This window comes from Streptomyces sp. NPDC058284, from assembly GCF_042881135.1.
Taxonomy (GTDB): domain Bacteria; phylum Actinomycetota; class Actinomycetes; order Streptomycetales; family Streptomycetaceae; genus Streptomyces.
This window is the reverse complement of the sequence record NZ_JBHVYE010000010.1, coordinates 1-111,689: the sequence shown is the minus strand read 5'-3', so window position 1 is coordinate 111,689 and position 111,689 is coordinate 1. Positions and strand designations below refer to the sequence as shown.

General features: G+C 68.9%; 115 protein-coding genes, 4 tRNA genes and 1 pseudogene (1 of these 120 running past the window's edge). 93 read left to right on the top strand and 27 right to left on the bottom strand.

Features of this window, described 5'->3' with window-relative positions; translation table 11 throughout:
• The 9 genes from ACFVYR_RS16555 to recQ all read left to right on the top strand — a co-directional run.
• Positions 1-577: the 3' portion of an NADH-quinone oxidoreductase subunit G gene (locus tag ACFVYR_RS16555; protein ID WP_384250605.1), read on the top strand. The gene continues 1,937 nt to the left of window position 1, outside the view; the window shows 577 of its 2,514 coding nt (coding positions 1,938-2,514); the start codon falls outside the window, past its left edge; its stop codon occupies positions 575-577.
• Positions 578-615: 38 nt separating this feature from the next.
• Positions 616-1,953 (top strand): NADH-quinone oxidoreductase subunit NuoH, encoded by a 1,338-nt coding sequence (nuoH, locus tag ACFVYR_RS16550; protein WP_384250771.1) that lies wholly within the window; start codon positions 616-618, stop codon positions 1,951-1,953.
• Positions 1,946-2,614, top strand: a complete 669-nt coding sequence (gene nuoI / locus ACFVYR_RS16545) for an NADH-quinone oxidoreductase subunit NuoI (protein ID WP_384250603.1) — start codon at positions 1,946-1,948, stop codon at positions 2,612-2,614. The genes nuoH and nuoI overlap by 8 nt, the downstream gene beginning before the upstream one ends.
• On the top strand, positions 2,611-3,450 hold the full coding sequence (locus ACFVYR_RS16540; RefSeq protein ID WP_384250601.1) for an NADH-quinone oxidoreductase subunit J: 840 nt from the start codon (positions 2,611-2,613) through the stop codon (positions 3,448-3,450). Before nuoI ends, ACFVYR_RS16540 begins: the two co-directional genes overlap by 4 nt.
• The gene (gene nuoK / locus ACFVYR_RS16535; protein ID WP_384250599.1) at positions 3,447-3,746 is read left to right on the top strand and encodes an NADH-quinone oxidoreductase subunit NuoK; all 300 of its coding nucleotides are present in this window, start codon (positions 3,447-3,449) and stop codon (positions 3,744-3,746) included. Before ACFVYR_RS16540 ends, nuoK (ACFVYR_RS16535) begins: the two co-directional genes overlap by 4 nt.
• A gap of 21 nt (positions 3,747-3,767) precedes the next feature.
• A complete protein-coding gene (gene nuoL, locus ACFVYR_RS16530) occupies positions 3,768-5,714 on the top strand; it encodes an NADH-quinone oxidoreductase subunit L (RefSeq protein ID WP_384250597.1) in 1,947 nt (648 codons plus the stop codon).
• A gap of 5 nt (positions 5,715-5,719) precedes the next feature.
• A complete protein-coding gene (locus tag ACFVYR_RS16525; protein ID WP_384250593.1) occupies positions 5,720-7,291 on the top strand; it encodes an NADH-quinone oxidoreductase subunit M in 1,572 nt (523 codons plus the stop codon).
• Positions 7,288-8,940, top strand: a complete 1,653-nt coding sequence (nuoN, locus tag ACFVYR_RS16520) for an NADH-quinone oxidoreductase subunit NuoN (RefSeq protein ID WP_384250590.1) — start codon at positions 7,288-7,290, stop codon at positions 8,938-8,940. The genes ACFVYR_RS16525 and nuoN overlap by 4 nt, the downstream gene beginning before the upstream one ends.
• Before the next feature lie 163 nt (positions 8,941-9,103).
• Positions 9,104-11,104 (top strand): DNA helicase RecQ, encoded by a 2,001-nt coding sequence (gene recQ, locus ACFVYR_RS16515; protein WP_384250587.1) that lies wholly within the window; start codon positions 9,104-9,106, stop codon positions 11,102-11,104.
• 51 nt (positions 11,105-11,155) lie between these two features.
• On the opposite strand, the gene ACFVYR_RS16510 is transcribed toward recQ, so the two are convergent.
• Both ACFVYR_RS16510 and fahA read right to left on the bottom strand, forming a co-directional pair.
• Complete coding sequence (locus tag ACFVYR_RS16510) at positions 11,156-11,764, bottom strand: Uma2 family endonuclease (RefSeq protein ID WP_384250769.1); 609 nt, start codon at positions 11,762-11,764, stop codon at positions 11,156-11,158.
• A gap of 222 nt (positions 11,765-11,986) precedes the next feature.
• The gene (fahA, locus tag ACFVYR_RS16505; protein ID WP_384250584.1) at positions 11,987-13,252 is read right to left on the bottom strand and encodes a fumarylacetoacetase; all 1,266 of its coding nucleotides are present in this window, start codon (positions 13,250-13,252) and stop codon (positions 11,987-11,989) included.
• Positions 13,253-13,591: 339 nt separating this feature from the next.
• Here fahA and ACFVYR_RS16500 point away from each other — a divergent pair, with 339 nt between their 5' ends.
• Positions 13,592-14,404 (top strand): HAD family hydrolase, encoded by an 813-nt coding sequence (locus tag ACFVYR_RS16500; RefSeq protein WP_384250582.1) that lies wholly within the window; start codon positions 13,592-13,594, stop codon positions 14,402-14,404.
• A 182-nt stretch (positions 14,405-14,586) separates the two neighbouring features.
• On the opposite strand, the gene ACFVYR_RS16495 is transcribed toward ACFVYR_RS16500, so the two are convergent.
• Positions 14,587-16,578 (bottom strand): CocE/NonD family hydrolase, encoded by a 1,992-nt coding sequence (locus ACFVYR_RS16495; protein ID WP_384250580.1) that lies wholly within the window; start codon positions 16,576-16,578, stop codon positions 14,587-14,589.
• Between the two features lie 404 nt (positions 16,579-16,982).
• Between ACFVYR_RS16495 and ACFVYR_RS16490 the strand changes: the two genes are divergently transcribed.
• The 4 genes from ACFVYR_RS16490 to ACFVYR_RS16475 all read left to right on the top strand — a co-directional run bounded on the left by ACFVYR_RS16490 (position 16,983) and on the right by ACFVYR_RS16475 (position 21,530).
• A complete protein-coding gene (locus ACFVYR_RS16490) occupies positions 16,983-17,993 on the top strand; it encodes a polyprenyl synthetase family protein (protein WP_384250578.1) in 1,011 nt (336 codons plus the stop codon).
• A gap of 265 nt (positions 17,994-18,258) precedes the next feature.
• Positions 18,259-19,515 (top strand): outer membrane lipoprotein carrier protein LolA, encoded by a 1,257-nt coding sequence (locus tag ACFVYR_RS16485; RefSeq protein ID WP_384250576.1) that lies wholly within the window; start codon positions 18,259-18,261, stop codon positions 19,513-19,515.
• Between the two features lie 112 nt (positions 19,516-19,627).
• A complete protein-coding gene (locus tag ACFVYR_RS16480) occupies positions 19,628-20,638 on the top strand; it encodes an ABC transporter ATP-binding protein (protein WP_384250767.1) in 1,011 nt (336 codons plus the stop codon).
• Complete coding sequence (locus tag ACFVYR_RS16475; RefSeq protein ID WP_384250573.1) at positions 20,625-21,530, top strand: ABC transporter permease; 906 nt, start codon at positions 20,625-20,627, stop codon at positions 21,528-21,530. Before ACFVYR_RS16480 ends, ACFVYR_RS16475 begins: the two co-directional genes overlap by 14 nt.
• A 48-nt stretch (positions 21,531-21,578) precedes the next feature.
• On the opposite strand, the gene ACFVYR_RS16470 is transcribed toward ACFVYR_RS16475, so the two are convergent.
• From ACFVYR_RS16470 to ACFVYR_RS16450, 5 genes are all read right to left on the bottom strand, one after another.
• Complete coding sequence (locus ACFVYR_RS16470; RefSeq protein ID WP_384250570.1) at positions 21,579-22,178, bottom strand: flavodoxin family protein; 600 nt, start codon at positions 22,176-22,178, stop codon at positions 21,579-21,581.
• A gap of 146 nt (positions 22,179-22,324) precedes the next feature.
• The gene (locus ACFVYR_RS16465) at positions 22,325-23,269 is read right to left on the bottom strand and encodes a M28 family metallopeptidase (RefSeq protein ID WP_384250567.1); all 945 of its coding nucleotides are present in this window, start codon (positions 23,267-23,269) and stop codon (positions 22,325-22,327) included.
• A gap of 153 nt (positions 23,270-23,422) precedes the next feature.
• Positions 23,423-23,875: a VOC family protein gene (locus tag ACFVYR_RS16460; RefSeq protein WP_384250564.1), complete on the bottom strand. Its 453-nt coding sequence runs from the start codon at positions 23,873-23,875 to the stop codon at positions 23,423-23,425.
• Positions 23,876-23,985: 110 nt separating this feature from the next.
• Positions 23,986-24,894 (bottom strand): EamA family transporter RarD, encoded by a 909-nt coding sequence (gene rarD, locus ACFVYR_RS16455; RefSeq protein ID WP_384250764.1) that lies wholly within the window; start codon positions 24,892-24,894, stop codon positions 23,986-23,988.
• A 280-nt stretch (positions 24,895-25,174) separates the two neighbouring features.
• Complete coding sequence (locus ACFVYR_RS16450; RefSeq protein WP_384250560.1) at positions 25,175-26,035, bottom strand: SDR family oxidoreductase; 861 nt, start codon at positions 26,033-26,035, stop codon at positions 25,175-25,177.
• A 145-nt stretch (positions 26,036-26,180) separates the two neighbouring features.
• On the opposite strand from ACFVYR_RS16450, the gene ACFVYR_RS16445 reads away from it, so the two are divergent.
• Positions 26,181-26,549 carry a winged helix-turn-helix transcriptional regulator gene (locus tag ACFVYR_RS16445; protein WP_384250558.1) on the top strand — a complete coding sequence of 123 codons (369 nt, stop codon included), beginning with the start codon at positions 26,181-26,183 and terminating at the stop codon, positions 26,547-26,549.
• 39 nt (positions 26,550-26,588) lie between these two features.
• On the opposite strand, the gene ACFVYR_RS16440 is transcribed toward ACFVYR_RS16445, so the two are convergent.
• From ACFVYR_RS16440 to ACFVYR_RS16420, 5 genes are all read right to left on the bottom strand, one after another.
• A complete protein-coding gene (locus ACFVYR_RS16440) occupies positions 26,589-27,692 on the bottom strand; it encodes a 2-oxoacid:ferredoxin oxidoreductase subunit beta (RefSeq protein ID WP_384250556.1) in 1,104 nt (367 codons plus the stop codon).
• Entirely contained in the window at positions 27,685-29,616 is a 1,932-nt protein-coding gene (locus tag ACFVYR_RS16435; protein WP_384250554.1) for a 2-oxoacid:acceptor oxidoreductase subunit alpha, read from the bottom strand. Before ACFVYR_RS16435 ends, ACFVYR_RS16440 begins: the two co-directional genes overlap by 8 nt.
• A 315-nt stretch (positions 29,617-29,931) precedes the next feature.
• Entirely contained in the window at positions 29,932-30,591 is a 660-nt protein-coding gene (locus ACFVYR_RS16430; RefSeq protein ID WP_384250762.1) for a LuxR C-terminal-related transcriptional regulator, read from the bottom strand.
• Positions 30,592-30,912: 321 nt separating this feature from the next.
• On the bottom strand, positions 30,913-32,271 hold the full coding sequence (locus ACFVYR_RS16425) for a sensor histidine kinase (protein WP_384250551.1): 1,359 nt from the start codon (positions 32,269-32,271) through the stop codon (positions 30,913-30,915).
• Between the two features lie 164 nt (positions 32,272-32,435).
• Positions 32,436-33,644, bottom strand: a complete 1,209-nt coding sequence (locus tag ACFVYR_RS16420; RefSeq protein WP_384250548.1) for a sensor histidine kinase — start codon at positions 33,642-33,644, stop codon at positions 32,436-32,438.
• A gap of 226 nt (positions 33,645-33,870) precedes the next feature.
• Between ACFVYR_RS16420 and ACFVYR_RS16415 the strand changes: the two genes are divergently transcribed.
• The 13 genes from ACFVYR_RS16415 to ACFVYR_RS16355 all read left to right on the top strand — a co-directional run bounded on the left by ACFVYR_RS16415 (position 33,871) and on the right by ACFVYR_RS16355 (position 45,985).
• Positions 33,871-34,260, top strand: coding sequence for an NADH-quinone oxidoreductase subunit A (locus tag ACFVYR_RS16415; protein WP_384250546.1), 390 nt, complete (start codon positions 33,871-33,873; stop codon positions 34,258-34,260).
• Positions 34,251-34,922 carry an NADH-quinone oxidoreductase subunit B gene (locus tag ACFVYR_RS16410; protein WP_384250543.1) on the top strand — a complete coding sequence of 224 codons (672 nt, stop codon included), beginning with the start codon at positions 34,251-34,253 and terminating at the stop codon, positions 34,920-34,922. Before ACFVYR_RS16415 ends, ACFVYR_RS16410 begins: the two co-directional genes overlap by 10 nt.
• On the top strand, positions 34,919-36,070 hold the full coding sequence (locus ACFVYR_RS16405) for an NADH-quinone oxidoreductase subunit C (RefSeq protein WP_384250540.1): 1,152 nt from the start codon (positions 34,919-34,921) through the stop codon (positions 36,068-36,070). Before ACFVYR_RS16410 ends, ACFVYR_RS16405 begins: the two co-directional genes overlap by 4 nt.
• Positions 36,067-37,035 (top strand): NADH-quinone oxidoreductase subunit H, encoded by a 969-nt coding sequence (locus ACFVYR_RS16400; protein ID WP_384250537.1) that lies wholly within the window; start codon positions 36,067-36,069, stop codon positions 37,033-37,035. The genes ACFVYR_RS16405 and ACFVYR_RS16400 overlap by 4 nt, the downstream gene beginning before the upstream one ends.
• Entirely contained in the window at positions 37,035-37,646 is a 612-nt protein-coding gene (locus tag ACFVYR_RS16395) for a NuoI/complex I 23 kDa subunit family protein (protein WP_384250535.1), read from the top strand. The genes ACFVYR_RS16400 and ACFVYR_RS16395 overlap by 1 nt, the downstream gene beginning before the upstream one ends.
• A gap of 5 nt (positions 37,647-37,651) precedes the next feature.
• Positions 37,652-38,227, top strand: coding sequence for an NADH-quinone oxidoreductase subunit J (locus tag ACFVYR_RS16390; RefSeq protein ID WP_384250759.1), 576 nt, complete (start codon positions 37,652-37,654; stop codon positions 38,225-38,227).
• The gene (nuoK, locus tag ACFVYR_RS16385; protein ID WP_384250533.1) at positions 38,227-38,652 is read left to right on the top strand and encodes an NADH-quinone oxidoreductase subunit NuoK; all 426 of its coding nucleotides are present in this window, start codon (positions 38,227-38,229) and stop codon (positions 38,650-38,652) included. The genes ACFVYR_RS16390 and nuoK (ACFVYR_RS16385) overlap by 1 nt, the downstream gene beginning before the upstream one ends.
• Positions 38,649-40,658: an NADH-quinone oxidoreductase subunit L gene (locus ACFVYR_RS16380; RefSeq protein ID WP_384250530.1), complete on the top strand. Its 2,010-nt coding sequence runs from the start codon at positions 38,649-38,651 to the stop codon at positions 40,656-40,658. The genes nuoK (ACFVYR_RS16385) and ACFVYR_RS16380 overlap by 4 nt, the downstream gene beginning before the upstream one ends.
• Positions 40,659-40,688: 30 nt before the next feature.
• Positions 40,689-42,527, top strand: coding sequence for an NADH-quinone oxidoreductase subunit M (locus tag ACFVYR_RS16375; protein ID WP_384250528.1), 1,839 nt, complete (start codon positions 40,689-40,691; stop codon positions 42,525-42,527).
• 2 nt (positions 42,528-42,529) lie between these two features.
• Positions 42,530-44,065: an NADH-quinone oxidoreductase subunit N gene (locus tag ACFVYR_RS16370; RefSeq protein ID WP_384250757.1), complete on the top strand. Its 1,536-nt coding sequence runs from the start codon at positions 42,530-42,532 to the stop codon at positions 44,063-44,065.
• 162 nt (positions 44,066-44,227) lie between these two features.
• Positions 44,228-45,091, top strand: coding sequence for a zinc metalloprotease HtpX (gene htpX / locus ACFVYR_RS16365; RefSeq protein ID WP_384250526.1), 864 nt, complete (start codon positions 44,228-44,230; stop codon positions 45,089-45,091).
• Positions 45,088-45,483: a YccF domain-containing protein gene (locus ACFVYR_RS16360; RefSeq protein WP_384250524.1), complete on the top strand. Its 396-nt coding sequence runs from the start codon at positions 45,088-45,090 to the stop codon at positions 45,481-45,483. The genes htpX and ACFVYR_RS16360 overlap by 4 nt, the downstream gene beginning before the upstream one ends.
• A gap of 235 nt (positions 45,484-45,718) precedes the next feature.
• Complete coding sequence (locus tag ACFVYR_RS16355; RefSeq protein ID WP_384250522.1) at positions 45,719-45,985, top strand: GlsB/YeaQ/YmgE family stress response membrane protein; 267 nt, start codon at positions 45,719-45,721, stop codon at positions 45,983-45,985.
• Positions 45,986-46,333: 348 nt separating this feature from the next.
• On the opposite strand, the gene ACFVYR_RS16350 is transcribed toward ACFVYR_RS16355, so the two are convergent.
• From ACFVYR_RS16350 to ACFVYR_RS16335, 4 genes are all read right to left on the bottom strand, one after another.
• Positions 46,334-46,714 carry a hypothetical protein gene (locus ACFVYR_RS16350; RefSeq protein WP_384250520.1) on the bottom strand — a complete coding sequence of 127 codons (381 nt, stop codon included), beginning with the start codon at positions 46,712-46,714 and terminating at the stop codon, positions 46,334-46,336.
• 94 nt (positions 46,715-46,808) lie between these two features.
• The gene (locus ACFVYR_RS16345; RefSeq protein ID WP_384250518.1) at positions 46,809-47,525 is read right to left on the bottom strand and encodes a class I SAM-dependent methyltransferase; all 717 of its coding nucleotides are present in this window, start codon (positions 47,523-47,525) and stop codon (positions 46,809-46,811) included.
• A 27-nt stretch (positions 47,526-47,552) separates the two neighbouring features.
• Positions 47,553-49,025, bottom strand: a complete 1,473-nt coding sequence (locus ACFVYR_RS16340; protein WP_384250516.1) for an asparagine synthase-related protein — start codon at positions 49,023-49,025, stop codon at positions 47,553-47,555.
• A 72-nt stretch (positions 49,026-49,097) separates the two neighbouring features.
• On the bottom strand, positions 49,098-49,220 hold the full coding sequence (locus ACFVYR_RS16335; RefSeq protein WP_365824858.1) for a hypothetical protein: 123 nt from the start codon (positions 49,218-49,220) through the stop codon (positions 49,098-49,100).
• A 1,277-nt stretch (positions 49,221-50,497) separates the two neighbouring features.
• On the opposite strand from ACFVYR_RS16335, the gene ACFVYR_RS16330 reads away from it, so the two are divergent.
• Positions 50,498-51,829 carry a tol-pal system YbgF family protein gene (locus ACFVYR_RS16330; protein WP_384250514.1) on the top strand — a complete coding sequence of 444 codons (1,332 nt, stop codon included), beginning with the start codon at positions 50,498-50,500 and terminating at the stop codon, positions 51,827-51,829.
• Between the two features lie 523 nt (positions 51,830-52,352).
• The gene (locus ACFVYR_RS16325; RefSeq protein WP_384250512.1) at positions 52,353-52,952 is read left to right on the top strand and encodes a tyrosine-type recombinase/integrase; all 600 of its coding nucleotides are present in this window, start codon (positions 52,353-52,355) and stop codon (positions 52,950-52,952) included.
• Positions 52,953-52,980: 28 nt separating this feature from the next.
• On the opposite strand, the gene ACFVYR_RS16320 is transcribed toward ACFVYR_RS16325, so the two are convergent.
• Positions 52,981-53,469 (bottom strand): YajQ family cyclic di-GMP-binding protein, encoded by a 489-nt coding sequence (locus tag ACFVYR_RS16320; RefSeq protein ID WP_384250509.1) that lies wholly within the window; start codon positions 53,467-53,469, stop codon positions 52,981-52,983.
• A gap of 195 nt (positions 53,470-53,664) precedes the next feature.
• On the opposite strand from ACFVYR_RS16320, the gene ACFVYR_RS16315 reads away from it, so the two are divergent.
• Together ACFVYR_RS16315 and ACFVYR_RS16310 are read left to right on the top strand one after the other, a co-directional pair.
• Positions 53,665-53,746 (top strand) — tRNA-Tyr (locus tag ACFVYR_RS16315).
• An 859-nt stretch (positions 53,747-54,605) separates the two neighbouring features.
• Positions 54,606-54,818: a hypothetical protein gene (locus tag ACFVYR_RS16310; protein WP_384250507.1), complete on the top strand. Its 213-nt coding sequence runs from the start codon at positions 54,606-54,608 to the stop codon at positions 54,816-54,818.
• A 71-nt stretch (positions 54,819-54,889) separates the two neighbouring features.
• Here ACFVYR_RS16310 and ACFVYR_RS16305 read toward each other — a convergent pair whose 3' ends face one another.
• Both ACFVYR_RS16305 and ACFVYR_RS16300 read right to left on the bottom strand, forming a co-directional pair.
• A complete protein-coding gene (locus ACFVYR_RS16305; protein ID WP_384250504.1) occupies positions 54,890-55,546 on the bottom strand; it encodes an SDR family oxidoreductase in 657 nt (218 codons plus the stop codon).
• 165 nt (positions 55,547-55,711) lie between these two features.
• Positions 55,712-57,025, bottom strand: a complete 1,314-nt coding sequence (locus ACFVYR_RS16300; protein WP_384250502.1) for an amidohydrolase family protein — start codon at positions 57,023-57,025, stop codon at positions 55,712-55,714.
• A 318-nt stretch (positions 57,026-57,343) separates the two neighbouring features.
• Between ACFVYR_RS16300 and ACFVYR_RS16295 the strand changes: the two genes are divergently transcribed.
• The 8 genes from ACFVYR_RS16295 (at position 57,344) to ACFVYR_RS16260 (ending at position 62,129) form a co-directional block, all read left to right on the top strand.
• A tRNA-Thr gene (locus tag ACFVYR_RS16295) sits at positions 57,344-57,416 on the top strand.
• Between the two features lie 47 nt (positions 57,417-57,463).
• Positions 57,464-57,536, top strand: a tRNA-Met gene (locus tag ACFVYR_RS16290).
• Positions 57,537-57,624: 88 nt separating this feature from the next.
• Positions 57,625-57,789 carry a 50S ribosomal protein L33 gene (gene rpmG, locus ACFVYR_RS16285; RefSeq protein WP_004571794.1) on the top strand — a complete coding sequence of 55 codons (165 nt, stop codon included), beginning with the start codon at positions 57,625-57,627 and terminating at the stop codon, positions 57,787-57,789.
• 86 nt (positions 57,790-57,875) lie between these two features.
• A complete protein-coding gene (locus ACFVYR_RS16280; RefSeq protein WP_384250500.1) occupies positions 57,876-58,340 on the top strand; it encodes a MaoC family dehydratase N-terminal domain-containing protein in 465 nt (154 codons plus the stop codon).
• A 4-nt stretch (positions 58,341-58,344) separates the two neighbouring features.
• Positions 58,345-58,773 carry a MaoC family dehydratase gene (locus ACFVYR_RS16275; RefSeq protein ID WP_384250497.1) on the top strand — a complete coding sequence of 143 codons (429 nt, stop codon included), beginning with the start codon at positions 58,345-58,347 and terminating at the stop codon, positions 58,771-58,773.
• Positions 58,774-58,937: 164 nt separating this feature from the next.
• Positions 58,938-59,495: a TetR/AcrR family transcriptional regulator gene (locus ACFVYR_RS16270; protein WP_384250495.1), complete on the top strand. Its 558-nt coding sequence runs from the start codon at positions 58,938-58,940 to the stop codon at positions 59,493-59,495.
• Positions 59,496-59,576: 81 nt separating this feature from the next.
• Positions 59,577-61,013, top strand: a complete 1,437-nt coding sequence (locus tag ACFVYR_RS16265; RefSeq protein WP_384250492.1) for an MFS transporter — start codon at positions 59,577-59,579, stop codon at positions 61,011-61,013.
• A gap of 60 nt (positions 61,014-61,073) precedes the next feature.
• The gene (locus tag ACFVYR_RS16260) at positions 61,074-62,129 is read left to right on the top strand and encodes a UDP-N-acetylmuramate dehydrogenase (RefSeq protein ID WP_384250489.1); all 1,056 of its coding nucleotides are present in this window, start codon (positions 61,074-61,076) and stop codon (positions 62,127-62,129) included.
• 7 nt (positions 62,130-62,136) lie between these two features.
• Here ACFVYR_RS16260 and ACFVYR_RS16255 read toward each other — a convergent pair whose 3' ends face one another.
• Positions 62,137-63,159 (bottom strand): adenosine deaminase, encoded by a 1,023-nt coding sequence (locus ACFVYR_RS16255; protein WP_384250487.1) that lies wholly within the window; start codon positions 63,157-63,159, stop codon positions 62,137-62,139.
• 141 nt (positions 63,160-63,300) lie between these two features.
• Complete coding sequence (locus ACFVYR_RS16250) at positions 63,301-64,527, bottom strand: pyridoxal phosphate-dependent aminotransferase (protein ID WP_384250485.1); 1,227 nt, start codon at positions 64,525-64,527, stop codon at positions 63,301-63,303.
• Between the two features lie 181 nt (positions 64,528-64,708).
• Here ACFVYR_RS16250 and ACFVYR_RS16245 point away from each other — a divergent pair.
• The 15 genes from ACFVYR_RS16245 (at position 64,709) to tuf (ending at position 83,810) form a co-directional block, all read left to right on the top strand.
• Positions 64,709-64,781, top strand: a tRNA-Trp gene (locus ACFVYR_RS16245).
• A gap of 107 nt (positions 64,782-64,888) precedes the next feature.
• The gene (gene secE / locus ACFVYR_RS16240; RefSeq protein WP_384250483.1) at positions 64,889-65,176 is read left to right on the top strand and encodes a preprotein translocase subunit SecE; all 288 of its coding nucleotides are present in this window, start codon (positions 64,889-64,891) and stop codon (positions 65,174-65,176) included.
• 77 nt (positions 65,177-65,253) lie between these two features.
• Positions 65,254-66,210 (top strand): transcription termination/antitermination protein NusG, encoded by a 957-nt coding sequence (gene nusG / locus ACFVYR_RS16235; protein ID WP_384250480.1) that lies wholly within the window; start codon positions 65,254-65,256, stop codon positions 66,208-66,210.
• 177 nt (positions 66,211-66,387) lie between these two features.
• A complete protein-coding gene (gene rplK / locus ACFVYR_RS16230) occupies positions 66,388-66,822 on the top strand; it encodes a 50S ribosomal protein L11 (RefSeq protein WP_355803871.1) in 435 nt (144 codons plus the stop codon).
• An 86-nt stretch (positions 66,823-66,908) separates the two neighbouring features.
• A complete protein-coding gene (gene rplA / locus ACFVYR_RS16225) occupies positions 66,909-67,631 on the top strand; it encodes a 50S ribosomal protein L1 (protein WP_384250477.1) in 723 nt (240 codons plus the stop codon).
• A gap of 157 nt (positions 67,632-67,788) precedes the next feature.
• Positions 67,789-68,685 (top strand): hypothetical protein, encoded by an 897-nt coding sequence (locus ACFVYR_RS16220; RefSeq protein ID WP_384250474.1) that lies wholly within the window; start codon positions 67,789-67,791, stop codon positions 68,683-68,685.
• A gap of 99 nt (positions 68,686-68,784) precedes the next feature.
• On the top strand, positions 68,785-69,627 hold the full coding sequence (locus ACFVYR_RS16215; RefSeq protein WP_384250754.1) for an LppX_LprAFG lipoprotein: 843 nt from the start codon (positions 68,785-68,787) through the stop codon (positions 69,625-69,627).
• 264 nt (positions 69,628-69,891) lie between these two features.
• Complete coding sequence (gene rplJ, locus ACFVYR_RS16210; RefSeq protein ID WP_384250472.1) at positions 69,892-70,422, top strand: 50S ribosomal protein L10; 531 nt, start codon at positions 69,892-69,894, stop codon at positions 70,420-70,422.
• Positions 70,423-70,530: 108 nt separating this feature from the next.
• Positions 70,531-70,914 carry a 50S ribosomal protein L7/L12 gene (rplL, locus tag ACFVYR_RS16205; protein WP_384250470.1) on the top strand — a complete coding sequence of 128 codons (384 nt, stop codon included), beginning with the start codon at positions 70,531-70,533 and terminating at the stop codon, positions 70,912-70,914.
• Positions 70,915-71,487: 573 nt separating this feature from the next.
• On the top strand, positions 71,488-74,973 hold the full coding sequence (gene rpoB / locus ACFVYR_RS16200) for a DNA-directed RNA polymerase subunit beta (protein ID WP_384250467.1): 3,486 nt from the start codon (positions 71,488-71,490) through the stop codon (positions 74,971-74,973).
• 98 nt (positions 74,974-75,071) lie between these two features.
• Positions 75,072-78,986, top strand: coding sequence for a DNA-directed RNA polymerase subunit beta' (locus tag ACFVYR_RS16195; protein ID WP_384250464.1), 3,915 nt, complete (start codon positions 75,072-75,074; stop codon positions 78,984-78,986).
• A 475-nt stretch (positions 78,987-79,461) separates the two neighbouring features.
• A complete protein-coding gene (gene rpsL, locus ACFVYR_RS16190; RefSeq protein WP_003948652.1) occupies positions 79,462-79,833 on the top strand; it encodes a 30S ribosomal protein S12 in 372 nt (123 codons plus the stop codon).
• Positions 79,834-79,835: 2 nt separating this feature from the next.
• Complete coding sequence (rpsG, locus tag ACFVYR_RS16185) at positions 79,836-80,306, top strand: 30S ribosomal protein S7 (protein ID WP_055553483.1); 471 nt, start codon at positions 79,836-79,838, stop codon at positions 80,304-80,306.
• A 39-nt stretch (positions 80,307-80,345) separates the two neighbouring features.
• Complete coding sequence (fusA, locus tag ACFVYR_RS16180) at positions 80,346-82,472, top strand: elongation factor G (RefSeq protein ID WP_384250459.1); 2,127 nt, start codon at positions 80,346-80,348, stop codon at positions 82,470-82,472.
• Positions 82,473-82,616: 144 nt separating this feature from the next.
• On the top strand, positions 82,617-83,810 hold the full coding sequence (tuf, locus tag ACFVYR_RS16175) for an elongation factor Tu (RefSeq protein WP_362994426.1): 1,194 nt from the start codon (positions 82,617-82,619) through the stop codon (positions 83,808-83,810).
• Between the two features lie 180 nt (positions 83,811-83,990).
• On the opposite strand, the gene ACFVYR_RS16170 is transcribed toward tuf, so the two are convergent.
• Together ACFVYR_RS16170 and ACFVYR_RS16165 are read right to left on the bottom strand one after the other, a co-directional pair.
• A complete protein-coding gene (locus ACFVYR_RS16170) occupies positions 83,991-84,338 on the bottom strand; it encodes a hypothetical protein (protein WP_384250455.1) in 348 nt (115 codons plus the stop codon).
• 88 nt (positions 84,339-84,426) lie between these two features.
• Positions 84,427-85,362, bottom strand: a complete 936-nt coding sequence (locus ACFVYR_RS16165) for a helix-turn-helix domain-containing protein (protein ID WP_384250452.1) — start codon at positions 85,360-85,362, stop codon at positions 84,427-84,429.
• 329 nt (positions 85,363-85,691) lie between these two features.
• Between ACFVYR_RS16165 and ACFVYR_RS16160 the strand changes: the two are divergent.
• The 33 genes and pseudogenes from ACFVYR_RS16160 to truA all read left to right on the top strand — a co-directional run.
• A pseudogene (locus ACFVYR_RS16160) lies at positions 85,692-85,775 on the top strand (DUF397 domain-containing protein); the annotation flags it as partial.
• 75 nt (positions 85,776-85,850) lie between these two features.
• On the top strand, positions 85,851-86,363 hold the full coding sequence (locus ACFVYR_RS16155; RefSeq protein ID WP_384250449.1) for a DinB family protein: 513 nt from the start codon (positions 85,851-85,853) through the stop codon (positions 86,361-86,363).
• Between the two features lie 546 nt (positions 86,364-86,909).
• Positions 86,910-87,218 carry a 30S ribosomal protein S10 gene (rpsJ, locus tag ACFVYR_RS16150; RefSeq protein WP_003948644.1) on the top strand — a complete coding sequence of 103 codons (309 nt, stop codon included), beginning with the start codon at positions 86,910-86,912 and terminating at the stop codon, positions 87,216-87,218.
• Positions 87,219-87,232: 14 nt separating this feature from the next.
• Positions 87,233-87,877, top strand: a complete 645-nt coding sequence (rplC, locus tag ACFVYR_RS16145; RefSeq protein ID WP_384250447.1) for a 50S ribosomal protein L3 — start codon at positions 87,233-87,235, stop codon at positions 87,875-87,877.
• An 8-nt stretch (positions 87,878-87,885) separates the two neighbouring features.
• Positions 87,886-88,539 (top strand): 50S ribosomal protein L4, encoded by a 654-nt coding sequence (gene rplD / locus ACFVYR_RS16140; protein WP_384250444.1) that lies wholly within the window; start codon positions 87,886-87,888, stop codon positions 88,537-88,539.
• Positions 88,539-88,958: a 50S ribosomal protein L23 gene (gene rplW, locus ACFVYR_RS16135; protein WP_223776220.1), complete on the top strand. Its 420-nt coding sequence runs from the start codon at positions 88,539-88,541 to the stop codon at positions 88,956-88,958. The genes rplD and rplW overlap by 1 nt, the downstream gene beginning before the upstream one ends.
• Before the next feature lie 39 nt (positions 88,959-88,997).
• A complete protein-coding gene (gene rplB, locus ACFVYR_RS16130) occupies positions 88,998-89,834 on the top strand; it encodes a 50S ribosomal protein L2 (RefSeq protein WP_055553495.1) in 837 nt (278 codons plus the stop codon).
• A gap of 12 nt (positions 89,835-89,846) precedes the next feature.
• Positions 89,847-90,128 (top strand): 30S ribosomal protein S19, encoded by a 282-nt coding sequence (gene rpsS / locus ACFVYR_RS16125; protein ID WP_125514475.1) that lies wholly within the window; start codon positions 89,847-89,849, stop codon positions 90,126-90,128.
• A gap of 41 nt (positions 90,129-90,169) precedes the next feature.
• Positions 90,170-90,517, top strand: coding sequence for a 50S ribosomal protein L22 (rplV, locus tag ACFVYR_RS16120; RefSeq protein WP_016645177.1), 348 nt, complete (start codon positions 90,170-90,172; stop codon positions 90,515-90,517).
• Complete coding sequence (rpsC, locus tag ACFVYR_RS16115; protein ID WP_361716669.1) at positions 90,517-91,359, top strand: 30S ribosomal protein S3; 843 nt, start codon at positions 90,517-90,519, stop codon at positions 91,357-91,359. The genes rplV and rpsC overlap by 1 nt, the downstream gene beginning before the upstream one ends.
• A gap of 5 nt (positions 91,360-91,364) precedes the next feature.
• On the top strand, positions 91,365-91,784 hold the full coding sequence (gene rplP / locus ACFVYR_RS16110) for a 50S ribosomal protein L16 (RefSeq protein ID WP_030782563.1): 420 nt from the start codon (positions 91,365-91,367) through the stop codon (positions 91,782-91,784).
• Positions 91,784-92,008 (top strand): 50S ribosomal protein L29, encoded by a 225-nt coding sequence (rpmC, locus tag ACFVYR_RS16105; RefSeq protein WP_127912615.1) that lies wholly within the window; start codon positions 91,784-91,786, stop codon positions 92,006-92,008. Before rplP ends, rpmC begins: the two co-directional genes overlap by 1 nt.
• Positions 92,008-92,295 carry a 30S ribosomal protein S17 gene (rpsQ, locus tag ACFVYR_RS16100; RefSeq protein WP_384250439.1) on the top strand — a complete coding sequence of 96 codons (288 nt, stop codon included), beginning with the start codon at positions 92,008-92,010 and terminating at the stop codon, positions 92,293-92,295. The genes rpmC and rpsQ overlap by 1 nt, the downstream gene beginning before the upstream one ends.
• Before the next feature lie 112 nt (positions 92,296-92,407).
• The gene (gene rplN / locus ACFVYR_RS16095) at positions 92,408-92,776 is read left to right on the top strand and encodes a 50S ribosomal protein L14 (RefSeq protein ID WP_003974257.1); all 369 of its coding nucleotides are present in this window, start codon (positions 92,408-92,410) and stop codon (positions 92,774-92,776) included.
• Between the two features lie 2 nt (positions 92,777-92,778).
• Positions 92,779-93,102, top strand: a complete 324-nt coding sequence (rplX, locus tag ACFVYR_RS16090; protein WP_016645174.1) for a 50S ribosomal protein L24 — start codon at positions 92,779-92,781, stop codon at positions 93,100-93,102.
• The gene (rplE, locus tag ACFVYR_RS16085; RefSeq protein ID WP_135332558.1) at positions 93,102-93,659 is read left to right on the top strand and encodes a 50S ribosomal protein L5; all 558 of its coding nucleotides are present in this window, start codon (positions 93,102-93,104) and stop codon (positions 93,657-93,659) included. Before rplX ends, rplE begins: the two co-directional genes overlap by 1 nt.
• Before the next feature lie 5 nt (positions 93,660-93,664).
• Positions 93,665-93,850: a type Z 30S ribosomal protein S14 gene (locus ACFVYR_RS16080; RefSeq protein WP_003956452.1), complete on the top strand. Its 186-nt coding sequence runs from the start codon at positions 93,665-93,667 to the stop codon at positions 93,848-93,850.
• A 211-nt stretch (positions 93,851-94,061) separates the two neighbouring features.
• A complete protein-coding gene (gene rpsH, locus ACFVYR_RS16075) occupies positions 94,062-94,460 on the top strand; it encodes a 30S ribosomal protein S8 (protein ID WP_018528360.1) in 399 nt (132 codons plus the stop codon).
• Positions 94,461-94,481: 21 nt separating this feature from the next.
• Positions 94,482-95,021 carry a 50S ribosomal protein L6 gene (rplF, locus tag ACFVYR_RS16070; RefSeq protein WP_135332560.1) on the top strand — a complete coding sequence of 180 codons (540 nt, stop codon included), beginning with the start codon at positions 94,482-94,484 and terminating at the stop codon, positions 95,019-95,021.
• A 3-nt stretch (positions 95,022-95,024) separates the two neighbouring features.
• Complete coding sequence (rplR, locus tag ACFVYR_RS16065) at positions 95,025-95,408, top strand: 50S ribosomal protein L18 (RefSeq protein WP_127912613.1); 384 nt, start codon at positions 95,025-95,027, stop codon at positions 95,406-95,408.
• A 41-nt stretch (positions 95,409-95,449) separates the two neighbouring features.
• Positions 95,450-96,052 carry a 30S ribosomal protein S5 gene (gene rpsE / locus ACFVYR_RS16060; protein WP_055553512.1) on the top strand — a complete coding sequence of 201 codons (603 nt, stop codon included), beginning with the start codon at positions 95,450-95,452 and terminating at the stop codon, positions 96,050-96,052.
• On the top strand, positions 96,052-96,234 hold the full coding sequence (gene rpmD / locus ACFVYR_RS16055; RefSeq protein WP_055553514.1) for a 50S ribosomal protein L30: 183 nt from the start codon (positions 96,052-96,054) through the stop codon (positions 96,232-96,234). Before rpsE ends, rpmD begins: the two co-directional genes overlap by 1 nt.
• A gap of 1 nt (position 96,235) precedes the next feature.
• Positions 96,236-96,691 carry a 50S ribosomal protein L15 gene (rplO, locus tag ACFVYR_RS16050; RefSeq protein ID WP_062775150.1) on the top strand — a complete coding sequence of 152 codons (456 nt, stop codon included), beginning with the start codon at positions 96,236-96,238 and terminating at the stop codon, positions 96,689-96,691.
• A gap of 226 nt (positions 96,692-96,917) precedes the next feature.
• The gene (secY, locus tag ACFVYR_RS16045) at positions 96,918-98,231 is read left to right on the top strand and encodes a preprotein translocase subunit SecY (RefSeq protein WP_384250431.1); all 1,314 of its coding nucleotides are present in this window, start codon (positions 96,918-96,920) and stop codon (positions 98,229-98,231) included.
• Positions 98,231-98,884 carry an adenylate kinase gene (locus ACFVYR_RS16040; protein ID WP_384250429.1) on the top strand — a complete coding sequence of 218 codons (654 nt, stop codon included), beginning with the start codon at positions 98,231-98,233 and terminating at the stop codon, positions 98,882-98,884. The genes secY and ACFVYR_RS16040 overlap by 1 nt, the downstream gene beginning before the upstream one ends.
• A gap of 128 nt (positions 98,885-99,012) precedes the next feature.
• The gene (map, locus tag ACFVYR_RS16035) at positions 99,013-99,852 is read left to right on the top strand and encodes a type I methionyl aminopeptidase (RefSeq protein ID WP_384250426.1); all 840 of its coding nucleotides are present in this window, start codon (positions 99,013-99,015) and stop codon (positions 99,850-99,852) included.
• Positions 99,853-100,005: 153 nt separating this feature from the next.
• The gene (gene infA, locus ACFVYR_RS16030) at positions 100,006-100,227 is read left to right on the top strand and encodes a translation initiation factor IF-1 (RefSeq protein WP_003948620.1); all 222 of its coding nucleotides are present in this window, start codon (positions 100,006-100,008) and stop codon (positions 100,225-100,227) included.
• Between the two features lie 58 nt (positions 100,228-100,285).
• Entirely contained in the window at positions 100,286-100,399 is a 114-nt protein-coding gene (rpmJ, locus tag ACFVYR_RS16025) for a 50S ribosomal protein L36 (protein WP_003948619.1), read from the top strand.
• A gap of 200 nt (positions 100,400-100,599) precedes the next feature.
• A complete protein-coding gene (gene rpsM / locus ACFVYR_RS16020) occupies positions 100,600-100,980 on the top strand; it encodes a 30S ribosomal protein S13 (RefSeq protein WP_030782528.1) in 381 nt (126 codons plus the stop codon).
• A gap of 65 nt (positions 100,981-101,045) precedes the next feature.
• Entirely contained in the window at positions 101,046-101,450 is a 405-nt protein-coding gene (gene rpsK / locus ACFVYR_RS16015) for a 30S ribosomal protein S11 (protein WP_003948617.1), read from the top strand.
• Between the two features lie 115 nt (positions 101,451-101,565).
• Entirely contained in the window at positions 101,566-102,588 is a 1,023-nt protein-coding gene (locus tag ACFVYR_RS16010; protein ID WP_016645160.1) for a DNA-directed RNA polymerase subunit alpha, read from the top strand.
• A gap of 138 nt (positions 102,589-102,726) precedes the next feature.
• Positions 102,727-103,167, top strand: coding sequence for a 50S ribosomal protein L17 (gene rplQ / locus ACFVYR_RS16005; protein WP_384250421.1), 441 nt, complete (start codon positions 102,727-102,729; stop codon positions 103,165-103,167).
• A gap of 82 nt (positions 103,168-103,249) precedes the next feature.
• Positions 103,250-104,104: a tRNA pseudouridine(38-40) synthase TruA gene (truA, locus tag ACFVYR_RS16000; protein WP_384250419.1), complete on the top strand. Its 855-nt coding sequence runs from the start codon at positions 103,250-103,252 to the stop codon at positions 104,102-104,104.
• A gap of 21 nt (positions 104,105-104,125) precedes the next feature.
• On the opposite strand, the gene ACFVYR_RS15995 is transcribed toward truA, so the two are convergent.
• Complete coding sequence (locus tag ACFVYR_RS15995) at positions 104,126-104,992, bottom strand: hypothetical protein (protein ID WP_384250416.1); 867 nt, start codon at positions 104,990-104,992, stop codon at positions 104,126-104,128.
• 74 nt (positions 104,993-105,066) lie between these two features.
• Here ACFVYR_RS15995 and ACFVYR_RS15990 point away from each other — a divergent pair, with 74 nt between their 5' ends.
• The 4 genes from ACFVYR_RS15990 (at position 105,067) to glmM (ending at position 109,019) form a co-directional block, all read left to right on the top strand.
• Positions 105,067-106,284: a glycosyltransferase 87 family protein gene (locus ACFVYR_RS15990; protein WP_384250414.1), complete on the top strand. Its 1,218-nt coding sequence runs from the start codon at positions 105,067-105,069 to the stop codon at positions 106,282-106,284.
• Positions 106,285-106,494: 210 nt separating this feature from the next.
• A complete protein-coding gene (rplM, locus tag ACFVYR_RS15985) occupies positions 106,495-106,938 on the top strand; it encodes a 50S ribosomal protein L13 (RefSeq protein WP_384250411.1) in 444 nt (147 codons plus the stop codon).
• Between the two features lie 42 nt (positions 106,939-106,980).
• Positions 106,981-107,502, top strand: coding sequence for a 30S ribosomal protein S9 (gene rpsI / locus ACFVYR_RS15980; protein WP_384250407.1), 522 nt, complete (start codon positions 106,981-106,983; stop codon positions 107,500-107,502).
• A gap of 158 nt (positions 107,503-107,660) precedes the next feature.
• Positions 107,661-109,019, top strand: a complete 1,359-nt coding sequence (glmM, locus tag ACFVYR_RS15975; RefSeq protein WP_384250404.1) for a phosphoglucosamine mutase — start codon at positions 107,661-107,663, stop codon at positions 109,017-109,019.
• A gap of 13 nt (positions 109,020-109,032) precedes the next feature.
• Here glmM and ACFVYR_RS15970 read toward each other — a convergent pair whose 3' ends face one another.
• Complete coding sequence (locus tag ACFVYR_RS15970) at positions 109,033-109,989, bottom strand: DUF389 domain-containing protein (protein ID WP_384250402.1); 957 nt, start codon at positions 109,987-109,989, stop codon at positions 109,033-109,035.
• Positions 109,990-110,057: 68 nt separating this feature from the next.
• Positions 110,058-111,038, bottom strand: coding sequence for a type I pantothenate kinase (gene coaA / locus ACFVYR_RS15965; RefSeq protein WP_384250751.1), 981 nt, complete (start codon positions 111,036-111,038; stop codon positions 110,058-110,060).
• Between the two features lie 110 nt (positions 111,039-111,148).
• Between coaA and ACFVYR_RS15960 the strand changes: the two genes are divergently transcribed.
• Entirely contained in the window at positions 111,149-111,517 is a 369-nt protein-coding gene (locus ACFVYR_RS15960; RefSeq protein WP_384250399.1) for a holo-ACP synthase, read from the top strand.
• Positions 111,518-111,689 lie beyond the last annotated feature (172 nt).

Genomic DNA, 111,689 nt, shown 5'->3' with positions numbered 1-111,689 from the left:
GGGCAGGGCGCGGATGTTCGACGCCGCGCTCAAGCCGGACCAGATGACGCGCAGGCTGGCGCCGACCGACGCGCGGGTCCTGCACATGCTGGCCGATGCCGGGGACATCCACCTCGGCCTGCCCGACCTGGTGACGCTCCGCCGCGAGCTGGACCGGCTCGGCGGCTGGGACGGGCCCCACGCGACGGAACCCCTTGAGACGGGGGCCCAGCCGCCCCGGCCCGCCGCCGGCGAGGCCGTCCTGGCCGGGCACCGGATGCTGCTCGACCAGGGGCGCCTGCAGGACGGTGACGAGGCGCTGGCCGGCACCCGGCACGCCGCCCACGCGCGCGTGTCCGCGGCCACCGCGGCCGAGGTGGGCGTGAAGGACGGCGACCTGCTCGCCGTCACCGGACCGGCCGGGGCGACCGAACTCCCGCTCCTGGTCACGCGGATGCCCGACCGGGTGGTCTGGCTGCCGCTGAACTCGGCCGGGGGAGGCGTCCTTTCGGACACCGGCGCGCGCCCCGGCGATCTCGTCCGCATCGGCCCGGCGGTCCTGCCGGAGCCCATCGAGGCCCCGGAGGTGACGTCGTGACGCACACGCTGGTGCCGCTTGCGGCGGAAGACCTGTCCATGTTCGGCCGCGACCCCTGGTGGCTCGTCGCCTTCAAGGCGGTGTTCTGCTTCGCGTTCCTGATGGTGACGGTCCTCTTCGCCATCGTGTGGGAGCGCAAGGTCGTCGCCTGGATGCAGCTGCGTATCGGCCCCAACAGGAACGGCCCCTGGGGTCTGCTGCAGTCCCTCGCGGACGGCGTCAAGCTGATGCTCAAGGAAGACGTGATCGTCAAGCGCGCGGACAAGGTGGTCTACATCCTTGCCCCCGTCGTCGCCGCGATCCCGGCCTTCATGGCGATCGCGGTGATCCCCTTCGGGCCCGCGGGCAACGAAGTCTCGATCTTCGGCCACCGCACCACGATGCAGCTCACCGACCTGCCGATCGCGATGCTCTACATCCTCGCGGTCGCCTCCGTCGGCATCTACGGCATCGTCCTCGCGGGCTGGAGTTCCGGATCGACGTATCCGCTCCTCGGCGGTCTGCGCTCCTGCGCGCAGATGATCTCCTACGAGATCGCGATGGGCGCGGCCTTCGCCTCGGTCTTCCTCTACTCCGGGTCGATGTCGACGTCGGCGATCGTGGAGGCGCAGGCGGACCGCTGGTACATCCTGCTGCTGCCCGTCTCGTTCATCATCTACATCGTGACGATGGTCGGCGAGACCAACCGCGCGCCGTTCGACATGCCGGAGTCCGAGGGCGACCTCGTCGGTGGCTTCAACACCGAGTACTCCTCCATCAAGTTCGCGATGTTCATGCTCGCCGAGTACGTCAACATGGTCACCGTCTCGGCGGTCTCGACCACGCTCTTCCTGGGCGGCTGGCGGGCCCCGTACCCGGTCAGCACGTTCTGGGAGGGCGCGAACCACGGCTGGTGGCCGATGCTCTGGTTCGTGATCAAGGTCCAGCTGCTGCTGTTCTTCTTCATCTGGCTGCGCGGCTCGCTGCCCCGCGTCCGCTACGACCAGCTGATGAAGCTCGGCTGGAAGGTCCTGATCCCGGTCTCGGTCGTCTGGCTGATGCTCGTCGCCACGATCAGGGCGATGCGGAACGAGGACTACGAGTTCACCTCCATCGCGCTCTACGGCGGCGGCGGGATCATCGCGCTGCTGCTGCTCTCCGTGGTCGTGGACATCTTCCGCGACAAGCGCGAGAAGGAGAGCGCCGCCGACGAGGAGAAGCCGGTCGCCTTCGACCCGATGGCGGGCGGATTCCCCGTGCCGCCACTGCCCGGGCAGAGCCTGCCACCCGTCCCGCGACGGCGCTCGCGCCACGAGCGGGAGCTGATTGTCAGTGGTGGACCGGATACTCAAAGTGACGGAACCCGAAGTGATGGAAAGGAGGCGTCCGATGGCTGAGTCGAACCAGGAGTCACAGGAGTCACCCGAATCGAACCAATCGAAGCAGGGGTTCCAGAACCCCGTCGCGGGCTTCGGCGTGACCTTCAAGGCCATGTTCAAGAAGCGGCTGACCGAGCAGTATCCGGAGCAGCAGAAGACCACTGCTCCGCGCTTCCACGGCAGGCACCAGCTGAACCGCCATCCGGACGGCCTGGAGAAGTGCGTCGGCTGTGAGCTCTGCGCCTGGGCCTGTCCCGCGGACGCCATCTACGTGGAGGGCGCGGACAACACCGACGAGGAGCGCTACTCGCCCGGCGAGCGGTACGGCCGCGTCTACCAGATCAACTACGCCCGCTGCATCCTGTGCGGGCTGTGCATCGAGGCGTGCCCCACGCGCGCGCTGACGATGACGAACGAGTTCGAGCTGGCCGACACCAGCCGCGAGAACCTCATCTACACCAAGGAGCAGCTGCTCGCCGGTCTTGAGGAGGGCATGGTCGACAGCCCGCACTCGATCTTCCCCGGCACGGACGAGCAGGACTACTACCGTGGCCTGGTGACGGAGGCGGCGCCCGGGACGGTGCCCCAGGTCGCCTACTCCAAGGGCGAGACGCCTCAGGAGGCCGCCTCGGACTTCGGTGACGGTGAGCCGGCGTCGGAGCAGGTGATCGGCCGATGACACAGCTCGCCGCCTACTCGACCTCCACCGGCGAGGCCTTCCAGTTCTGGGTGCTCGGCACGGTCGCGGTGATCGGCGCCCTGTGCACCATCCTCATGAAGAAGGCCGTGCACAGTGCGCTCTGCCTGGCCGGAACCATGATCATCCTCGCGGTGTTCTACCTGGCCAACGGCGCGTACTTCCTGGGCATCGTCCAGATCGTCGTCTACACCGGCGCGATCATGATGCTCTTCCTCTTCGTGGTCATGCTCGTCGGCGTCACCGCCGCCGACTCCCTGACGGAGACCATCAAGGGACAGCGCTGGCTGGCCCTCCTGTGCGGGCTCGGCTTCGCGGTGCTGCTCTTCGCGGGCATCGGGAACGCGTCGATGAACGAGTTCAACGGCCTCGGCAAGGCGAACTCCAGCGGCAACGTGGAGGGGCTCGCCCGGCTCATCTTCACGAAGTACGTCTTCGCCTTCGAGATCACCGGCGCCCTGCTCATCACGGCCACCATCGGCGCGATGGTGCTCACCCACCGCGAGCGCACGGAGCGCGCCAAGACCCAGCGCGAGCGGTCCGAGGAGCGCGTGCGCGAGGGCAAGCACCTGCCGCCGCTGCCCGCCCCCGGTGTGTACGCCCGGCACAACGCCGTGGACATCGCGGGCCTGCTCCCCGACGGCACCCCGTCGGAGCTGACGGTCAACCAGACGCTTCGCGAGCGCGGCCAGATCCGTGACGTGTCGACCGAGGCGCTGGACGACCTGCGGGCGCTGGAGCAGCGCTCCGCCGACCGTCTGGAGCGGACCGACCTGCGCCGGACCGATGCCGGGCGGACCGAGGAGGCGTCGAAGTGAACCCCGTCAACTACCTGTACCTCGCGGCGCTGTTGTTCACGATCGGTGCGACCGGCGTGCTCATCAGGCGCAACGCGATCGTGGTGTTCATGTGCATCGAGCTCATGCTCAACGCCTGCAACCTCGCGTTCGTCGCCTTCTCCCGGATGCACGGCAATCTCGACGGCCAGATCATCGCGTTCTTCACGATGGTCGTCGCCGCCGCGGAGGTCGTGGTCGGACTCGCGATCATCGTGTCGCTGTTCCGTTCCCGCCACTCGGCCTCGGTCGACGACGCCAGCCTGATGAAGATGTAAGGGGTCGCAGGAACCGTGAATATGGAGAACCTTATTGCGCTGCTCGTCGCGGCGCCTCTGCTCGGAGCGGCCGTACTGCTGTGCGGCGGGCGGGCACTGGACCGCGTGGGCCACTGGCTCGGCACGCTGCTCGCGGCCGCCTCCTTCGTCATCGCCGTCGTGCTCTTCACCGACATGCTGGGCAAGGGCGCCGAGGAGCGCTCGCTGTCGCAGCACCTGTTCAGCTGGGTCCCCGTCGAGGGGTTCCAGGCGGACGTCGCCTTCCAGCTCGACCAGCTGTCGATGACGTTCGTGCTGCTGATCTCCGGTGTGGGCACCCTGATCCACATCTACTCGGTCGGGTACATGGAGCACGACGAGCGGCGCCGCCGCTTCTTCGGCTATCTGAACCTGTTCCTCGCGGCGATGCTCCTCCTCGTCCTCGCCGACAACTACCTGCTCCTGTACGTCGGGTGGGAGGGCGTCGGTCTCGCCTCGTACCTCCTGATCGGCTTCTGGCAGCACAAGCCCAGCGCGGCCACCGCCGCGAAGAAGGCCTTCCTGGTCAACCGGGTCGGCGACATGGGCCTCTCGATCGCCATCATGCTGATGTTCACCACCTTCGGGACCTTCGCCTTCGGTCCCGTCCTGGGGGCCACCGGTGAGACGTCGGAGGGCAAGCTCACCGCCATCGGCCTGATGCTGCTGCTCGCCGCGTGCGGCAAGTCCGCGCAGGTGCCGCTGCAGTCCTGGCTCGGTGACGCGATGGAGGGCCCGACCCCGGTCTCGGCCCTGATCCACGCGGCGACCATGGTGACCGCGGGCGTGTACCTGATCGTCCGCTCCGGCGCGATCTTCAACGCCGCCCCGGACGCGCAGCTCGCCGTCACCGTCGTGGGCGCCGTCACGCTCCTCTTCGGTGCGATCGTCGGTTGCGCGAAGGACGACATCAAGAAGGCCCTGGCGGGCTCGACGATGTCCCAGATCGGGTACATGATCCTGGCCGCCGGCCTCGGCCCCATCGGCTACGTCTTCGCGATCATGCACCTCGTGACGCACGGCTTCTTCAAGGCCGGGCTCTTCCTCGGCGCCGGTTCGGTCATGCACGGCATGAACGACGAGGTCGACATGAGGAAGTACGGCGGCCTCAGGAAGTACATGCCGGTCACCTTCGTCACCTTCGGCCTCGGCTACCTCGCGATCATCGGCTTCCCCGGCCTGTCCGGCTTCTTCTCCAAGGACAAGATCATCGAGGCGGCGTTCGCCAAGGGCGGCACGGAGGGCTGGATCCTCGGCTCGGTGGCGCTCCTGGGCGCGGCCATCACCGCGTACTACATGACGCGCGTGATGATCATGACCTTCTTCGGAGAGGAGCGGTGGCGCAACCGGCCGACGGCCTCCCCGGACCAGCCGGACGTCGAGCCCGCGGCGGAGCACCGCGGCGCGCACGAGGAACCGCACCCGCACGAGTCCCCGAAGTCCATGACCATCCCGATGATCGTGCTCGCCTTCGGGTCGGTGTTCGCCGGCGGCTTCTTCAGCATCGGCGACCGCTTCATGCACTGGCTCGAGCCGGTCACCAAGCACGACCACGGTGACTCGCCGCTGAGCGCGGCCACGGTCACGGGCGCCACCATGGTGGTCCTCGTCATCGGCGTCGCCCTCGCCTACGTCCAGTACGGCCGCCGGCCCGTCCCGGTCACCGCCCCGCGCGGCTCGCTGGTCACCAGGGCCGCCCGCCGCGACCTCCTCCAGGACGACTTCAACCACGTCGTCCTGGTCCGCGGCGGCGAGCACCTCACGCGGTCCCTGGTCTACGTCGACCACACCCTGGTCGACGGGGTCGTCAACGGCACGGCGGCCTCGGTCGGCGGCCTCTCGGGCCGGCTGCGCAAACTGCAGAACGGCTACGCCCGCTCCTACGCGGTCTCGATGTTCGGCGGCGCTGCGGTACTCATCGCCGCGACCCTGCTGATGAGGGCGGTCTGATACCGATGTCCTTTCCCCTCCTGACAGCGACGGCGGTCCTGCCCGCGGTCGGCGCGATCGCCACGGCAGCCGTCCCGGCCGCCCGGCGGACCGCCGCCAAGTGGCTGGCGCTGCTCATCTCGCTCGCCACGCTCGGCCTCGCGGTGACCGTGCTCGTACGGTTCGACCCGGACGGGGACCGCTACCAACTGACCGAGTCGCACGCCTGGATCGCGGACTTCGGAGTGCGGTACGAGCTCGGGGTCGACGGCATCGCCGTGGCGCTCGTCGCGCTCACCGCCCTCCTGATGCCCTTCATCATCCTGGCGGGCTGGCACGACGCCGATCCCCTCGAAACGAAGTCCTCGCGCTGGCGGCCCACTCAAGGCTTCTTCGCCCTCATCCTCGCCGTCGAGGCGATGGTGATCATCTCCTTCGAGACCACCGACGTCTTCGTCTTCTACATCTTCTTCGAAGCCATGCTCATCCCGATGTACTTCCTCATCGGCGGCTTCGGAGACCGTGCCCACGCGGGCACCGACGAGAACGCCTCGGCCCAGCGCTCCTACGCGGCCGTGAAGTTCCTCCTCTACAACCTCGTCGGCGGCCTCATCATGCTGGCCGCCGTGATCGGGCTCTATGTGGTGGCGGGCAGCTTCTCCCTCCAGGAGATCACCGAGGCCCGCGCCAACGGCACGCTGACCATGGCGACCAGCACCGAGCGGTGGCTGTTCCTCGGCTTCTTCTTCGCCTTCGCGGTGAAGGCGCCGCTGTGGCCGTTGCACACCTGGCTGCCGAACGCGATGGGGGAGTCCACCGCCCCGGTGGCCGTGCTGATCACGGCCGTCGTGGACAAGGTCGGCACGTTCGCGATGCTGCGGTTCTGCCTCGGGCTCTTCCCCGAGGCGAGCAAGTGGGCGACGCCGGTCATCCTCGTACTCGCCCTGATCAGCATCATCTACGGAGCGCTGCTCGCGGTCGGCCAACGCGACATCAAGCGCCTGGTGGCGTACGCGTCGATCTCGCACTTCGGCTTCATCGTCCTCGGCATCTTCGCGATGACCTCGCAGGGCCAGTCCGGCGCCACGCTCTACATGGTCAACCACGGCATCTCGACCGCCGCGCTGATGCTGGTCGCCGGATTCCTGATCTCGCGGCGCGGCTCGCGGCTCATCGCCGACTACGGCGGGGTCCAGAAGGTCGCTCCGGTGCTCGCGGGCACCTTCCTGATCGGCGGCCTGGCCACCCTGTCGCTCCCCGGGCTCGCGCCCTTCGTGAGTGAATTCCTCGTCCTGGTCGGCGCGTTCGCGCGCTACCCGGTGGTGGGCATCATCGCGACCGTGGGCATCGTGCTCGCCGCGCTGTACACGCTCGTCCTCTACCAGCGGACCATGACGGGCCCCGTGAAGGCGGAGGTCTCGGCCATGCCCGACCTCCGGGTGCGTGAACTGGTCGTGGTGGCCCCGCTGATCGCGCTCCTGATCGGCCTCGGGGTCTACCCGAAGCCGCTCACCGACCTGGTGAACCCGGCGGTCGAGCACACGATGTCCGACGTACAGAAGAAGGACCCCCAGCCCGATGTGGAGGCGGCCAAGTGAGCGCATCAGCCGTCCACAGCCTGTGGACAATGGCGGCGGCGGACCCGATCGACAAGATCGACGCGCCCAACATCGAGTACGGGCAGCTGTCGCCGGTACTGATCGTCATCGGCGCCGCCGTCCTCGGAGTGCTCATCGAAGCCTTCGTCCCCCGCAAGTCCCGTTACTACGTGCAGCTCTTCCTCTCCGTGGTCTCCCTGGCCGCCGCCTTCGCCGCGGTCGTCGGACTCGCGACTCGGGGCTTCGGCACCACCAAGGCGCAGGTCGCGGCGATGGGCGCGATCGCGGTCGACGGCCCCGCGCTCTTCCTCCAGGGCACGATCCTGCTCACCGGCATCGTCGCGATCTTCACCTTCGCGGAGCGCAGGCTCGACCCGGTGGCGCACGGCAACCGCGTCGACTCGTTCGCCGCGCAGGCAGGCGCCGTACCGGGCAGTGAGGCCGAACAGGCCGCCACCAAGGCCGGGTTCACCACCACCGAGGTGTTCCCGCTGGCGCTGTTCGCCATCGGCGGCATGCTCGTCTTCCCCGCGGCCAACGACCTCCTGACGCTCTTCATCGCGCTGGAAGTCTTCTCGCTCCCGCTCTACCTGCTCTGCGCGCTCGCCCGCCGCAAGCGCCTGATGTCGCAGGAAGCCGCCGTCAAGTACTTCCTGCTCGGCGCCTTCGCCTCGGCGTTCACGCTCTTCGGCATCGCGCTCCTCTACGGGTACGCGGGTTCGGTGTCGTACGCGACGGTCGCGAACGTCGTCGAGGGCAACGTCAAGACCGTGGACCCGGCGCTCGCCGACACCATGGGCAACGAGGCGCTGCTCCTGATCGGCGTCGCGATGGTGGTGATGGGGCTGCTCTTCAAGGTCGGCGCGGTGCCCTTCCACATGTGGACCCCGGATGTGTACCAGGGCGCGCCGACACCGGTCACCGGCTTCATGGCGGCGGCGACGAAGGTGGCCGCGTTCGGCGCGCTCCTCCGTCTCCTCTATGTGGTGCTTCCTGGCCTGCGCTGGGACTGGCGGCCGGTCATGTGGGGCGTCGCGATCATCACGATGCTGGGCGGCGCGATCATCGCGATCACCCAGACCGACATCAAGCGGCTCCTCGCCTACTCGTCGATCGCGCACGCGGGCTTCATCCTCGCCGGTGTCATCGCGACGACCCCGGACGGCGTCTCGTCCGTCCTCTTCTACCTGGGTGCCTACTCCTTCGTGACCATCGGCGCCTTCGCCGTCGTCACGCTGGTGCGGGACGCGGGCGGCGAGGCGACGCACCTGTCCAAGTGGGCGGGGCTCGGCCGGAGATCCCCGCTGGTCGCCGCGGTCTTCGCGGTCTTCCTGCTCGCCTTCGCCGGTATCCCGCTGACGTCCGGGTTCGCGGGCAAGTTCGCGGTCTTCAAGGCGGCGGCGGAGGGCGGCGCGGGCGGGCTGGTCGTGGTCGGTGTGCTTTCGTCGGCGGTCGCCGCGTTCTTCTACATCCGCGTGATCGTCCTCATGTTCTTCAGCGAGCCGAAGGCGGACGGCCCCACGGTCGCCGTGCCCTCGCCGCTGACGATGACGGCGATCGGTGTGGGCGTCGCGGTGACGCTGGTCCTGGGCGTGGCCCCGCAGTACTTCCTGGATCTGGCGGGCCAGGCGGGTGTCTTCGTCCGGTAGCCCGACCGTTCGAACAAGCGTCGCCGCCCGGCATCCCGAGAAGGGGTGCCGGGCGGCGGCCTGTGGATAACTGTCCGGGGTGTCGGTGGAGAGCCCTATCGTTGAGGCAGTGGTCGAGGCAGGACGTACGGCGGGGGACAGGGCGATGGATGGGACCGACAGTATGAGTGAGGTGACGGCGCCGGTATCGGTGCCGGGCGCGACGGCCGACGGCGTGACGGAGAGCGACGCCCTGCGCACGCTCCACCGCGTCTTCGGGTACGACTCCTTCCGCGGCGAGCAGGAAGCGATCATCGACCACGTGGTGGGCGGCGGGGACGCCGTCGTCCTCATGCCGACCGGCGGCGGCAAGTCCCTCTGCTACCAGATCCCGGCCCTGGTCAGGCCGGGCACGGGCGTCGTGGTCTCCCCGCTCATCGCGCTCATGCAGGACCAGGTGGACGCGCTGCGGGCGCTCGGCGTGCGGGCCGGGTTCATCAACTCCACGCAGGACTTCGACGAGCGGCGCGTGATGGAGGCGGAGTTCGTCGCGGGCGAGCTCGACGTGCTCTATCTCGCTCCTGAGCGGCTGCGCCTGGACGCCACCCTGGACCTCCTCTCGCGGGCCAAGATCTCCGTCTTCGCCATCGACGAGGCGCACTGCGTCGCCCAGTGGGGCCACGACTTCCGCCCCGACTACCTGGCGCTCTCGCTCCTCGGGGAGCGCTGGCCGGACGTGCCGCGGCTCGCCCTGACGGCCACGGCCACGCACGCCACGCACCGGGAGATCACGCAGCGGCTCGGCATGCCGGACGCCAAGCACTTCGTGGCGAGCTTCGACCGCCCCAACATCCAGTACCGCATCGTGCCGAAGGCCGAGCCGAAGAAGCAGCTCCTGTCCTTCCTGAAGGAGGAGCACGCGGGCGACGCCGGCATCGTCTACTGCCTCTCGCGCAATTCGGTGGAGAAGACCGCCGAGTTCCTCTGCAAGAACGGCATCGAGGCCGTCCCGTACCACGCGGGTCTGGACGCGGGCACGCGCGCGACCCACCAGTCCCGCTTCCTCCGGGAGGAGGGCCTCGTCGTCTGCGCCACGATCGCCTTCGGCATGGGCATCGACAAGCCGGACGTCCGCTTCGTCGCCCACCTCGACCTGCCCAAGTCGGTCGAGGGGTACTACCAGGAGACGGGCCGCGCGGGCCGCGACGGCCTGCCCTCGACGGCCTGGATGGCGTATGGCCTCCAGGACGTCGTCCAGCAGCGCAAGATGATCCAGGGCAGCGAGGGCGACGAGGCGTTCCGGCGCCGGGCCGCCGCGCATCTGGACTCGATGCTGGCGCTGTGCGAGACCGCGCAGTGCCGCCGCGCCCAGCTCCTCACGTACTTCGGCCAGGAGACGACGGCGCCGGAGTCCTGCGGGAACTGCGACACCTGCCTCGCCCCGCCCGAGACATGGGACGGCACGGTGGCGGCGCAGAAGGTCCTCTCCACGGTCGTACGCCTGCAGCGCGAGCGCGGCCAGAAGTTCGGCGCGGGCCAGATCATCGACATCCTGCTGGGCAAGAAGACCGCGAAGGTCATCCAGTTCGACCACGACCAGCTCTCCGTCTTCGGCATCGGCGAGGAACTGGCGGAGGGCGAGTGGCGGGGCGTGGTGCGGCAGTTGCTCGCGCAGGGCCTGATCGCGGTCGAGGGGGAGTACGGGACGCTGGTGCTCACCGAGACGAGCGGTTCCGTCCTCGGCAGGGAGCGCGAGGTCCGGCTGCGCAAGGAGCCGAAGCGGGCGCCGGCGGCGCGGACGTCCAAGGGCGAGCGCAAGGCCAAGTCGTCGGCCGCGGTCGCCGAGCTGCCGCAGGAGGCGGTGCCGCTCTTCGAGGCGCTGCGCGCCTGGCGTGGCGCCCAGGCGAAGGAGCAGGGCGTCCCCGCGTACGTGATCTTCCACGACGCCACGCTGCGCGAGATCGCCACGCTGCGGCCCGCCGCCGTGGCGGACCTCGCGGGCATCAGCGGCGTGGGCGAGAAGAAGCGGGCGACGTACGGCGAGGGCGTGGTCGGGGTCGTCGCGGAGTTCCTGGGCGGGGCGCCTGCCGGGGACGGGACGTCGGGTGAGGCTCCGGGCGGGCCGGAGGTGCCGCTCAGCGATGAGGTGGAGCCGGACTGGGGGGATGAGGAGCCGGACTGGTAGGTCCGACGTGCCACGGCCGGCTCCCGGGGGTGGGAGCCGGTCAGGACAGCCCTACGGGGTCTCGGGCTCTTCGATATCCCGCATGATCTCGGCGAGGTCCAGAGTGATGGGGAAGGGGACGGAGACTTTGAGGTCGTCGTGGAAGATCCCGGTCGGTGCGTACTGGCGGGACGCGGGCTCCAGCTCGAAGACATAGACCACGGGACGGCCCCGATCATTCTCCACTCGCCAGAAGTGGGGAATCCCGGCCTTCGCGTACTTCTGCGGCTTGGCCTCGCGGTCGCGGATCTCGGAGTCAGGAGAAACGACCTCGATCGCCAGGATGACGTCTTCCACGTCGAACTGCGTCTGGCCAGGACCTGTCACTACACCCTTGCGGAGCACCAGAACATCGGGCTCGGGTCGATTGCGGCTGTCGATCACCACCGTCATTTCACGTCGGACGGCCAACCCGCGTGGAGCCAGAGAACGCAGCTGCCACTTGAAGAAGTCGACTGCCGACTCGTGGAAAATTTTTTGCGGACTCGCGAAGACAAGGCTCCCGTCGATCAGCTCCGTGTGCGGAGGCAGATTCGGAAGCCGGTCCAGGTCGTCGGCGGTCCAGCCACCCTTGGGCGGGACCGGCCACGTAGGCCCGGAAGCCTCGGGTTCGACACGCATCAGTGCTCCCATGGGGTGGAGTCTCACCGGTCCGACCAGCGTATCGGGCAGGAACCCGTAAAGGTCTGCACGCACGTGTGAACGAGTGTCGGCACCTTGACTCGTTCGAGGGTCCCTGCCGAGGTCACGTGTGGTCCAGCGCTTCCGGACAAGCCCACCTCGGCCGCCCGCTTGTGTCAGGCACTTGGTACAAGCGGGCGGCCGAGGTGCCTCTTCGGTGGGTCAGCGCGCTGCCGCGATCCGGCCCGTCACCTCGCCGAGCCCCACCTTGGTGCCGTGCGGGCCGGGGGCCCAGGCCGAGAGCGTGACCTCGTCGCCGTCCTCCAGGAACGTCCGCTTGCCGTCGGGGAGTTCGAGGGGGTCGCGGCCGTTCCAGGTGATCTCGATCAGGGAGCCGTACTGACCGGGCTCGGGACCGCTGACCGTGCCCGAGCCGTACAGGTCGCCGGTGCGCAGCGAGGCGCCGTTGACCGTCATGTGCGCCAGTTGCTGCGCCGCTGTCCAGTACACGGTGGAGAACGGCGGTTCGGAGATGACCCGCCCATTGAGCGTCACCGTGATGCGCAGGTCGTAGCCGCCGGGCTCGTCCGCCGCGGGGCCCGTGGAGTCGTCCAGGTAGGGCAGGAGCTCGTGGGTGCGCTCGGGCGGTGCGATCCGTGCCGAGTCCAGGGCCTCGAGGGGGGTGATCCACGCGGAGACCGAGGTGGCGAAGGACTTGCCGAGGAACGGCCCCAGAGGGACGTACTCCCAGGCCTGGATGTCGCGCGCGGACCAGTCGTTGAGGAGGGTGAGCCCGAAGACGTGCTCGCGGAAGTCCGCGAGGGGGACGGGCGTCCCGTGCGTCGAGGAGGCGCCGACGACGAAACCCACCTCCGCCTCGATGTCGAGCCGGGTCGTGGGGCCGAAGATGGGAGTCGTGTCGGCGGGCGCCTTGCGCTGGCCGTTCGGGCGCACGACCTCGGTCCCGGAGACCACCACCGTGCCGGACCTGCCGTGGTAACCGATGGGCAGGTGCTTCCAGTTGGGGGTCAGCGGGCTCGGCGCGTCCGGCCGGAACATCTGGCCCAGGTTGCTCGCGTGGTGCTCGGAGGCATAGAAGTCGACGTAGTCCGCGACCTCGAAGGGCAGGTGCAGGGTCACTTCGGAGAGAGGGTGCAGCAGCGGGCGTACGACCTCCTGGTGGGCGGGCACGGTCACCCACGCCGTCAGGGCGCGCCGCACGTCGGACCAGGCCCTGCGGCCCGCGGCGAGCAGCGGGTTCAGGGTGGGCCGGGCGAGCAGCGATACGTAGGGGGCGCCGAGCGCGGCGGCCGCAGCACCGGCGTCCAGGACGTGACCGCCGAGCCGTACCCCGACCCTGCGCCGGTCGTCCGCCTCGCCGGCCAGTGAGAACACGCCGTAGGGAAGGTTGTGCGGTCCGAAGGGGTCGCCCTCGGGCAGGCCGAAGGGGTCGCCGGCGGCCGGATCGAGCGGGGTCTGCTCGGACATGCGTACCTGCCTCGCTTTCCATAGGGGTGTGCCACACGTTACGTGTGGAGGCCCCTGTTGCGGCAGTGCCTAAAGAGTCAGCAATGTCCGAATAAGTGGCGGGTGGCCGTGCGTGTGCGGCGGACCGGAGGTCCGCAGGTCCTCGCGCCGGTGCTCCGAACGACCGGGTGGACGAAGGGGTGTTGACCGTAGCGCGTAGTCGGAATGAGGCATGCCGGAATCTAATCTTCCACTTTCCGGTGAACCGAGGAGGCCCCCCGTCCCCTCGGTCTCACTCGCCCGTATGCGCACCTTGCCAAGCAGCTTCCGGCCGGGCCCAGGATCCGTATTCTCTGGATCATGGCCGCTCCCCTCGCATATGCACTCATCGCCACTGACCTGGACGGGACGCTGCTGCGCGGCGACGACACGGTCTCGGACCGGTCAAGGCGGGCACTGGCCGCCGTGGGGGAGCAGGGTGCCCGGCACCTCGTAGTGACCGGCCGCCCCGCGCCGCGGGTGCGGCCCCTCTTCGACGCGCTCGGCTACGACGGCCTCGCCGTCTGCGGCCAGGGGGCCCAGCTGTACGACGCGGGGGCGGACCGGATGGCGTGGTCGGTGACGCTGGAGCGCGAGCTCGGTGAGACCGCGCTCGGCAAGATCGAGGCCGAGGTCGGGCAGGTCTACGCGGCGGTGGACCAGGACGGCGTGGACGGTCTCACGCTCATCGAGCCGGGGTACGAGATGCCGCACCCCACCCTCCCCGCGGTCCGGGTGCCCGCCCGTGACGTGCTGTGGGAGGAGCCCATCAGCAAGGTGCTGTTGCGCCATCCTTCGCTGGCGGACGACGAGTTGGCGGCGGTGGCGCGGGACGCGGTGGGCTCGCTCGCGACGGTGACCATGTCGGGGCCCGGCACGGTCGAGCTCCAGCCGTGCGGGGTGACCAAGGCGACCGGGCTCGCGCTGGCCGCCGAACGGCTCGGCCTGACGGCCGCGGACACGATCGCCTTCGGGGACATGCCCAATGACATCCCCATGTTCCTGTGGGCGGCGCACGGCGTGGCCATGGCCAACGCGCACGACGAACTCAAGGCGGTGTCTGACGAGTTGGCCCTCTCGAACGAGGACGACGGCGTGGCCGTGGTCCTCGAACGTCTCCTGGGCAGGACCTAGGGTCTGTCTTTCGGATCAGGCCGGACTTGGGTGGCCTTGCCTTGGGTGGGGCTTGAGCGGGGTCTGGTGCGTGCAGCTGCAAGGCGGAGGAGGGCGGCAACGCGGAGCGTTGGCAACCGACGACAACGCCGCAGATGTGCGTGCCAGGCCCCGCGACCCCGGACAGATCCGAAAGACAGGCCCTAGCCCGCCGTCCGCCGGATCCGCTTCTCCCAGGTCCGGTGGAAGACGACCTCGGCGCCCTCCCGGCACACCACCTCGTCCGAGGTGATGAAGTCCGCGGCGTCGCAGGTGATCTCCGAGCGCGTCTCGACCGTCACGTCCCAGCCGAGTTCGGGCCGGTGCAGGCGGATCGTCCAGTCCGAGCGGGTGCGGGCGCTCAGCGGGTCGTCCTCCTGGATCGTGTACGTCTCCAGCGCGTCCTCGGTGAACTCCAGGCCGTCGGGGTACACGCGCGTGCCGCCGTGGCGCGGGTCGACCTCAAGACGCCACTCGCCCTTGGCGACATCGCGTACGACCAGGCGCTCGGGCCGCTGCTCGTCCAGGGTGGCGGGGTGGGCCGCGCCCAGCGGCTCCGACTGCTCCGGTGGCTCGAAGGTGATCGAGGGGTCCAAGTCGCCCTCGCGCACGGGCAGTTCGAGCGAGCTGCCCACCGGGTCGAGGGTGAAGCCCACCGAGTCCGCCTGCGGCCAGATCCAGGGCCAGTACGCGGAGGAGACCGCGAGGCGGATGCGGTGGCCCGCCGGGAAGGTGTGGCCGATGCCGTTGAGCTCGAAGGTGACGTCCTCGGTGGCGCCGAGCGGCCAGGCGTCCGCGCGGTCCCTGCCGTTGCGGGCGGAGAGGTTGAGCACGCCCCGGGTGACCAGGGTGGAGGAGCCGTCCGGTGCGACGTCGCAGACGCGGGCGACCGCCTGGCCGTACGGCACGTCCATCCGCAGCCGCAGCGTCACCCTGGGGCGCCCCAGTACCCGTACCCGCGAAGGCACCTCGAACTCGAAGCACGCCGACTTCGCGTCCTCGTCCCGCTGGTCCGGCGGCAGGTCCGCGTCGTTGCCGAAGGGGCAGAAGCGGCCCGCGTCAAGGCCCGTGTGCTGGGGCGAGCCGACGACGACGGGGGCGCCCTGGAGGGCGTACGCGACGGGCGTGACGTGGGGGGACGGCCAGGACGGGTCGCCCACCCAGCCGCCGCTCAGCTCCGGGTGGACCGTCGCCGGCGGGTGCGAGTCGCTGATCCAGGAGCGGAGCTTCGGCTCGGCCATCACCCCGGTGTCGACGCCCTTGAGGTGGTGGTCCCACCAGCGCAGGGTCTCCTGGAGGAAGCCGATCGCCGGGCCCGGCGGCAGGCCGCGGTCCGGGTACTGGTGCGACCAGGGGCCGATCAGGCCGCGTACCCGGTCGTCGGGGAGGTGCTCGACCAGGCGCAGCACCGTGTCGCGGTACGGGTCGTGCCAGCCGCCGACCGCGAGGACGGCCGCGCCGATCGCTGAGTAGTCCTCGCAGACGCTGCCGTGGCGCCAGTAGTCGTCGCGGGTCTGGTGGTGCAGCCAGGTGTGGATGAGGGGCTCGACGGCGGCCAGGCGCGTCAGCCACATCTCGCGCCACGCGTCGCCGACGAAGTACGGGTCGGGCGGGCGCGAGGCGAACGCCAGCATCGTCGCCGCCCACGCGTGCATGTCGACCGCGAGGACGGAGCCGCCCATGTAGTGCACGTCGTTGTCGTAGCGGTCGTCGGCCGAGCAGACCGTGACGACGGCCTTGAGCGGCTCGGGGGCGAGTGCCGCGATCTGGAGGGAGTTGAAGCCGCCCCAGGAGATGCCGAACATGCCGACCTTGCCGTTCGACCAGTCCTGCGCGGCCAGCCAGTGGACCACCTCGACGCCGTCGGCCAGCTCCTGCGCCGAGTACTCGTCGGTGGGCAGCCCCTCGCTGTTGCCGTGGCCGCGGACGTCGACGCGCACGGAGGCGTAGCCGTGGCCCGCGTACCAGGGGTGGCGCTGCCAGTCGCACGGCGCCGTCCAGTCGGTGAGGCGGTAGGGGAGGTACTCCAGGAGCACGGGTACGGGCTCGTCGGTGACCGGGCGCCACACGCGCGCGTAGAGCTTGGTCCCGTCGGCGAGGGGTACGCGGATGTCCTCGCGGGTCGTCTCGTACGGGAAGGAGTCGCGGATCTGCATGAGTGCAACCTCAGTGGACGGGTCTCCCGGTCGTTACGGTTCTTCCGGCGCGGGGCGGTCCTCCGGCGTGGGGCGGTCCTCCGGCGTGGGATGGTCTTGTGGCACAGATCGGTCTTCCCGGGCTTATGGGCTGATCACGCTGATCACGAACATACCGGTGCGCCCTGTCCGCCGCGCGGCCTGGCCCGCGGAGGCGGTGGCAGAGGCCCGCGCCAGGCTCTCACCAGGCCCTCACCAGCGCGGCGGCGTGCGACGGGCGGGCAGGTGCTCGCCGTGATCGAAAGTGGACCGGATACGCTGACTTGAGTGATGGCAGCGACACATCGACAAACCCGTGTCATCGACCGAGATCCAATGATCGACCGAGTTGGCCATGTGATCGTCAGCAGACAGGAGAACCTCTCGTGACCGTCGTCGGGCCTTTCGGGCTGAGCGTGCGGGACCAGGCTCTCGAAGCCGATGTCCAGGTCGGGTTGACGGCTGTCGAGGAGGGACTGCTCGAGGCCACCAAGAGCGAGGTGCCCTTCATCACCGAGGCCGCCCAGCACCTCGTCCGTGCCGGGGGCAAGCGTTTCCGCCCGCTGCTCGTGATGCTCGCCGCCCAGTTCGGCGACCCGTACGCGCCGGGGATCGTGCCGTCCGCCGTGGTCGTCGAGCTGACGCACCTCGCGACGCTGTACCACGACGACGTGATGGACGACGCCGAGGTGCGCCGCGGCGTCGAGAGCGCCAACCAGCGCTGGGGGAACTCCGTCGCCGTCCTGACCGGCGACTTCCTCTTCGCCCGCGCCTCCTACATCCTGGCCGACCTCGGCCCGGAGGCCGTCCGCATCCAGGCGGAGGCCTTCGAGCGCCTGGTCACCGGCCAGATCCTGGAGACCGCGGGCCCCTCCGAGGGGCGCGACCCGGTCGACCACTACCTCGACGTGCTCCGCGGCAAGACCGGCTCGCTGGTCGCCGTGGCCTGCCGGTTCGGCGCGATGATGTCGGGCGCCGACGAATCCGTCGTGAGCGTGCTCACGCAGTACGGCGAGCGGCTCGGCGTCGCCTTCCAGCTCGCCGACGACGTGCTCGACATCGCGTCCGACTCGCACGAGTCGGGCAAGACGCCGGGCACGGACCTGCGCGAGGGCATCCCCACCCTGCCGGTGCTGCGCCTTCGCGAGCGGGCCGCGCGGCTCGGCCTCGCCGAGGACATCGCCCTGTGCGAGCTGCTCGACTCCGACCTCACCGACGACGCACGGCACGCCGAGGTGCTGACCCGGCTGCGCGAGCACCCCGCGCTGGAGCACGCCCGCCGGGACACCGTGTGCTACGCGGAGAGCGCGCGGGCCGCGCTGGGCCCGCTGCCGGACGGCGACGCGAAGGCGTCCCTGATCGAGCTCTGCGACCTGGTGGTGCACCGGGCGGGCTGACGCCTCCCGCTCCCGGGTCCGTGCCGGACCCGCCGGTCGGCGTGCCCGTCCCCTACTGGTCGGGGGAGAAATGGCCCCTCCATGTCATCCCAGGGCAGTACATGGAGTTGCGCCCGGGGTCTGACGCTTCTGGTCGGCCGATTTGGTCGGATGGATCCCGGAAGAGAACCACCACTCCTGACCAATTCGGGTGAGAATGGCGGCACAGGGTGGACGAGGGCACGTACAGGGAAGGCCGCCGCCGACCACGGAGGTAAGGCAGACAATGGCACCGTACGAACCGGAGAAGAACACCGGCGAGACCGGCGAACCGCGCGCCGCCCGCCGCAAGGCGGCCCGCTACGCGGTCCCGATCGCGGTGGCGGGGGTGGCGGCGGCGACCATCGGGCTCGTACCGGCGCTCGCCACGTCGGGCGACCCGGACCTGCCGAAGGTCACCGCGCAGGAGCTCATCGAGAAGATCGCCGCGTCGGACACCCAACAGCTGTCCGGCAACGTCAAAATCAGCACTGACCTGGGCCTTCCGTCGATCGGCGGCATGGCGGGCGGCTTCGGCGCGGGCGCCGGCGGCGGGGACCGCGGCGAGGACGGCGACCGCGGTGGCTCGGCCGCCGACCCCAAGAGCAAGCTGATGGAGCTGGCGTCCGGCACGCACACGCTGCGCGTCGCGGCCGAAGGCCCCGACAAGCAGAAGGTGTCCGTCCTGGAGGACGCCGCCGAGTACAGCATGATCCACAACGGCGACGACGTGTGGGCGTACGACAGCGCGTCGAACGAGGCCTACCACGCGAAGGACGCGGGCGCCTCCCGGGACGAGCGCACCAAGGGCGGCCGGGAGATACCCGAGGAGCTGCCCACCACCCCCAAGGAATTCGCCGAGCAGGCCCTGAAGGCGGCGGACGGCACCACGTCCGTGCAGGTCGACGGCACCGCGCAGGTCGCGGGCCGCGACGCGTACCGCCTGGTGATCAAGCCGAAGCAGGCCGGCTCGACGGTCGGCCGGATCACGGTCGCCGTGGACGAGAAGACCGGCACGCCGCTCAAGTTCACGCTGACCCCGGCATCCGGCGGCGCGGCCGTCGTCGACGCGGGCTTCACGAAGGTCGACTTCGGCAAGCCGTCCGCGTCCACGTTCGACTTCACGCCGCCCAAGGGCACGAAGGTGACCGAGGCCGACGAGCACGCCGAGCGGGGCCGCGGCTTCGGGAAGGGTGGCAAGCACGGCAAGGAGTTCGCCGAGGGGGACCTCAACGGCCCGAAGATCATCGGCAAGGGCTGGAACTCCATCGCCGAGCTGAAGCTGCCGGGCGGCCGGGGGCTGCCGACGGCCGGCTCGGGCGACGTCCCGCCGGACGCGCAGAAGCTGCTCGACTCGCTGGGCGACCAGGTCAACGGCGAGTTCGGCTCCGGCACGGTCTTCTCGACCCGCCTGATCAACGCCCTCATCACCGACGACGGCAAGGTCTACGTGGGCGCGGTCACCAAGGACGCGCTGGTCAAGGCGGCGAACGAGGCGCACTGACGGTGCTGCGGATGGCCTGGGGCCACTGGACCCGGGGTCACTGGGCGTACGGCGGATGGAAGGTGCCGACAGGGTGCCTTCCATCCGTCTCGTGGAACGACGGGAGGGCAGCGTGCCGGGCACCAGCGGCACTTCGGCGCAACAGGCTTCCGCTTGGACGGGGGACGACCCGAGCGCGCACGTCATCGAGACGCACGCGCTCACCAAGCGCTACGGCAAGCACCTCGCCGTCGACCGGCTCGACCTCACCGTCCCCGAAGGCAGCGTCTTCGGCTTCCTCGGGCCGAACGGCTCGGGCAAGACGACCACCATCCGCATGCTGATGGGCCTCATCGAGCCGACCTCCGGCCACGCCCGGGTGCTCGGCCGCACCATGCCGCGCGCCGCCCGCACCGTCCTGCCGCACGTGGGCGCGCTGATCGAGGGCCCCGCCCTCTACGGCTTCCTGTCGGGCCGCGACAACCTGCTGCGGTACGACTCCGCGGACCCGAACGCCGATCCGCGGACCCGCCGGGCGCGCGCCGAGGCGGCCCTGGACCGGGTCGGGCTCACCGCGGCCGCGGGCAAGAAGGCGAAGGCGTACTCCCTCGGCATGAAGCAGCGGCTCGGGCTCGCCGCCGCGCTGCTCCAGCCGCGCAGGCTCCTCGTCCTGGACGAGCCGACGAACGGCCTGGACCCGCAGGGCATGCGGGAGATCCGCACGCTGGTGCGGGAGCTGGCGGCTGAGGGCACGACGGTCTTCCTCTCCTCGCACCTCCTCGACGAGATCGAGCAGGTCTGCACGCACGCCGCCGTGATGACCCGGGGCCGCCTGATCACCCAGGGCCCGGTCGCCGACCTCGCGGCGGGCGCGCGCGGCAGGCTCGTCGTGACGACACCGGACACGGGCGACGCCGCCCGCGTCCTCAAGGAGCAGGGCGTGACGGATCTCGTCGTGACGGAGGACAGGGTGACGGGCGAACCGCCGGGCCCGGACGCGACGGGCCAGGACGTGGAACTGGCCGGGCTGAACGCCGCACTGGTCGCCGCGGACGTCCGCGTACGCGGCTTCGGGCTCGAACGGGCCTCGCTCGAGGACGCGTTCGTGGCGCTGACGGGGGAGGGCTTCGATGTCGCGGGCTGAGGCGGTGGACGTGACCGGGACGGCGGCGGGCGAGGGCGTGCGGGAGCCGCGGCGGATCTGGACCCTGGGCCTGTTCCGCAGCGAGCTCACGATCACCTTCCGCCGCTGGCGGACCCTCGCGCTGCTCGGGGTGCTCGCCGCCGTGCCGATCCTCGTCGGTGTCGCCGTCAGGATCGAGACCAGCGACGGTTCCACGATCGGCGGGGGCGGCGGCGATGGCGGGCCCGCCTTCATCGCTCAGGTCACCAACAACGGCCTGTTCCTGGTCTTCACCGCGCTCGCCGCGACGCTGCCGTTCTTCCTGCCGATGGCGATCGGCGTCGTCGCCGGTGACGCCGTCGCGGGGGAGGCGAGCGCGGGCACGCTGCGCTACCTGCTCGTCGCGCCCGCGGGGCGGACCCGGCTGCTCCTCGTCAAGTACGCGACCACGCTGACGTTCTGCCTGGTCGCGACCCTGGTCGTGGCCGCGTCCGCGCTCGCGACCGGCGCGCTGCTCTTCCCGCTCGGTGAGGTCACCACGATCTCCGGCACCCGCATGAGCTTCGGCGAAGGGCTGCTGCGGGCCCTGCTGATCGCGCTCGTCGTCGCCGTGTCACTGGTCGGCGTGGCGGCGCTCGGCCTGTTCGTGTCGACGCTCACCAGCAGCGGCATCGCGGCGATGGCGACGACCGTCGGCCTGCTGATCACGGTCCAGATCCTCGACCAGATCCCGCAGCTGCACGGCCTGCACCCGTACTTCTTCTCGCACTACTGGCTGTCCTTCGCCGACCTGATGCGCGAGCCCGTCTACTGGTCGGACATCATCAAGAACCTGGAGATGCAGGGCCTGTACGCGGCCGTGTTCGGCTCGGCGGCGTGGGCGCGGTTCGGGGCGAAGGACATCATGGCGTGACGGTCGCCGTGGCGTGAGAGTCACCCTGGCGTGCGGTTCGCCCCGTGACTACGCCTCCTTGTCGTACGGGAAGCGGGCGAGCGGCGGGTCCTGCGCGAAGAACGTCTTGGCGCGCGCCAGTGCCTCGGTGTCCTTGAGGACGTGGCCGGGCCTCGTGCCGTTGCCGAGCAGGACGCCGCCGAACCGCATGGGGAAGAAGGCGGCCGTGTTGCGCAAGGTGCCGATCAGCGGGTCCGCCACCTCCTCCTCGCGGTGCGCGAGGGCGGTCACGCCCCACAGGGTCCGGCCCTTCAGCGTCTCCTTGAAGGAGATCTCCGGGGTCTCCAGCCACGCGTCCCAGTAGTCGAGGTAGCGCTTGACGGTGGCCGACAGCGAGTACCAGTACAGCGGCGACGCGATGACGATGTCCGTGGCCTCCAGGGTGGCGTCGAGGAGCAGCGCCTCGTTGCCGTCGGCGGGGCGGGTGCGGGCCCGCGGCCGGGTCTCGTCGTGGCGCAGGTCGGCGAAGTCGGGCAGCGGCAGACCGGCCAGGTCCAGCCAGCGCTGCTCGACGTCCGGCGGGAGCTGCTCGGCGGCCGCGCGGGCCAGGATCTCGGTGTTGCCCTCGGGACGGGCGCTGCCGAGTACGAAGAGGAACTTGCGGGTCATGGGATCCCCCTGGAGTCGCTTGCCGAGGCGCCTGCCAACGGCGATTACTTGCACGCGCACTATATGCACGCGCAAGCAATGCCGTCCAGGGGTTACCGCGGGCCCCTGCTCGGAGAGCTCCGCTCAGGGGCCGCAAAGGGTGCCGACTAGGAGGAGAGCCCCCACACCGCGTACGCGATCGCGTCGCTGTTGCGGTCGAGCGCCGTCCCGTCGATGTTCGACGCCCCGTCGCAGGACGAGTGGTAGCACTTGTCGAACGCCTCGCCCGCCGTGCCGCCCCACTTCTGCGCCTGCGCGGCCGACTTGGTGGTCTCGGCGCCGGTGAAGATGCCGCCGACGGGGATGCCCGCCTGCTGGAACGGCGCGTGGTCGGAGCGGCCGTCGCCCTCGTCGTCCGGCTCCGTCGTCACGTTCAGGCCCGCGTAGTAGTCCTTGAACGTCTTCTCGATCGTGGGGTCGTCGTCGTAGACGAAGTAGCCGGCGTTCGGGGAGCTGATCATGTCGAAGTTCAGATATCCGCTGATCTTCGAACGGTCGCCGCCGGCCAGGCTTTCGACGTAGTGCGAGGAGCCGACCAGGCCGATCTCCTCGGCGCCCCACCAGGCGAACCGCAGGTGCTTGGTGGGCTTGTACTGCTCGCGGGCCACGGTGAGCGCGGTCTCCAGGACGGCGGCGGAGCCGGAGCCGTTGTCGTTGATGCCGGGGCCCTCGGAGACGCTGTCGAGGTGGGCGCCCGCCATGACGACCTTGCCGTCGTCACCGCCCGGCCAGTCGGCGATCAGGTTGTAGCCGGTCTCGCCGCTCGCCGTGAACTTCTGTACGGAGGTGGTGAATCCGGCGGCGTCGAGCTTGCCCTTGATGTGGTCGATGGAGGCCTTGTATCCGGCGCTGCCGTGCGCGCGGTTGCCGCCGTTGGCGTCCGCTATGGACTGCAGGTCGGCGAGGTTGGCCTTGACGTTGTCGACGGATATGTTGGGTGCGGCGGCGGCCTTCGGGGCGGGCGCCGCGGTCGATGTCGCGTGGGTGGCGAGGAGTCCGGCGACGGCTATGGCTGCGGCCGCGGCGGTACGTCCGGGAACGGAGAGGTTCATGTGGGGGGAGCTCCGGTTTCCGTGTTCCATGGATGGCGTACGAACTCACGTACGTGGGGCGTGAGTTCGGAGTTGCCTGATGGTGCTCGGGAGCCGGATGAGACGTCAAGACCGCAAAACGGACAGGGGGTTCCGCATAGCGGCCACGCCTGCCTAGTGGACGCAGAACTCGTTGCCCTCGGGGTCCTTCATGATCACCCACTCGCCGCCGGGCTCCGCGACGTGCCGCTCCACGGCGGCGCCCAGCGCTTCGAGGCGGGCCACCTCGTCGGCGCGGCGGCCCGGCGCCGTGTGCACGTCGAGGTGCAGCCGGTTCTTGCCCGACTTCGGCTCGGGCACGCGCTGGAAGAGGATGCGGCGGCCCAGGCCCGTGCCGCTCTGCTCGTCGTACGGGTCGTCGGGGTGCCGGACGGCGATGAGGTCGCGCCAGGCGCGGCGACCGCGGAACTCGACGGTCGCGGCCTCCGGCGCCGCGCCGACGCCGAGGAGCCGGTCGATCAGCGCGCTGTTGTCCTCGACCTCGTACCCCAGCGTCCCGGCCCAGAAGACGGCCTGGGCGTGCGGGTCGGAGGCGTCGATGACGAGCTTCCAGTGCAGAGTGGTCATGGTGACCAGTTGTATCGGTCAGGTGATGAGGACGCACGGATTCCGGCTCACTTCCGGCTCACTTCCGGCTCGCTCCCGGCTCACCAGGGGCGAGTTGGGCGCGTGAGCCGTCAGGCCGCGGGCTCCCGCGCGCCCGGAACGGCGGCGGTGGAGGCGGCGGCCGCCTCCCTTGCCGCGGCGACCCGCACCGCGTTCCGCCGGGCCGTACGCAACGCGTCCCAGGTCAGAAGCGTGAGCGCCAGCCATACGAGGGCGAAGCCCGCCCACCGCTCGGGCGGCATCGCCTCGTGGAAGTACAGGATGCCGAGGACGAACTGGAACATCGGCGCCATGTACTGGAGCAGCCCCAGGGTGGAGAGCGGCACGCGGATCGCCGCGGCGCCGAAGCAGACCAGCGGCGCGGCGGTCACCACACCCGTGGCTGCGAGCAGCGCCGCGTGCCCGGCTCCCCGCGTGCCGAAGACGATGTCGCCCTGCGTGGCGATCCACACCAGGTAGCCGAGGGCGGGCACGAACTGCACGGCGGTCTCGGCGGCGAGCGACTCCAGGCCGCCGAGGTTGACCTTCTTCTTCACCAGGCCGTACGCCGCGAAGGTGAAGGCGAGGCAGAGCGAGATCCACGGCGGCCTGCCGTACCCGAAGGCGAGCACGAGCACGGCCGTGACGCCGATGCCGACCGCCGCCCACTGCACGGGCCGCAGCCGTTCGCCGAGCAGCAGGACGCCCAGGGCGATGGTGACCAGCGGGTTGATGAAGTAGCCGAGGGAGGCCTCGACGACGTGGCCGGAGTTCACGGCCCAGATGTAGACGCCCCAGTTGAGGGTGATGACCGAGGCGGCGACCACCACCAGGCCCAGCCTGCGCGGCTGGCGCAGCAGCTCCCGGGCCCAGCCCCAGCGCCGTACGCAGAGCAACGCGATGCCGACCACGACGAGGGACCAGACCATCCGGTGGGCGAGGATCTCGGCGGCGCCGGCCGGTTTGAGGAGCGGCCAGAAGAGCGGGATGAGCCCCCACATGCCGTACGCCGCGAAGCCGTTCAGCAACCCGACGCGCTGCTCACTCCCGGACTTCCCGCCTGCTCCGCTGTCCACGGCCCCTCCTAGCTACGAGGCAGCCCGCGCTGCCGCACCGAAGGTAGCGCCGGAACCCCGCACCTGTCATGCCTGTATCGCAGTGACACTCATGACGTACGAGGCCCCCGAATTCACGAAGTGCGCGAATTCACGAAGCCCGCGAATTCTTGAGCTGCCCGCCGCTCGCCGCCCGACGCCCCCGGGGGAGCAGTGACACAGGCTCTCAGCCCCGCAGCGCCGCCGCCACCGCCTCGCCGATCCCCGAGGTGGGCCGCCCGATCAGCCGGGCCAGCTCCCCACTCGTCCCCGCGAGGCGCCCCCGCCCGATAGCCGCGTCGACGTCGACGAGGAGCGCCGCCATCGGCTCCGGCACGCCCGCGCCGGTCAGCACGGAGAGGTGCTGCTCGGCGGGGACGTTCACGTACGAGATGTCCTTGCCGCTCTGCTTCGCGACCTCGGCGGCGTACTCCGCGAGGCTCCACGCGACGTCGCCGCTCAGCTCGTAGACCCGGCCCTCGTGGCCCTCGCCGGTCAGTACGGCGACGGCGGCCGCGGCGTAGTCGGCGCGCGAGGCGGAGGCGACCCGGCCCTCGCCCGCGGAGCCGACGACGGCGCCGTGTTCAAGGACCGGGGCGAGGTGCTCGGTGTAGTTCTCGTGGTACCAGCCGTTGCGCAGGAAGGTGTGGGGCAGGCCGGAGTCGAGGATCAGCTGCTCGGTCACCTTGTGCTCGGCCGCCAGGTCGAAGTCGGCGTCGGGGCCGCCGAGGATTCCGGTGTACGCGAGGAGCGCGACGCCCGCCTCGCGCGCCGCGTCGACGACCGCGCGGTGCTGCGGCACCCGGCGCCCGACCTCGCTGCCGGAGATGAGCAGGACGCGGTCGCCGGCGGCGAAGGCGCCGCGCAGGGTCTCGGGGGCGTCGTAGTCGGCGATCCGCAGCTCCACGCCGCGCTCGGCGAGGTCGGCGGCCCGCTTCTTGTCGCGTACGACGGCCGCGATCTCCGCGGCCGGGACGCGGGCGTCGAGCAGCCCCTGGACGACGAGGCGGCCGAGGTTTCCGGTGGCTCCGGTGACGACGATGCTCATGGGAGGAATCTCCATTGTGGCTAGTTGCGACGATTACGGCTTATGGCGATTACGGCTTATTACGACTCGTTACGGTCGATCTGCCACCCACCCTAGAGACAGCGCTAACTTTCCGTAAGTACCCACTTTGAAGTAAGGTACTGGCATGGATGTAAGTGACTGGGCCGTGCGCGAGGAGATGTGCCCGCACCGCCTCGTTCTGGAGCACGTCACGAGCCGCTGGGGCGTCCTCGTCCTGATCGCCCTGGAGGAGCGCTCGTACCGGTTCAGTGAGCTGCGCCGCCGGATCGGCCGCGTCAGCGAGAAGATGCTGGCCCAGACCCTGCAGATCCTGGAGCGCGACGGCCTGGTGCACCGCGACGCGAAGCCGGTCATCCCGCCCCGCGTCGACTACTCCCTCACGGAGCTCGGCCGCGAGGCAGCCGAGCAGGTCAGGGCCCTCGCGTCGTGGACGGAGCGGCGCATGGACGACGTGCAGAAGGCGCGCCGGGCATACGACGGGGCCCGGTCCTGACGAGCAGAACCGGGCCCCGGGGGGAAAGCGGCGGCCGTACTAGCCGACGACCGTCCAGGTGTCCTTGCCCGCGAGGAGCGTGGCGAGGTCGCCCTTGCCGTTCTGTTCGATGGCGCTGTCGAGCTGGTCGGCCATGAGCGTGTCGTAGACCGGGCGTTCGACGCTGCGCAGGACGCCGATCGGGGTGTGGTGCAGCGTGTCGGGATCGGCGAGCCGGGAGAGCGCGAAGGCCGTGGTCGGCGACGTGGAGTGCGCGTCGTGGACCAGGATGTCGGCCTCGTTCTCCGGCGTGACCGCGACGACCTTGAGGTCACCCGTCTCCGCGTCGCGCACGACGCCCTTCGAACGCTCGGCGCCGAAGCGGATCGGCTGCCCGTGCTCCAGGCGGATCACCGCGTCCTCGGCCTGCTGCTTGTCCTTGAGAACCTCGAAGGCGCCGTCGTTGAAGATGTTGCAGTTCTGGTAGATCTCCACCAGCGCGGTGCCGGGGTGCGCGGCGGCCTCGCGCAGCACCGACGTGAGGTGCTTGCGGTCGGAGTCCACCGTCCTGGCCACGAACGACGCCTCGGCGCCGATGGCGAGCGAGACCGGGTTGAAGGGCGCGTCCAGGGACCCCATCGGCGTCGACTTGGTGATCTTGCCGAGCTCGGAGGTCGGGCTGTACTGGCCCTTGGTGAGGCCGTAGATCCGGTTGTTGAACAGCAGGATCTTGAGGTTCACGTTGCGGCGCAGGGCGTGGATGAGGTGGTTGCCGCCGATGGACAGCGCGTCGCCGTCACCGGTGACCACCCATACGCTCAGGTCGCGCCGCGAGGAGGCGAGGCCGGTGGCGATGGCCGGGGCGCGGCCGTGGATGGAGTGCATCCCGTACGTGTTCATGTAGTACGGGAAGCGGGAGGAGCAGCCGATCCCGGAGACGAAGACGATGTTCTCCTTGGCCAGACCCAGCTCGGGCATGAAGCCCTGCACGGCCGCCAGCACGGCGTAGTCCCCGCAGCCGGGGCACCACCGCACCTCCTGGTCGGACTTGAAGTCCTTCATGGACTGCTCGGCCTCGGCCTTGGGCACCAGGGAGAGCGCGTCGATCGTGCTCCCGGACCCCTCTGATCCGACCGTTGATCCGCCCGTTTTCGTGTCAGCCATCGATGGCCTCCTTGAGAGCCGTGGCGAGCTGCTCGGCCTTGAACGGCATTCCGTTGACCTGGTTGTACGAGACGGCGTCCACCAGATACTTCGCACGGACCAGCGTGGCGAGCTGACCGAGGTTCATCTCGGGGACCACCACCTTGTCGTAACGCGCGAGGATGTCGCCGAGGTTCCGCGGGAACGGGTTGAGGTTGCGCAGATGGGCCTGCGCGATGGATTCGCCCGCGGCCCGCAGCCGGCGGACCGCCGCGGTGATCGGCCCGTACGTCGACCCCCAGCCGAGGACGAGCGTGTCGGCGTCGCCGCTCGCGTCGTCGACCTCCAGGTCGGGCACCTCGATGCCGTCGACCTTGGCCTGCCGGGTGCGGACCATGAAGTCGTGGTTGGCCGGGTCGTAGGAGATGTTGCCCGTGCCGTCCTGCTTCTCGATGCCGCCGATGCGGTGCTCCAGACCCGGCGTGCCCGGGATGGCCCACGGGCGGGCCAGCGTCTGCGGATCGCGCTTGTAGGGCCAGAAGGTCTCGGTGCCGTCGACGTCGGTGTGGTTGGGACCCGAAGCGAACTGGACGCGCAGGTCGGGCAGTTCGTCGACCTCCGGGATGCGCCAGGGTTCCGAGCCGTTGGCCAGGTAGCCGTCGGAGAGCAGGAACACCGGCGTCCGGTACGTCACCGCGATGCGGGCCGCCTCCAGCGCCGCGTCGAAGCAGTCGGCCGGCGTCTTCGGCGCCACGATCGGCACCGGTGCCTCGCCGTTGCGCCCGTACATCGCCTGGAGCAGGTCGGCCTGCTCGGTCTTGGTCGGCAGGCCCGTGCTGGGGCCGCCGCGCTGGATGTCGACGACGAGCAGCGGCAGTTCGAGGCTGACGGCCAGGCCGATGGTCTCCGACTTCAGCGCCACACCGGGACCGGAGGTCGTCGTCACCGCGAGGGACCCGCCGAACGCGGCGCCCAGCGCCGCGCCGATGCCTGCGATCTCGTCCTCGGCCTGGAAGGTGCGCACGCCGAAGTTCTTGTGCCTGGACAGCTCGTGCAGGATGTCCGAGGCCGGGGTGATGGGGTAACTGCCCAGGTAGAGCGGCAGGTCAGCCTGGCGGCTCGCGGCGATCAGGCCGTACGACAGGGCCAGGTTCCCCGAGATGTTGCGGTAGGTGCCGGTCGTGAACGCCTGCGACGCCGGGGCCACTTCGTAGGAGACCGCGAAGTCCTCGGTGGTCTCGCCGAAGTTCCACCCCGCGTGGAACGCCGCGATGTTCGCCTCGGCGATCTCCGGGCGCTTGGCGAACTTGGTCCGCAGGAACTTCTCGGTTCCCTCGGTCGGCCGGTGGTACATCCACGAGAGCAGACCGAGCGCGAACATGTTCTTCGAACGGCCCGCGTCCTTGCGGGAGAGGTCGAACTCCTTGAGGGCCTCGACCGTCAGCGTGGTCAGCGGCACCGGGTGCACGCTGTAGCCGTCCAGGGAGCCGTCCTCCAGCGGTGAGGTGGCGTAACCGACCTTCTGCATCGCCCGCTTGGAGAACTCGTCGGTGTTGACGATGACCTCGGCGCCGCGCGGCACGTCGCCGATGTTGGCCTTCAGCGCGGCCGGGTTCATCGCCACCAGGACGTTCGGCGCGTCACCCGGCGTCAGGATGTCGTGGTCGGCGAAGTGCAGCTGGAAGGAGGACACGCCCGGGAGTGTCCCGGCGGGCGCGCGGATCTCGGCGGGGAAGTTCGGCAGCGTCGACAGGTCGTTGCCGAAGGACGCGGTCTCCGAAGTGAAACGGTCACCCGTGAGCTGCATCCCGTCACCGGAGTCACCCGCGAAACGGATGATCACCCGGTCCAGACGGCGCACGTCTTTGTCACCCGCGGGCCTGCGTGGGCCGGTGACGACTGCCCCGTCGGCCTGCTCGGCTTGGCTACTGACCTGGCTGGTCACTGAACTGGACCTCCCTCGAGGCGACTGAGCGGAATCGCCGGGACGGCCGGCGTTCCCAAGGTCCACCCTACGTCTGTAAGGGGTGCCTTCCTGGGGCAGCTCGCTGGGTGGACGCACTTCTGAGACAGCGTGTTGCGCTGATTTGCCATGGTTTGCCATGTCCCCCGGCCCTTCGTGGATGACGCTCCCCGCTCATCCTTTGGTTCTAGGACTTGCCTCCGACTGACTCCGCCCGGCCGTGACTCTCCGTGATCCTCCCTGTTCCCAGTGGAGCGGCCCTGGATCCCGGGTCGCACCTGACAGGCTGTCAGTTGTTCATGAGTTGAGGTAGGTGAGGACCGCGAGCACGCGGCGGTGATCCCCGTCACTCTGGGAGAGGCCGAGCTTCATGAAGATGTTGCTCACGTGCTTCTCGACGGCACCGTCGCTCACCACGAGCTGCCGGGCCACCGCCGAGTTCGTCCGGCCCTCCGCCATCAGGCCGAGTACCTCGCGTTCCCGTGGCGTAAGCCCCGCCAGTACGTCCTGCTTGCGGCTGCGGCCGAGCAGCTGGGCCACGACCTCGGGGTCGAGCGCCGTGCCGCCCTCCGCGACCCGCACCACCGCGTCGACGAACTCCCGCACCTCCGCGACCCGGTCCTTGAGCAGGTAGCCGACACCGCGGCTCGACCCGGCGAGCAGTTCGGTGGCGTACTGCTCCTCGACGTACTGCGAAAGGACCAGGACCCCGAGCCCCGGGTGCTGATGACGCAGATACACCGCGGCGCGCACACCCTCATCGGTGTGGGTCGGGGGCATCCGCACATCGGCGACGACCACGTCCGGCAGGGCGTCCTGCGCGGCGAACTCGGTGATCGTCTTGATCAGCGCGTCCGCGTCCCCCACCCCGGCGACCACGTCGAGCCCGCGGTCGGTCAGCAGCCGGGTCAGGCCCTCCCGAAGCAGCACTGAATCCTCGGCGATGACCACCCGCACTTTGTCCTCCACTTTTTGGCCCCCCGGCACTTTTTGGCCCCCCGGCGCGCTTGTCCGGCCGGTGTCGGGCCGACAAAGGTGGCGTCGGCCGAACAACTCGGCACCTCAGTATCGCGCGATCCGCGGCGGCCCACCGGCGCAGTCACCAGACTCTTGTGCCCGCCGCACGGCGCGGCGCCCCCGGTCCGGGGTGCGAACGGGGGCGGGGCGGGGGCGGAAGCGCAGGTCAGCAGGGTGTGGGAGCGGGCGTGGGGATGGATGCGCGGTGCGGGGGGCGGGCGCCGGTTCGGGTTGGTTCTGTTCGGTACGGGCGGGCCCGGCTCAGCCCTGACGCCACGGCAGCTCCGCCGTGACCGTCGTGGGGCCGCCCACCGGGGAGTCGACCACCAGGATCCCGTCGACCGCGTCGAGCCGCTCCGCGAGGCCCGCGAGGCCGGATCCGGCCGAGACGTCGGCGCCGCCCGTGCCGTCGTCGGTGACCTGGAGCATCAGCCGGTCCTCGGCCCGCCAGACGTCGACGCCCGCGGTCCTGGCGCCGCTGTGCTTGCTGATGTTCTGAAGGAGTTCGGAGACCGTGAAGTAGGCGATGCCCTCGATGGCGGCCGCCGGGCGGCTCGTCAGGTCCACCTCGACCTGGACCGGCACCGTGCAGCGGGCGGCCAGCGAGGAGAGGGCGGCGTCCAGGCCGCGGTCGGTGAGGACGGCCGGGTGGATGCCCCGGGCGAGGTCGCGCAGCTCCTGAAGGGCGACCTTCACCTCGCCGTGTGCCTCGTCCACCATGCGCGCCGCGGCCTCGGGGTCCTCGGTGAGCTTCTCCTTGGCCAGGCCCAGATCCATGGCGAGGGCGACGAGGCGGGCCTGCGCGCCGTCGTGCAGATCGCGTTCGATGCGGCGCAGGTCGGCGGCGGCGGTGTCCACGACGACACCGCGGTCCGACTCCAGCTCGACGACGCGGGTCGCGAGCCGCGAGGGGCCGAGCAGCCCGAACACCAGCACACGGTCCACCGTCGTCAACGCCCGCAGGATCCACGGCGTGGCCAGCGTGATGAGGAGGCCGGTCGCGGCGGTGAGGCCGATCTCGAAGGGGTTGTCGAGGTAGATGTGGTGGTTGTCGTCACCGAAGAGCTGGATGCCGCCCTGGCCGCCGTACATCGGGAAGAGCCAGAACCACAGCGGGTACGTGAGCATCGTCCAGCCGTACGCCCAGAAGACGAGCGACACCGTGAACGAGAAGAGGGACCACGGCAGCATCAGCAGCGCGTACAGCAGGTGCCGCCAGGAGGCGCCGCTCTTGAGGACGGCCCCCATGAGCGCCATCGGGCCGCCGCCCTTGGGGCGCAGCGGCTCCGGCGGCGCGACCTCCAGGCCGAGCAGCGCGCGCGCCCGCGTCCGCTCCAGGGCGCCGATGCCGCGGCAGCCGGCCAGTCCTGCCGCGAGCACCGGGACGCCGATGAAGGTGATCAGCAGGCCCGCGCCGAGCGAGAGCGAGACGACGGCGAAGACGAAGGACGTGATGCCGATGGGCAGGCTCAGCATCGTGTAGCCGAACTCCCGCCAGGTGCGGGCCTCAAGAGGGGCGCGCAGCCCCGCGGGCAGGCGGTGGCGCCGCTCCTCGGCGTCCGTACCCCGGAATTCCGGCCGGTCCATGTGCGTGTACCCCTGTCCATAGCCCGTGGCCATCGCTGCCGTCCGTTTCTGCTGTCTGCGTCTGCGTCTGCGGTTGTGTCTGTTGCCTTGGTTCAAGAGTCGCTGGCGCGGCGGTCTTGGACCATGGAGTGGGTCGGCGTCTTCGGCCGGGGGTTTTCCCTACCTCCGGGAGGGGGCCCGGTATCAGTGGCCCGGTATCAGTGGCGGCGCGAGCCGGGCGCGTCGTCCGCCGACCGGTCCCGCCACGGCAGCTCCGCCGTGACCGTCGTGGGACCGCCCACCGGCGAATCGATGACGAAGAGCCCGTCCACCGCGCCGAGCCGGTCCGCGAGGCCCGCCATGCCCGTACCGCCGTCGAGCCGCGCCCCGCCGCGCCCGTCGTCCCACACCCGGATGAGCAGCCGCTTCTCCGACCGCCAGACCTCGACGCTCGCCGCCCTGGCGCCGCTGTGCTTGCTGATGTTCTGAAGGAGTTCGGAGACCGTGAAGTACGCGATGCCCTCGATGGCGGCCGCCGGGCGCGCCGGCAGGTCGGCGGTCACCTTCACCGGCACCGTGCAGCGCGACGCGACCGAGGAGAGGGCGGCGTTCAGGCCGCGGTCGGTGAGGACGGCCGGGTGGATGCCGCGGGCCAGGTCGCGCAGCTCCTGGAGGGCGAGCTTCACCTCGCCGTGCGCCTCGTCGACCATGGTGGCCGCGGCGTCGGGGTCCTCGAGGAGCTTCTCCTTCGCGAGGCCGAGGCCCATGGCGAGGGCGACGAGGCGGGCCTGCGCGCCGTCGTGCAGATCGCGTTCGATGCGGCGCAGGTCGGCGGCGGCGGTGTCCACGACCACCCCGCGGTCGGACTCCAGTTCGGCGATGCGCTTCTCCAACTCGTCGGAGGGGCAGAGCAGTCCGCGCGCCATCGCCCGGTCGGCGTTGGCGAGGACGCGCACGACGAAGGGCAGTACCGGCCAGAGCACGAAGAGCCCGGTGACGGTGACGGCGAAGGTGAGGACGCCCCAGGGCAGCCGGATGAACGCGTACAGCATGGTGCGCCAGCCCACCGGGTCCTTCAGGCTCGCCCACATCCGGCCGAGGAAACCCTGCCCGCGGTGCCCCGGCATCGGGCTCGGCTCGTCGATTCGCACGCCGAGCAGTTTCCGGGCCCGCGCCCGTTCGGCCCGGCCGAGGGCGCGCGCGCCGAGCAGCCCCGCGGCGAGCACCGGCAGGCCGACCACCGTGACCGTCAGGCCGATGCCCATGGCCAGGACGGTTACCGCGTAGACGAAGCCGACGATGCCCACCGGGAGGTTCACCAGGAGGTGGACGATCTCCTTCCAGGTGTGCCGGTCGTAGGCGAAACGCGCGGGTGGCGGCCGGTCGTCCTGCGAGGGGTCGTGCGAGGGCATGGTGCGTGCGGTCATAGGCGCCAGAGTGCCCGGCCCGCCGCCGCGACGCCATGAGGGCCCCTGCCGGGGCACCCGGGGGATAACCCCACCTCGGCCCTGACAGATGCGTGACGCTCTGCTTACCGAATCTTTAGCAGGCCCTAGACTCCCGTGCGTACAGATCGTCGAACGGGACCGGATCAGGGCGGTCACGGAGTGAACGGGACCGGCATCGAGCGCGGTCAGGGAGTGAGGGGCTGACGTGCACGTGACGAACGTCGCGGCAAGCTACTACCAGTCGTACTCCGTCGTCGGACTGCTCGCCGTCGTGGGCGTGCTGTTCGTCGCCGTGGCCTTCGGCGCGGGACGGCTGCTGCGCCCGGTCGTGCCCACCCCGGAGAAACTCCTGACCTACGAGTGCGGGGTCGACCCGGTCGGCGACGGCTGGGCCCACACCCAGGTCCGCTACTACGTCTACGCGTTCCTCTACGTGATCTTCGCCGTCGACTCGATCTTCCTCTTCCCCTGGGCGACGGTCTTCGCCGCGCCCGGCTACGGCGCCGCGACGCTCGTGGAGATGTTCATCTTCCTCGGCTTCCTCGCCGTGGGCCTGCTGTACGCATACAAGAAGGGCGTCCTGACGTGGACGTGACCCCCTCGGAGCCCGTGCTCCTGCCCGATCCCGTCGGGCCCAAGAAGCTCGGTGTGCTCTCCCGACTCGCCCCCGAGCCGATGAAGGTGGTCCTCAACTGGGGCCGCCGGTACTCGCTCTGGGTCTTCAACTTCGGCCTCGCCTGCTGCGCCATCGAGTTCATCGCGGCCTCCATGGCGCGCCACGACTTCATCCGACTCGGCGTCATCCCGTTCGCACCGGGACCGCGCCAGGCCGACCTGATGGTCGTCTCCGGCACGGTCACGGACAAGATGGCGCCCGCGGTGAAGCGCCTGTACGAGCAGATGCCCGAGCCGAAGTACGTCATCTCCTTCGGCGCCTGCTCCAACTGCGGCGGCCCGTACTGGGACTCGTACTCGGTGACCAAGGGCGTCGACCAGATCATCCCCGTCGACGTGTACGTCCCCGGGTGCCCGCCGCGGCCCGAGGCGCTGCTCCAGGGCATCCTCAAGCTCCAGGAGAAGATCGCGCGGGAGTCGCTGGGGGAGCGGTACGGGAACGGGGCGCGGCCCTCCACGGCAGCGCTGCGCAGCGATCTGGTCCGGGGCCCGGTGCCGGTGACGGACCCGGACCCGGCCCCGGCTCCGGACCCGGCCCCGGTGACGGAACGGCCGACGGGTGAAGGGGAGGGCGACCGGTGACCGGCTGGCTGCCGAGCCCCGTCGAGGAGCTCTTCGGCGCGGAGGCGACGGCCGAGGAGTCGTACGGCGTACTGACCGTCGACGTGCCGCCCGCCACGTGGACCACCGCCCTCGAAACCGCCCGCACCACGCTGGCCTGCACCTACTTCGACTGGCTGAGCGCGGTCGACGAGCCGGGCACCGGTTTCCGGATCTGCGCCCACGTCGTGGCGCTCTCGCCGATACGCCGCCTCCTGCTCCGCACGACGGTCGCGCACGAGGCCCCGGTACTGGCCTCCGCCGTCGACGTCTACGCGGGCGCGGCCTGGCACGAGCGCGAGACGCACGAAATGTTCGGCGTGACGTTCGAGGGCCACCCCGGCCTGACCCCCCTGCTCCTCCCCGAGAACTTCGAGGGCCACCCCCTCCGCAAGGACTTCGTCCTCGCCGCCCGCGTGGCGAAGGCCTGGCCGGGCGCCAAGGAGCCGGGGGAGTCCGATCACGGCGGCCCCAAGCGCCGCCAGATGCTGCCGCCCGGCGTACCCGACCCCAACGAGTGGGGCCCCCTGAAGGGGCAGCTTCCCGCGGCTCCGGCCCGTCCGGCGCGCGGCGCGGGCCGTGGCGCGGGCCGCGCGGGGGCATCGGCGTCCGGTGAACGGCCGGTACGGCGTACGCGTACGGCGAGCGAGGGTTCGGCGAGCCAGGCGGCGCCTGCGCCTGCGGAGACGCAGCCCGCGGGGACCCAGCCCGCGGGGACCCAGCCCGCGGAGACCCAGCAACCGGAGGCACCGGCGCGTCCCCCGAGGCGTTCGCGCAGCGTGAGCCAGGGGTCCGCGTCGCAGCGAGCGGTGACTCCGGCACCGACTCCGGATTCGGGGCCGGATTCGGGGCCGGATTCGGGGACCGTGCCTGTTGGGAAGCCGGAGCCGGAGCCGGAGCCGGAGCCGGTGGCCGGCCCGAAGGTCACGCCGCCGTCAGCCCCGCGCAGCTCCGACGCCCCCTGGCACCACGCCCGCCCGGCGTTCGACGACGCCGCCGAACCGGAGCCGAAGCAGCCGGGTACGGAAGCCAGGCCCGAGCCTGAACCCGCACCCGAGCCGCAGCCCGCCCCCACCGAGGACTCCCAAGACGGCGAACAGGACGGCGAACGCCGAGGAGGCACCGAGTGAACGACGCCCTCGACGTCGCCCTGCGCCTCGTCATCGTCTTCGCCGTCTTCCTGGTCCTGCCCCTCGTCGTCGGCCAGACCGAGCACAAGGTGATGGCCCACATGCAGGGCCGCCTCGGCCCGATGCACGCGGGCGGTTTCCACGGCTGGGCCCAACTCGTGGCCGACGGCGTGAAATTCGCCCAGAAGGAAGACGTCGTACCGGCCGACGCCGACCGCCGCGTCTTCCAACTGGCCCCCGCCATCGCTCTCCTGCCCTACCTCCTCGTCCTGATCGCCATCCCGATCGGCCCGGGCGAAGGCGCGGTCGGCGAGGTCGTCGACGCGGGCATCTTCTTCGTGCTCGCGGTGATGGGCGTCGGCGTACTCGGCTCGCTCATGGCCGGCTGGGCCAGCGCCAACAAGTTCTCCCTCCTCGGCGGCCTGCGCACCGCCGCCCAGCTCCTCGCGTACGAACTCCCGATGCTGCTCGCCGCCGCCTCGGTCGCGATGGCCGCGGGCACGGTCTCGCTGCCCGGCATCGTCGACGCCTTCGAGTGGTGGTGGCTGCCCTGGCAGATCGTCGGCGCGCTCGTGTTCTTCATCGCGGGCCTCGCCGAACTCCAGCGCCCGCCCTTCGACATGCCGGTCGCCGACTCCGAGATCATCTTCGGCGCCTACACCGAGTACACGGGCCTGCGCTTCGCCCTCTTCCTCCTCGCCGAGTACGCCGGGATCGTGGTCCTGAGCGGCCTGACCACCGTCCTGTTCCTGGGCGGCTGGCACGGCCCGTGGGGCGCCGACGGCCTCGGCTGGGTCTGGACCCTGCTCAAGACGGCCGTGCTCGCCTTCGTGGTCATCTGGCTGCGCGTGTCCTACCCCCGTCTCCGCGAGGACCAGCTCCAGAAGCTCTCCTGGACCCTCCTCGTCCCGCTCGCCCTCGCGCAGATCGCGCTCACCGGAATCGTGAAGGTGGCGATCAACTGATGCCCCCGGTCCCAGGGTCAGGCCTCGCCAAGGGCCTCGCCGTCACCCTCCGCACGATGACGAAGAAGACCGTCACCGAGCAGTACCCGGAGCACCAGCCCGAACTGCCGCCCCGCACCCGTGGCGTCATCGGCCTCTTCGAGGAGAACTGCACGGTCTGCATGCTGTGCGCCCGCGAGTGCCCGGACTGGTGCATCTACATCGACTCCCACAAGGAGACGGTCCCGCCCGCCGCCCCCGGCGGCCGCGAGCGCAGCCGCAACGTCCTCGACCGCTTCGCCATCGACTTCGCCCTCTGCATGTACTGCGGCATCTGCATCGAGGTCTGCCCCTTCGACGCGCTCTTCTGGTCCCCGGAGTTCGAGTACGCCGAGACCGACATCCACGAACTCACCCACGAGCGCGACAAGCTCCGCGAGTGGATGTGGACGGTCCCGGCGCCGCCCGCCCTCGACCCCGGCGCCGAGGACCCGAAGGAACTCGCCGCCGCCCGCAAGACCGCGGAGAAGCTGGCCGCAGCCGAGGTGACGGCCCCCGAGCCGATCGTCCGCGAGGCAACCGCTCCCGAGCCGCCGGCCACCGGGCCCGAATCGAAGGGCGGTGCGTCGTGAACGAGATGGTGAGCACGGTGAGCCTCGCCGCCGACGCACCAGGCTTCCTCTCCCCGACCGGCGTCGAGATCGCGTTCCTCCTCGTCGGACTCGTCACGCTCGGCGCGGCGGTCATCACGGTCACCACGAAGCAGCTGGTGCACGCCGCCCTGTGGCTGGTCGTGGCGCTCGGCGGGCTCGCCGTCGAGTACCTGTTGCTGCGGGCCGAGTTCATCGCCTGGGTGCAGGTCCTCATCTACGTCGGTTCCGTGGTCGTCCTCCTCCTCTTCGGACTGATGCTCACCAGGGCGCCCATCGGCCGCTCCCCGGACGCCGATTCGGGCAACCGCCCGGTCGCCTTCGCGGTGGCCCTCGTCGCTGCCGCGGCCCTGGTCTGGGTCGTCGTGGACGCGTTCCGCACCACGGTGATCGACCTGGACGGCGCCGCCCAGGGCTCCACCGACGTGACCGGATCGATGCTCTTCCGGAACTGGGTGCTCCCCTTCGAGGCGCTCTCCGTCCTCCTCCTCGCCGCCCTCGTCGGCGCCATCGTCCTGTCCCGCAAGAACGCCGCCGCCCAGGACCGGGAGGAGAACAGCTGATGCACCTCCACCTCGCCTACCCCGCCGTCCTCGCCGCCCTCCTCTTCTGCGTCGGCCTGTACGGCGTGCTCGCCCGGCGCAACGCGATCCTCGTCCTGATGTCCGTCGAGCTGATGCTCAACGCCGTCAACCTCAACCTGGTCGCCTTCGACGTCTGGCTCCGCGACTCCCTCCACGCAGGGCAGGCCCTGACCCTCTTCACCATCGCCATCGCCGCCGCCGAGATCGGCATCGGCCTCGCGATCGTCCTGGCCGTCTACCGCAACCGCGGCAGCTCCGCCGTCGACGACCTCCGCGACACCGCCGAGGGCCCGGACGACCCCGACGGCGATGACGACGACCCCGAGGGCGCGGCCGCCGAAGAGCCCGGCCGGGCACAGAAGCCGACGCAGACGCCGACGCAGAAGGCTGAGGCCACCGCGTGACCACGACCACCCTCGCCGTCCTCGTCCCCCTCCTCCCGTTCCTCGGCGCCGCCGCCGGCCTGCTGCTCGGCCGCCGGGTCCCCGGTTTCGTACGTCCCCTCGCGGTGCTGCCCACGCTGACGGCCCTGCTGCTCGCCGTCCTCGTGGCCGTCCGCCAGGGCGGCGGCACCGGCGGCGGCCAGGCCTCCCTCGACGCGGCCACCGAGCTCACCCCCACCGGCTCTGTCCCCATCGAACTCGCCCTGCACATCGACGGCTTCGCCGCCCTCGTCGCCGTCCTGGTGGGCGTCGTCGCGTCCTGCGTGCAGATCTACTCGACGGGCTACCTCCGCGAGGACCCGCGCTACCCCTCGTACGCCGCTCTCGTCTCCCTCTTCACCTCCGCGATGCTGCTCGTCGTCTACTCCGGCGACCTGATGGTGCTCCTGGTCGGCTGGGAGATCATGGGCATCTGCTCGTACTTCCTGGTCGGCCACTACTGGGAGACCCCCGAGGCGCGCGCCGCCTCCCTGAAGGCCTTCCTCGTCACCAAGCTCGGCGACGTCCCCTTCCTGATCGGCCTGTTCGCCCTCGCCGCCGACACCGGCTCCTTCCGCGTCACGACGATCCTCGCGAGCGTCGCCGACGGCGGCCTCGACCATCCGACGCTCATCGCCCTGCTGCTGCTCGCCGGGGTGGCGGGCAAGTCCGCGCAGTTCCCGCTGCACACCTGGCTGCCCGACGCGATGGCAGGCCCCACGCCCGTCTCCGCGCTGATCCACGCCGCGACGATGGTCGCCGCCGGTGTCTACTTCGTGGCCCGGCTCCTTCCCGTCTTCGCCGCCTCCGCGGCAGCCCTGGTCGTCCTCGCCGTCATGGCCGCCGTCACGATGGCCGGTTCGGCCCTCGCCGCGCTCGCCCAGGACGACATCAAGCGCGTCCTCGCGTACTCGACGATCGGTCAGCTCGGCTACATGACCGGCGCCCTCGCCGTCGGCGACCGCGGTGCCGCCGTCTTCCACCTCCTCTCGCACGGCGCCTTCAAGGCGCTGCTCTTCCTCACGGCGGGCGTGCTCATCCACGCCGCCGGCACCAACTCGCTCGCCGCCATGTCCCGTATGAAGGGCCTGCGCGACCGCGTCCCCGACGCGTACTGGACGATGACCGTGGCGCTCCTCGCGCTCGCCGCGATCCCGCCCTTCAGCGGCTTCTTCTCGAAGGAGGCGGTGCTCGGCGCCGCCGAACACACCGCCACGGGCCACGCCGGGTCCGTGCCCACCGCGGCGGGCTGGATCGTCCTCGTCGCCGGTCTGCTCACCGCCCTCCTCACCGCCGCCTACGCGACGCGCCTGTGGCTGCTCGCCTTCAACGGCCGAGGCCCCGAGGCGCCCGACCACGGCAGGCAGCCCGTCACCATGACCGCCGTGCTGTGGGTGCTCGCCGTCCCCTCCCTCGCCTTCGGTCTCGCCGTCGGCGTCCTGCCGGACTGGTTCGACGGCCACTCGCTCGCCCCCACGCTCACCACCTCCGTCCTCGGCACGGGCCTCGCGCTCGTCGGTGTCCTGGTCACCTACGGCGCGTGGCGCCACACCACGGCGCTCGCCGCCAAGGTCCCGATGGGCGCGGTCGCCGCGGACCCGGATGGCGACGGCGGCCTGGTCGAGGCGGAGGCCATCGCCACCCACGCCCCCGCGTACGGAGACGTCGCGTCGGCCCGCGACCCGGCCGACCCCGGCCGCCTGCTCCTGGGACCGCTGCACCGGCACGCCGCCGTCGGCTTCCGCCTCGACGCCGTCTACGCAGCCCTGTTCGTACGCCCCGTCCGGGCCGCCGCGACCCTCGTCCGCTTCCTGGACCGCGAGGTCGTGGAGACGTACGTGCGCGGCGCGGGCGCCGTTCCCCGCTGGCTCGGCGCGGCCGTCCGCCGTGCGCAGACCGGCAATGTCCAGACCTACCTGAGCGCGCTGCTGGCAGGCACGGTCGTCCTGGCCGTCGCCGCCGTCCTCGTCGCCACCGCCGGAGCGTGAGCAGCCGTGATCGGTATCAGTGAGTCCGTGATGCAGTTTCTTCTGGCGTTGATCGTCGTCGGCCCGCTCATCGGCGCCGTGGCGGCCCTGCTTCCGGCCCCGCCCGGGCTGAAGGGAAAATCGCCCGACCAAGCCGTACTGCGGCACGGGGTGGTCGTGACCGGGGCGATCCTGCTCGCCGCGATCGTCCTCGCGCTCGGCTTCGACCACGACCAGCCGTCGAAGATGCAGGCCACGACCGATATCAGCTGGATCCCCGCACTCGACGTGCGCATCCATCTCGGCATCGACGGCATCTCGCTCCCCCTTCTGGTCCTGACCGCGCTGCTGACGTTCCTCTGCGCCCTCTACTCCTACTTCAAGCAGCAGCACGAGCGGCCGACGCCGCGGGCGACCGGGCCGTCCCCCAAGGCATTCGTCGCCCTGACCCTCATGCTCGAGTCCGGCACCCTCGCGACCTTCGCCGTCCTCGATCTGCTGCTGTTCTTCCTGGCGTTCGAGATGGTGCTCATCCCGATGTACTTCCTCATCGCCCGCTGGGGCGGTGCGCAACGCACCCAAGCTGCCTGGAAGTTCATCCTCTACACGCTGCTCGGCTCCGTCGTGATGCTGCTCGGCCTCCTTCTGATCGGACTCAAGTCCGGCACATTCGACATGGTGGCACTCGCCACTGACAACGGCCGGGGCCTGGCCACATCCGTGCAGGTCATCGCGGTTCTGGCGATCGGGATCGGGCTCGCGGTCAAGACGCCGATGTGGCCGCTGCACAGCTGGCTGCCGGACGCCCACACCGCCGCGCCGACCGTCGGCTCCGTCCTGCTGGCCGGCGTCCTGCTGAAGATGGGTACGTACGGGTTCGTCCGCATCGTCCTGCCCATCGCCCCCGACGGAATGCGGGAGTTCGCGCCCTACCTCGCCGCCTTCGCGGCCGTCGGCATCATCTACGGATCCCTGGCCTGCCTCGCGCTCGCCAAGCAGGGCGCGAAGGGCGACCTCAAGCGCCTCATCGCGTACTCCTCCGTCGGCCACATGGGCTTCGTCCTGCTCGGCATCTCGACGATGAGCCCGACCGGCGTGAACGGCGCGCTCTTCGCCAACATCGCCCACGGCCTCATCACCGGCCTGCTGTTCTTCCTGGTCGGCGCGGTGAAGGACCGCACAGGCACGACCGACCTCGACTCCCTCGCCCAGGAGTCCGGCGCGGCGCTCTACGGCAGGGCACCGCGCCTCGGCGGGCTCCTCGCGTTCGGCGCCGTCGCCTCGCTCGGCCTGCCGGGACTGGCCGGATTCTGGGGCGAGATGCTCGCGCTGTTCGGCGCGTTCGACCCCGCCGACGGCCTGAGCCGCCCCGCCTTCCGCACCTTCATGGCGATCGCCGCGTTCGGCACCCTGCTCACTGCCGCGTACATGCTCATCGTCGTACGCCGGGTCTGCATGGGACCGGTGCCGCGGGCCGCGACCGACGCGCCCGCGAGTGCCGGACCGACGAGCGCCGCGCCCGCGAGTGCCGAGCTGACGAGCGCCGCGCCCGCGAGTGCCGGGCTGACGAGCGCCGCGCCCGCGAGTGCCGAGCTGACGAGCGCCGCGCCCGCGAGTGCCGAGCTGACGAGCGCCGCGCCCGCGACCGACGGATCCACCTCCGGGCCACCCGCCGACGGGCCCACCCCCGAGCCGGTCACCGGCGGTCCCACCCCCGCCAAGCTCGCCGACGCACCCGGCCCCACCGCACTCGCCGACGTCCACGGCTACGAGTTCGCCGCCTGGACCCCGCTCGTCGCCCTCACCGTCCTCGCCGGACTCTGGCCCGCGGCTCTCCTCGGCCTGACCGACCCGGCCGTGCAGAAGCTCCTCACTGGAGGCAAGTCGTGACCGTGGCCGCCGAGAGCGCCGCAAGCGCGGCAAACCTGGTCCAGTCCGTCGACTGGCTCGCGATCGCACCGCCGACCGTCGCGGCGGTCGTCGGCCTCGTCGTGCTCGTCGCCGACCTCTTCGTGGGAACCCGCAAGAAGGCGCTCCTCGGCTGGATCTCCGTGGCGGGCCTGGCCGTTGCCGCGCTGTCCCTGCTGCCCCTCCTGGACGACGACCGCTCGACCTTCTGCCTGACCGGTGGCGCCACGCACGCGTGCAGCTACACCGCCGACCGCTTCACCCTCGTCATCCAGCTCCTCGTCCTCGGCGGCGCCCTGCTCGCCGCGCTGCTCTCCATGAGCACGCTCAAGGACTCCGGGGACGAACTGCCCGCGGGGGAGTACTGGTTCCTGCTGCTCTCCTCCGCGGCGGGCGCCGCCCTGCTGCCCGCCTCGCGCGACCTCGCGACCCTCATCGTCGCCCTGGAAGTGGCCTCCCTGCCGGCGTTCGCGCTCGTCGGCCTGCGACGCGGCGACAAACGCTCCTCCGAAGCGGCCCTGAAGTTCTTCCTCTCCTCGGTCACCGCGACCGCCGTGAGCCTCATGGGTGTCAGCTTCGTGTACGCGTCGACCGGCACCCTGCACCTCACCGAGGTCGCCACCAAGCTCCAGGACGTCGACGGACAACTGCACACCCTGGCCCAGACCGGCGTCGCCCTCACCCTCGTCGGCTTCGCCTTCAAAGTGGCGGCCGTCCCCTTCCACTTCTGGGTACCCGACACCTACGTGGGCGCGCCCCTGCCCGTCGCCGCCTACCTCTCCGTCGTCGGCAAGGCCGTCGGCTTCTCCGGCCTCATCCTCGTCACCGTCGTCGCCTTCCCCTCGTACGCGGACGTCTGGGGCCCGGCCCTCGCCGTCCTCGCCGCCCTCACCATGACCGCGGGCAACGTCGCGGCCCTGCGGCAGCAGACCACGCGCGCGTACAGCGCGGTCCGCCTGCTCGCCTGGTCCTCCGTCGGCCAGGCCGGCTACCTCCTGGTGCCGATCGCCGCGGCCGGCTACGCCGACAACGAGGCCGCCGCAGAGAAGGCCGTCGGCTCCACCGTCGCGTACGCCCTGATGTACGCCGCCGTGAACCTGGGCGCCTTCGCCGTGGCCGCACTCGTCGGCCGCACCCGGCGTCTGAACCGCGTCAGCGACTACCGCGGCCTGTACGCGCGCAGCCCGCTGGCCGCACTCGTCCTCGGCTTCTTCCTGCTCTGCCTCGCGGGCCTGCCGCCCGGCATCATCGGCCTCTTCGCGAAGGTCACGGTCTTCTCGGCCGCGGTCGACGCGGGCCTCGGCTGGCTCGCAGTGGTGATGGCCGTGAACGTCGTGATCGCGCTCTACTACTACCTGCGGTGGACCGCACTCCTGTTCCACGCCCCCGAGGGCGAGCCCGTCAAGCACCGCGTCCCGGCCCCGCTCACCGCGGCCATCGCGCTGACGGCGGTCCTCGGCATCGCACTCTCCGGAGCGCCCCAGCTGATCCTGCGCTTCTCGGACACCGGCCTGTTCTGACGCGGCGCCCGGCCGCCGTCACCCGCGCGGCCTACATCGCTCGTACGTGCACAAGGGAACTAGTGCTCCCCGCCTGGCGTTGACCAGTACGGGAGGGTCCACTGAACAGTGGAAGCACCAGTCAGCAGAGGGTTCCCCCACGCACCACCAGGAGGGCGTACCGTGCACCGCCGGCACAACGGGCTGAAGACCGCCGTACTCCTCGGGGTACTGTCCGCGCTCATCCTCGTCATCGGCAGTTTCTTCGGGCGTACGGGGCTGGTCGTCGCGCTCTTCGTGGCGCTCGGCACCAACGCGTACGCGTACTGGAACAGCGACAAGCTCGCCCTGCGCGCCATGCGCGCCCGCCCGGTGAGCGAGTTCGAGGCCCCCGAGCTGTACCGCATGGTCCGCGAGCTCTCCACCCAGGCCCGCCAGCCCATGCCGCGCCTGTACATCTCGCCCACCGAGGCGCCGAACGCGTTCGCGACGGGCCGCAACCCGCGCAACGCGGCGGTGTGCTGCACCGACGGCATCCTGCGCCTCCTCGACGAACGCGAACTGCGCGGTGTCATCGGCCACGAGCTCAGCCACGTCTACAACCGCGACATCCTGATCTCCTCGGTCGCCGGCGCCCTGGCCTCCGTGATCATGTTCCTGGTCAACTTCGCCTGGCTGATCCCCGTCGGCCGCTCGAACGACAACGAAGGCCCCGGCATCTTCGGCATGCTCCTGATCATGCTGCTAGGCCCGCTCGCGGCCTCCATCATCCAGCTCGCGATCAGCCGCTCCAGGGAGTACGAGGCCGACGCGTCCGGCGCGCAGCTCACCGGCGACCCCCTGGCCCTCGCGAGCGCCCTGCGTAAACTCGAAGCAGGGACAAAGCAGTTGCCGCTGCCGCCCGAGCCCCGTCTCGAGACGGCGAGTCACATGATGATCGCCAACCCCTTCCGCCCGGGGCAGGGCATGTCCAAGATGTTCTCCACGCACCCGCCGATGGCGGAGCGCATTGCCCGACTCGAGCAGATGGCAGGTCGTCACCGGTGAAGACAATCCTCAACGTCATATGGCTCGTCCTCTGTGGCTTCTGGATGTTCCTCGCCTACCTCGTCGCGGGCGCGCTGCTCTGCGTCACGATCATCGGCATCCCATTCGGCCTGGCCAGCTTCCGCATCGGCCGCTATGCCCTGTGGCCCTTCGGCTACACGACGGTTGAGCGCCGCGACGCGGGCGCCCCCTCCTGCCTCGGCAACGTGCTGTGGCTGATTCTCGCGGGCTGGTGGCTGGCGATCGGCCACATCGTCACGGGCTTCCTCCTGTGCGTCACGATCATCGGAATCCCCCTGGGCATCGCCAACTTCAAGCTGATCCCGGTCTCCCTGCTGCCGCTCGGCCGCGAGATCGTCCGCACGGACGAGCCGTTCGCCGCGCGCCACTAGGCGCTCGCCCTCTCCCGACGGCGCCCAGGTCCTGCTCTTCGAGCCGAACGGCGGCGAGCCGCGGCACGCCTGGTTCATCGACGCCCCGGACAAGCGGCTGGCTCCTCTCCGGCAACAACGGCCGCTGTGGCGTGTGCCGCACCTCGTGGACCACCGCAACCGCACCGCTGCGGAGTGACGTCTTCCAGGGCAACGGCGCACCAAGCTCACCGCGCGAGAAAGGGCAGGTCACCGCATGGGCATCATCAGCTGGATCGTTCTGGGACTGCTGGCCGGAGCCATCGCCAAACTGCTGCTGCCCGGCCGCGACCCGGGCGGCTTCATCGGCACGACCGTCATCGGCATCGCGGGCGCCTTCGTCGGCGGCTGGGGCTCCGCCCGCTACCTCGACCGCCCGGTCGCCCACCACTTCTACGACGGCGCCACCTGGGCGGCGGCCATCGGCGGCTCTCTCGTCCTGCTCATCGCCTACCGCATCCTGTTCGGCCACTCACGGCGCTGAGACGCCGTTCCCCGGCCTCGGGGACAGCAGCAAGGGCGGGCACCCGGCACGGGGCGCCCGCCCTCCGTCGTCGTACGACAGTGACTACCGCCATTGCCGGCGGCAGTGCTGGTGGCAGTACTAGCGGTAGTTCACGAACTTCCCGCTTGATTGTCTGACCTGCGCGGACTCGGCAATAGTCGTCCTGACCTGCGAAAACCACTCTCGGTAGTTGCCGAGGTTTTCCGCGGTCTTCTAGGGCCGTGTGCCCTGGCTGTGCCCTCGGGAAGACTAAGCATTCGGGGCCGTTAGGAAGCGGTTCACCTGGGAGGGCCACCCGACGGCAAGACGTAGGGCAGGGGCCCAACCTCAGCCGGTCATCACTGGCACGATCACGGCTGCGACAGCGGACGCGAGTCCGCCAACGGCGATGAACGCCCCGAACTTCTCTTTGGCGGACGGGAAGACTGCCCTTGAGAAATCTCCAGCCTTGCTCCTCAGAACAACCATCTTCATCTTCTGCCACCGATGCTGGCGGAGATTGCAGCCCATCAAGATTCCCGAGGCGTTGCGTCGGCAGTAAGAGCCGTTGCGATTCACTGCGCCGCACCACACAGGCAGCTGAAATGTCGCGTACGCAACGACCGCCAGCGAAAGGACCACGATCACAGCAGTGGCAGCCCCGCTGCCCCAGGCCAGGACCAGTGCCGCCGCCGCTACGTAGCCCCAATACGTCCAAATCCCCCTCATGAGCGGGGACGGTACAGCGGGGCAGCGCCGATGCACAGAGCGTGAATGAGCCACGTCGAGGCCGAGGGCGACAGCAGCGAATAGCTCGCAGCGGTCACGGCCGGTAGCGCGCCACGGTGTACGCGGTCGGCCCGGTGAGCGTTCCGTTCCTGGACTCGTCCACCATGTCGACCACCTCGAACCCTGCTCCTGCCGCGTAGTGCTCCAGCTCGCGGGGGAACAGGACCCGGCGCCTGACCACGTCCCGCGCTTCGTCGCCCGACTCGAATGTCCACAGCCTGTGCATGGTGTTGATCTGCGTCCGTAGATCCCACTCGTACCGAACGGTGACCGTGGCTCGTGTGTCCGGGGTCTCGACGGTGGCGGTCGTGGGCTCGGCCTGGATGATCGGCGATACGGGAGAGCAGAGCACGAGGACCGCGCCGGGGCGCGCGTGCGCTGCGAAGGTCGCGAACACGTCCTGTACCGCGCTGTTGCCGTGCACGTAGGCCAGCGAGTTGCCGAGGCACGTCACAGCGTCCACGCGGCGGCCGAGCCGGTACGCGCGCATGTCGCCGGTCCGGATATCGAGGCCGGGGCGGGCTCGGCGTGCGTGCGCGACCATGCGTTCCTGTAGATCCACGCCGACGCACTCGAATCGCTTCGCAAGGATCTCCAGGTCTCGCCCGGTGCCACATCCGAAGTCGACCAACGTGGCAGCGTCCGGCCGGTGCTGGTCGATCAGCGCTTGGCACGTCTCCGCGGTACCGCTGTCCGCCTGCACGGCGTCGTAAAGGGCGGGGTTCCGGTAGAAGACGTTGGTAGCTTCCATGGCGCTCGGCCTCCGCGTCGGGGCTGCTCATGCGAGGGCCCGCAACCCGATTTCCAGGGCGAGTGTGTCGCAGAGCAGGTCGGGCACTGTGGGCGCGCGTTCGGCGTGCTCTCGGGCCAGAGCGAGCGCCTTGGGGTCAACGTAGCCGAGATCGACGAGCAGGGATTCCCGCAACATTCCATCCAGAATGGGGAGTCCGTACACACGCAACCCGGCTTCCATGACCGCCAGGAAGTTCTCGGGCTCCGCAGGCGAGGCGACGGACTCGGGTAGGCCCGCCCGTCGTAGCCGCTCGCGGAACAGGGCCTTACCCCGCTTGTGCTCCGTGGGGAGCTGTTCCATGAACCGCACGATGCGGGGATGCACCAGCGGGTTGACGGGCCAGACTCCGACCCGCAGGTATCCGGGATTGTGAAGCCCGCTCGCCATGAGGGCCGGCAGGGGCAGAACCGGGATCGGAGCTAGGTTGCCGTCCACGTCGGCGACCGCTTCCCTTCCCTGCCTCGCGAGCCAGGGGACCGGCTCAGGTCCGGGGAGTTTGGCCGCTGTCCTTGAGTGACAGGCGTTGATCTCGTCCCCGCCGGTCCCGGTAAAGATGACCTCGCAGCCACGCGCTGCCGCTTGTTGACGCACCACATCGAACGCCTCTTGGTAGAACGCCCCCGCGGGGTCATGGGGTGTGCCGAGGGCGCGCACCCCGCCCGGTACGAACGGCGGATGCTGCATGGCGGGCACGGCCGTGTCCCGGAAGCCGAGATGGTCGACCAGCGCCCGTCGGCGCTCGCGCTGTTGGGCTCCGATGGCTCCGGCCATGAGCAGGCCGAAGCTGTAGGCATGGCCGTACCCGGTGGCACCTACGGACAGGGCGACGTTGCCCGAGTCCGCTCCGCCTGAGAGTTCGACGCCTACGCACCCGGTCGCCACCGGGGCTTCCTCTACGGCCTCGTTCAGCAGTGCGTCGAACACGACCAACGGGTCTACTCCGCGGCGCAGGGGCCGGGGCTCCAAGACATGCTCGGCGGGCTCCGGGTAGATCATGGCGAGCCCCGACGAGGTGAACACGGCCGAGGCGCGTTCAGTGAGTCGATGCACTCCCTCAAACAGGGTGTCGGCGGTGTACCGGTGCTGCCTGGTCAGCGCTCGGGCTACCGCGCGCGGTACGAGCCGGTCGGGCCGTAGGTGTTCATGCAAGTCGGCGATGTCCCAAGACGCGTGCAGCACGTCGCCGAGGGCCACGAGATACAGCGGAGCAGTGCCGAACAGGCCCGCTGAAAGCCAGACCTCGCCAGGCTTGATCACGACCGCCGCGAATTCTGCCTCGTCGCCCTTGAACTCCCTCACCGTGAGGGTCACTCGCTGTGGATCGTCGTTGTTAAGTACGGCGACGAGAGCCGACACGTTCGCAGGGGCGATCCAGCTTTCCCCGCAGGTCCAGCGGCCGTTTTCCCACTGCCAGTTCGGTGTCTCAAGGTCCGCCAGGCGGAGACGTAGCGAAAGCACGTGGTTGCCTCTCTCACGGGCACGGCGGGGCGAGGCCCGGTCAGCCTCACCCCGCCGCACATCAGGGACGGATCACTTGGTGGAGCAGTGATCGCCGTTGTTGTCGCCGCCGCCGGGCATCTTGTCCATCAGTGCGGCGTCCATCGCGGGAACCCCGGTGATCAGGTCTCCGGTGAACAGGTCGTCAACGTTCATGGCGTTGCTCTCCTAGGGTTGAGGCAGACCCCGCGGCGGTTGCTGCGGAGTTGGCCCGTCCGGCTGTCGACTGTCAAAGCAGGCGGCCGGACGGGGGCTTAGCTGTGGCAGTGCTGCCGTGGGGGCAGCACTGCCCCTTGGCGGGGCACGCCCCACCGCTCCACCGCGGGGGCGGGCTCGCGCGCATCGGTCTTGCTTTGGGTGTCCGTGTGCCGGTCACCGCACATGGCTCGTCCTCTGTCGGTCTGGCATCGGGCAGTGGTAGCCCGCCACCGGTCGGGGGATCGGTCGCCCTCGCCAACCCGATCGGTAGCGGGGAGATCACGGGGCTTGCTGGGCCCGCCCTGGTCGCCCGTGGGGACAACACGACCAGGACGGGGCTATGGGGTTACACCCAACGGCGCCGACGGGCTCGGTGGCGCGGTCCGGTGCGCTGCGGCAGTCGATCAGCGGGCAACTGCTGTGTCGGCGGGGCCGCTCCGCGCGCGTTCAGCACGATGCGGTGGTGCAGCCGATCGACGCACGGCCCGCAGTAATAGAGATCAGCGATGACGTGCCCAGTCGTCTGCGCGGGGTCCATCCACAAGACTCGGGCCTCGCTACTTCCGCACCAGCCCCAGCAAGATCCGGTGATCCACCGGTTACCGTCGTCGGTCCTGGCCGGGGCAGGTGTGCCGGTTACGTCGGGGTGTAAGACCCCCGAGGGCAGTGCAATCACGTGGGGCCGCCCCTCCACATGACCCATGGACGTTGGAGAGCCTCCGCGTAGCTGGTGTGGCCGGGATGCTCTCGCATGTGCTCGAACGTCCACCCACGCGCCACAGCGAAGTTCTCGGACTCCTTGGACTCCGCTCCGCACGGCTTGCCGGTCTCGTCCTCTGCGAGACACCGGAAGGCGTACGTCGTGGGCGGCGCATCAACGTCCCGGTCCGGCCGGATGGTCCAGCGGACGAAGCCCAAAGTTCGGTGCGTCACGAGACCACCCCGCAGCTTCGCGCGTTGGCCGTCTCGACCTTGGTCCACAGGTCCGAGTGAGCCTCGCTCGTAGGCCGATCTGCCTTGGTCGGCTGTCGTTCTGGATCGGGGGGCCTCTCATCGCCGACCCCGGATTTGAGCCGCGTCGCTTCGTCGTCCCTGACCATGCGGATTCCTTGTACCTCGGCGGTGATCTCTCCTGCCTCTACGCAACCGCACGACTACGCGCGGCGGTACCGTTGGCACTGAGCGGCGGCTTTAGAGCGTTTAAAGCGCCTACGGGCGCGGGGAGTTGAGCAGCTATGCCGAATGAGCCCCTGCAACGCCTGTTCGCGGAAAGCGGCTGGACCCTGAGTCAGTGCGCCCGTGCCGTGAACCGGGTCGGGGCGGAAGATGGGACACCGCTCAAGTACAACGGCTCGGCGGTCCACCACTGGTTAGGCGGAACGACGCCCCGCAGCGCATCCGTGCGCCGATTCGTCGTCGAGGCGTTCGCGCGCCGCCTGCGCCGCCCCGTGACCCACGCAGAGGCGGGTTTCCCAGCTCCAGCCGATCAAGAGCAACGACTGCCGCTTACGGTGGAAGGGCTGATCGAGCTTGGGAGGCAAGACATGGACCCGTCCCGACGGAGCGTTCTCGGGGCCAGTCTGTTCTCTGTCGCGCTCACCATCCCTGGATGGCCGGACGTGATCGGACGTGCCGAAGCGGTCGCGATGGGCCAGACCCAACGCATCGGCATGAGCGACGTGGAAATGGTCATCGCTATGACGGAACGCGTCTCCGACCTCGACGACGAGTTCGGTGGTCGCTACGCGCGCCCGATGGCCGCTGCGTTCCTCGTCAACACTGTTGCGCCCGCACTCCTGGCCGACGGGCCCGAGCACGTACGGGACGCGATGAAATCCGCCGCTTCCGATCTTTGCTACCTCACGGGCTACATGGCCGTGGATGAGGGCTTGCACGGCCTCGCGCAGGGCTACTACCTCAAGGCGTTGGAACTGGCCGGAGCCGCAAAGGACCACCTCACCTACTGCACCACTCTGCGGGGCATGAGCGTTCAGGCGGTCGACCTAGGCCACGGACAGACAGCCATGCGCCTCGCCGACTCCGCCGCGGCAGCATCGCCGCAAGCGGGACCCCGGATGCGCGCCTTCCTCGCCGGGCAACAGGCCCATGCGTCCGCGCAGATCGGCGACCGAAACAACGCGCTGCTGTACCTGCGGGAAGCTGAGACAGCCATGGAGAAAGCCGAGTCCCGCGCCACGACTTTCGCCTCGTACAACCCGTCGTCACTCCTGTACCACGTCGGACAGATCCGGTATGAACTCGGCGACGTGAAGGGGTCGATCGAGTCGCTACAGGAGTCGGACAACTTGCGGCACCACACCTTCCGCCGCAACCGCGTCCGCTTCCTGTCCATCCAGGCTGAGCGCCAACTCGAACTCGGCCACCTCGAAGCGGCATGCGATACATGGGGCAAGGTCGTGGAGATCTACCCGCACGTGGAATCCGGGCAGTGCGACACACGCATGAACACGATGTACCGGCGCATCCGGCCGTACCTCAAGAACCATCGCGCCCGCGCCCTGTACGAGCGGGCGCGACTCGTGACCCCCGAAAGGCTGCTCGCCTGATTGGAACGGCCCAGCCTGAAGCTAAGGCGATGTCCTATGTGGCGAGGCGAGTGGGACTCTATGGAAGGCCTTCAGGCTCACCGAGGGATGATCATATCGGTGAGTTGCCCCGCATTTGGCATCCGACCTCGATTGAAGACGACCGCAACAAAGAGCACCACCAGTGGCAGCAAAGGGACGAGCGCAATCCGGCCGTCGGACATACAGGCATGGATCAAGGACCGGTCGCAGGTGCTCGCGCCGTCGACTCTGGCTGTTACGTACGCCTACTTGGTAACTCCGCTGAAGACGGCCGTTCGAGACCGGATCATCGCGATCAGCCCTTGTGATGGTGTGCGGCTGCCCCCGGCAACGGAAAGTCGAGATCATCCCCTTGCACGCGGACGCGGTCCGCGCGCTCATAGACGCGGCAGCACCACGATTCAGGGCCTTGTACCTGCTCGCGGCATCGTCCGGGTTGTGACAAGGGGAGCTGTTTGGCCTGGAAGTCGACTGCATCGACTTCCTGCGCCGTGAGGTGAAGGTGCGTCAGCAGCTCATCGACCCAGACGACGGTGAGCCCTACCTCGGCGAGCCCAAGACGCACGAGAGCTACCGCACGGTGCCGCTCACGAAAGCGGCAGTGGACGCGCTCGCAGTGCACCTTGAGCAGTTCCCCGCGGGCGGCGGCGTGAAGATCGAGGACCGGACCGACCCGCGCAAGCCGCGCCACCGCACGGCACGGCTGCTCTTCCTTAATGACTACCGCGCGGTGGTTCGGCGCGGGGCGTGGTCGCACGTGTGGCGAAGAGCCCGGCAGAAGGCGAACAAGGCGCTCGCTGCGGCGCACGACAAGGCGCACACGGCATGGGTCCACAGCGGCAGGCCGCAGGGCGGCGAGCCGTCCCGCGTCGAGGTGCCGGACGGTGCCAGCCTCTACGACCCGCGCCACTTCTACGCGTCGCTCTTGATCAAGCACCGGGAGAGCGTCAAGACGGTGCAGAAGCGGCTAGGCCACGCCAAGCCGTCGATCACGCTCGATACGTACACGCACCTTTGGCCCGATGAGGAGGACACAACGAGGGCGGCCGTCGAGTCGGTCCTCGGCGATGTGCCCCCGTTGTGCCCTGCTAAGTCTGCTTAGCAACGTCCGTGCAGGTCAGACCAGTCGGTCAGCGGTAGTTCACGAACTGCACCGCGAAGTCGAAGTCCTGCCCCTTGAGCAGCGCCTGCACGGCCTGCAGGTCATCGCGACTCTTCGAGCTGACGCGCAGCTCGTCGCCCTGGACCTGCGCCTTGACGCCCTTGGGGCCCTCGTCGCGGATGACCTTGGCGACCTTCTTGGCGTTCTCCTGGGAGATGCCCTCCTCGATGGAGGCGAAGATCTTGTACTCCTTGCCGGACAGCTGCGGCTCGCCCGCGTCCAGCGACTTCAGCGAGATCCCCCGCTTGATCAGCTTGGACTGGAAGATGTCGAGGATCGCCTTGACCCGCTCCTCGCCGTTCGCCTCCATCAGGATCTTCTCGCCGGACCACGAGATCGAGGCGCCCGTGCCCTTGAAGTCGTAACGCTGCGAGATCTCCTTGGCGGCCTGGTTGAGGGCGTTGTCGACCTCTTGCCGCTCGACCTTCGAGACGATGTCGAAACTGGAGTCGGCCATGTCCTGTGGCTCCTTGTATCGGGGTGTGCGTACTCAGCGGATACACGGCCCTCTGACGCCGGCCGCATCCGCAAAGCCTAGCCACCGCCCCCGCGCGGGGTGTCGATCAATCGGGTGGCGAAGCACCCCTGGGCATCAGGTATCGTTTACGTCGTTGCCACGGAGCGCCGCGAAAGCGGAGCAGGCAGCAAACCCGGCGGTGTGCCCGAGCGGCCAAAGGGAGCAGACTGTAAATCTGCCGGCTCAGCCTTCCCAGGTTCGAATCCTGGCGCCGCCACATGAAGGTAAACCCCCTCCGAACTGCGGAAACGCAGGGCGGAGGGGGTTTCTTCGTGTGGGTCGGGCGTGGTGGGGCCGCGTCGCGTTCGCCGGGGCCCGCCAAGATCACGGTTTCGCCAGGGTTCGCTACCTTCGGCGCTCTTGACCTGCGGTGTCTTTCGGTTAACGCTGGCTAACACGCCCCATTTTGGACGACGGGCGGAGAGCCTGGATCAAGCTGCCGCTACATTTGAGCAAGTGCCCCTGTGGCCGCTGCTTTTGGCCTTCACGCGACCGTAGCGGGTGGTGCAGATTGGTCTCCCGACGTGGCGGAGGCCTGACCCCGGGGGCAATCCGGAGCCAGGCCCATCACGCGGGCGGCGGGCCCGGTCGAGCATCCAACGGCCGGGCCCGCATTCTTGGGCCCGTCCGACCGGATCGCCGTTCAGGCACCGTCAGAACACGAACGGCGCCAGACACCCCGCGATCGTTCCAGCCGCGGCCACGGCATCCAGTGCCAACTGGATCCACCACCGATGCTGCCGAAACCATCTCGGCATCTCAGACTGGTCCATCTACTCACCTCCAACCTCTCGTGGTCCCCCCTGCTTCGTGAGAACCAGGAGGGGCATGGAGAGGCAAGACTGTGAGTTCGTAGCGGAGGCTATCGCGGGGCCGCACGCGAACCGTTGGGCTCCGACTATTCGCCAGGGTTCGCCATGCGGAAGAACCAGGGGCTCGTCCTGTACCTGACATGGGGGCGCTTCGACGGCACGGACCGGCCCTCAGGGGTGACCGTGCGTCCGCGGAGCCCGGTCCGGGCCTGCCCGAGCTCCGTCCGAGCCCTGTTCGGAGCCTTCTGTGCACAGAATGGGACCATGTCGTCCCGTCGCAGAAACTGCCCGGTGTGCCGCCGTGAGATCGCCGTCGTCGGTGGACGGTTCGCCCGCCACGACCCGCCCGGCCCACGCGCCACCGGCGACCTCGTCTCCTGCCCCGGCTCGCGCACCCAGGCCCAGCTGGGCGCCGCACAGCCCGCCCTGGACGGCTATGTCGTCCCGGACCTCCCCGGCCAGCTCCCGCTGTTCTGAGCCGCCCTCAGGTCCTCAAGCCCTCAGGTCCTCAAGCGCTCAGCTCCTCAAGCCCTCAGCTCCTCGGAGCCTCAGTTGCCCGCGACCGACTTGACCGCCACAGAGACCGGCACCGACCCGCTGATCAGCTCCAGCGTCAGCCCGGCCGTCGCGGGCGTCTCCAGAAGCTCCGCGAGGACCGCGGCGACGTCGTCCCTGGGGATCGGCCCACGGCCCGTGGATGCCTCCAGGCGGACGAGGCCGGTGCCCGCGTCGTCCGTCAGCATCCCGGGGCGCAGGACCGTCCAGTCCAGGGCGCCACGCGCGCGTACGTACGCGTCGGCCTCGCCCTTGGCGCGCAGGTAGGCGTCGAAGACCTCGTCGCCCTGGTGTGCGGGATCGGCGCCCATCGAGGACACGACGATGTAGCGCCGCACCCCGGCCCGCTCCGCCGCGTCCGCGAAGAGCACGGCCGCGCCCCGGTCCACGGTGTTCTTGCGGTCGACGCCGCTGCCCGGCCCCGCGCCCGCCGCGAAGACGGCCGCGTCGGCGCCGCGCAGATGCCCGGCCACCTCGTCGACCGACGCCGACTCCAGGTCGCACAGCACCGGTTCGGCGCCCGCCTCGCGCAGGTCGGCCTCCTGCCCGGCAGCGCGGATCAGCCCCGCGACCTCGTCACCACGCGCGGCGAGCAGACGCTCGAGCCGCAGCGCGATCTGACCATGACCACCAGCGATGACAATGCGCATACTCCCGACCGTACGACAGGGCGGACGCGAGCGCTCAACACGCGCGCGGGGGACCGGAAAACCCACCGCATGGACCGCGCGCGACCGCCCTCCACGCGCGCCCTACGCCTGCCTCAGGCGTGCCCTACGCGCGCGTGGAGCCCGCTTCCGGCGCCGGCCGACATCTCAGGCCGACGGCTCGTCACCCTTCGTACGCCCAGGGCCCGTACCGCCCGTCGACCGCCCCTGCCGCGGCAGGTCCAGCGCCACCGCGGCGGCCGAGTCGCAGTACTCGCGCACCGCGCTGGTCCGCGCCACGACGCGCCCCCGGTGCACCACGATCCGGCTGTACGCGAGCGACAGCGCACCCGCGAGCCGGTCGCCGCGCACGGCGAGCAGTTCGGCGGGGAAGCCCGCCTCCACCCGCACCTCGGGAAGGCCCATCGCCGCCCGCGCCGCCCCGCTCACCGCGCCGTAGGCGTCCTCGGGGCGCAGCCCGCACCGCGAGGCAAGCAGGTACGCGGCCTCCAGCGGGTCCCCGCGCCCCACCGGATTCGACACGTCCCGCATCGCCCCGCTGCCCGCGGCCACCCGCACCCCCGCCGCCCGCAGCAGCCGCACGGGAGCCGCGCCACCGCGCTCCGTGCTGCCCCGCTCCGCGCTCCCGCACCCGCCCTGCGGCAGGCAGACCACCGTCACCGCGGCGGCCGCGAGCTGCTCGGCGGTGCGTGCGGCCACGTCCGCGGGGAGCCGTCCGAGCCCGGCGCACGGGCCGATCGTCACGCCGGCCCGCAGCCCGCCGGCCATCGCCGCGAGACGGCCGAGCCGTGCCGGGTCGTCGCCGTCCGTGTGCAGGTCGACGGGGCAGCCGTGCTCCGCCGCGATCTCCAGGACCGCCTCCGCGTAGCCCGCGGGATCGGGGTCGAGATCAGGACAACCGCCCACTACGGAGGCGCCCATTTTCACCGCGTCCCGCAGCATCGCGAGCCCGTCGGCGCCCGCGACGCCGGTCAGCAGCCGCGGCACGGCGACGGCCGTCAGATCCACCAGGCCCCGCAGCGAACGCCGCGCCTGCAGCACCGCCTCCATCGGGCCGAGCCCTTGGACGCCGCCGATCCGCACGTGCGAGCGCAGCGCCGTCGCGCCGTGCCCGAGCTGCAGCAGAGCCGCCTCCGTGGCCCTGCGCTGCACGTCGGGGACGTCGTACGAGACGGGCCCCGGCACGTCCGCCGACAGCGCCGTGTCGCCGTGTGCGTGCGGCTCGGCGGCCGCGGGCAGCAGGAGGTAGCCGGCGAGGTCCACCCGCGCGGCGTGGGTGCTGAGGCTGCCGACCGTGCCGACCGCCTCGATGCGCCCGCCGCCGAGGCGGACGTCCACGGTCCTGCCGTCGGTGAGCCGGGCGCCGCAGAGCAGCAGGGCTCCGGAGTCGTCCGGGTGGCCGGAACCGGACGGGCCCCAGGCACCGGAGGAGTGGGGCTGCTGCGGCTGGCTGTCGGGCATCGCGCTCCTGGGGTTCGAGGGCGGCTGCTGTCGTCGAGGCGCCAAGATCACGCAGCGTGTGCCGAGCCTGGGGTCCTTCTGACGGATCGCCGCGACGCCGCGGAGATCCGGCGGAGATCCGTCAGAAGGACCCTAGGACGGCGAAAGGCCCGCTTCGAGGAGGAGCGGAATAGTCGTACCGGTGTGGTGCGAGTGCACGGGCGGGGTGTTCAGAGACCCCTGAGGTGACCCCTGAGGTGGGCTTTCCGAGGCCTGGGACAGCCCCGGCGAAACGGATTTGGGCGATCGGCGACCAACCGTGTAATGTCTTCATCGCTCGCCCCAATAGCTCAGTCGGTAGAGCGTCTCCATGGTAAGGAGAAGGTCTGCGGTTCGATTCCGCATTGGGGCTCTGATGTCGAGTGATCCTCACCCTCGGGTGAGGGGATCCGGCATCGCAGCGGTGTAGCTCAGTCGGTAGAGCAAGCGGCTCATAATCGCTGTGTCACCGGTTCAAGTCCGGTCACCGCTACTAACGGTAGCCGATTGTGGGGTCGGTCCTTCGATCGGCTACTCTTGTATGCGTTCATCCGTCCATCCGTCCGTCAAGGAGCACTCACGTGGCTGCCACCGACGTCCGCCCGAAGATCACGCTGGCCTGCGTGGAGTGCAAGGAGCGGAACTACATCACCAAGAAGAACCGGCGTAACGACCCGGACCGTCTTGAGATGAAGAAGCACTGCCCGCGCTGCAACGCGCACACTGCGCACCGCGAAACGCGCTAAACACAGGCTCGTACACGAGGCCGTCCCCGTTGGTTGGGGGCGGCCTCGCGTCGTTTCGGAAAACAATCGCAGGAGGTACCGGGCCCATGGCGCTCGACCAGTCCTTTGTGGGGCGTTCCTATCCCCCCACTGATCCTTATGAGGTCGGCCGGGAGAAGATCCGTGAGTTCGCCGAGGCGGTGGGGGACGCCAATCCCGCGTACACCGACACGGAGGCCGCGAAGGCGCTCGGCCACCCCGATGTGATCGCCCCGCCGACTTTTGTGTTCGCGATCACTTTCAAGGCGGCGGGACAGGTCATAGAGGACCCGCAGCTCGGGCTGGACTACAGCCGCGTCGTGCACGGCGACCAGAAGTTCGCCTACAGCCGCCCGGTGCACGCGGGTGACCGCCTCACCGTCAGCTCGACCATCGAGTCGGTCAAGTCCCTCGCGGGCAACGACATCCTGGACGTCCGCGGCGAGGTCCACGACGAGGCCGGCGAGCACGTCGTGACCACCTGGATCAAGCTCGTCTCGCGTGCGGCGGCGCCCGCGGCGAAGGAGGCGTGAGGCGATGACGGCGAAGATTTCCTACGACGACGTCGAGGTCGGCACCGAGCTGCCGGCCCAGACCTTCCCGGTGACACGCGCCACACTCGTGCAGTACGCGGGCGCTTCCGGGGACTTCAACCCGATCCACTGGAACGAGAAGTTCGCGCTCGAGGTCGGCCTTCCCGACGTCATCGCGCACGGCATGTTCACCATGGCCGAGGCGATCCGCGTCGTGACCGACTGGCTGGGCGACCCGGGGGCGATCGTCGAGTACGGCGTGCGCTTCACCAAGCCCGTCGTCGTCCCGAACGACGACAAGGGCGCCACCATCGAGGTCAGCGCCAAGGTCGCGGCCAAGCTGGACGACGGGCGCGTACGGATCGACCTGCTCGCCAGGAGCGGCGAGCAGAAGGTCCTCGGCATGTCGCGAGCGGTCGTGCAGCTGGCCTGACGGCCGACGGCGGCAGCTCACGTACGCGGGTACGTGGCAGCAAGCAACACATGCGCAAGAAGAGCTGTGTAAGGGGCGCCCTCCAGGGAGGTGCGCCCCTTACTCGTAAAGCACGGTCCGCCCATCACTTGACCGCTTAGTGATTGGCCACTAACTTATCCCGCATGGTCAGGATGAGCGCAGAGGAGCGACGCGAGAGCGTCATCCGCGCGGCGATGGTCGAGTTCGCCCGCAGTGGCTACAAGGGCACCTCTACCGAGGCGATCGCCAAGCGGGTGGGGGTCTCGCAGCCGTATCTCTTCCGGCTCTTCCGGGACAAGCGGGCGATCTTCCTCGCCGCCGCCGAGCGGTGCTGCCAGGAGACCGCGGAGGTCTTCCAGGAGGCTTCGAAGGGGCTTGAGGGGGAGAAGGCCGTGCAAGCCATGGGGCAGGCCTACCAGTCGCTCATCGCCGACGACCCGGACAAGCTGCTCATGCAGATGCAGATGTACGTCGCCACGGCCGCCGCCGAGGCGTCCGACGACCCGGAGTTCGGGGCGGCGCTGCGGGCCGCCTGGACGGAGATGTACGACACGGTGCGTCTCGCGCTGGGGGCGGACATCGACAGGACGACCACGTTCCTGGCGTACGGAATGCTGATCAATGTCCTGGTGTCGATGGGGTTTCAGCCCGACCACCGGGTGTGGGCCGGTTTCTTCACATCGCCGCAGCCCAAGCCGTGAGGCGTGTGCACGCCTCGGGGGCGGGCTTTTCATGGCCGCAAAAGTTAGTCATCAATAACTAACCTAAGCAGGGGGAAGCACATGTCACAGCAGACGGCACGGCGCGGGGGCGCGGTCTGGGCCCTCGTCATCACCAGCGTCGCCGGATTCATGGCGGCACTCGACAATCTCGTCGTCACCACCGCCCTGCCCTCCATCCGCGAGGACCTCGGCGGCGCGCTGCACGACCTCGAATGGACGGTGAGCGCCTACACCCTCACCTTCGCCGTGCTGCTGATGTTCGGCGCGGCCCTGGGGGACCGGTTCGGCCGCCGCAGGCTCTTCCTCGTCGGCCTCACGGTGTTCACCGGCGCCTCCGCCGCGGCGGCCCTCGCCCCGGGCCTCGACGCGCTCATCGCCGCCCGCGCGGTGCAGGGCGTCGGCGCCGCGATCATGATGCCGCTGACGCTGACCCTGCTCACGGCGGCCGTGTCCCCGGCCAAGCGCGGCATGGCGTACGGCATTTGGGGCGCCGTCAACGGACTCGCGGTCGCCAGTGGCCCGCTGATCGGCGGCAGCCTCACCGAGCACGTCTCCTGGCAGTGGATCTTCTGGCTGAACGTCCCGCTCGGCCTGGCCGTGCTGCCGCTCGCGCGCCTGCGCCTCGCCGAGTCGTACGCCCCCGGGGCGCGGCTCGACATCACCGGCACCCTGCTCGCCAGCGGCGGTCTCTTCGGAATCGTGTACGCCCTGGTGCGCGGGCCGCTCGACGGCTGGTCCAGTGGCACCGTCCTCGTCAGCCTGTCGGTGGGTGTCGTGCTGCTCGGCGGCTTCGTCCGCCACGGGATACGCGCCAAGGCGCCGATGCTGCCGATGCGCCTCTTCCGTAGCCGTGCCTTCTCCGGCATCAACGCCGCGAGCCTGCTGATGTTCCTCGGCATGTTCGGCTCGATCTTCCTGCTCAGCCAGTACATGCAGGGCGTCCTGAACTACTCGCCCACCGAGGCGGGGCTGCGGATGCTGCCCTGGACCGGCATGCCCATGCTCGTCTCACCGCTCGCGGGCTACCTCTCCGACCGGATCGGCGGTCGCCCGGTCGTCGCCGCCGGGCTCTTCCTGCAGGCCGTGGGCCTGGCCTGGTACGCCGTCGTGGTGGCGCCCGACGTGTCGTACTCCGCGCAGCTGCCCGCCCTGATCATCAGCGGCGTGGGGATGGCCCTCTACTTCGCCCCGGCCGCCAACCTGGTCATGTCCAGCGTCCGCCCGCAGGAGCAGGGCATCGCCTCCGGCGCCAACAACGCGCTGCGCGAGGTGGGCGGGGCCCTCGGCATCGCCGTGATGTCCTCGATCTTCTCGGCGCAGGGTGGCTACGAGTCCGCACAGAAGTTCGTGGACGGCCTGGAGCCCGCGCTCTGGGTGGGCGCCGGGCTGGTGGCCCTCGCGGGCGTGGCGGCGCTGTGCATCCCGGGCCGCCGCGCCACGGCCGCGGGCCCCGGAGAGCCCGTCGCGAAGCCCCAGGAGGACCTGGTCGCCGCCTGAGCGGCCGTACGAGAACGGCCCCGCCCCGACCGGCGGGGCCGTTCTCGTACTCTTGGGCACGTGCAGGAACTCCACGATGCCCCGCTCGCCCCGCTGACCACCTTCCGGCTCGGCGGTCCCGCGACCCGCCTGATCACCGCGACGACCGACGCCGAGGTGATCTCCGCCGTCCGCGCGGCCGACGACTCAGGAACCCCGCTGCTGCTCATCGGCGGCGGCTCGAACCTGGTCATCGGCGACAAGGGCTTCGACGGCACCGCCCTGCGCATCGCCACCCGGGGCTTCGCACTCGACGGCACGAGGCTGGAGCTGGCGGCGGGCGAGGTCTGGACGGACGCCGTGGCGCGGACCGTCGAGGCCGGCCTCGCGGGCATCGAGTGCCTCGCCGGAATCCCCGGCTCCGCGGGCGCGACGCCGATCCAGAACGTCGGCGCGTACGGCCAGGAGGTCTCGTCGACGATCACCGAGGTGATCGCGTACGACCGGACCACGCACGAGACGGTGACGATGTCGAACGCCGAGTGCGAGTTCTCGTACCGGCACAGTCGCTTCAAGGCCGATCCCGACCGGTTCGTGGTGCTGCGGGTCCGCTTCGAGCTTGAGGACGCGCAGGGCATGAGCGCCCCGGTCAAGTACCCGGAGACCGCGCGCACGCTCGGCGTCGAGGCGGGCGACCGGGTGCCCGCCGCGGTGGCCCGCGAGACCGTCCTGAAGCTCCGCGCGGGCAAGGGCATGGTGCTCGACCCCGAGGACCACGACAGCTGGTCGGCCGGATCCTTCTTCACCAACCCGATCCTCACCGAGGCGGAGTTCACCGCCTTCCACGCGCGCGTGGCGGACCGCCTCGGCCCGGACGTCGCCCCGCCGGCCTTCCCGACGGGTGACGGCCGCGTGAAGACCTCCGCCGCCTGGCTCATCGACAAGGCGGGCTTCACCAAGGGCTACGGCCAGGGACGGGCCCGCATCTCCACCAAGCACACGCTCGCGCTCACCAACCGCGGCGGCGCCACCACCGAGGACCTTCTGGAGCTGGCCCGCGAGGTCGTCGCCGGGGTGCGGGACGCCTTCGGTGTGACGCTGGTCAACGAGCCGGTGACGGTGGGCGTCAGCCTGTAGCGGGCGATCAGCCGCCCGCCAGCCACGCGTCCACCCCGGCCAGCAGCCCGGCCTGTACGCCGACGGGCGCGGCCGAGCCCCGGATCGACTGCCGGGCGAGCTCGGCCAGCTCGGCGTCCGTGAAATCGTGCGCCCCGCGCGCGAGCTCGTACTGGGCGGCGAGCCGCGACCCGAAGAGCAGCGGGTCGTCGGCGCCGAGCGCCATCGGCACCCCGGCCTCGAAGAGCGTCCGCAGGGGCACGTCCTCCGGCTTCTCGTAGACCCCGAGGGCCACGTTGGACGCCGGGCACACCTCGCACGTCACACCCCGGTCCGCGAGCCGCTTCAGCAGCCGCGGGTCCTCGGCGGCCCGCACCCCGTGCCCGATGCGCGTCGCCTCCAGGTCGTCCAGGCAGTCCCGCACCGACGCGGGACCGCTCAGCTCGCCGCCGTGCGGCGCCGCGAGGAGGCCGCCCTCGCGCGCGATGGCGAAGGCCCGGTCGAAGTCCCGCGCCATGCCGCGCCGTTCGTCGTTGGAGAGCCCGAAGCCGACGATGCCCCGGTCCGCGTACCGCACGGCGAGCCGCGCCAGCGTGCGGGCGTCCAGCGGGTGCTTCATGCGGTTCGCGGCGACCAGGACGCGCATACCGAGGCCTGTCTCCCGCGAGGCGCTCTCGACGGCGTCCAGGATGATTTCCAGGGCCGGGATCAGACCACCGAGCCGCGGCGCGTACGACGTCGGGTCGACCTGGATCTCCAGCCACCCCGAGCCGTCCCGCAGATCCTCCTCCGCGGCCTCGCGCACCAGGCGCTGGATGTCCTCGGGCTCACGCAGGCAGGAGCGCGCGGCGTCGTAGAGCCGCTGGAAGCGGAACCACCCGCGCTCGTCCGTGGCGCGCAGCTTCGGCGGTTCGGCGCCGGTCAGCGCTTCCGGGAGCCGCACCCCGTACTTGTCGGCGAGGTCCAGCAGGGTCGAGGGCCGCATCGACCCGGTGAAGTGCAGGTGGAGATGGGCCTTCGGCAGCTCTCTTACGTCTCGTACACGCTCCATTGGAGGATCTTGCCGTACGCACGGCGGGTCCCGGAAGCGGCTTCCACGTTCGGGGCGTTCCCCGAACGAAGAAGCGGGCCGCCCCTCCGGCAAGGAGAGACGGCCCGCACGCGCGCGTGGAGCGCTGTTCTGCCGGGAACCTCAGTCGCGGGCCTCGGCGAGCAGCTTCTGGATCCGCGAGACGCCCTCGACGAGGTCCTCGTCCCCGAGCGCGTACGAAAGGCGCAGGTAACCCGGCGTCCCGAAGGCCTCACCCGGAACCACGGCGACCTCGGCCTCCTCCAGGATGAGCGCGGCCAGCTCGACGGAGTCCTGCGGGCGCTTGCCGCGGATCTCCTTGCCGATGAGGCCCTTCACCGAGGGGTAGGCGTAGAAGGCGCCCTCGGGCTCGGGGCAGACCACGCCCTCGATGTCGTTGAGCATCCGCACGATGGTCCTGCGGCGCCGGTCGAAGGCCTCGCGCATCTTGTCGACGGCGTCCAGGTCGCCGGAGACGGCAGCGAGCGCGGCGGCCTGCGCGACGTTGGAGACGTTGGACGTGGCGTGCGACTGCAGGTTCGTCGCGGCCTTCACGACGTCCTTCGGGCCGATGATCCAGCCCACCCGCCAGCCGGTCATCGCGTACGTCTTGGCGACGCCGTTGACCACGACGCACTTGTCGCGCAGCTCGGGCAGGATCGCCGGCAGCGAGGTGAACTTCGCGTCCCCATAGACGAGGTGTTCGTAGATCTCGTCGGTCATGACCCACAGGCCGTGCTCGACGGCCCAGCGGCCGATCGCCTCGGCGTCGGCCTCGCTGTAGACGGCGCCCGTGGGGTTGGACGGCGAGACGAAGAGCACCATCTTGGTGCGCTCGGTGCGGGCGGCCTCCAGCTGCTCGACCGAGACGCGGTAGCCGGTGGTCTCGTCGGCGACGACCGGGACCGGGACACCGCCGGCGAGACGGATCGACTCCGGGTACGTCGTCCAGTAGGGGGCCGGGACGATGACCTCGTCGCCCGGGTCGAGGATCGCGGCGAACGCCTCGTAGATGGCCTGCTTGCCGCCGTTGGTCACCAGGATCTGCGAGGCGTCCACCTCGTAACCCGAGTCGCGCAGGGTCTTCGTGGCGATGGCCGCCTTGAGCTCGGGGAGGCCCCCGGCCGGCGTGTAGCGGTGGAACTTCGGGTTCTTGCAGGCCTCTACGGCCGCCTCGACGATGTAGTCCGGCGTCGGGAAATCGGGCTCACCCGCGCCGAAGCCGATCACCGGGCGGCCCGCGGCCTTGAGGGCCTTGGCCTTGGCGTCGACGGCGAGGGTCGCGGACTCGGAGATCGCACCGATGCGCGCGGACACCCGGCGCTCGGTCGGAGAAGTTTCAGCGCTCATGGCCCCATCGTTCCAGACCCGAAACGGCCGCGGTGCGGGGGTTTCCAAGAGCATCGCAGCCCATTCTGTTCGACGGGGCGCCGCAGAGCACGTACACTCACTGCTCGTTGGCCCTCACCGGCCGCACCCTCTCGACGCACTCCGTGCACATGGGCGGATGCGGTAGGTTGGGGGAAATCAAAGGGTCGTAGCTCAATTGGTAGAGCACTGGTCTCCAAAACCAGCGGTTGGGGGTTCAAGTCCCTCCGGCCCTGCTACACACTCCTTCGCCAGGATGTGTGCGCATGTACGTACTGCAATGCACCGCCGTGCGGCTCAACCGGGCGCGGCACGGCCACGACCCGGAATCAGGTGAGGACGAGTGACGGACGCCGTGGGCTCCATCGACATGCCTGATGCCCAGGACGAGGTGCCGGAGTCCAAGAAGAAGGCCCGCAAGGGCGGCAAGCGCGGCAAGAAGGGCCCCTTCGGCCGCCTCGCGCTCTTCTACCGCCAGATCGTCGCGGAACTCCGCAAGGTCGTCTGGCCGACTCGCAATCAGCTGACGACCTACACCACCGTGGTGATTGTCTTCGTCATCATCATGATCGGTCTCGTGACCGTGATTGACTATGGCTTCAGCCACGCTGTCAAGTACATCTTCGGCTGAGCCGAGAGCGAAGGGCGCCGTACCCGGCGCCCCTATTCGCGTGTTCCACCCCATGTATCCAGGAAGAAGCAGCCACCGTGTCTGACCCGAACCTGAACGACGCCATGGAGCCTCGCGGCGGGCAGGATGCCGAGTCCGTCGAGGACGAGCTCGACATCGTCGAGGCGGCGGACGCCGAGGCGCCGGATCAGGCCGAGGCTGCCGACGCCGCCGTCGGCGAGCCCGCCGAAGAGGCCGCCGTCCACCTGGAGGGCGACGCCGAGGCTGTCGCCGAGTCCGCCGAGGACGAGGCCGCGGTCGCCGAGGTCGCCGACGAGGAGACCGCTGCGGACGCCGAAGGCGCCGACGACGAGGCCGGGACCGTCGAGGACGAGGCCGCCGACGACGAGACCGCCGAGGCCGAGGAGTCCGAGCCGGTCGACCCGATCGTCGCCCTGCGCGAGGAGCTCCGCACTCTCCCCGGCGAGTGGTACGTCATCCACACGTACGCCGGTTACGAGAACCGCGTGAAGACCAACCTCGAGCAGCGCGCCGTCTCGCTGAACGTCGAGGACTTCATCTTCCAGGCCGAGGTGCCGCAGGAAGAGGTCGCGCAGATCAAGAACGGCGAGCGCAAGACCATCCGCCAGAACAAGCTCCCCGGCTACGTCCTGGTGCGCATGGACCTGACGAACGAGTCCTGGGGCGTCGTCCGCAACACCCCCGGCGTCACCGGCTTCGTGGGCAACGCCTACGACCCGTACCCGCTGACCCTGGACGAGATCGTCAAGATGCTCGCCCCGGAGGCCGAGGAGAAGGCCGCCCGCGAGGCCGCCGAGGCCGAGGGCAAGCCGGCTCCGGCCCGCAAGCTCGAGGTCCAGGTCCTGGACTTCGAGGTGGGCGACTCGGTCACCGTCACCGACGGCCCGTTCGCGACGCTGCAGGCGACGATCAACGAGATCAACGCCGACTCGAAGAAGGTCAAGGGCCTCGTCGAGATCTTCGGCCGCGAGACCCCGGTCGAGCTCAGCTTCGACCAGATCCAGAAGAACTAGCCCCTTCCGGGCTCCTCTGGAACACACACCTCCGACCAGGTCAGACGGGCTGCCAAAGCCGGTCTGACCTGCTCGGTTTTTAGCCGCACGGCTATACCCGTTATCGTTGTGCGGTATGCCTCCATCCGGATGACCGGGTGGCAGGCTGAAAACTCTCACTAGGACCCGGAGAGAGCTATGCCTCCCAAGAAGAAGAAGGTCACGGGGCTCATCAAGCTCCAGATCCAGGCTGGTGCCGCCAACCCGGCCCCGCCGGTCGGTCCCGCGCTGGGCCAGCACGGCGTCAACATCATGGAGTTCTGCAAGGCCTACAACGCCGCGACCGAGTCGCAGCGTGGCTGGGTGATCCCGGTGGAGATCACGGTCTACGAAGACCGCTCCTTCACCTTCATCACCAAGACGCCGCCGGCCGCCAAGATGATCCTCAAGGCCGCGGGTGTCGAGAAGGGCTCCGGCGAGCCTCACAAGACCAAGGTCGCCAAGATCACCGAGGCGCAGGTCCGTGAGATCGCCACGACCAAGATGGAAGACCTCAACGCCAACGACCTGGACGCCGCGTCGAAGATCATCGCCGGCACCGCCCGTTCCATGGGCATCACGGTCGAGGGCTGAGCCTCCCCCCGTCTGACCTTTCTCAGTGGTAGGGCCAAGCGCTGGTCCGCACCACAACTCCACCCTTTGAACCCACAGGAGCAGAAGTGAAGCGCAGCAAGACTCTCCGCGCTGCGGACGCCAAGATCGACCGGGAGAAGCTGTACGCCCCGCTCGAGGCCGTCCGTCTCGCCAAGGAGACCTCCTCGACCAAGTTCGACGGCACCGTCGAGGTCGCCATGCGTCTGGGTGTCGACCCGCGCAAGGCCGACCAGATGGTCCGCGGCACCGTGAACCTCCCGCACGGCACCGGCAAGACCGCCCGGGTCCTGGTCTTCGCGACCGGTGACCGTGCTGCGGCCGCGGAAGCCGCTGGAGCCGACATCGTCGGCGCCGACGAGCTCATCGACGAGGTCGCGAAGGGCCGCCTGGACTTCGACGCCGTCGTCGCCACCCCGGACCTCATGGGCAAGGTCGGCCGCCTCGGCCGCGTGCTCGGTCCGCGTGGTCTGATGCCGAACCCGAAGACCGGCACCGTGACCCCCGATGTCGTGAAGGCTGTCAACGACATCAAGGGCGGCAAGATCGAGTTCCGCGTCGACAAGCACTCGAACCTGCACTTCATCATCGGCAAGGTGTCCTTCGACGACACCAAGCTGGTGGAGAACTACGGCGCGGCCCTGGAGGAGATCCTCCGTCTGAAGCCGTCGGCCGCCAAGGGCCGCTACATCAAGAAGGCCGCCATCACCACCACGATGGGCCCCGGCATTCCGCTGGACAGCAACCGCACCCGCAACCTCCTCACCGAGGAGGACCCGGCCGCCGTCTGAAACTGACGGCAGCCGCGTCGCGTACGCGTTCTGTGGACGGGCCCCGCAACCTTTCGAGGTGCGGGGCCCGTCCTGTTTGTGTACGGACCTTCCGGATACGTGTGTCGGAGGCCTGCGCTAGCGTGCAGGTTCGATGAATGCCAAGGGGTGGGGATACATGAACAGCACGACCATGCGCCGCGCGGGTCTCTCGATCGCGGTGGTCGCCGCACTGACCGGACTCACGGCCTGCGGTTCGGGGGACTCGTCGGACAAGGCGGGCGGGTCAGGCAAGGAGAAGGGCGGCATCAATCTGAGCCCGATAGCCGCCCTGCGCTCCGTCGAGAAGTCGACCGACAAGGCGGACACCGCGCGGATCGACGGCTCGACCACCATGGGTTCGCTCACCGCCATGGACATGAAGGGCGTCATGGGCTGGTCGGACGGCATCACCGGCAATGTCACCGTGACCTTCACCGGCGGCACGCAGGCCCAGCAGATGGCCCAGCTCGGCCAGACGAAGCTCGACTACCGCTACTTGAAGAACGGCTTCTACGCGAACATGGGCGACAAGTTCGCGGAGCAGGCGGGCGGCGGCAAGCACTGGCTCGCGTACGACTACGACACGCTGGCCAAGATGAGCGGCGCCGCGGGCGAGGCCTTCCAGGACCAGATGCAGACCAGCACGCCGAACCAGTCGGTGAAGATGCTGCTGGCCTCCGGTGACGTGAAGCGCGTCGGCGAGGAGAGCGTCCGCGGGACCAAGGCGACCCACTACTCGGGCAAGGTCGACATGGCGGACTTCACCGCCAAGAACTCCAACCTCGACGCGGGCCGGAAGGCCGAGCTGAAGAAGCAGTTCGAGCAGCTCGGCATGGACACCGAGACGATCGACGTCTGGGTCGACGGCGACGACCTGCTGGTCAAGAAGGTCGAGAAGGCCGACACGAAGAACGGCCCCTTCTCGCAGACCGCCTACTACACCGACTACGGCACGCCGCTCTCCGTCGAGAAGCCCCCGGCCTCGGACACCATGAGCTTCAAGGAGCTGCTGAAGTCGCAGACGGCGAGGTAGGGCCGGACGGGCCGGACCTGCCTTCGGGTAATCTCAGCCCACCGCAATAATTGGATCAAATGTTCCTATGTTCCTAGGGGTGGGGTCATGAGTATTTCCGTGCGTACGGGACGCAAGAGAACCGCGAGTGCCGTACTGGCGGCCGCGCTGCTCGCCGGCGGCGCGGTCGGCTGCGGGTCGGAGAAGTCCGACGACGCGGGGGAGGACATGTCGCCCGCGGCCGCCGTGAAGAAGGCCGCGGACAAGTCCGAGGACCTGACGTCGTTCACGTTCCGGATGAAGGGCTCCGTCCCGGCGGACGGCCGGGTCCAGGCCGAAGCGGCGATGAGCACCGAGCCGCTCGCCATGCGGATGACGGCCTCCGCGCCCGACCAGGGCCGCGAGAAGGTGGAGATCCGCTACGTCGACGGCGCGGTCTACCTCGGTGGCGGCAAGGAGGCCGCCAAGGAGATGGACGGCAAGAGCTGGATCAAGTTCGACGCCAAGGCCATGGGCAAGGGCGGCGGCAAGCCCGCCGGCGGCTCGGTCTCCGCGCAGGCCGACAACAACCCGGCCGACCAGTCCACGCTCCTGACGGGCTCCAAGGACCTCAAGAAGGTCGGCGACGAGTCCGTCGGCGGCGTCAAGACCACCCACTACACGGGCACGGTCACGCTGGACCGGATCCGCGAGCTCAACAAGGGCGAGGACGCGGCCACCAGGAAGCGCCACGAGAAGAGCATCAAGCAGTACGAGGACATGGGCATCGAGAAGCTGACGATGGACCTGTGGATCGACGGCGAGGACCACACCAAGCAGTTCCGCGCCCGCGGAAAGGGTGACAAGGGCCCGCTCGACATGACCATCACCTTCCTCGACTACAACAAGCCGGTGACCGTCCAGGCCCCGCCGAAGAGCCAGGTCATGGACCTCGCCGAGGAGATGAAGGGCGCCCAGGGCTGACGTCCGAGGCGGATTTGCCCGACGCGGCCCCGTTCGCGTACTCTTCCACAGAAGCCAAAGACCGCTGGTCGTTGCTGTGTCCTCGCAAGAGGGTGCAGTGGCCGAAGGATCCGCTGAAACGGCGGACGACCCGCGCAGGTGACTGTGGATGTGCTCCCGGATCTGATCCGGTCGAGCTCACGCCCCGTGCGCCTGCGCCGGGGCGTTTCGTTTTGTCGGCCCCTTCTGAGCGGTCCTCATCACCCGGAAGGAGGCCGACGCTCTATGCCGACGCCCGACAAGGCTGCCGCGGTAGCCGAGCTCACGGACAAGTTCCGCAGCTCGAACGCCGCCGTGCTGACCGAGTACCGGGGTCTCACCGTGGCCCAGCTCAAGCAGCTGCGCCGTTCTCTCGGTGAAAACTCCGAGTACGCCGTGGTGAAGAACACGCTGACCAAGATCGCGGCCAACGAGGCCGGGATCGACACGCTGGACGACCTGTTCACGGGTCCGACGGCGGTTGCCTTCGTCACCGGTGACCCGGTGGAGTCGGCGAAGGGTCTTCGTGACTTCGCCAAGGACAACCCGAACCTCGTCATCAAGGGCGGTGTCCTTGACGGCAAGGCGCTGTCCGCCGACGAGTTCAAGAAGCTCGCGGACCTCGAGTCCCGCGAGGTTCTGCTCTCCAAGCTGGCGGGTGCCATGAAGGGCAAGCAGTCTCAGGCTGCCGCTCTCTTCCAGGCGCTTCCCTCGAAGTTCGTCCGCACCGCGGAGGCGCTTCGTGCCAAGAAGGACGAGCAGGGCGGTGCCGAGTAACTCGGCTCGCACACTGATCACCGTCTGACGCGGTGGTCACAGCGGGCCCAACGTACGCCCGCCTCCATGTACACCCGGCACCAGCCGAATTAGTGGAAGGACGCCATCATGGCGAAGCTGTCCCAGGACGACCTGCTCGCGCAGTTCGAAGAGATGACCCTCATCGAGCTCTCCGAGTTCGTGAAGGCCTTCGAGGAGAAGTTCGACGTCACCGCCGCCGCGCCGGCCGCCGTCGTTGCTGCGGGCCCGGGTGCCCCGGCCGCCGAGGCCGAGGCCGAGCAGGACGAGTTCGACGTCATCCTCACGGGTGCCGGCGAGAAGAAGATCCAGGTCATCAAGGTCGTGCGTGAGCTGACCTCGCTGGGCCTGAAGGAGGCCAAGGACCTCGTCGACGGCACCCCGAAGCCCGTCCTCGAGAAGGTCACCAAGGAGGCCGCCGAGAAGGCTGCCGAGTCCCTCAAGGGCGCCGGCGCCTCCGTCGAGGTCAAGTGACCTCACGAGTCGTCTGACTCTTTCACCGTACGTATGGCGGAAACGCTGTAACGCACGGGTCGCCAAGGGCGATCACCCATGTGGGTGGTCGCCTTTCGGCGTTCCTGGGCCACCCGTGAGGCTGCCTTGCGATGTCGGTCGCGACGAGTATGGTGATCTTCGTTGTGCCTCGGAACGGCCCGTGACGGTGACGTTCTCAGGGCCAAGTCGGGGCAGGGGGGCCTTGACGAACCGCACGCAGCGCGCAATTCTCAGGACGCGTCGTCACAACGATCCGGATCCGAGGCATGGATCGGCGGCGAAGAGGGCAGTATCGATGTGCGTTGAGGACGTGGCTTGCAGCAGGGGTTGAGAACAACGAGGGTCTCCCAGAACCCGCACTGGACATCAGTGGGCCGTTTGGCTACACTGACCCTTTGCGCTGCCTGTTAGCTGCCTCCTGCCCGTCACCAGGGGCATGCCCATGCTTGAGCACCGTGGACCGAAACTTCCCTGACCAGGGAATTCTGTCTCTGTGCCCAACGTGGGACCGGTACGCGCGTAGTGAGTCCGAGCCCTCGGAAGGACCCCCTCTTGGCCGCCTCGCGCACTGCCTCGACCGCGAATACGAACAACGGCGCCAGCACCGCCCCGCTGCGCATTTCCTTTGCAAAGATCAAGGAGCCCCTCGAGGTTCCGAACCTTCTTGCGCTGCAGACCGAGAGCTTTGACTGGCTGCTCGGCAATGACGCGTGGAAGGCTCGTGTCGAGGCGGCTCTGGACAGCGGACAGGACGTCCCCACCAAGTCCGGTCTGGAGGAGATCTTCGAGGAGATCTCCCCGATCGAGGACTTCTCCGGGTCGATGTCCCTGACGTTCCGCGACCACCGTTTCGAGCCTCCGAAGAACTCGATCGACGAGTGCAAGGAGCGCGACTTCACGTTCGCCGCCCCGCTCTTCGTCACCGCCGAGTTCACCAACAACGAGACCGGTGAGATCAAGTCTCAGACGGTCTTCATGGGCGACTTCCCGCTCATGACGAACAAGGGCACCTTCGTCATCAACGGCACCGAGCGTGTCGTGGTGTCGCAGCTGGTCCGTTCGCCCGGCGTCTACTTCGATTCCTCGATCGACAAGACGTCCGACAAGGACATCTTCTCCGCCAAGATCATCCCGTCCCGGGGTGCCTGGCTGGAGATGGAGATCGACAAGCGCGACATGGTCGGTGTCCGCATCGACCGCAAGCGCAAGCAGTCGGTCACCGTTCTGCTCAAGGCTCTCGGTTGGACGACCGAGCAGATCCTCGAGGAGTTCGGCGAGTACGAGTCCATGCGCGCCACCCTGGAGAAGGACCACACCCAGGGCCAGGACGACGCGCTGCTCGACATCTACCGCAAGCTCCGTCCGGGCGAGCCGCCGACCCGTGAGGCCGCTCAGACGCTGCTTGAGAACCTCTACTTCAACCCCAAGCGCTACGACCTCGCGAAGGTCGGCCGCTACAAGGTCAACAAGAAGCTGGGTGCGGACGCCCCGCTCGACGCGGGCATCCTCACGGTCGAGGACATCATCGCCTCGATCAAGTACCTGGTGAAGCTGCACGCCGGTGAGACCGAGACCGTTGGCGACAGCGGCACGTCGATCGTCGTCGAGACCGACGACATCGACCACTTCGGCAACCGTCGTCTGCGCAACGTCGGCGAGCTCATCCAGAACCAGGTCCGCACGGGTCTGGCTCGTATGGAGCGCGTCGTGCGCGAGCGCATGACGACTCAGGACGTCGAGGCGATCACGCCGCAGACCCTGATCAACATCCGGCCGGTCGTCGCCTCCATCAAGGAGTTCTTCGGCACCAGCCAGCTGTCGCAGTTCATGGACCAGAACAACCCGCTGTCGGGTCTCACCCACAAGCGCCGTCTGTCGGCGCTTGGCCCGGGTGGTCTCTCCCGTGAGCGGGCCGGCTTCGAGGTCCGTGACGTGCACCCGTCTCACTACGGCCGCATGTGCCCCATTGAGACCCCTGAAGGCCCGAACATCGGTCTGATCGGTTCGCTCGCCTCGTACGGCCGCGTCAACGCGTTCGGCTTCGTCGAGACGCCGTACCGCAAGGTCGTCGAGGGCCAGGTCACCGACGACGTCGACTACCTCACGGCCGACGAGGAGGACCGCTTCGTCATCGCGCAGGCCAACGCGCCGCTGACGGACGACCTCCACTTCGCCGAGGCCCGCGTCCTGATCCGCCGTCGTGGCGGAGAGATCGACTACGTGCCCGGCACGGACGTCGACTACATGGACGTCTCGCCGCGCCAGATGGTGTCGGTCGCGACCGCGATGATCCCCTTCCTCGAGCACGACGACGCCAACCGTGCCCTCATGGGCGCGAACATGATGCGTCAGGCCGTGCCGCTGATCACCGCCGAGGCCCCCCTCGTCGGCACCGGCATGGAGTACCGCTGCGCGGTCGACGCCGGTGACGTGATCAAGGCCGAGAAGGCGGGTGTGGTCCAGGAGGTCTCCGCGGACTACGTCACGGTCACCAACGACGACGGCACGTACACCACGTACCGCATCGCCAAGTTCTCCCGGTCGAACCAGGGCACCTCGGTCAACCAGAAGGTTGTCGTCGACGAGGGCGCCCGCGTGATCGAGGGCCAGGTCCTGGCCGACGGTCCCGCGACCGAAGAGGGCGAGATGGCCCTCGGCAAGAACCTGCTCGTGGCGTTCATGCCCTGGGAGGGTCACAACTACGAGGACGCGATCATCCTGTCGCAGCGCCTCGTGCAGGACGACGTCCTCTCCTCGATCCACATCGAGGAGCACGAGGTCGACGCCCGTGACACCAAGCTGGGCCCGGAGGAGATCACCCGGGACATCCCGAACGTCTCCGAGGAGGTCCTCGCCGACCTCGACGAGCGCGGCATCATCCGTATCGGTGCCGAGGTCGTCGCCGGCGACATCCTCGTCGGCAAGGTCACGCCCAAGGGTGAGACCGAGCTGACGCCGGAGGAGCGCCTGCTCCGCGCGATCTTCGGTGAGAAGGCGCGCGAGGTGCGCGACACCTCGCTGAAGGTGCCGCACGGCGAGATCGGCAAGGTCATCGGCGTACGGGTCTTCGACCGTGAAGAGGGCGACGAGCTGCCGCCGGGCGTGAACCAGCTGGTTCGTGTCTACGTGGCGCAGAAGCGCAAGATCACGGACGGTGACAAGCTCGCCGGCCGGCACGGCAACAAGGGTGTCATCTCCAAGATCCTTCCGATCGAGGACATGCCCTTCCTTGAGGACGGCACGCCGGTCGACATCATCCTGAACCCGCTGGGTGTCCCGTCCCGAATGAACCCGGGACAGGTCCTGGAGATCCACCTCGGCTGGCTCGCCAGCCGTGGCTGGGACGTCTCCGGCCTCGCGGACGAGTGGGCGCAGCGCCTCCAGGCCATCGGCGCCGACAAGGTCGAGCCGGGCACCAACGTCGCCACCCCCGTCTTCGACGGTGCGCGTGAGGACGAGCTGGCCGGTCTGCTGGAGCACACGATTCCGAACCGCGACGGCGAGCGCATGGTGCTCCCGACCGGTAAGGCGCCGCTGTTCGACGGCCGCTCGGGTGAGCCCTTCCCGGAGCCGATCTCGGTCGGCTACATGTACATCCTCAAGCTCCACCACCTGGTCGACGACAAGCTCCACGCTCGTTCGACCGGTCCGTACTCCATGATCACCCAGCAGCCGCTGGGTGGTAAGGCTCAGTTCGGTGGTCAGCGCTTCGGTGAGATGGAGGTGTGGGCGCTGGAGGCTTATGGCGCCGCGTACGCCCTCCAGGAGCTCCTGACGATCAAGTCCGACGACGTGACCGGCCGCGTGAAGGTCTACGAGGCCATCGTCAAGGGCGAGAACATCCCCGAGCCCGGCATTCCCGAGTCCTTCAAGGTGCTCATCAAGGAAATGCAGTCGCTCTGCCTCAACGTGGAGGTGCTGTCCTCGGACGGCATGTCCATCGAGATGCGCGACACCGACGAGGACGTCTTCCGCGCGGCGGAGGAGCTCGGCATCGACCTGTCCCGGCGCGAGCCGAGCAGCGTCGAAGAGGTCTGACGGGTCTGGTCGGGGCCTCCTCGTGAGGCCCCGGCCCTGCCCCGGACCCGTACAGACCATGATTGAGACTCGACCCCGAAAGAGGGATTGACGACAAAGTGCTCGACGTCAACTTCTTCGACGAGCTGCGGATCGGCCTTGCCACCGCGGACGACATCCGACAGTGGTCCCACGGCGAGGTCAAGAAGCCGGAGACCATCAACTACCGCACGCTCAAGCCCGAGAAGGACGGACTCTTCTGCGAGAAGATCTTCGGTCCGACCCGGGACTGGGAGTGCTACTGCGGCAAGTACAAGCGTGTCCGCTTCAAGGGCATCATCTGTGAGCGCTGTGGCGTAGAGGTCACCCGCGCCAAGGTGCGCCGTGAGCGGATGGGCCACATTGAGCTGGCCGCGCCCGTCACGCACATCTGGTACTTCAAGGGCGTCCCGTCGCGCCTCGGCTACCTCCTCGACCTCGCCCCGAAGGACCTCGAGAAGGTCATCTACTTCGCGGCGTACATGATCACGTTCGTGGACGAGGAGCGCCGCACCCGCGACCTGCCCTCCCTGGAGGCGCACGTCTCCGTTGAGCGCCAGCAGATCGAGAACCGTCGCGACTCCGACCTGGAGGCCCGCGCCAAGAAGCTCGAGACCGACCTGGCCGAGCTCGAGGCCGAGGGCGCCAAGGCCGACGTGCGCCGCAAGGTGCGCGAAGGTGCCGAGCGCGAGATGAAGCAGCTGCGCGACCGTGCGCAGCGCGAGATCGACCGTCTGGACGAGGTCTGGTCGCGCTTCAAGAACCTCAAGGTCCAGGACCTCGAGGGCGACGAGCTGCTCTACCGCGAGCTGCGTGACCGCTTCGGCACGTACTTCGACGGCTCGATGGGTGCCGCGGCGCTTCAGAAGCGCCTGGAGTCCTTCGATCTCGACGAGGAGGCCGAGCGCCTCCGCGAGATCATCCGTACCGGCAAGGGCCAGAAGAAGACCCGTGCGCTCAAGCGCCTGAAGGTCGTCTCCGCGTTCCTGCAGACCAGCAACAGCCCCAAGGGCATGGTGCTCGACTGCGTGCCGGTCATCCCGCCGGACCTGCGTCCGATGGTGCAGCTGGACGGTGGCCGCTTCGCGACCTCCGACCTGAACGACCTGTACCGCCGCGTGATCAACCGCAACAACCGCCTGAAGCGGCTTCTCGACCTCGGCGCGCCCGAGATCATCGTGAACAACGAGAAGCGCATGCTCCAGGAGGCCGTCGACGCGCTCTTCGACAACGGCCGTCGTGGTCGCCCGGTCACGGGCCCCGGCAACCGTCCGCTGAAGTCGCTGTCCGACATGCTCAAGGGCAAGCAGGGCCGCTTCCGTCAGAACCTCCTCGGCAAGCGTGTGGACTACTCCGCGCGTTCCGTGATCGTCGTCGGTCCGCAGCTGAAGCTGCACCAGTGCGGTCTGCCGAAGGCGATGGCGCTCGAGCTCTTCAAGCCGTTCGTGATGAAGCGCCTGGTCGACCTGAACCACGCGCAGAACATCAAGAGCGCCAAGCGGATGGTCGAGCGCGGCCGCACGGTCGTGTACGACGTCCTCGAAGAGGTCATCGCGGAGCACCCGGTTCTCCTGAACCGTGCGCCCACGCTGCACCGCCTCGGCATCCAGGCCTTCGAGCCGCAGCTGGTCGAGGGCAAGGCCATCCAGATCCACCCGCTCGTCTGCACCGCGTTCAACGCGGACTTCGACGGTGACCAGATGGCCGTGCACCTGCCGCTCTCCGCGGAGGCGCAGGCCGAGGCCCGCATCCTGATGCTGTCCTCGAACAACATCCTCAAGCCCGCCGACGGCCGTCCGGTGACGATGCCGACCCAGGACATGGTCCTCGGTCTGTTCTTCCTCACCACCGACGGCGAGCTGCGGGACACCAAGGGCGAGGGCCGTGCGTTCGGTTCCACCGCCGAGGCGATGATGGCGTTCGACGCCGGCGAGCTCGCTCTCCAGTCGTCCGTCGACATCCGCTTCCCGGTGGGCACCATCCCGCCGCGCGGCTGGACCCCGCCGGTCTCCGAGGCCGGGGACGACGGCGTCGAGGAGCGGCCGTACCAGCAGGGCGACAGCTTCCGGCTGCGTACGTCCCTGGGTCGCGCGCTCTTCAACGAGCTGCTGCCCGAGGACTACCCCTTCGTCGACTACTCGGTCGGCAAGAAGCAGCTCTCCGAGATCGTCAACGACCTCGCCGAGCGCTACCCCAAGGTCATCGTGGCGGCGACGCTCGACAACCTGAAGGCGGCGGGCTTCTACTGGGCGACCCGTTCCGGCGTCACCGTGGCCATCTCCGACGTCGTGGTCCCCGCGGCCAAGAAGGAGATCGTCGCGGGCTACGAGGCGCAGGACGAGAAGGTCCAGAAGCAGTACGAGCGCGGTCTGATCACCAAGGACGAGCGCACGCAGGAGCTCATCGCGATCTGGACCAAGGCGACCAACGAGGTTGCCGAGGCGATGAACGCGAACTTCCCCAAGACGAACCCCATCTTCATGATGGTTGACTCGGGTGCCCGAGGAAACATGATGCAGATGCGGCAGATCGCCGGTATGCGTGGTCTGGTGTCGAACGCGAAGAACGAGACCATCCCGCGTCCGATCAAGGCCTCGTTCCGTGAGGGCCTCACCGTCCTCGAGTACTTCATCTCCACGCACGGTGCCCGTAAGGGTCTGGCGGACACGGCTCTGCGTACCGCCGACTCCGGTTACCTCACCCGTCGTCTGGTCGACGTCTCGCAGGACGTCATCATTCGCGAGGAGGACTGTGGCACCGAGCGCGGTCTGAAGCTCAAGATCGCGGTCAAGGGCGAGGACGGTGTGCTCCGCAAGACGGAGAACGTCGAGACCTCGGTGTACGCCCGCATGCTGGCCGAGGACGTCGTCATCGACGGCAAGGTCATCGCGCCGGCCAACGTCGACCTCGGTGACGTCCTCATCGACGCCCTGGTCGCAAACGGCGTCGAGGAGGTCAAGACCCGCTCGGTCCTGACCTGTGAGTCCGCGGTCGGCACCTGTGCCTTCTGCTACGGCCGTTCGCTCGCCACCGGCAAGCTGGTCGACATCGGTGAGGCGGTCGGCATCATCGCCGCCCAGTCCATCGGTGAGCCCGGCACGCAGCTGACGATGCGTACGTTCCACACCGGTGGTGTGGCCGGTGACGACATCACCCAGGGTCTGCCCCGTGTCGTCGAGCTCTTCGAGGCTCGTACGCCCAAGGGTGTCGCCCCGATCTCCGAGTCCGCGGGCCGTGTCCGCATCGAGGAGACCGAGAAGACCAAGAAGATCGTCGTCACGCCGGACGACGGCAGCGACGAGATTCCCTTCCCGATCTCGAAGCGCGCCAAGGTCCTCGTGCGTGAGGGTGACCACGTCGAGGTGGGCCAGAAGCTCACCTTCGGTGCCACCAACCCGCACGACGTGCTGCGGATCCTCGGTCAGCGCGCGGTCCAGGTCCACCTGGTCGGCGAGGTCCAGAAGGTCTACAACAGCCAGGGCGTGTCGATCCACGACAAGCACATCGAGATCATCATCCGGCAGATGCTGCGCCGCGTGACGATCATCGAGTCCGGCGACGCGGAGCTGCTGCCGGGCGAGCTCGTCGAGCGCTCGAAGTTCGAGACCGAGAACCGTCGTGTGGTCACGGAAGGCGGCCACCCGGCCTCCGGCCGTCCGCAGCTGATGGGTATCACCAAGGCCTCGCTGGCGACGGAATCCTGGCTGTCGGCCGCCTCCTTCCAGGAGACGACCCGAGTCCTGACGGATGCGGCGATCAACGCCAAGTCCGACAGCCTCATCGGCCTCAAGGAGAACGTCATCATCGGTAAGCTCATCCCGGCCGGTACGGGTCTCTCCCGTTACCGCAACATCCGGGTCGAGCCGACCGAGGAAGCGAAGGCCGCGATGTACTCGGCCGTCGGCTACGACGACATCGACTACTCGCCCTTCGGGACGGGTTCGGGTCAGGCCGTGCCGCTGGAGGACTACGACTACGGGCCGTACAACCAGTAGTCGCGGCGAGCCAGTCGCTTGAGTTGGACTGAAGGGCGGTCATCCCGGGGACGGGGTGGCCGCCCTTCGGCGCAGGAGGCGCTCACGGCGCCGGGGCGGCCCTGGGCCGGGTCGGTCCGGGTCGGGGGCCGGTGGGCCGACGTGGTGGCCGTGAAGGGCCCTCGCCGGGCCGTGGCGGGCCAGGAAGCGGGCGGCCGGGGTGTCCACGATGCGGCCAGATGCCCGGCGTGTCGCCCCCCACCGCATTTGTTTTGACCAGACTCGATGAGGTAGGTACGCTCATACCTTGTGCCTGGGGTGTGCCTGGGCTCGTGCGCGTGTCCTCAACCGCGATGCGAGTCCGTCAACGGCCACCGTGATCTGCGCCCCTTTCCGCCTTGCGGCGGGAGTCTGCAGCATTCGACACACCCGACCGCGTGGGTCGGCGATGTTCCGGGTTAGCTTTACTATTCGGCACACAGAAACCGGAGAAGTAGTGCCTACGATCCAGCAGCTGGTCCGGAAGGGCCGGCAGGACAAGGTCGAGAAGAACAAGACGCCCGCACTCGAGGGTTCGCCCCAGCGCCGTGGCGTCTGCACGCGTGTGTTCACGACCACCCCGAAGAAGCCGAACTCGGCCCTCCGTAAGGTCGCGCGTGTGCGTCTGACCTCCGGGATCGAGGTCACGGCCTACATTCCGGGTGAGGGACACAACCTGCAGGAGCACTCCATCGTGCTCGTGCGTGGTGGCCGTGTGAAGGACCTGCCTGGTGTTCGCTACAAGATCATCCGCGGTTCGCTCGACACCCAGGGTGTCAAGAACCGCAAGCAGGCCCGCAGCCGCTACGGCGCCAAGAAGGAGAAGTAAGAATGCCTCGTAAGGGCCCCGCCCCGAAGCGCCCGGTCATCATCGACCCGGTCTACGGTTCTCCTCTGGTGACCTCCCTCATCAACAAGGTGCTGCTGAACGGCAAGCGTTCCACCGCCGAGCGCATCGTCTACGGCGCCATGGAAGGCCTGAAGGAGAAGACCGGCAACGACCCGGTCATCACCCTCAAGCGCGCGCTCGAGAACATCAAGCCGACCCTCGAGGTCAAGTCCCGCCGTGTCGGTGGCGCGACCTACCAGGTCCCGATCGAGGTCAAGCCGGGCCGTGCGAACACGCTCGCCCTGCGCTGGCTGGTCGGTTACTCCCGCGCCCGTCGCGAGAAGACCATGACCGAGCGTCTGCTCAACGAGCTCCTCGACGCCTCCAACGGCCTCGGTGCCGCTGTGAAGAAGCGCGAGGACACCCACAAGATGGCCGAGTCCAACAAGGCCTTCGCGCACTACCGCTGGTAGTCGCTACCCACATCGAGACCGAGAGAAGACTGAGCCGACATGGCTACCACTTCACTTGACCTGGCCAAGGTGCGCAACATCGGCATCATGGCCCACATCGACGCGGGCAAGACGACGACCACCGAGCGGATCCTGTTCTACACCGGTGTCTCGTACAAGATCGGTGAGGTCCACGACGGCGCCGCCACGATGGACTGGATGGAGCAGGAGCAGGAGCGTGGCATCACGATCACCTCTGCTGCCACCACCTGTCACTGGCCGCTGAACGACGTCGACCACACGATCAACATCATCGACACCCCGGGCCACGTCGACTTCACCGTCGAGGTGGAGCGTTCGCTCCGCGTGCTCGACGGTGCCGTGACGGTGTTCGACGGCGTCGCCGGCGTCGAGCCCCAGTCCGAGACCGTGTGGCGTCAGGCGGACCGCTACGGCGTCCCGCGCATCTGCTTCGTCAACAAGCTCGACCGCACCGGTGCCGAGTTCCACCGTTGTGTCGACATGATCGTCGACCGCCTCGGTGCGACCCCGCTCGTCATGCAGCTGCCCATCGGCGCAGAGGCTGACTTCAAGGGCGTCGTCGACCTCGTCACGATGAAGGCCTTCGTCTGGTCCGCAGAGACCAAGTTGGGCGAGGCCTACGACATCGTCGACATCCCCGCCACGCACACCGAGGCTGCCGAGGAGTACCGCGGCAAGCTGCTCGAGGCCGTCGCGGAGAACGACGAGGACATGATGGAGCTGTACCTCGAGGGCCAGGAGCCCACCGAGGAGCAGCTGTACGCGGCGATCCGTCGCATCACCATCGCGTCCGGCAAGGGCGGCGACACCACCGTCACCCCCGTCTTCTGCGGTACCGCGTTCAAGAACAAGGGCGTCCAGCCCCTGCTCGACGCGGTCGTGCGCTACCTGCCGTCCCCCCTGGACGTCGAGGCCATCGAGGGCCACGACGTCAAGGACCCGGAGACGGTCGTCAAGCGCAAGCCGTCCGACGACGAGCCGCTGTCGGCCCTCGCGTTCAAGATCGCGAGCGACCCGCACCTCGGCAAGCTCACCTTCGTCCGGATCTACTCCGGTCGCCTGGAGGCCGGCACCGCGGTGCTGAACTCCGTCAAGGGCAAGAAGGAGCGCATCGGCAAGATCTACCGCATGCACGCGAACAAGCGTGAGGAGATCGCGTCGGTGGGCGCCGGTGACATCGTCGCCGTCATGGGCCTGAAGCAGACCACCACGGGTGAGACGCTCAGTGACGACAAGAGCCCGGTGATCCTGGAGTCCATGGACTTCCCGGCGCCGGTCATCGAGGTCGCCATCGAGCCGAAGTCCAAGGGTGACCAGGAGAAGCTGGGTGTCGCCATCCAGCGTCTCTCGGAGGAGGACCCCTCCTTCCGCGTTCACTCGGACGAGGAGACCGGCCAGACCATCATCGGTGGTATGGGCGAGCTTCACCTCGAGGTGCTCGTCGACCGCATGAAGCGCGAATTCCGCGTCGAGGCGAACGTCGGCAAGCCGCAGGTGGCGTACCGCGAGACGATCCGCAAGACCGTCGAGCGCGTCGACTTCACCCACAAGAAGCAGACCGGTGGTACGGGTCAGTTCGCGAAGGTTCAGATCGCGATCGAGCCCATCACGGACGGCGACGCGTCGTACGAGTTCGTGAACAAGGTCACCGGTGGCCGCATCCCCAAGGAGTACATCCCCTCGGTGGACGCGGGTGCGCAGGAGGCCATGCAGTTCGGCATCCTGGCGGGCTACGAGATGACTGGCGTCCGCGTCACGCTCATCGACGGTGCCTACCACGAGGTCGACTCCTCCGAGCTCGCCTTCAAGATCGCCGGCTCGCAGGCCTTCAAGGAGGCCGCTCGCAAGGCCGGTCCCGTACTGCTCGAGCCGATGATGGCCGTCGAGGTCACCACGCCCGAGGACTACATGGGCGATGTCATCGGTGACATCAACTCCCGCCGTGGCCAGATTCAGGCCATGGAGGAGCGCAGCGGTGCTCGCGTCGTGAAGGGCCTCGTGCCCCTCTCGGAGATGTTCGGCTACGTCGGAGACCTCCGCAGCAAGACGTCGGGTCGCGCAAGCTACTCAATGCAGTTCGACTCCTACGCCGAGGTTCCGCGGAACGTCGCCGAGGAGATCATCGCGAAGGCCAAGGGCGAGTAACTCACCCGAGTTCACGCTTTAGGCTTGACACCATCCGCCGGGGTTCGGAACCCCAGGGCAAGAACCCCGGCGGCTGGCTTCCCAGCAAAGATCACCTGGCGCCGATGAAGCAAGGCGTACAGAACCACTCCACAGGAGGACCCAGTGGCGAAGGCGAAGTTCGAGCGGACTAAGCCGCACGTCAACATCGGCACCATCGGTCACATTGACCACGGTAAGACGACCCTCACGGCCGCCATTACCAAGGTGCTGCACGACGCGTACCCCGACCTGAACGAGGCCTCGGCCTTCGACCAGATCGACAAGGCTCCCGAGGAGCGCCAGCGCGGTATCACGATCTCGATCGCGCACGTCGAGTACCAGACCGAGGCGCGTCACTACGCCCACGTCGACTGCCCCGGTCACGCGGACTACATCAAGAACATGATCACGGGTGCCGCGCAGATGGACGGCGCCATCCTCGTGGTCGCCGCCACCGACGGCCCGATGCCGCAGACCAAGGAGCACGTGCTCCTGGCCCGCCAGGTCGGCGTTCCGTACATCGTCGTCGCCCTGAACAAGGCCGACATGGTGGACGACGAGGAGATCCTGGAGCTCGTCGAGCTCGAGGTCCGTGAGCTCCTCTCCGAGTACGAGTTCCCGGGCGACGACCTTCCGGTCGTCAAGGTCTCCGCTCTGAAGGCCCTTGAGGGCGACAAGGAGTGGGGCCAGACCGTCCTCGACCTGATGAAGGCCGTCGACGAGTCGATCCCGGAGCCCGAGCGCGACGTCGACAAGCCGTTCCTGATGCCGATCGAGGACGTCTTCACGATCACCGGTCGTGGCACGGTCGTCACCGGTCGTATCGAGCGTGGTGTCCTCAAGGTCAACGAGACCGTCGACATCATCGGTATCAAGACCGAGAAGACCACCACCACGGTCACCGGCATCGAGATGTTCCGCAAGCTGCTCGACGAGGGCCAGGCCGGTGAGAACGTCGGTCTGCTCCTCCGTGGCATCAAGCGCGAGGACGTCGAGCGCGGCCAGGTCATCATCAAGCCCGGTTCGGTCACGCCGCACACCGAGTTCGAGGCCCAGGCCTACATCCTGTCGAAGGACGAGGGTGGCCGTCACACCCCGTTCTTCAACAACTACCGCCCGCAGTTCTACTTCCGCACCACGGACGTGACCGGCGTCGTTACCCTCCCCGAGGGCACCGAGATGGTCATGCCGGGCGACAACACCGAGATGAGCGTCGAGCTCATCCAGCCCGTCGCCATGGAAGAGGGCCTGAAGTTCGCCATCCGTGAGGGTGGCCGGACCGTCGGCGCCGGCCAGGTCACCAAGATCAACAAGTAAGTCCTCGACTTGCTTGCGGATCGGGGTAACCCGGTCGCTCTGAACTGAGCGCATCGCAGTACACGCAGTAACGGAAGGGCCCGTACGACTTCGGTCGTACGGGCCCTTTTGCGTGCGTGGTGCGCGTTGGCGCGGTACGGGCGGCTTCTTCCGCTGCGAAGGCGTACTCCCAGCTCCAGCTCAAGCCCGTACTGCCTTCATGGCCTCGTCGAGGACAGCGCTCAGCTCACGCAGGGCTTCCCCGGCGACTGCCGCGTCTTCGTGCTCCAGGTCCCGCGTCGCGCGGGTGTGCCGGGCGGACAGGTCGGGGCGGCGCGCGATCTCGATGTCCCGGGCCCAGGTGAGGACCCAGCTCCGTACCGGGCTGAGGGACTGCCACTCGACGGCCTTGGCAAAGGCCTCGTCCTTGGTGCGCTGCATCTCCGGCAGGCGCGCCGGGGCGACGACGGCGAGGGCGGCGCGCAGGGCGTCGGGCGTGTGCTCAGGGCGGGGTGCCAGCTCGTGTCCGTGGTCGGCCTGCGTGCTCATACGGTCCTCCCGGGAGTGCACTGGCCAGGTTAGTCGCCTGTGGCTCTCGGGATGGGGGGACGCGAACATTGTTCAGTGTTTCCGCTGGTCAGTGGGTGTACGGGAGATCGGACGCCGGTTCCTCAGCCTCGCGGCAGTCGCCGCAGGGCCCCGGCTCCGGGCCTCGGAAGGCGCGGTCGCAGGTGTCGCAGTTCTGGAGGGGGTGCCGGATCGCCGTCGGGGTGCGGAAGGCGGGTGCGGGTGGGAGGAGGGCCGTCAGGCGGTGGGCCAGCAGGGCGGCCGGGCGGCACAGGTCCGTGGGTGGCAGGTCGTGCGTCAGGGCGTGGCGCACGGCCTCAAGGGTGACGTCCCGTTCCAGCCAGGCGACCACACCCATGGTCAGGTGGGCCGTGTCGCGGGCCGTCAGGATCAGGCGCGGGTCGTGGTGGCGCAGGCCCGTGAGGAGCTGGTTCGCCTCGTCGAGGAGGGGCGGGGCCGCGCAGGTGGGGTGCGGTACCGCCGGGAGGGGGCGGGGAATTTTGCGGGGTGGCGAGGGGGATGCCTGCTCGGCTCGCGCCTCTTCGGGGTGGGGCTTCGGCGACGGGGGGTGTTGCCGGGTGGTGCGTGGCTGGTTGCAGGAGGTCGTGCGGGTGACGATGCGGCCGGTGGGGGTGCGTTCGCGGTCCCGGCGCAGGTAGCCGTGTGTCTCCAGCTCACGGAGGCCCGCGGCGATACGGGTGGCTCCCTCGGGGAAGCGGGCTGCCAGCGTCTTGATGTCGACGCGGGCGCCGGTCGGCAGCGACTGGATGTGGCAGGCCAGGCCGATCGCCAGGAGGGACAGCTCCTGGTGCTGCGCGAGGTGGTTGCCGATCACCGTGAAACGGGCGGTGTGGCGGGTGTTCTCGTGGGCGATGCCGGACGGCTGGCGCCGGGCAGCGGTGGCGTGCGCTTCGCCTCGGGGACGTGTGGTCGCCCTTGCGGGGGGTTTGTTGTCCCCGTCGGCGGACTTGGCGCACGGGGACGCGCTAGGGTTTTGGGTGTCCATCGGGAAGGTCCTATCTTCCTCGGTGGTCAGGCCCTCGCCTCGGGATTGCCGTCCCGGCGGGGGCCGTCGCATGTCTGCGGTTGTTTTGCCTGCTGGCGCTGACAGTAGGGGAGACGGGGGGCCCGAAAGCCAGCTGAGCCGGTGATGTTCACTCGGGGGAGTGAGCGGGCGCGGCACCGCTGACTCGCGGCCCGGCGGGGCCTGGTGGGGCTTGGTGGGGGTTCTTTCTCTCTCAGGTTTCTTGGGGAAGCCGCCTGTGCCGCCGGAGCACGCGGGGGCGGGTTCCGGCGGTGTGAGACGCAGTTCCGCCCTGACCGGTCCACGTCCGGGATTCCAAGGACGCGCACGGCCCCCGGTTCACCGTGAGCGGCACGGCCTGGGGCGACTTCCTGGCGTACGTCCCGGGCAAATAGTGGCGCATCAGGCAACGTTCGCCCTGTAGTGAGGCCCGCCCGTCGACGGCTTCGGCCGCTGGCGATAATCGACCGATGAGCGCCATCGATCGCCCTATGCCGCCCCTGAACACCGACGAGCGCACGACGCTTGAAAGCTGGCTCAACTTTCACCGCACCACACTGGCCATGAAGTGCGAGGGTCTGGACGATGAGCAGGCCGCCGTCGCGTCCGTGCCGCCGTCGGGCTTCACGTTGACCGGCCTGGTCCAGCACATGGCGGAGGTGGAGCGGAACTGGTTCCGCCGCGTGCTCGCCGGAGAACAGGCCCCGCCCATCTACGACCCGCAGGCCGACCCGGACGGCCCCGACGGCGGCTTCGACCTTGCTGCGGGCGCCACCCTGAGCGACGCCCTCGCCACCTGGCACGCGGAGATCGCCCGCGCCCGCGAGCACTGCGCCGACCGTGCTCTGACCGATACGGGCCGATTCATGGAGCAGGACGTCAACCTCCGCTGGATCTACGTCCACATGATCGAGGAGTACGCCCGCCACAACGGCCACGCCGACCTGGTCCGGGAACGCGTCGATGGCACCACCGGCGTTTAGCGCCGGATGAGGTAGCGGCGGATCATGCTGCCCCTGTTCCTTGTGGCTGGCGCGGTGGCTTCACTCGCCCAGACCCCCATGCCCGCACGGGGCTCCGGCGCGCCGACCCGGCTCCCGGGTTTGATCTCCGTCACTCACGGGGTACGCTCATCCGCTCGATTGGCACCAGGCATGCCCCGTATGGCAGACTGTCATGGTTGCTCGGTTGAGTGCCGATGCTGCGCGCCTCCCGCCGGGAGGACCGGAAGCGAGTCCCACAGTACTCGTCGCCCCATCTGTCGAAGGCCCTGAAAAGCCCGCAGGCAGCGCTGAGGCGGACGTACGGGAATCTTTCGGGAAGTGCGGTGCGGTTACCCGGCCAGGCGCCCGGTGGGTTTCTTCCCCCGGACCTGCGGTCAGCTGGGCCGCAGCCCCTAGCAGGGATTTCTCCTTCGGGAGAACTGTGTGAGCGGGACTGCGACACGCCCGACCGCGTGGGTCGGAGGAAGTAGAAAAAAGGGCCTTCCGGGGGCCAGAGCGTTCGAGACAAAGGACTACTAAGTAGCCATGGCGGGACAGAAGATCCGCATCCGGCTCAAGGCCTACGACCACGAGGTCATCGACTCCTCGGCGAAGAAGATCGTCGAGACGGTGACGCGTACTGGTGCGTCGGTCGCGGGCCCGGTGCCGCTGCCCACTGAGAAGAACGTGTACTGCGTCATCAAGTCGCCGCACAAGTACAAGGACTCGCGCGAGCACTTCGAGATGCGCACGCACAAGCGCCTGATCGACATCCTCGACCCGACCCCCAAGACCGTTGACTCGCTGATGCGCCTGGACCTTCCGGCCGGCGTTGACATCGAGATCAAGCTCTGAAGGGCGCGAAGAAGATGACCAAGCAGATCAAGGGCATCCTGGGCGAGAAGCTCGGCATGACCCAGGTCTGGGACGAGAACAACCGTGTCGTCCCGGTGACCGTGGTCAAGGCCGGGCCCTGCGTCGTTACCCAGGTCCGTACGAATGACAGCGACGGCTACGAGTCGGTCCAGATCGCCTTCGGCGAGATCGACCCGCGCAAGGTGAACAAGCCCCTCAAGGGCCACTTCGCCAAGGCCGACGTGACCCCCCGTCGCCACCTCGTCGAGATCCGTACCGCTGAGGCCAGCGAGTACACCCTCGGCCAGGAGCTGACCGCCGAGACGTTCGAGGCCGGTATCAAGGTCGACGTCACCGGCAAGAGCAAGGGCAAGGGCTTCGCCGGTGTGATGAAGCGTCACAACTTCCACGGCGGCAAGGCCTCCCACGGTGCCCACCGCGTGCACCGCAAGCCCGGTTCCATCGGTGGCTGTGCCACCCCCGGCCGTGTCTTCAAGGGCATGCGCATGGCGGGTCGCATGGGCAACGAGCGGGTCACCACCCAGAACCTGACCGTCCACGCCGTTGACGCGGAGAAGGGCCTGCTCCTCATCAAGGGCGCGGTTCCTGGTCCGAACGGCGGCCTCGTCCTGGTCCGTACCGCGGCCAAGGGGGCCTGAGGTAACCCATGAGCACCATTGACATCCTTTCGCCGGCAGGCGACAAGACCGGGACGGTCGAGCTCCCCGCGGAGATCTTCGACGTCGAGAAGATCAGCATTCCGCTGATCCACCAGGTCGTCGTCGCGCAGCTGGCCGCGGCCCGTCAGGGCACGCACAAGACCAAGCGCCGTGGCGAAGTCCGCGGTGGCGGCAAGAAGCCGTACCGCCAGAAGGGCACCGGCCGCGCGCGCCAGGGTTCGACCCGTGCGCCGCAGTTCGCCGGCGGTGGCGTCGTCCACGGCCCCGTGCCGCGCGACTACTCGCAGCGCACGCCCAAGAAGATGAAGGCTGCCGCGCTGCGTCACGCCCTCACCGACCGGGCGCGCAACTCCCGCATCCACGTCGTCTCCGACGTGGTCGAGGGCGAGATCTCGACGAAGGCCGCGAAGAGCCTGCTCGGCAAGGTCAGCGAGCGCAAGAACGTGCTCCTGGTCATCGAGCGCTCGGACGAGACCGCGCTGCTCTCCGCCCGTAACCTGCCCCAGGTGCACATCCTGGAGCCGGGCCAGCTGAACACGTACGACGTGCTCGTCTCGGACGACGTGGTCTTCACCAAGGCCGCCTTCGAGTCCTTCGTGTCTGGCCCCAAGGCCGATGAGACCGAAGGGAGCGAAGCCTGATGGCTATTCGTCACCAGAGCATCGCGTCCAAGGCTGCGAAGGCCGCCAAGGCCGCGCGCGTCGCCAAGGCGAAGCGCATCGCGACCGAGGGCAAGATCGCTGTTGAGCCCACCCCGCTGAGCAAGTCCTTCTCGGACCCGCGCGACGTCCTCGTCAAGCCGGTCGTCTCCGAGAAGTCGTACGCGCTGCTCGACGAGGGCAAGTACACGTTCATCGTGGCCCCCGGCTCCAACAAGACCCAGATCAAGCAGGCCGTCGAGTCGGTCTTCTCGGTCAAGGTCACCGGAGTCAACACGATCAACCGTCAGGGCAAGCGCAAGCGCACCAAGTCTGGTTTCGGCAAGCGTGCCGACACCAAGCGCGCGATTGTGACCCTTGCTGAGGGCGACCGTATCGACATCTTCGGCCAGGCCTCCTAACGGAGTGCCCTGGTCCGAATATCGGACGAGGACTGAGAAATGGGAATCCGCAAGTACAAGCCGACTACGCCGGGCCGTCGTGGCTCCAGCGTCGCCGACTTCGTCGAGGTAACGCGGTCCACGCCGGAGAAGTCGCTGGTTCGCCCGCTGCACAGCAAGGGCGGCCGTAACAACGCCGGTCGGATCACCGTTCGCCACCAGGGTGGCGGACACAAGCGCGCCTTCCGCGTGATCGACTTCCGTCGTCACGACAAGGACGGTGTGCCGGCCAAGGTCGCGCACATCGAGTACGACCCCAACCGCACCGCGCGCATCGCGCTGCTGCACTACGCGGACGGCGAGAAGCGCTACATCCTCGCCCCGCGCGGCACGCAGCAGGGTGACCGGATTGAGAGCGGCCCTGGCGCCGACATCAAGCCCGGCAACAACATGGCGCTGCGCAACATCCCGGTGGGTACGACGCTCCACGCCATCGAGCTGCGGCCCGGCGGCGGCGCGAAGTTCGCCCGCTCGGCCGGTGCCTCGGTGCAGCTGCTCGCGAAGGAAGGCGCCATGGCGCACCTTCGTATGCCGTCCGGCGAGATCCGTCTCGTCGACGTGCGCTGCCGCGCCACCATCGGCGAGGTCGGCAACGCCGAGCAGTCGAACATCAACTGGGGCAAGGCCGGCCGTATGCGCTGGAAGGGCGTCCGCCCGACCGTGCGTGGTGTCGTGATGAACCCGGTCGACCACCCGCACGGTGGTGGTGAAGGCAAGACCTCCGGTGGTCGCCACCCGGTCTCGCCGTGGGGCAAGAAGGAGGGTCGTACTCGTGATCGCAACAAGGCGAGCAACAAGTACATCGTCCGCCGCCGCAAGTCGAACAAGAAGCGCTAGGAGCGGGTTTAGATGCCGCGCAGTCTCAAGAAGGGGCCCTTCGTCGACGACCACCTCGTAAAGAAGGTGGACGTCCAGAACGAAGCCGGCACCAAGAACGTCATCAAGACCTGGTCCCGTCGCTCGATGATCATTCCCAGCATGCTGGGTCACACGATCGCGGTGCACAACGGCAAGACCCACATCCCGGTGTTCGTCACCGAGTCGATGGTCGGCCACAAGCTCGGCGAGTTCTCGCCGACTCGCACCTTCCGCGGCCACGTCAAGGACGACCGGAAGTCGAAGCGCCGCTAGCGCGGGGTGGAACGACTATGACTAACACCGAAGGGACAACCATGGAAGCCAGGGCCCAGGCGCGGTACATCCGCGTCACGCCCATGAAGGCCCGCCGCGTGGTGGACCTCATCCGTGGCATGGATGCCACGGAGGCTCAGGCGGTCCTGCGTTTCGCCCCGCAGGCCGCGAGCGTGCCGGTCGGCAAGGTGCTTGACAGCGCCATTGCCAACGCCGCGCACAACTACGACCACTCTGACGCCTCTTCGCTGGTCATCAGCGAGGCGTACGTGGATGAGGGCCCGACCCTGAAGCGGTTCCGTCCGCGTGCCCAGGGCCGTGCCTACCGGATCCGTAAGCGGACCAGCCACATCACCGTGGTCGTCAGCAGCAAGGAAGGAACCCGGTAATGGGCCAGAAGGTAAACCCGCACGGGTTCCGGCTCGGTGTCACGACCGACTTCAAGTCGCGTTGGTACGCCGACAAGCTGTACAAGGACTACGTCAAGGAAGACGTCGCCATCCGTCGGATGATGACGTCCGGCATGGAGCGCGCCGGCATCTCGAAGGTGGAGATCGAGCGCACCCGTGACCGTGTGCGTGTGGACATCCACACCGCCCGTCCCGGCATCGTCATCGGCCGCCGTGGCGCCGAGGCCGACCGCATCCGCGGTGACCTCGAGAAGCTCACGGGCAAGCAGGTCCAGCTGAACATCCTCGAGGTCAAGAACCCCGAGGTCGACGCTCAGCTCGTGGCCCAGGCCGTGGCGGAGCAGCTGTCCTCCCGCGTCTCCTTCCGTCGCGCCATGCGTAAGAGCATGCAGTCGTCGATGAAGGCCGGCGCCAAGGGCATCAAGATCCAGTGTGGTGGCCGTCTCGGCGGCGCCGAGATGTCCCGCTCGGAGTTCTACCGCGAGGGCCGTGTGCCCCTGCACACGCTCCGCGCGAACGTCGACTACGGCTTCTTCGAGGCCAAGACGACCTTCGGCCGCATCGGCGTGAAGGTCTGGATCTACAAGGGCGACGTCAAGAACATCGCCGAGGTCCGCGCCGAGAACGCCGCTGCCCGTGCGGGTAACCGCCCGGCCCGTGGCGGCGGCAACGACCGCCCGGCCCGTGGTGGCCGCGGTGGCGAGCGTGGCGGCCGCGGCCGCAAGCCGCAGCAGCAGTCCGCGCCGGCTGCCGAGGCCCCCAAGGCCGACGCTCCCGCCGCCGCTGCCGCTCCGGCTGAGAGCACCGGAACGGAGGCCTGACCGAAATGCTGATCCCCCGTAGGGTCAAGCACCGCAAGCAGCACCACCCCAAGCGCCGTGGTCAGGCCAAGGGTGGTACGACGGTCGCATTCGGCGAGTACGGCATTCAGGCCCTCACGCCGGCGTACGTGACCAACCGCCAGATCGAGGCGGCTCGTATCGCGATGACCCGCCACATCAAGCGTGGCGGCAAGGTCTGGATCAACATCTACCCGGACCGCCCCCTCACCAAGAAGCCTGCCGAGACCCGCATGGGTTCCGGTAAGGGTTCTCCGGAGTGGTGGGTCGCGAACGTTCACCCGGGACGGGTGATGTTCGAGCTGTCGTACCCGAACGAGAAGATTGCTCGTGAGGCGCTTACCCGCGCTGCTCACAAGCTTCCGATGAAGTGCCGCATCGTTCGGCGCGAGGCAGGTGAGTCGTGATGTCGGCCGGTACCAAGGCGTCCGAGCTGCGCGAACTGGGCGACGAGGAGCTTGTCAACAAGCTTCGCGAAGCCAAGGAAGAGCTGTTCAACCTCCGCTTCCAGGCGGCGACGGGTCAGCTCGAGAACCACGGTCGGCTGAAGGCCGTCCGTAAGGACATCGCGCGGATCTACACCCTGATGCGTGAGCGCGAGCTGGGCATCGAGACGGTGGAGAGCGCCTGATGAGCGAGAGCAACGTGACTGAAGAGACGAAGGCCGCGCGCGGCTTCCGCAAGACCCGCCAGGGTCTTGTCGTCAGCGACAAGATGGACAAGACCGTCGTCGTCGCCGTCGAGGACCGTGTTACCCACGCGCTGTACGGCAAGGTCATCCGCCGTACGAACAAGCTCAAGGCGCACGACGAGCAGAACGCTGCCGGCGTCGGCGACCGCGTCCTCCTGATGGAGACGCGTCCGCTGTCGGCGAGCAAGCGCTGGCGCATCGTCGAGATCCTCGAGAAGGCCAAGTAATTCTCCGAGGGGCATCCCCCTCGGAGTTCGTTCCGCCAGGCTCGGCAGGGGCTCCTCCTCCTCGTAAGAGAGAAGCCCCTGCCGGGAACCGGCAGACAAACAGGAGATAGACGTGATCCAGCAGGAGTCGCGACTTCGCGTCGCCGACAACACGGGTGCGAAGGAAATTCTCACCATTCGTGTTCTCGGTGGCTCGGGTCGCCGCTACGCGGGTATCGGTGACGTCATCGTCGCCACCGTCAAGGACGCGATCCCCGGTGGCAACGTGAAGAAGGGTGACGTCGTCAAGGCGGTCATCGTTCGCACCGTCAAGGAGCGCCGCCGTCCGGACGGCTCGTACATCCGCTTCGACGAGAACGCCGCCGTCATTCTGAAGAACGACGGCGACCCTCGCGGCACCCGTATCTTCGGCCCCGTCGGCCGTGAGCTGCGCGAGAAGAAGTTCATGAAGATCATCTCGCTCGCGCCGGAGGTGCTGTAAGCATGAAGATCAAGAAGGGCGACCTGGTCCAGGTCATCACCGGTAAGGACAAGGGCAAGCAGGGCAAGGTCATTGCCGCTTACCCGCGCGACGAGCGCGTCCTGGTCGAGGGTGTCAACCGGGTCAAGAAGCACACGAAGGCCGGCCCGACCGCCAGCGGCTCGCAGGCCGGCGGCATCGTGACCACCGAGGCCCCCGTTCACGTCTCCAACGTCCAGCTGGTCGTGGAGAAGGACGGCAACAAGGTTGTCACGCGTGTCGGATACCGCTTCGACGACGAGGGCAACAAGATCCGCGTTGCCAAGCGGACGGGTGAGGACATCTGATGACGACCACCACCACTCCGCGTCTCAAGACGAAGTACCGCGAGGAGATCGCGGCGAAGCTGCAGGAAGAGTTCTCCTACGAGAACGTCATGCAGACGCCGGGCCTCGTCAAGATCGTGGTCAACATGGGTGTCGGCGACGCCGCCCGTGACTCCAAGCTCATGGACGGTGCCGTCCGTGACCTGACCACCATCACGGGTCAGAAGCCGGCCATCACCAAGGCCCGGAAGTCCATCGCGCAGTTCAAGCTGCGCGAGGGTCAGCCGATCGGCTGCCACGTCACGCTCCGTGGCGACCGCATGTGGGAGTTCCTGGACCGCACCCTGTCGCTCGCGCTGCCGCGCATCCGCGACTTCCGTGGTCTGTCCCCCAAGCAGTTCGACGGCCGTGGCAACTACACCTTCGGCCTCACGGAGCAGGTCATGTTCCACGAGATCGACCAGGACAAGATCGACCGCGTCCGGGGTATGGACATCACCGTGGTCACCACGGCGACCAACGACGCTGAGGGCCGTGCGCTCCTTCGTCACCTCGGCTTCCCGTTCAAGGAGGCGTAAGCGAGATGGCGAAGAAGGCTCTGATTGCCAAGGCTGCTCGTAAGCCCAAGTTCGGTGTGCGTGCGTACACCCGCTGCCAGCGCTGCGGCCGTCCGCACTCCGTCTACCGCAAGTTCGGCCTCTGCCGCGTGTGCCTTCGTGAGATGGCTCACCGTGGCGAGCTCCCGGGCGTGACCAAGAGCTCCTGGTAGTCCGTACTTTTCCGGACTGCTTGGATCTCTCGGTAAGTAAAGGGTTGGCAGACGCCGTCCTCCACATGGCTTAGGCTAGGAGGGTTGGGCGTCTGCCGCCCCGACCGACTTACTACGCCGTAGGTCCCCGCGCCGCACCCGTCCCGCCTCTGAGTGGGGAGAGGGATGGCGCAGATAGGAAACCACGGCGAGAGAGGCCGAAGGCCAATTCATGACCATGACTGATCCGATCGCGGACATGCTGACTCGTCTGCGTAACGCGAACTCGGCGTACCACGACACCGTGGCGATGCCGCACAGCAAGATCAAGTCTCACATCGCGGAGATCCTCCAGCAGGAGGGCTTCATCACGGGCTGGAAGGTCGAGGACGCCGAGGTTGGCAAGAACCTCGTTCTCGAGCTGAAGTTCGGCCCGAACCGTGAGCGCTCCATCGCGGGCATCAAGCGGATCTCCAAGCCCGGTCTCCGGGTTTACGCGAAGTCCACCAACCTGCCCAAGGTCCTCGGCGGCCTCGGCGTGGCGATCATCTCCACGTCGCACGGTCTCCTGACCGGCCAGCAGGCAGGCAAGAAGGGCGTAGGTGGGGAAGTCCTCGCCTACGTCTGGTAGTCGGGAACGGAGGAATAGCTAATGTCGCGTATTGGCAAGCTCCCCATCACGGTTCCCGCCGGCGTGGACGTCACCATCGACGGCCGTACGGTCGCGGTGAAGGGCCCCAAGGGTTCCCTCTCGCACACCGTTGTCGCGCCGATCGAGATCGCTAAGGGCGAGGACGGCGTTCTGAACGTCACCCGCCCGAACGACGAGCGTCAGAACAAGGCCCTGCACGGCCTGTCCCGCACGCTGGTGGCGAACATGATCACCGGCGTGACCCAGGGTTACGTGAAGAAGCTCGAAATCAGCGGTGTCGGTTACCGCGTCCTCGCGAAGGGCTCCAACCTGGAGTTCTCGCTGGGCTACAGCCACCCGATCCTGGTCGAGGCCCCCGAGGGCATCACCTTCAAGGTGGAGTCCGCGACCAAGCTTTCGGTCGAGGGCATCGACAAGCAGAAGGTCGGCGAGGTTGCGGCCAACATCCGCAAGCTGCGCAAGCCCGACCCGTACAAGGCCAAGGGCGTCAAGTACGAAGGCGAAGTCATCCGCCGCAAGGTCGGAAAGGCGGGTAAGTAAGCCATGGCATACGGTGTCAAGATTGCTAAGGGCGACGCTTACAAGCGTGCTGCCATCAAGCGTCGTCACATCCGCATCCGTAAGCACATCTCGGGTACGGCTGAGCGTCCGCGCCTGGTCGTGACGCGCTCGAACCGCCACATCGTGGCCCAGGTCATCGACGACATCAAGGGTCACACCCTTGCGTCGGCGTCGACCCTGGACAGCACGATCCGCGGCGCCGAGGGCGACAAGTCCGCGGCTGCCAAGTCGGTCGGCGCCCTGGTCGCCGAGCGCGCCAAGGCCGCCGGTGTCGAGACTGTCGTGTTCGACCGTGGTGGTAACCAGTACGCCGGGCGCATCGCCGCCCTGGCGGACGCCGCCCGCGAAGCCGGACTCAAGTTCTGAGTCGGTTCCGTAGCTAGCGGAAACAGAGAGAGGTAATTCCAATGGCTGGACCCCAGCGCCGCGGTGGCGGTGCCGGTGGCGGCGAGCGGCGGGACCGGAAGGGTCGCGACGGTGGCGCTGCCGCCGAGAAGACCGCATACGTTGAGCGCGTTGTCGCGATCAACCGTGTCGCCAAGGTTGTGAAGGGTGGTCGTCGCTTCAGCTTCACCGCGCTGGTCGTGGTGGGCGACGGTGACGGCACCGTGGGTGTCGGTTACGGCAAGGCCAAGGAGGTGCCGGCCGCCATCGCCAAGGGTGTTGAGGAGGCCAAGAAGCACTTCTTCAAGGTCCCCCGTATCCAGGGCACCATCCCGCACCCGATCCAGGGTGAGAAGGCCGCGGGCGTCGTCCTGCTGAAGCCTGCTTCCCCCGGTACCGGTGTTATCGCCGGTGGCCCGGTGCGTGCCGTGCTCGAGTGCGCGGGCGTTCACGACATCCTGTCGAAGTCCCTGGGCTCCGACAACGCGATCAACATCGTGCACGCGACCGTGGCGGCCCTCAAGGGCCTGCAGCGTCCCGAGGAGATCGCGGCCCGCCGCGGTCTGCCCCTCGAGGACGTCGCCCCCGCGGCTCTTCTCCGTGCGCGTGCTGGGGCGGGTGCGTAATGGCTCGCCTCAAGGTCACGCAGACGAAGTCGTACATCGGCAGCAAGCAGAACCACCGCGACACCCTGCGCTCCCTTGGTCTCAAGGGCATCAACACGCAGGTCGTCAAGGAGGACCGCCCCGAGTTCCGCGGAATGGTGCACACCGTCCGCCACCTCGTGACGGTTGAGGAGGTCGACTGACATGGCGGAGCAGAACCCGCTGAAGGTCCACAACCTCCGGCCCGCCCCGGGCGCCAAGACCGCCAAGACCCGTGTGGGTCGTGGTGAGGCGTCCAAGGGTAAGACCGCTGGTCGTGGTACCAAGGGCACCAAGGCCCGTTACCAGGTTCCGGAGCGCTTCGAGGGTGGGCAGATGCCCCTCCACATGCGTCTCCCGAAGCTCAAGGGCTTCAAGAACCCGTTCAAGACCGAGTTCCAGGTCGTGAACCTCGACAAGCTGAGCGCGCTGTACCCGGAAGGTGGCGAGGTCACCGTAGAGGGTCTCGTCGCCAAGGGTGCCGTTCGCAAGAACAGCCTCGTCAAGGTCCTCGGCCAGGGTGAGCTCACCGTGGCGCTGCAGGTGACGGTTGACGCCGTCTCCGGCTCCGCCAAGGAGAAGATCACCGCCGCGGGCGGTACTGTCACCGAGCTCGTCTGATATTCCCTCAGACGTGTCGATGACATGAGCGATTCCCAGCCGGGGATGCCCCACAAAAGGGGCATCCCCGGTTGGTCGTTCCAAGGGGGGCACGGTCGCCGGTAAGGTGGCGTGCACTGTCCAAGCTCCGTGCGGTCCAGCCGCACGGTTTTCTTGACTGATACGTATTCGTCGAACCTCAGACCACCACCTCTGGCGCACGCGCGCGGGGGTCGCAGGAGGCACCGTGCTCACCGCGTTCGCCCGGGCGTTCAAGACGCCCGACCTGCGCAAGAAGCTGCTCTTCACGCTCGGCATCATCGTGATCTACCGGGTGGGCACGCATGTGCCGATTCCCGGTGTCAACTACAAGAACGTCCAGACCTGCATCGACAACGCGAATGCGAACCAGGGTCTGTTCGGTCTTGTCAACATGTTCAGCGGTGGCGCGCTGCTGCAGATCACGATCTTCGCGCTCGGCATCATGCCGTACATCACGGCGAGCATCATTCTGCAGCTGCTGACCGTGGTGATCCCGCGACTCGAGGCCCTCAAGAAGGAGGGCCAGGCCGGCACAGCGAAGATCACGCAGTACACGCGCTATCTGACCATCGCGCTCGCGATCCTGCAGGGCACCGGCCTGGTGGCCACCGCCCGTACCGGCTCCCTCTTCTCGGGCTGCCCCGTCGCCAGCGACATCGTTCCCGACCAGTCGATCTTCGTCACGATCACGATGGTCATCACGATGACCGCGGGTACGGCCTGCGTGATGTGGCTCGGTGAGCTCATCACCGACCGCGGCATCGGCAATGGCATGTCGATCCTGATGTTCATCTCGATCGCCGCGACCTTCCCGAGCGCCCTGTGGGCCATCAAGCAGCAGGGCGACCTGGCGGGCGGCTGGATCGAGTTCGGCACCGTCATCGCGGTCGGTCTCGTCATGGTCGGCCTGGTGGTCTTCGTCGAGCAGGCGCAGCGGCGCATTCCGGTCCAGTACGCGAAGCGCATGATCGGCCGCCGGTCCTACGGCGGAACGTCGACGTACATTCCGCTGAAGGTCAATCAGGCGGGCATCATCCCTGTGATCTTCGCCTCGTCACTGCTCTACATTCCCGCGCTCGTCGCCCAGTTCGCGGGTGGCAATTCGGGATGGAAGACGTGGATCGAGGCGAATCTGACCAAGGGTGACCACCCGATTTACATCGCCACGTACTTCATCCTGATCGTGTTCTTCGCCTTCTTCTACGTAGCGATCTCCTTCAACCCCGAGGAAGTCGCCGACAACATGAAGAAGTATGGTGGCTTCATCCCGGGCATCCGGGCTGGCCGTCCGACCGCTGAGTACCTGAGTTACGTACTCAACCGGATCACCTGGCCGGGTTCGCTGTATCTGGGACTGATCGCTCTTGTGCCGACGATGGCGTTGGTGGGCTTCCAGGCGAACGGCAACTTCCCGTTCGGCGGGACGAGCATCCTCATCATCGTGGGTGTGGGTCTGGAAACCGTGAAGCAGATCGAGAGCCAGCTCCAGCAGCGCAATTACGAAGGGTTCCTCCGCTGATGCGAATCGTCCTCGTCGGGCCGCCCGGTGCGGGCAAGGGAACGCAGGCCGCGTTCCTCGCCAAGAACCTGTCGATCCCGCACATCTCCACGGGCGACCTCTTCCGCGCCAACATCAGCCAGGGCACGGAGCTGGGTGTGCAGGCGAAGGCGTACATGGACGCCGGAAACCTCGTTCCCGACGAGGTGACGATCGGCATGGCGAAGGACCGCATGGCGCAGCCGGACGCCGAGAACGGCTTCCTGCTCGACGGGTTCCCGCGGAACGTGTCGCAGGCCGCGGCGCTGGACGAGGCGCTGAAGACGGACGGCCAGAAGCTCGACGCGGTCCTGGACCTCGAGGTCCCCGAGGACGAGGTCGTCAAGCGCATCGCGGGCCGCCGCATCTGCCGCAACGACTCCAGCCACGTCTTCCACGTGACGTACAGCAAGCCGAAGCAGGAGGGCGTCTGCGACGTCTGCGGCGGCGAGCTCTACCAGCGCGGTGACGACAAGGAAGAGACCGTGCGCAAGCGTCTCGACGTGTACCACCGCGAGACCGAGCCGATCATCGACCACTACAAGACCCAGGGTCTGGTGGTCACGATCTCGGCGCTCGGCAAGGTGGACGAGGTCACGAAGCGTGCGATGGACGCCCTCAAGGGCGACAAGTAGCCCGTACGCAGTCCAGTACGCTGTCTCGGCCGCGGTGCCCCTCGGGGGACCGCGGCCGTACTGTTGTATACGTAGTCGGTTCGTGTACGTAGCCGGTTTGTCGACGGATGACGGAGAGCGGAAGCCCCATGGTGCAGATCAAGACCCCCGAGCAGATCGCGAAGATGCGTGAGGCGGGCCTTGTCGTCGCCGCGATCCACGCCGCGACCCGGGAGGCCGCGGTGCCCGGCGCCACCACCAAGGACCTGGACGACGTCGCCCGCAAGGTGATCGCCGAGCACGGCGCGAAGTCGAACTTCCTCGGGTACGGCGGCTTCCCCGCCACGATCTGCACCTCGGTCAACGAGGTCGTCGTGCACGGCATCCCCGACGACAAGACCGTCCTGAAGGACGGCGACATCATCTCCATCGACGCCGGCGCGATCATCGACGGCTGGCACGGTGACGCGGCCTACACGGCCTTCGTCGGCACCGGTCACGCTCCGGAGCTGATCGAGCTCTCCCGGGTGACCGAGGAGTCGATGTGGGCCGGTATCGCGGCGATGAAGCAGGGCAACCGGCTCGTCGACATCTCCCGCGCCATCGAGACGTACATCCGCCGCCAGCCGAAGCCCGGCGGCGGCAAGTACGGCATCGTCGAGGACTACGGCGGCCACGGCATCGGCACCGAGATGCACATGGACCCGCACCTCCTGAACTACGTCGGGCGCGGTCGCGGGAAGGGCCCCAAGCTGGTCCCCGGCTTCTGCCTGGCCATCGAGCCCATGGTCTCCCTCGGCACCCCCCGCACGGAGGTCCTGGAGGACGACTGGACCGTCATCACGACCGACGGCACCTGGTCCTCGCACTGGGAGCACTCCATCGCGCTGACGGAGGAGGGGCCGCTCGTGCTGACGGCTCCCGACTGCGGCAGGGCGAAGCTGGCGGAGTACGGGGTGACGGTGGCGCCGGACCCGTTGGGCGCGTGACCCCCTTGCTTAAGGATCTTCGTCGTGGGGCAGACTTTCTCGATTCGTCTTTCCGAGACCACTGACGTAGACTGACGCGTCGGCTCTCGTGCATCCGTGTGTCTGCATTCGGTGTACGAGGTCGATCAAGGTAGTCGATTCGAAGGGCGAAGCGTGGCCAAGAAGCAAGGTGCCATCGAGATCGAAGGCACTGTCGTCGAGTCTCTCCCGAACGCCATGTTCAAGGTGGAGCTCCAGAACGGCCACCAGGTCCTGGCACACATCAGCGGCAAGATGCGTATGCACTACATCCGCATCCTCCCTGACGACCGGGTCGTGGTGGAGCTGTCTCCGTACGACCTGACCCGTGGCCGGATCGTCTACCGGTACAAGTAGATCTTGCCCGCATCCCGCTCGCGCGGGGTGGTGGCACTGACCCGGAGAACCTCACCCAATGAAGGTCAAGCCGAGCGTCAAGAAGATCTGCGACAAGTGCAGGGTGATCCGCCGTCACGGCCGGGTCATGATCATCTGCGACAACCCGCGCCACAAGCAGCGCCAGGGCTGACGCACGACTGCAGTTCGCAGATTTTCGCGCGACGCACGTAAATAGATACGCAGGACACGTCCCTCTTCAGATCCATCGGTATGGAGGGCGACACCCTCGGTCGGAGGCCGGGGACCCAGTTCGTACCAACCCTTTTCCAAGGGGACGGCGGCTGGGAGTGGTTCTGCTGAAGACCTCCGAAGAATCAACAGGAGCCATGAATGGCACGCGTTGAAGGTGTTGACCTCCCGCGCGAGAAGCGTATTGAGGTCGCCCTCACCTACGTGTTCGGCATCGGCCGCACGCTGGCCCAGCAGACGCTGGACGCCACCGAGGTGGACCGCAACACCCGCGTCCGCGACCTGACCGAGGAAGACCTCGTCAAGATCCGCGAGTACGTGGACGCCAACATCAAGACCGAGGGTGACCTCCGTCGCGAGATCCAGGCCGACATCCGCCGCAAGGTCGAGATCGGCTGCTACCAGGGTCTGCGTCACCGTCGCGGCCTGCCCGTTCGCGGTCAGCGCACCAGCACGAACGCCCGCACCCGCAAGGGCCCGCGTCGCGCCATCGCCGGTAAGAAGAAGCCGGGCAAGAAGTAGTCCTCGCTCAGCGGTCTATCGACAGCTGTCGCTGCAGGACCGACCACCTCCCGTAGGAGTTATAGATGCCCCCCAAGGGTCGTCAGGGCGCTGCCAAGAAGGTGCGCCGCAAGGAAAAGAAGAACGTCGCCCACGGGCACGCTCACATCAAGAGCACGTTCAACAACACGATCGTGTCCATCACGGACCCGACCGGCAACGTGATCTCGTGGGCCTCCGCCGGCCACGTCGGCTTCAAGGGCTCGCGCAAGTCCACGCCGTTCGCCGCGCAGATGGCTGCCGAGTCGGCTGCCCGTCGCGCCCAGGAGCACGGCATGCGCAAGGTCGACGTGTTCGTCAAGGGTCCCGGCTCCGGCCGTGAGACCGCGATCCGCTCCCTCCAGGCCACCGGCCTCGAGGTCGGCTCGATCCAGGACGTGACGCCCACGCCGCACAACGGCTGCCGTCCGCCCAAGCGCCGCCGCGTCTGACGCACGGTCGTCTTAAGGTTCGGGCGGTACGGCTCCTCGGAGCGGTACCGCCCGTACCCTTGTCACAACAACAGGGCATCAAATAGTGGGTGCCCCTGGCTGAAGGAATCACTTCATGCTGATCGCTCAGCGTCCTTCGTTGACCGAAGAGGTCGTCGACGAATTCCGCTCCCGGTTCGTGATCGAGCCGCTGGAGCCGGGCTTCGGTTACACCCTCGGCAACTCCCTGCGTCGGACCCTGCTCTCCTCGATCCCGGGTGCGGCCGTCACGTCCATCCGTATCGACGGTGTCCTGCACGAGTTCACCACCGTGCCGGGCGTCAAGGAAGACGTCACCGACCTCATCCTCAACATCAAGCAGCTGGTCGTCTCCTCGGAGCACGACGAGCCGGTCGTGATGTACCTGCGCAAGCAGGGCCCGGGTCTGGTCACCGCCGCCGACATCGCGCCCCCGGCCGGTGTCGAGGTGCACAACCCGGACCTGGTCCTCGCCACGCTCAACGGCAAGGGCAAGCTGGAGATGGAGCTGACCGTCGAGCGCGGTCGCGGCTACGTCTCCGCCGTGCAGAACAAGCAGGTCGGCCAGGAGATCGGGCGCATCCCGGTCGACTCGATCTACTCGCCGGTGCTCAAGGTCACGTACAAGGTCGAGGCGACCCGTGTCGAGCAGCGCACCGACTTCGACAAGCTGATCGTCGACGTCGAGACCAAGCAGGCCATGCGCCCGCGTGACGCCATGGCGTCCGCAGGCAAGACCCTGGTCGAGCTGTTCGGTCTGGCGCGCGAGCTCAACATCGACGCCGAGGGCATCGACATGGGCCCGTCCCCGACGGACGCCGCCCTTGCCGCCGATCTCGCCCTGCCGATCGAGGAGCTCGAGCTCACCGTTCGGTCGTACAACTGCCTCAAGCGCGAGGGCATCCACTCGGTGGGCGAGCTCGTCGCCCGCTCCGAGGCGGACCTGCTCGACATCCGCAACTTCGGTGCGAAGTCGATCGACGAGGTCAAGATGAAGCTCAATGGCATGGGCCTCGCGCTGAAGGACTCGCCTCCCGGCTTCGACCCGACCGCCGCGGCGGACGCCTTCGGCGCGGATGACGATGCCGACGCCGGGTTCGTCGAGACCGAGCAGTACTAAGAGCTCGGGACTGACGGCTTGATTTTGGCTGCGCCTGCGTTTCGGTTGCTCGCGCAGTTCCCCGCGCCCCTTACGGGGCGCGGGTGCCACTGACCCCGGTACCTGGTACGGCCGGGGCAGACAACAAGGAGAAACACCATGCCGAAGCCCGCCAAGGGTGCCCGTCTGGGCGGCAGCGCCGCGCACGAGAAGCTTCTGCTGGCGAACCTCGCCAAGCAGCTCTTCGAGCACGGCCGCATCACCACCACCGAGGCGAAGGCCCGTCGCCTGCGTCCGTACGCGGAGCGTCTGGTCACCAAGGCGAAGAAGGGTGACCTTCACAACCGCCGCCAGGTGCTGTCCGTCATCACCGACAAGAGCATCGTGCACACGCTCTTCACGGAGATCGGCCCGCGCTACGAGAACCGCCCGGGTGGCTACACCCGTATCACCAAGATCGGTAACCGTCGTGGCGACAACGCTCCCATGGCGGTCATCGAGCTGGTGGAGGCCCTGACCGTGGCCCAGGAGGCCACCGGTGAGGCCGAGGCGGCGACCAAGCGTGCCGCCAAGGACGCCGAGGAGTCGAAGGACGCGTAAGCGTTCTGCCCCTCAAGGGCGTCGCGGGCCCGCCCCTTTTCCGGGGCGGGCCCGCTTTTGTGTCGGCTGAGAGGAACCACGAGTGAGTGATGAAGTAGAGCCCGGGTTCGTGCGGGTGCGTCTCGACCTGTCGTACGACGGCAAGGAATTCTCCGGCTGGGCCAGGCAGAAGCAGGGGCAGCGGACCGTCCAGGGGGAGATCGAGGCGGCGCTGCGGACCGTGACGCGGTCGCAGGAGACGTATGAGCTGACCGTCGCCGGGCGGACCGACAGCGGGGTGCACGCGCGGGGGCAGGTCGCGCACGTCGACCTGCCGGAGGACGTGTGGGCCGAGCACAGCGACAAGCTGCTGCGCAGGCTCGCCGGGCGGCTGTCGCACGACGTGCGGGTGTGGAAGGTCGCCGAGGCGCCCGCGGGGTTCAACGCGCGGTTCTCGGCCGTGTGGCGGCGCTACGCCTACCGCGTGACCGACCATCCCGGCGGCGTCGACCCGCTGCTGCGCGGCCATGTGCTCTGGCACGACTGGGAGCTGGACCTCGACGCCATGAACGCCGCCGCCGAGCGGCTCGTCGGTGAGCACGACTTCGCCGCCTACTGCAAGCGGCGCGAGGGCGCCACGACCATCCGTACGCTCCAGGAGCTGCGGTGGGAGCGGCGGGCCGACGGAATCCTCGAAGCGACCGTGCGGGCCGACGCCTTCTGCCACAACATGGTGCGTTCGCTGGTCGGCGCCATGCTGTTCGTGGGGGACGGGCACCGGCCCGTGGAGTGGCCGGGCAAGGTGCTCGCGGCGGGCGTGCGGGACTCCGCCGTGCATGTGGTGCGGCCGCACGGGCTCACCCTGGAGGAGGTCGGCTACCCCGCCGACGAGCTGCTCGCCGCGCGCAGCAAGGAGGCCCGCAACAAGCGGACGCTGCCCGGGGCCGGGTGCTGCTGAACGGGGCCCGCGAGCCCCGGGCTACTGCGGGGCGCCGGCCGCGGCCGAGGCCTGGGCCTCGCCCCGCTGGTTGATCCGCTGGAAGGCGAAGCGGGCCAGGTCGTCGCCGACGCCGTAGGCCTTGCGGTCGCCGGTCGTGACGTCCTTGCCGCTGGTGTAGCCGGTGGTGGTGAAGTACGCGTAGCGGCCGTGGGCGTTGTAGGTGCCGCGGCACACGCCCGTACGGCAGAAGGCGGGCACGCCCTTGCCGGGCAGGGACTCGACGAGGCCCTTCTTCACCTGCTCCTTGACCTTGGCGGCGTCCGCCGCGGTGTCGAAGACGGCGACGCCGACCGTGACCGCGACGCCGTCCCTGAGGTAGCTGGCGCGGATCAGCCGCGTGCAGTCGTGCTTGGCGAGGACCGTGCCGAGGGCGCTCTGGGTGACCGACGTGCACTTCGTGGTGGAGTCGGTCGCCCCCTTCTTGTAGAGGTGCTTGCCCGAGCGCAGGGACGTGCCGGGGAAGAGGCCCTCGGGGGTGAGCGGCGCCTTGTCCTTCTTGGCGCTGGAGATGAAGTCCTTGGGGTCCGGCGGGGGCGGCGGCGTGGTCGCCTCGAACGACGGCTCGGCCTCCTTGCTGGCGCCGGGGATGTCGGCGGCGGTCGGCAGCTCGCTCGCGGGCTTGTTCGACGTGGTGCTCTCGTCGCTGTTCGCGGAGACGACGGTGATGGCCACGGCCGCCGCGATGCCGATCGTGGCGAGCGCTCCGCCGCCGATCATCAGCCACTTGCGACGGCGGGCGCGCGCTTCGGAGGCCTCGGCGAGCGCCGCCCAGTCGGGCGTGGGGCCGCCGCCGGGCCCACCCGTTCCCCCCGGACCCCACTGGGGTCCCCCTTGCCCAAAGCTCATGGGCGGCATCTTAGACGCGCGGTGCGGAATGTTGAGCCCGGGTCGCGTGGGGTTCCCGCCCTAGCCTGAGGCCTATGAATACGGGCAAAACGGCTGTTAGTGGGTGGTTGTTGCGGCCGGCCGAGTGGCAGGTCCGGTGCGTTCTCGGGGCCGTGCTGATCGCCGCCGTGGTCCGGATGGTGCTGGTCGCGCCGGACGGCGGGATGGACAACGCCATCGTGGTGCGGGCCGCCGACGCCTGGCTGGCCGGCCGGTCGCCCTATGTCGACCGGCACTTCCTCTACCTGCCGGGCGCCGTGCTCGCGGCGGTGCCGCAGGCGGTGCTGCCCGCGGACGTCGTGCGCTGCCTCGTGCCCGCGGGGGTGACCGCGGGGCTCGTCGCCGGGTGGGCGTGCGCGCTGCGTATCCACGGCATCCCGTTGCGCAGTCGGTTCGCCGTCTACGGCCTGCTCGCGCTCGCGCTCGGCTTCGCGCCCTTCGGGCACCTCGTCCAGCTCGGCAACTGGACGGCGGGCTCCGCGGTCGCGCTGCCGCTCGCGCTGCTGCTCGCATGCCGGGGTCGGTGGGTCGCCGCGGGGGCCGTCATCGGGGCGGCCGTCGCGGTCAAACCGCTGCTCGCGCCCGTCGTGCTCCTCTTCGTCCTCGCCCGCCGGTGGCGCGGCCTCGCCGTCGCGGTGGGCGTGCCCGCGCTGGTGTCGGCGGTCGCGGCACTCGCCATGCCGGACCCCTCCGGGTTCTTCACCCGGACGCTGCCCTTCCTGCTGCGCGGCGAGGACTCCTTCGTACGCCTCTACGAGGCATCTCCCTCCGCGGTGCTCGCGCGGCTCGGGGCGCCGCAGACGGGCGCCACGCTGTTCGCCGGCTGCGCGGCGGTGGCCGGGCTGTGGTGCGCGTGGCGGCGGTGGGAGAGGGGTGACGCGGAGCCCGCGAGGGTGACGGAATGCGCCGCGATGCTGATGCTTTCGGCCTTTCTCGTCTCCCGGCCCTCGTACGACCACTATCTGCTCGTCGTGGTTCCGCTGCTGCTCGCGGGGGCGCTGGTGCCGGGGGCGGTGGCGCGCGGTCCGTGGTTCTGGGTGGGTCTTGTGCCGCAAGTGCCGGGGTTCGCCTGGCCGTGGCTCGAACCGGGGACGCGGCGGGCCTTCAAGGACGCGGTGACGCTGTGCGTGCTCGCGGGCACGGCCGGGTGGGCGTGTGTGCGGGGCGCTACGCTGGAGAGCGCGGACCCGCCCGGGAAGTCGGCAGAGCCGCCCGGGGAGACGCCGGTGCCGGCCTCCAGAGCCGCGTTTTGACCGGTGCGGGGCGGCGCGGGTACTCTCGGGGATTGATACGTATTGGTGTCCTCGATCTCACGCGAAAGGGCCCTTACGTAGGTTCCCTGGAGCAGTTACCAGTGGCTCGCATACGGGCAGCGTCCCCGGCATTGTGAGCCCCAGCTGCATGATCGCTTCCTGGGTGCCGTGTGTCTGGACCCCATCCACTGAAGAAGCGAAGGCTACTAAGTGCGTACGTACAGCCCCAAGCCCGGCGATGTGACCCGCCAGTGGCACGTCATCGACGCCCAGGACATCGTCCTGGGGCGTCTGGCGACCACCGCCGCCTCCCTCCTGCGGGGCAAGCACAAGGCGATCTACGCCCCCCACGTTGACACCGGTGACTTCGTCATCATCATCAACGCGGAGAAGGTGCACCTCTCCGGCAACAAGAAGACCCAGAAGATGGCGTACCGCCACTCCGGCTACCCGGGTGGTCTGCGCTCCGTCCGCTACGACGAGCTGCTCGCCAAGAACCCCGAGAAGGCCATCGAGAAGGCCGTCAAGGGCATGCTTCCCAAGAACACCCTGGGCCGTCAGATGCTCTCGAAGCTGAAGGTCTACGCGGGCGACCAGCACCCGCACGGCGCTCAGCAGCCGGTCCCGTTCGAGATCACCCAGGTCGCGCAGTAGTTCCGGCCACCCCCAAAGACGTAAAGAAATCTGAGGAGAATCGTGGCCGAGACCACCGTTGAGCAGCCGGTCGAAGAGACCGAGGTTGTTGACGTCGAGCAGTACACCACCGAGTCCGAGGCGCCCGTCGAGGGCGAGTACACCTCGGAGTCGAACGCCGCGCGCTTCGGCGACCCGCAGCCGGCCGCCGGCCTGGGCCGTCGCAAGAACGCCATCGCCCGCGTCCGGATCGTCCCGGGCACCGGCAAGTGGAAGGTCAACGGGCGCACGCTCGAGGACTACTTCCCGAACAAGGTCCACCAGCAGGAAGTCAACGAGCCCTTCAAGGTGCTCGAGCTCGACAACCGCTACGACGTTGTCGCCCGCATCTCGGGTGGCGGCGTCTCCGGTCAGGCCGGTGCGCTCCGTCTCGGTGTCGCCCGCGCGCTGAACGAGGCCGACGTCGACAACAACCGCGCCGCCCTCAAGAAGGCCGGTTACCTCAAGCGTGACGACCGCGCGGTCGAGCGCAAGAAGGCCGGTCTCAAGAAGGCCCGCAAGGCCCCGCAGTACAGCAAGCGCTAAATCGCTGCCTGCTTGTACTGCTCGTTCGCCCCGGCGGCACTCACCGTGCCGCCGGGGCGTTCGGCTATCAGGAACCCCTGGGGCCCTGGAACCCTCCTGGTTTCTGGGACTCTCTTCCCAGGGGTTCATGGTTTTTCTTGAACGTTCGGAGGACAGCAGTGGGACGACTCTTCGGCACGGACGGCGTGCGTGGTGTCGCCAACGCGGATCTGACGGCCGAGCTCGCGCTCGGACTCTCCGTGGCGGCGGCGCACGTACTGGCCGAGGCGGGCACCTTTGAAGGCCATCGCGCGGTGGCGGTGGTCGGGCGTGACCCGCGCGCGTCCGGGGAGTTCCTGGAGGCCGCGGTGGTCGCGGGCCTCGCGAGCGCGGGCGTGGACGTCCTGCGCGTCGGTGTGCTGCCCACCCCCGCGGTGGCCCATCTCACCGGTGCGCTGGGCGCCGACCTCGGCGTGATGCTCTCAGCCAGCCACAACGCCATGCCCGACAACGGCATCAAGTTCTTCGCCCGCGGCGGCCACAAGCTCGCCGACGAGCTTGAGGACCGCATCGAGGCCGTCTACGAGGAGCACCGCACCGGCGCCCCGTGGCAGCGGCCCACCGGCTCGGGCGTCGGCCGCGTCACCTCGTACGACCAGGGCCTCGACCAGTACGTCGCCCACCTCATCGGCGTGCTCCCGAACCGCCTCGACGGGCTGAAGATCGTCCTCGACGAGGCGCACGGCGCCGCCGCCCGCGTCTCGCCCGAGGCCTTCGCCCGCGCAGGCGCCGAGGTCATCACGATCGGCGCCCAGCCCGACGGCCTCAACATCAACGACGGATGCGGCTCGACCCACCTGGAGCTGCTCAAGGCAGCCGTCGTCGAGCACAAGGCCGACTTCGGCGTCGCGCACGACGGGGACGCCGACCGGTGCCTCGCCGTGGACCACACGGGCGCCGAGGTCGACGGCGACCAGATCCTCGCCGTGCTCGCCCTCGCCATGCGGGAGCACGGCACGCTGCGCCACGACACCGTTGTCGCCACGGTCATGTCCAACCTCGGCTTCAAGCTCGCCATGGAGGGCCAGGGGCTCTCCCTGGTGCAGACCGCCGTCGGCGACCGGTACGTCCTTGAGTCGATGAAGGAGCACGGCTTCGCCCTCGGCGGCGAGCAGTCCGGGCACGTCATCGTCCTCGACCACGCGACCACCGGCGACGGCACGCTGACCGGGCTGCTGCTCGCCGCCCGCGTCGCCGAGACCGGGCGGACGCTCGCGGATCTGGCGAGCGTCATGGAGCGGCTCCCGCAGGTCCTGATCAACGTGCCCGACGTCGACAGGTCGCGCGTGAAGACCTCGGCGGAGCTGTCGGCCGCCGTCGCCGCCGCCGAGCGCGAACTGGGCTCCACGGGACGGGTGCTGCTGCGCCCCTCCGGGACCGAGCCGCTGGTACGGGTGATGGTCGAGGCCGCCGACATCGAGCAGGCGCGGGCGGTGGCCGGGCAGCTCGCCGACGTGGTGAAGTCGGCGCTCGGCTAGGGCCTGTCTTTACCTAGCCCTCGACTGCGGCTGTCTTCGCCGCGGTGCGCTTGCGCTGCCCGGCCCAGAAGAACTTCTGGGCCAGCAGCGTGAGTGTGCCGGCGAGGACGATGCCGAGGAGATTCAGCAGGAGCTGCTCGGTGGAGCCCCAGGCCTGCCGGTACTCGCTGTAGCTGAAGGCGACCGCGGCGTTCGCCGCCGCGGGGACCGTCGTCACGGAGATCGCCACGCCCACCAGCGCGGCCGACTTCGCCGAGGTGAGCGAGAGCGTGCCCGCGATGCCCGCGAGGACCGCCACCACGAACGAGAACCAGTCGGGGCGGTAGATGAAGTTCGTGTTCGGGCGGTCCGCCTTCAGGGCGCTGTCGCTGAACAGGTCCATCGCGTCCATGAAGTAGCTGAAGCCGGCCGTCGCCACCATCGCCACCGCGAAGCCCACGAGCAGCGCGGTCGCCGAGCGCAGGGCCAGGCGGGGCGCGCGCTGGATCAGGGCCGTGCAGAAACCCGTGAGCGGGCCGAACTCCGGGCCCACCGCCATCGCGCCCACGATCAGGATCGCGTTGTCCAGGACGACACCGCAGGCCGCGATCATCGTGGCGAGGACGATGAACGCGACGTACGTGACGGAGAGCGTCGACTCCTCGTGGGTCGCGTCGGCCAGCTGCTCCCAGAGCACGGCGTCCGCCCCCTCGCCCGGCGCATCGTCCTCCGCCCGGTCGGCGCGCCGGGACAGCGACAGGTCGATGTTCTCCACCGAGATCGAGCCCGACTCGTCGATGCCGAGCGCGCGCAGGGCGCCGATCAGCTCGTCACCCGCCTCGCGGGCCACGTCGCACATGACCACGTCGCCCCGCGGGTCGCGGGCGGCGCCGGGGACGACCACCAGGTGGGTGGCGCCGACGGTGCGTTCGATCAGACGCACCACGTCGTCGGTCGTGTCGGGCGGCGTGATCAGGCGCAGGTGCAGCATGCCCGCAGGTTAGCGGGGTGGTGGGGCGGCGGGGCGCCTACAGGTGGCGGGGAGGTGGCGGGGAGTACCTACAGCTTGCGCAGGCTCAGGCGCTGCACCTTGTGGTCGGGGCCCTTGCGGACGACGAGGGTGGCGCGGCCGCGGGTCGGGGCCACGTTCTCCACGAGGTTCAGCTTGTTGATCGTGCGCCAGGTGGTGCGGGCGTAGTCGAGGGCTTCCTCCTCCGACACCTGGGTGTACTTGCGGAAGTACGAGGACGGGTCCTGGAAGGCCGTCTGGCGGAGCTTCTTGAAGCGGTTCAGGTACCAGCGCTCGATGTCGTCCGCGCGGGCGTCGACGTACACGCTGAAGTCGAAGTAGTCCGCGAGGCCCACGCGGGTGCGGCCGTCCTTGCCGGGCAGCGCGGGCTGCAGGACGTTGAGGCCCTCCACGATGAGGATGTCCGGCCGGCGGACCGTCAGGCGCCGGCCCTCCACGATGTCGTAGATCAGGTGGGAGTAGACGGGCGCCGTCACCTCGTCCTTGCCCGCCTTGATGTCCGCGACGAAGCGGGTGAGGGCGCGGCGGTCGTACGACTCGGGGAAGCCCTTGCGGGACATCAGGCCGCGGGCCTCAAGCTCCTTGGTGGGGAGCAGGAAGCCGTCCGTCGTGACGCGCTCCACACGCGGGTGCTCCGGCCAGCGGGAGAGCAGGGCCTGGAGGAGGCGGGCGACGGTGGACTTGCCGACCGCGACGGAGCCGGCGACTCCTATGACGAAGGGGGTGCCCGACTGGGATCCCTTCTCCCCGAGGAAGGTGTTGAGCGCTCCGCGCAGGCCGTCCGTCGCGCCGACGTAGAGGTTCAGGAGGCGGGAGAGCGGGAGGTAGATGTCGCGGACCTCGTCCAGGTCGATGACGTCACCGAGGCCGCGGAGCCGTTCCACCTCCTCCGCCGTCAGAGGCAGCGGCGTCTTCTCGCGAAGAGCGCTCCACTCGGCGCGGGTGAGGTCGAGGTAGGGAGTCGCCTCCGGCTTGGACCGGTGGGCGCTCCGCGGTGCCGTCGGGGGCACAGAGACCGAAGAGATCACGGTCCATTGTTACGGCTGTTTGAACGGGACGGGGGGTCGGGCGGGGGGTGGGGTACGTCACCCCGGTACGCCGGCTGTGTCACGCTGAGCCGGTGATTATTGGGGTTGGCATCGATGTCGCGGAGATCGAGCGGTTCGCGGCGGCGCTGGAACGGACGCCGGGGATGGCAGAGCGGCTCTTCGTGGAGAACGAGTTGCTGCTGCCGGGCGGGGAGCGCCGCGGAATCGCCTCGCTGGCGGCACGTTTCGCGGCGAAGGAGGCGCTGGCGAAGGCGCTGGGGGCGCCGAGCGGGCTTCGGTGGACGGACGCCGAGGTGTACGTGGAGGAGAGCGGGCAGCCGCGGGTGCGGGTGCGGGGGACGGTGGCTGAGCGGGCCGCGGTGCTGGGGGTGCGGGCCTGGCATGTGTCGCTGAGCCATGATGCGGGGGTTGCTTCGGCGGTGGTTGTGGCGGAGGGGTAGGGGGTGGGCTGAGGCGGGGCCTCGCGGCGGCGTGTGCGGGTGCGGTGGGGCGGGGGCGGGGCGCCTGTGGCTCGTCTGTGGGGCGGGGCCGCGGGGGTATGTGCGTACTCGCTATCCCTGCGTCACGCTGCCCGGACAATGGGGCTACAGCATGCACGGTGCTACCTTAGCA

Excerpts from the sequence above, each read along its gene's own strand:
- ACFVYR_RS16275 (WP_384250497.1), top strand. The coding sequence starts at position 58,345 with ATGACGGCGAAGATTTCCTACGACGACGTCGAGGTCGGCACCGAGCTG.
- rpsQ (WP_384250439.1), top strand. The coding sequence starts at position 92,008 with ATGAGCGAGAGCAACGTGACTGAAGAGACGAAGGCCGCGCGCGGCTTC.
- rpsM (WP_030782528.1), top strand. The coding sequence starts at position 100,600 with ATGGCACGCGTTGAAGGTGTTGACCTCCCGCGCGAGAAGCGTATTGAG.
- ACFVYR_RS15990 (WP_384250414.1), top strand. The coding sequence starts at position 105,067 with ATGAATACGGGCAAAACGGCTGTTAGTGGGTGGTTGTTGCGGCCGGCC.
- rplJ (WP_384250472.1), top strand. The coding sequence starts at position 69,892 with ATGCCGACGCCCGACAAGGCTGCCGCGGTAGCCGAGCTCACGGACAAG.
- rplF (WP_135332560.1), top strand. The coding sequence starts at position 94,482 with ATGTCGCGTATTGGCAAGCTCCCCATCACGGTTCCCGCCGGCGTGGAC.
- rpsG (WP_055553483.1), top strand. The coding sequence starts at position 79,836 with ATGCCTCGTAAGGGCCCCGCCCCGAAGCGCCCGGTCATCATCGACCCG.
- ACFVYR_RS16310 (WP_384250507.1), top strand. The coding sequence starts at position 54,606 with ATGTCGTCCCGTCGCAGAAACTGCCCGGTGTGCCGCCGTGAGATCGCC.
- rplB (WP_055553495.1), top strand. The coding sequence starts at position 88,998 with ATGGGAATCCGCAAGTACAAGCCGACTACGCCGGGCCGTCGTGGCTCC.
- rplP (WP_030782563.1), top strand. The coding sequence starts at position 91,365 with ATGCTGATCCCCCGTAGGGTCAAGCACCGCAAGCAGCACCACCCCAAG.
- ACFVYR_RS16460 (WP_384250564.1), bottom strand. The coding sequence starts at position 23,875 with ATGACCACTCTGCACTGGAAGCTCGTCATCGACGCCTCCGACCCGCAC.
- rpsE (WP_055553512.1), top strand. The coding sequence starts at position 95,450 with ATGGCTGGACCCCAGCGCCGCGGTGGCGGTGCCGGTGGCGGCGAGCGG.
- ACFVYR_RS16375 (WP_384250528.1), top strand. The coding sequence starts at position 40,689 with ATGCAGTTTCTTCTGGCGTTGATCGTCGTCGGCCCGCTCATCGGCGCC.
- ACFVYR_RS16425 (WP_384250551.1), bottom strand. The coding sequence starts at position 32,271 with ATGGCCACGGGCTATGGACAGGGGTACACGCACATGGACCGGCCGGAA.
- recQ (WP_384250587.1), top strand. The coding sequence starts at position 9,104 with ATGAGTGAGGTGACGGCGCCGGTATCGGTGCCGGGCGCGACGGCCGAC.
- rpsC (WP_361716669.1), top strand. The coding sequence starts at position 90,517 with ATGGGCCAGAAGGTAAACCCGCACGGGTTCCGGCTCGGTGTCACGACC.
- rplK (WP_355803871.1), top strand. The coding sequence starts at position 66,388 with ATGCCTCCCAAGAAGAAGAAGGTCACGGGGCTCATCAAGCTCCAGATC.
- rplR (WP_127912613.1), top strand. The coding sequence starts at position 95,025 with ATGGCATACGGTGTCAAGATTGCTAAGGGCGACGCTTACAAGCGTGCT.
- ACFVYR_RS16220 (WP_384250474.1), top strand. The coding sequence starts at position 67,789 with ATGAACAGCACGACCATGCGCCGCGCGGGTCTCTCGATCGCGGTGGTC.
- rpmC (WP_127912615.1), top strand. The coding sequence starts at position 91,784 with ATGTCGGCCGGTACCAAGGCGTCCGAGCTGCGCGAACTGGGCGACGAG.
- fahA (WP_384250584.1), bottom strand. The coding sequence starts at position 13,252 with ATGTCCGAGCAGACCCCGCTCGATCCGGCCGCCGGCGACCCCTTCGGC.
- ACFVYR_RS16440 (WP_384250556.1), bottom strand. The coding sequence starts at position 27,692 with ATGGCTGACACGAAAACGGGCGGATCAACGGTCGGATCAGAGGGGTCC.
- ACFVYR_RS16510 (WP_384250769.1), bottom strand. The coding sequence starts at position 11,764 with ATGCGTGTCGAACCCGAGGCTTCCGGGCCTACGTGGCCGGTCCCGCCC.
- ACFVYR_RS16335 (WP_365824858.1), bottom strand. The coding sequence starts at position 49,220 with ATGAACGTTGACGACCTGTTCACCGGAGACCTGATCACCGGGGTTCCC.
- ACFVYR_RS16485 (WP_384250576.1), top strand. The coding sequence starts at position 18,259 with ATGGCACCGTACGAACCGGAGAAGAACACCGGCGAGACCGGCGAACCG.
- fusA (WP_384250459.1), top strand. The coding sequence starts at position 80,346 with ATGGCTACCACTTCACTTGACCTGGCCAAGGTGCGCAACATCGGCATC.
- rplX (WP_016645174.1), top strand. The coding sequence starts at position 92,779 with ATGAAGATCAAGAAGGGCGACCTGGTCCAGGTCATCACCGGTAAGGAC.
- ACFVYR_RS16420 (WP_384250548.1), bottom strand. The coding sequence starts at position 33,644 with ATGACCGCACGCACCATGCCCTCGCACGACCCCTCGCAGGACGACCGG.
- ACFVYR_RS16465 (WP_384250567.1), bottom strand. The coding sequence starts at position 23,269 with ATGAACCTCTCCGTTCCCGGACGTACCGCCGCGGCCGCAGCCATAGCC.
- rplQ (WP_384250421.1), top strand. The coding sequence starts at position 102,727 with ATGCCGAAGCCCGCCAAGGGTGCCCGTCTGGGCGGCAGCGCCGCGCAC.
- rplW (WP_223776220.1), top strand. The coding sequence starts at position 88,539 with ATGGCTATTCGTCACCAGAGCATCGCGTCCAAGGCTGCGAAGGCCGCC.
- map (WP_384250426.1), top strand. The coding sequence starts at position 99,013 with ATGGTGCAGATCAAGACCCCCGAGCAGATCGCGAAGATGCGTGAGGCG.
- rplO (WP_062775150.1), top strand. The coding sequence starts at position 96,236 with ATGGCGGAGCAGAACCCGCTGAAGGTCCACAACCTCCGGCCCGCCCCG.
- ACFVYR_RS16170 (WP_384250455.1), bottom strand. The coding sequence starts at position 84,338 with ATGAGCACGCAGGCCGACCACGGACACGAGCTGGCACCCCGCCCTGAG.
- rpmJ (WP_003948619.1), top strand. The coding sequence starts at position 100,286 with ATGAAGGTCAAGCCGAGCGTCAAGAAGATCTGCGACAAGTGCAGGGTG.
- ACFVYR_RS16280 (WP_384250500.1), top strand. The coding sequence starts at position 57,876 with ATGGCGCTCGACCAGTCCTTTGTGGGGCGTTCCTATCCCCCCACTGAT.
- ACFVYR_RS16165 (WP_384250452.1), bottom strand. The coding sequence starts at position 85,362 with ATGGACACCCAAAACCCTAGCGCGTCCCCGTGCGCCAAGTCCGCCGAC.
- ACFVYR_RS16495 (WP_384250580.1), bottom strand. The coding sequence starts at position 16,578 with ATGCAGATCCGCGACTCCTTCCCGTACGAGACGACCCGCGAGGACATC.
- nuoI (WP_384250603.1), top strand. The coding sequence starts at position 1,946 with ATGGCTGAGTCGAACCAGGAGTCACAGGAGTCACCCGAATCGAACCAA.
- rpmD (WP_055553514.1), top strand. The coding sequence starts at position 96,052 with ATGGCTCGCCTCAAGGTCACGCAGACGAAGTCGTACATCGGCAGCAAG.
- rpsK (WP_003948617.1), top strand. The coding sequence starts at position 101,046 with ATGCCCCCCAAGGGTCGTCAGGGCGCTGCCAAGAAGGTGCGCCGCAAG.
- ACFVYR_RS16395 (WP_384250535.1), top strand. The coding sequence starts at position 37,035 with ATGCCCCCGGTCCCAGGGTCAGGCCTCGCCAAGGGCCTCGCCGTCACC.
- rarD (WP_384250764.1), bottom strand. The coding sequence starts at position 24,894 with ATGTGGGGGCTCATCCCGCTCTTCTGGCCGCTCCTCAAACCGGCCGGC.
- ACFVYR_RS16390 (WP_384250759.1), top strand. The coding sequence starts at position 37,652 with ATGGTGAGCACGGTGAGCCTCGCCGCCGACGCACCAGGCTTCCTCTCC.
- nuoL (WP_384250597.1), top strand. The coding sequence starts at position 3,768 with ATGGAGAACCTTATTGCGCTGCTCGTCGCGGCGCCTCTGCTCGGAGCG.
- ACFVYR_RS16525 (WP_384250593.1), top strand. The coding sequence starts at position 5,720 with ATGTCCTTTCCCCTCCTGACAGCGACGGCGGTCCTGCCCGCGGTCGGC.
- rplC (WP_384250447.1), top strand. The coding sequence starts at position 87,233 with ATGACCAAGCAGATCAAGGGCATCCTGGGCGAGAAGCTCGGCATGACC.
- ACFVYR_RS16265 (WP_384250492.1), top strand. The coding sequence starts at position 59,577 with ATGTCACAGCAGACGGCACGGCGCGGGGGCGCGGTCTGGGCCCTCGTC.
- ACFVYR_RS16450 (WP_384250560.1), bottom strand. The coding sequence starts at position 26,035 with ATGAGCATCGTCGTCACCGGAGCCACCGGAAACCTCGGCCGCCTCGTC.
- ACFVYR_RS16355 (WP_384250522.1), top strand. The coding sequence starts at position 45,719 with ATGGGCATCATCAGCTGGATCGTTCTGGGACTGCTGGCCGGAGCCATC.
- ACFVYR_RS16255 (WP_384250487.1), bottom strand. The coding sequence starts at position 63,159 with ATGGAGCGTGTACGAGACGTAAGAGAGCTGCCGAAGGCCCATCTCCAC.
- ACFVYR_RS16350 (WP_384250520.1), bottom strand. The coding sequence starts at position 46,714 with ATGAGGGGGATTTGGACGTATTGGGGCTACGTAGCGGCGGCGGCACTG.
- ACFVYR_RS16270 (WP_384250495.1), top strand. The coding sequence starts at position 58,938 with ATGGTCAGGATGAGCGCAGAGGAGCGACGCGAGAGCGTCATCCGCGCG.
- ACFVYR_RS16320 (WP_384250509.1), bottom strand. The coding sequence starts at position 53,469 with ATGGCCGACTCCAGTTTCGACATCGTCTCGAAGGTCGAGCGGCAAGAG.
- rplD (WP_384250444.1), top strand. The coding sequence starts at position 87,886 with ATGAGCACCATTGACATCCTTTCGCCGGCAGGCGACAAGACCGGGACG.
- rplL (WP_384250470.1), top strand. The coding sequence starts at position 70,531 with ATGGCGAAGCTGTCCCAGGACGACCTGCTCGCGCAGTTCGAAGAGATG.
- ACFVYR_RS16445 (WP_384250558.1), top strand. The coding sequence starts at position 26,181 with ATGGATGTAAGTGACTGGGCCGTGCGCGAGGAGATGTGCCCGCACCGC.
- ACFVYR_RS15995 (WP_384250416.1), bottom strand. The coding sequence starts at position 104,992 with ATGAGCTTTGGGCAAGGGGGACCCCAGTGGGGTCCGGGGGGAACGGGT.
- nuoH (WP_384250771.1), top strand. The coding sequence starts at position 616 with ATGTTCGGCCGCGACCCCTGGTGGCTCGTCGCCTTCAAGGCGGTGTTC.
- ACFVYR_RS16250 (WP_384250485.1), bottom strand. The coding sequence starts at position 64,527 with ATGAGCGCTGAAACTTCTCCGACCGAGCGCCGGGTGTCCGCGCGCATC.
- ACFVYR_RS16540 (WP_384250601.1), top strand. The coding sequence starts at position 2,611 with ATGACACAGCTCGCCGCCTACTCGACCTCCACCGGCGAGGCCTTCCAG.
- rpsJ (WP_003948644.1), top strand. The coding sequence starts at position 86,910 with ATGGCGGGACAGAAGATCCGCATCCGGCTCAAGGCCTACGACCACGAG.
- ACFVYR_RS16300 (WP_384250502.1), bottom strand. The coding sequence starts at position 57,025 with ATGCCCGACAGCCAGCCGCAGCAGCCCCACTCCTCCGGTGCCTGGGGC.
- rplE (WP_135332558.1), top strand. The coding sequence starts at position 93,102 with ATGACGACCACCACCACTCCGCGTCTCAAGACGAAGTACCGCGAGGAG.
- ACFVYR_RS15970 (WP_384250402.1), bottom strand. The coding sequence starts at position 109,989 with ATGCTGCACCTGCGCCTGATCACGCCGCCCGACACGACCGACGACGTG.
- ACFVYR_RS16010 (WP_016645160.1), top strand. The coding sequence starts at position 101,566 with ATGCTGATCGCTCAGCGTCCTTCGTTGACCGAAGAGGTCGTCGACGAA.
- rpsH (WP_018528360.1), top strand. The coding sequence starts at position 94,062 with ATGACCATGACTGATCCGATCGCGGACATGCTGACTCGTCTGCGTAAC.
- ACFVYR_RS16305 (WP_384250504.1), bottom strand. The coding sequence starts at position 55,546 with ATGCGCATTGTCATCGCTGGTGGTCATGGTCAGATCGCGCTGCGGCTC.
- rpsS (WP_125514475.1), top strand. The coding sequence starts at position 89,847 with ATGCCGCGCAGTCTCAAGAAGGGGCCCTTCGTCGACGACCACCTCGTA.
- rplV (WP_016645177.1), top strand. The coding sequence starts at position 90,170 with ATGGAAGCCAGGGCCCAGGCGCGGTACATCCGCGTCACGCCCATGAAG.
- ACFVYR_RS16040 (WP_384250429.1), top strand. The coding sequence starts at position 98,231 with ATGCGAATCGTCCTCGTCGGGCCGCCCGGTGCGGGCAAGGGAACGCAG.
- ACFVYR_RS16470 (WP_384250570.1), bottom strand. The coding sequence starts at position 22,178 with ATGACCCGCAAGTTCCTCTTCGTACTCGGCAGCGCCCGTCCCGAGGGC.
- nuoK (WP_384250533.1), top strand. The coding sequence starts at position 38,227 with ATGCACCTCCACCTCGCCTACCCCGCCGTCCTCGCCGCCCTCCTCTTC.
- ACFVYR_RS16475 (WP_384250573.1), top strand. The coding sequence starts at position 20,625 with ATGTCGCGGGCTGAGGCGGTGGACGTGACCGGGACGGCGGCGGGCGAG.
- ACFVYR_RS16080 (WP_003956452.1), top strand. The coding sequence starts at position 93,665 with ATGGCGAAGAAGGCTCTGATTGCCAAGGCTGCTCGTAAGCCCAAGTTC.
- ACFVYR_RS16155 (WP_384250449.1), top strand. The coding sequence starts at position 85,851 with ATGAGCGCCATCGATCGCCCTATGCCGCCCCTGAACACCGACGAGCGC.
- ACFVYR_RS16500 (WP_384250582.1), top strand. The coding sequence starts at position 13,592 with ATGGCCGCTCCCCTCGCATATGCACTCATCGCCACTGACCTGGACGGG.
- ACFVYR_RS16345 (WP_384250518.1), bottom strand. The coding sequence starts at position 47,525 with ATGGAAGCTACCAACGTCTTCTACCGGAACCCCGCCCTTTACGACGCC.
- ACFVYR_RS16330 (WP_384250514.1), top strand. The coding sequence starts at position 50,498 with ATGCCGAATGAGCCCCTGCAACGCCTGTTCGCGGAAAGCGGCTGGACC.